Origin of the sequence: Micromonospora sp. NPDC049559 (genome assembly GCF_040676675.1) — a bacterium.
In the GTDB taxonomy this organism is placed as follows: domain Bacteria; phylum Actinomycetota; class Actinomycetes; order Mycobacteriales; family Micromonosporaceae; genus JBFAPK01.
Genome location: NZ_JBFAPK010000024.1, coordinates 1 through 115,343, shown reverse-complemented (window position 1 = coordinate 115,343; position 115,343 = coordinate 1). Strand labels below are relative to the sequence as shown.

The following is a 115,343-nucleotide window of genomic DNA, read 5'->3' as shown; positions in this document are numbered from 1 at the left end:
TCCGATGCCGGAGGAGGCCGACGCACCCGGGACCCGGAGGTGCGAGGCCGGGGCGGCCTGGGCGGGAACCCGCCCGCCCAACCGGCCGAGCCGGCGGCGTACGGCCCGCCGGGCGCTCGGCGTGCCCACCGTCAGCAGCAGCACGGCCCCGAGCAGGACCGCGACGACGAGCGCTCGCGTTGACGTCACGACGCCCGCCCCGGGCCCGAAACCAGCCGCTCGGCCCAGAGCAGGCCGGCGACCTGGAGCAGGATGGCCCCGCCGGCACAGGCGGCTCCGATCGGGGTGTGCAGCAGCACGTCGAGCGGGTCGACGCCGATGCCGTAACCGAGCGCCATCCCGCCCAGCGGCAGTCCCGCGAGCAGCCAGGCGGTGGCGCGGGCACCGGCGGCCTGGGCGGCGGCACCGGCCAGCCCTCGGTCGAGGGTCCGGGCGTCGGTCTCGATCCGCTCCAGCAGGTCGGCCAGCGGCGCACCGGTCTGCTCGGCGAGGCGTCCGGCGGCCAACGCCAGCGTCTCGATCCGCGCCGCCCCCGCGCCAGGCGGATACGCGGGTGTCGCGCCGGTACCGGGCCCGTACGCGGGCGTCGCGGCCGTCCGAGCCGACCCCGTACCGGGCACGTTCCCGGACGTCTCGGCCGCGCCGAGCAGTCCTCCGGCCGGGGGCGGCGCCGCGCCGAGACCCGCCACGACGACGAGCGCCGGCGGTATCGGCAGTCCGGCGCGCAGGTCGGCCGCGAGCGCGGCGAGCGCATCGAGCCGACGGCGACGGTCGCGTACCGCCTGACGGCCGTGGCTGTGGCGCAGCAGGCCGCGCGTCCCCGCGGCGCCGTACGCGCCCGCGGCGAAGGCGGCGACGGGTCCGGCGAGCAGCAACGCGACCCCGCCGGCGAGTACGCCCGAGAGCAGGACGGTACGCCGGGGCGAGGCGAGCAGCCGCTCGCGGAGCGCGAGCCAGGTCTGCCCCGGCCGGCCGCCGCGTTCCCGGCCCGCGCCGGAGGCGAGCACCAGCCGGTGTCGCCTCCGCTGGTCGCGGGTCGGCCAACCCGCTATCCCGGCCGCCGCGACCAGACAGACGGCGGTGAGCCACCAGGGAATGATCATGACTCCTCCCGCCCGGTCGGGCGCGCAGCGGCGGCGGGAGGAGGCGGGGTCGGGCGGGGCGGAGCGGCGGGAGGCGGGGCGAGCTGTGGCGGAGCGGTGGGAGGCGGGGCGGCCGGAGACGGGGCGGGATGCGGCGGGGTGCCGCCGCCGAGCCCCGGTGGCACGGGTACGCCGCGGCTCGCGATCATCCGGGCCAGTGCCGTCGCCGCCGGCCCGGGTCCGTGGCCGCGCACCCAGGCCGGTACGACGGTGACCAACCGTTCCGGGCCGGCGGGCAGCAGCAGGCAGACGGCCTCCAGCACCCGCCCGTCGGCGGTCCGCCGCAGCTGCAGCAGCACCTGGAGCGCGGCGGCGACCTGGGCGTGCAGGGCGGCCCGGGGCAGCCCACCGAGGAGGCCGAGCGCCTCCAGCCGGGCCGGTACGTCTCCGGGCGCGTTGGCGTGCATGGTGCCCGCACCGCCGTCGTGTCCGGTGTTGAGCGCGCTGAGCAGGTCGACGATCTCGGCACCTCGGCACTCGCCCACCACCAGCCGGTCGGGCCGCATCCGCAGCGCCTGCCGGACCAGGTCGGCCAGGCCGACGGAGCCCGCACCCTCCACGTTGGAGGTTCGCGCCTGGAGGCCGACCACGTGCGGGTGCACCGGACGCAGCTCGGCGGCATCCTCGACCAGGACGATCCGCTCGGTCCGCGGGACCAGCCCCAGCAGGGTGTTGAGCAGGGTCGTCTTGCCCGACCCGGTGCCGCCGGTGACCAGGTACGCCAACCGGGCCGTCACGACGGCGGCGAGCAGGTCGGCGGCCGGACGCGGCACCGTGCCGTGCCGGACCAGTTCGTCGAGGGTGAACGGGCGCTGCCGGAAGGTACGCAGCGACAGGTACGGGCCGGTGGTCGCCACCGGCGGGAGTACGGCGTGCAGCCGGGTGCCGTCCGCGAGGCGGGCGTCGGCGTACGGCGAGCCGTCGTCCAACCGCCGGCCGCAGGCCGCCGCGAGGCGCTGCGCGAGCCGCCGTACGTCGTCCGGTGTGCCGAGGTCGATCGGCACCGGTCGCAGCCCGTGGCCCCGGTCCACCCACACGCTCACGCCGTTGACCAGCACGTCCGTGACGTCCGGATCGTCCAGCAGCGGCGCCAACGGCCCGGCGCCGACGAGGTCGCGGTGCACCCGGGTGGCCGTCCGCAGCACGGTGGTGTCGCCGAGCACGGCGGTGCCGGGGTCGGCGCGTACCGCCGAGACGACGGCGGCGGGGGTGACCGGGGTGCCGTCGGCGACGAAGCGTTGCCGCACCCGGGCGGCCATGTCCGGAGTCACGCGGCACCCGCACCGGTCGACGCGGCACCGGTCAGCTCGCCGAGAATGCGCTGGCAGAGGGTGGCCAGCGGGCCGCGTCCGCTCGCCGCCGGCGCCTCCCCGCGCTCCAGCCCACGGCTCAGGCCGGGCTCGGGTCGCAGCGTGCCGGCCAGCGGCAGGCCGAGTCCCCGGGCCACCTCGCGGGACTTCAATCCGCCCGGCGCCGGACCGCGCACCACCGCCGACAGCCGGTCGCAGTGCGGCAGTACCGTGGCGACGACGCGGGTCGCGGCGGCGATGGCGCGAAGTTCGGCCGGTACCACCACGAAGGCCTGGTCGGCGGCTTGCAGGGCGAGGACGGCCGCGTCGTCCAGCCGGCGCGGCAGGTCCACGACCACGAGGTCGCGGGCCCGGCAGCCGGCGTCCAGGGTGGCGGCCATCGCCTCGGCGGGGAGCGCCAGCAGGTCGCCGCGATCCCAGGAGAGCACCACCAGGTCGCCCCGGCTGGGCAGCGCGCGTACCAGCGCGGGCGCGTCGACGCGCCCGTCGGCCTGGCTCAGCGCCGGCCAGCGCAGCCCCTCCAGCTGTTCCCAGCCGAGGATCAGGTCCAGGCCGCCGCCGAGCGGGTCCGCGTCGACCAGCAGCGTACGCAGTCCGCCCCGGGCGGCGGTGACGGCGAGTCCGCCGGCCAGGACGCTCGCACCGGCACCGCCCCGGCCGCCGATCAGCGCGAGGGTGCGGCCCGCACCCGGGCCGGACCGGGCCGTCGGGGCGTCGCCGAGCCGGTCCACGAGCCAGGGTTCCGCGGCCGGCAGCATCGCGATGTGCTCCGCCCCGATGAGCTCGGCCAGGTCCCAGGCCGGATCACCGTGGCCGGCGCGGCCGACCAGCACGACCCGGGGCCGGCGCGGCAGCCGGGCCCGCAGGCACGGCTGGGCCTGGTCGGTGCCGACCAGCACCAGCGGCGCGCCCGCCCACCGGGGCCGGGCGCCGGCGGGATCGCGGACCGCCTCGACCTCGACACCGGCGGCCGCGGCGAGCCGGAGCAGGTCGTCGAGGAGTTCGTCGTCGGAGGTCAGGACCAGCGGCCGGCGGGGGCCGGCGGGAACGGAGGTACGGGGTGGCATGGGGTGCTCCAGCGGCGTGGGTACGGGCTACCCGCACACCTTCCGCCCCGGCCCGGTCCCGGCGCAGCACCCTGTCCACAGCCTGTGGATAACTCACCCGCCTGTGGATAACCTCCGGCTCCGGACCGGATCTGTTACGCCCGCAAACCGTCTACCTGATCGGCTTCCTGCTGGTCCTCACCGGGATCGGCCTGCGCATCGAGGCGGCCATCACGAGCCGCGCGGACTAGGCCGCCGGGATCGACGGCAAGGCCGGAAAACCCGGCGCGAACCCCGGATAGGAGACGACCCCCGTCGGGGGGAGACGGGGGCCGTCTGTGGGGTTCGGCTCCGGGGGGGTCGAGCCGAACCCGCTCAGCGGTCACGGGGGGTGCAACCGCCGAGAGCTGGTTGGACACGCCTATGAAACTGTGTCGTAAATACAAGCATGCCTGAGTGGAGCCGTATACGTCGAGTGGCGTTAACTCCACTCCCTGCGAAACTTGGTTCCTGCGGTGTGATCACCATCACTCCTCTGCTGACCCGTGGATCAGGAACAGCAGGCCAGTGACGTGCGTGGGTGACCCCGGCCACCCGCCGACCATAGACCATCCCGCTAGACTTTCGCGCCGTGGGCCGAAGTGCCGCTTTCTTTGACCTGGACAAGACCGTCATAGCCAAGTCGAGCGCCCTGGCGTTCGGACGGCCGTTCTATCGGGACGGCCTGATCAACCGGCGAGACGTCGTCAAGTCCGCATACGCGCAGCTCATGTTCCGCCTGGGCGGAACAGACGAGCAGACGATGGCCCGTACCAGGGACTATCTGGCCGAGCTCTGCAAGGGCTGGCCGGTGGACCAGGTACGCCAGATCGTCGCCGAGACGCTGCACGAACTCATCCACCCGTACGTCTATGCCGAGGCCGCCGCCCTGATCGAGGAGCATCAGGCGGCCGGTCGGGACGTCGTGCTCGTCTCCGCCTCCGGCGAGGAGATGGTGCGCCCGATCGGCGAGCTGCTCGGGGTCACCGACGTGATCGCGACGCGGATGACCGTGGACGACGGGCGGTACAGCGGCGAGGTGGAGTTCTACGCCGCCGGCCCGAGCAAGGTGAGCGCCGTGAGCGAGTTGGCTGCGGAGCGGGGGTACGACCTCGCCGAGTCGTACGCCTACTCCGACTCGATCAGCGATCGACCGCTGCTCGAATGCGTCGGCCACCCCACGGCGGTCAACCCGGACCGGGCTCTGCGCAAGCTCGCCACCGAGCACGCGTGGCCGGTGCTGGAGTTCCGGCACCCGATTCCGCTCGGCCGGCGGCTGCGCGAGCGTCCGGCCGTACCGGTGGCCGCCGCCGCGCTCGGCGTGGGGGTCGGGGTCGCCATCGGGATCGCCTGGTACGGACGGCACCGGCGCACCCGGAGCACCTCCACCTCCTGACCGACCGGGCAAAGCGGGCATACCGGCCGCTGGGTCAAGAGCCCCGAGCGGCGGAGAGACCGCGACGGTCAGGGGGCGGCGAGGTTCAGGGAGACCGCGAGGGGTCAGGAGGCGGCGAGGATCTCGTCGCCGATGATGCCCACCTGGTCGGCGCCGACCTCGACCGCGCTCGCGTAGTGCCGCAGCCAGGACCGCACCCCGTCGGGCGTACCGGTGGCGAAGGCCCCCGCGGCACCGACGTACTCGGGTTCCCGCTCGCGGTGCCCCACGTCGACCGCGACCAGGCCGCGCGGGTCGAAGCCGGTGGCGACCAGGGTCAGCCGGGCCGCGGCCCGCGCCACCACCCCGGACGGGCCGGCGAACGGGCGCAGCGCCAGCAGTTCCCCGTGCACCACGGCGGCGAGCACCAGCGGGGCCGCCTTCGTCCCGCCGGCGACCAGCCCGGCCAGGCCGTCGAGCCGGGCGCCGACCGCCGGATCGGCCACCGGCCGACCCAGGGCCTCCTCCGGTACGACGCCGCGGGCCGCGAGCACGTGCAACCGGGCCAGCACCTGTCGGGGGGCCTTCGGCCAGAGGTCGGCCAGGCCGGGCAGCGCGCCGGCGACCCGCAGCGCCCCCTGCAGCACCGGGTCCGTGACGGTGCCGGCCCGCACGTCCTCGCGCTCGTGGGGGTACCCCTCCAGCGCGGCGCTGGCCACCGCGGACCGGAGGCCGACCTCGGCCGCGACCTGGCCGCCCTGGCGGCGCAGCGCGCGGTGCCGCAGCGCCTGGTCGACCCGGTCGCGGGCCCGGTCGACGGCGGGCGCGACGTCGGCGAGCGCGAGCAGCGGGGCGAGCGGGTCGGTGGTCACGCCTGCCACGTTAGGACATGCCGGCGCCGCGCCGACCAGGAGATCCCCGGCCCAGCGGGACGCCGCGACGGGCACCGGCGAGCGCGCGGCGCGGGCCGTTCGGCGCGCGCACCCGCTGCGGGGCCGACCTGTGGTCGCGACGTTCTGGAAACCCCCGTTAACCTCCTACCGAGAGGTACGTCACGTGAGGTGGGAGGCCCATAGATGAGCGAGACGCTGGCAAATCTTTTGCAGGAGACACGGGAGTTCCCGCCGCCCGCCGCGCTCGCCGCAGAGGCCAACGTCACCGCGGCGGCGTACGAGGAGGCCGCCGCCGACCGGCTCGCCTTCTGGGAGCGGCAGGCCCGCCGGCTGAGCTGGGCCAAGGAGTGGGACCAGGTGCTCGACTGGTCGAACCCGCCGTTCGCCAAGTGGTTCGTGGGCGGCCAGCTGAACATCGCCTACAACTGCCTCGACCGGCACGTCGAGGCCGGTCTGGGCGACCGGGTCGCGATCCACTGGGAGGGCGAGCCGGGCGACACCCGCACGATCACCTACACCGACCTGCTGCGGCTGACCAGCCAGGCCGCCAACGCGCTCACCGAGCTGGGCGTCGTCGCGGGTGACCGGGTGGCGATCTACCTGCCGATGATTCCCGAGGCCGCCGTCGCGATGCTGGCCTGCGCGCGGATCGGCGCCACCCACAGCGTGGTCTTCGGTGGCTTCTCCGTCGACGCGCTCTCCAACCGGATCCAGGACGCCAGCGCCAAGGTGGTCATCACCGCCGACGGCGGCTACCGCCGGGGCAAGCCGTCGGCGCTCAAGCCCACGGTGGACGAGGCCGTCGCCCAGTGCCCGACCGTCGAGCACGTGCTCGTGGTCCGCCGTACCGGGCAGGACGTCGCCTGGACGGGCAGGGACCGCTGGTGGCACGAGACGGTGGAGACCGCGAGCGAGACCCATGAGGCCCGGCCGTTCGACGCCGAGCACCCGCTCTTCATCCTCTACACCAGCGGTACGACGGCGAAGCCGAAGGGCATCCTGCACACCACGGGCGGCTACCTGACCCAGGCGTCGTACACGACGCACGCGGTCTTCGACCTGAAGCCGGAGACCGACGTCTACTGGTGCACGGCCGACATCGGCTGGGTCACCGGCCACTCGTACATCGTCTACGGGCCGCTCTCCAACGGCGCCACCCAGGTGATGTACGAGGGCACCCCGGACACCCCGCACCGGGGCCGGTTCTGGGAGATCGTCGACCGGTACAAGGTCAGCATCCTCTACACCGCGCCGACCCTGATCCGGACGATGATGAAGTGGGGCGAGGAGATCCCCGCCGGCCACGACCTGTCGTCGCTGCGCCTGCTCGGCAGCGTGGGCGAGCCGATCAACCCCGAGGCGTGGATCTGGTACCGGCAGCACATCGGCCGGGGCGAGCTGCCCGTCGTGGACACCTGGTGGCAGACCGAGACCGGCGCCATCATGATCTCTCCGCTGCCCGGGGTCACCGCCACCAAGCCGGGCAGCGCGATGTCGCCGCTGCCGGGCATCAGCGCCGACGTGGTCGACGACCAGGGCAACTCCGTACCGAACGGTGGCGGCGGGTACCTGGTGCTGCGCGAGCCGTGGCCCTCGATGCTGCGCACGATCTGGGGCGACGACCAGCGCTTCCTCGACACGTACTGGTCCCGCTTCCAGGGGATGTACTTCGCCGGCGACGGGGCCAAGAAGGACGACGACGGTCACCTCTGGCTGCTGGGCCGGGTGGACGACGTGATGCTGGTCTCCGGCCACAACATCTCCACCACCGAGGTCGAGTCCGCGCTGGTGTCGCACCCCTCGGTGGCCGAGGCGGCGGTGGTCGGGGCGACCGACCCGACCACCGGGCAGGCGATCGTGGCGTTCGCGATCCCGCGGGGCAGCGTGGAGACGGGCGGGGACGCCGGCGAGCAGCTCATCACCGAGCTGCGCAACCACGTGGCCAAGTCGCTCGGCCCGATCGCCAAGCCGCGGCAGATCATGCTGGTACCGGAGCTGCCCAAGACCCGCTCCGGGAAGATCATGCGGCGCCTGCTCCGCGACGTGGCCGAGAACCGTTCGCTCGGTGACGTCACGACGCTGCAAGACTCGTCCGTAATGGAATTGATTTCCGCGGGGATGCACACGAGGTCCGACGAGGACTGACCGCCTTCCCGTCGGAACGCGCTGTAACCTTTCCGACAACCACGGTGGGTGGGCCCCGGCTGGGGGGCCCACCCACCGTCGTTTGTTGACCGTTTTGCCGCATCGCGCCTGGTCGGCTGCCGACAGATGGGCGAAATTTGTGACATCGGGAGCGGTTTCCAACAACAACTTGCAACAAAACCCGGTCGGCCGCTTCCCCCGGTGCAGTGAACTGTTTAAGTTTCACAATGGCCCCAGCTGTTGGGCGCCATCTCTATCCGGACGGCCAGCGACGCCGCCTCGGCGCTGCCTGGCATCCAGCCAACCCGGAGGTACCTAGGTGCGCAAACTCATGGTGGGCCTGCTCACCGTGTCGCTTGCGTCGGGGGTGGGCGTATCGCTCCATGCCCCAGCGTTCGCGGCACCGCCGCTGAAGGCGCCGGCCGCGGCTCCGACCGAGAAGTCGGTCCCGAGCGACGACCTGCCCAACCCCTTCGAAGAGAAGCGCCGCGAGCTTCGCGAACAGGCCGTCAGTGACGTGGTCAGCGGCCGTACCAAGGTCGAGAAGCGCGGCGCGAGCACGGTCGCCAAGGTCGGCGAGACCACCGGTGCCGGCTTCGCCGGCACCCAGGCCAAGGCAAAGGCGGGCGCCACCGCCGCCAGCGGCAACCCCACGACGGACCAGTACGTCGAGCTCAAGCGCGAGACGACGGACCGGATCTTCGTGATCCTCGCCGAGTTCGGCGACGAGCGGCACCCGAGCTTCCCGGACAAGGACACGGACCCGACCACGGCCGGGCCGACCACGTTCGCGGGGCCGCTGCACAACCAGATCCCCGAGCCGAACCGCGCGGTCGACAACTCGACCGTCTGGCAGCCGGACTACTCGGCGGACTACTTCCGGAAGCTGTACTTCGGCAACGGGAAGAACGTCGAGTCGGTGAAGACCTACTACCAGACCCAGTCGTCGGGGCGCTACAGCGTCGACGGCGAGGTTACCGACTGGGTGAAGGTCCGCTACAACGAGGCCCGGTACGGTCGCTCCGACGACGACCCGACCGACGCCAACGGCGACGACCCCGCCGTCTGCGCCTCCAGCACCTGCAACAACACCTGGCAGCTGGTCCGCGACGCGGCCAACCAGTGGGTGCTGGACCAGCGGGCGCTCGGCCGTACGCCGCAGCAGATCGCCGACGACATGAAGTCGTTCGACCAGTGGGACCGGTACGACTTCGACGGCGACGGCAACTTCAACGAGCCGGACGGCTACATCGACCACTTCCAGATCGTCCACTCCGGCGGCGACCAGGCCGACGGTGACCCGCACCAGGGCGAGGACGCGATCTGGAGCCACCGCTGGTACGCCTTCGGCACCGACGCGGGCCGCACCGGCCCGACCGGCAACCTGCTCGGCGGTACCCAGATCGGCGACACCGGCGTCTGGATCGGTGACTACACCATCCAGCCGGAGAACGGCGGTCTGAGCGTCTTCGTCCACGAGTACGGCCACGACCTCGGCCTGCCGGACGACTACGACACCACCGGCGCCGGCGACAACAGCGTCGAGCACTGGTCGCTGATGGCGCAGAGCCGCCTCGGCGCGAAGAACGACGAGGGCATCGGCCAGCGCCCCGGCGACATCGGCGCCTGGCAGAAGCTGCAGCTCGGCTGGCTCGACTACGAGGTCCTGGTACCGGGGCAGAGCCGGACCCTGACCCTCGGCCCACAGGAGTTCAACTCGGACCTGCCGCAGGCCGCGGTGGTGGTACTGCCGAAGAAGGAGGTCACCCACGATCTCGGCGCGCCGTTCGCGGGGACCAAGCAGTACTTCTCCGGTAACGCCGACGACCTGGACAACACGCTGACCCGGTCCTTCGACCTGACCGGCAAGACCGCCGCGGCGCTCTCGCTCAAGGGCCGGTACGCGATCGAGGAGGGGTACGACTACCTCTACTTCGAGACCTCGACCGACGGCGGGGCCACCTGGACCGCCCGGGACGGCACGATCAACGGCACGCCGTTCCCGCGGGACGCCAGCAACACCCCCGCGATCGACGGCAGCTCCAACGGCGCGTGGGTGGACATCAACGTCCCGCTGACCGCCGTGGCGGGGCAGAACGTGCTGTTCCGCTTCCACTACCGCACCGACGGTGGCGTCTCCGAGGGTGGCTTCTTCGGTGACAACCTCACCGTCACCGCCGACGGCGCGGCCATCTTCACCGACGGCGCCGAGACGCCGGCCGGCTGGAATGCCGACGGCTGGTCTGTGGTGGGCTCCTCCATCACCGACCTGTACGACAACTACTACATCGCCGGCTACCGGTCGTACACCTCGTACGACAAGTACCTGAAGACGGGGCCGTACTTCTTCGGCTACCAGAACACCAAGCCGGACTACGTCGACCACTACGCGTACCAGGAGGGGCTGCTCATCTCCTACTGGGACACCTCCCAGGTCGACAACAACACCAGCGATCACCCGGGTGAGGGTCGCAACCTGTACGTCGACGCCCACCCGGCGCCGATCTACAACCTCACGGGCGCGCCGTGGCGGGCCCGGGTGCAGGTGTACGACGCGCCGTTCAGCCTGGACCGGGCCGACTCGTTCACGCTCCACGTGAACGGCCAGGCACAGTACATCCGGGGCCAGGACGCCGAGCCGACGTTCAACGACACCAAGAAGTACTGGTACGCGGAGCTGCCGAACCACGGCGTCAAGCTCCCGGCCGCGGGTGTCAAGATCAAGGTTCTGGAGCGGCTCATCGTCGGTGACGGCACCGCCATGAAGGTCCGCTTCAACTGACATCAGTCGAGGCACTGACGCACGACGCGACGCCCGGGGCCGGGTCAACCGCCCCGGGCGTCGCCCTGTTCCGGCCACGGCTGGACCGGTGCGCGCCCCACCGGGCGGGCACCGGCGGCGGGAACCGGGGCGGCGCGTACCGGGGTCCAACCGCCATGCGTGTGCCAACCCCCTCGACCGTCCCGCCCGCCACCCGAGCGGCCCGGCGCCCGACCCGTACCGCCCTGCTGGCCACGGCCGGCCTGCTGCTGGTCCCGCTCGCCGGCTGCGCCGGGACGTCCGGCGAACCCACCCCCCTCGGCCCCGCACCCGTCGGTGGATCCGTCACGGCCGGCCCCGCCGGCACCGGGGGGACCACCCCGACCGGTGCCCCCGACGGCTCCCCGACCAGCACGCGACCGCCCCTGTCGAACTCCCGACCGCCGACCGTGGGCCCGGCCGCCAAGCCGCCCAGCGAGCCGACCGACCAGCGCCGCAACGAGGTGGTGGGCGGCACGGTCACCCGCGGCGGGCCCGGCCCCTGTTACGGCCTGGTCACCGACGACGGCGTCGAGTACGCCCTCTACGGGCGCGACGCCGGCACCCTCACCGAGGGGAGGCGGCTGGTGGTACTGGTCGGTCCCCAGCTACTCAAGGTCGACTGTGGCCCGGGCCGACCCGCCAGCATCGTCGAGGTGCGCTCCGGCGGCTGACCGTACGGCGCGGCGGGTCGGGGTCGAGCGCCCCGCCCGCGTCCGGGACATCCCCGGTGAATCCCTGATCACGGCAGCCGGCACGGGCGCGACCGGGGGTCTCCGGCCTAGGCTGTCCGACATGACCGAGCGACGAGGCGGCGGCCGGAACCCCGGCGTCGACGAATCTCGCGTACTCGTGGACGGGCCGTGGACGCACCGGTTCGTCGGCGCCAACGGCAGCCGGTTCCACGTCGTCGAGGCCGGCACCGGACCCCTGGTGCTCTTCCTGCACGGCTTCCCCGAGTTCTGGTGGGCCTGGCACGAGATACTTTCCGCCGTCGCGGACGCGGGCTTCCGCGCCGTCGCCGTCGACCTGCGCGGCTACGGTGCCAGCGACAAGCCACCCCGGGGGTACGACGGCTTCACCCTCGCCGCCGACGTGGCCGGGCTGATCCGGGCGCTCGGCGAGCGGTCCGCGACCGTGGTCGGCACCGGCGTGGGCGGGATGATCGGCTGGGCCGCCGCCGCCTTCCACCCGAAGCTCGTCCGCAGGCTGGTGGTCCTGGCCGCCCCGCATCCGCTGCGGCTGCGCGCCGGGCTCTTCGTCGACCCGCGTGGCCAGTTCACCGCCGCGACGCCGACCCTCAAGTTCCAACTCCCCCGCTACGAGCACGTCCTGACCCGACACAACGCGGCCCTGGTCGGCGACATCCTGCGCCGCTCGGGCGGACCCGACTGGGTGCGCAGCGAGGCGTTCGCCGACTACGCGGCCCGCTGCCGGGAGGCGATGCGGATCCCCCAGGCCGCGTTCTGCGCGATGGAGGGGTACCGCTGGGCCTTCCGGTCCGCGCTGCGGCTGCACGGGTACCGCTTCGTCAAGCTGATGCAGACCCCGCTGGTCACCCCGACCCTGCAACTGCACGGCGCGCTGGACACCGCCTCGCTGCCGCGTACCGCCCAGGGCTCGGGCCGCTACGTGACGGCGGCGTACGAGTGGCGGCTGCTCGACCGGGTCGGCCACTTCCCGCACGTGGAGGCGACCGACCTGGTGCTCGGCGAGATTCTGCGCTGGGCCAAGTCCTAGCGTTGCACGCCCGCACCCGTACGCCGGGACCACCGCCCGGAAGGCTCCGGGAACCGGTCCCGCCCCGCTCGACCCTGACCGGGACCGGGCGGGACGGGACGTAGCACCGACGGGTCAGCCGCCCGTGGTGATCCGGTATGCGCGGACGATGGTCTGCTCGACCGTGTTCCCGCTGGTGTCAGCCGCGCTGGCCCGCAGCGAGACGAACCCGTCCCGGCCGGGGTGCGACAGCATGGCGATCCGCTGCCCGCCGGACCCGAGCAGGACGGTCCGTTGCCACGTCCGGCCGTCGTCGTACGAGACCTCCACCGAAAGGTTCCGCAGGGCCGCCGCGGCCGAGCCCGGCTGCGGCGTCACGGTTACCGGAACGGCGAACTGGCGGCCGGCCGGGGCCGCGTTCCGCTGATCGAGTTCGGGGCTGAACCGGATCATCCACACGGGGAGCGGTACTTCGTCGCCACCGGACGGGCGCGCCGACCGGAACGTCCAGGCGGCGCTGGTACGGGTGGAGAGGGTAGCTGGCGCTGCCCGCTCGGCGTCCAGTTGGAGCCGGTACGTGCCCTCGTCCGTGGGCACGTCGAAGAGCGTGACGTTGCCGCCGTCGGCCTCCCGGCCGGGTACGGGTTTGCCGTCCCGGGTAAGGGTGACCCGCTGCTGCGCCGTCTGGGAGATGCCGAACCGGCCGGCGCCGTCTCCGTACGGGCCGACGAACGACAGCAGCGTGTCGCCGGTACGGGTGACCTCCCCGAGCACCGGCCCGAACACCCCCTGGTTCCACTGCTGGACGTACTCGCGGCCCGCCTCGTACGTGACCGACGTTCCCCGGGTGCTGACAAGCCCCGCGCCCTCCATGAAGCCGCCCTGCCAGCGCACCCCACCGTCGGTGTTGTAGTGGTTCACCCGCCGGAACGGCGCGTGGAACGGAATCTGGTACCCGAGCAGCGGGCGGTAACCGCTCGGCGAGGCGGCGGTGCCGGAGGCTGCGCTGAGCACGCCGTCGGCCTGGCTGGCGTACGCGTCGCGTACCGTCGCCAGGTTGCCCGCCGTCAGTTGGCGGGCGAAGCCCGTGAGCATGCGGCCCTCGGTGATCCAGGACCCGTGGTACGTCTCCGGGCTGTCGGTGACCGTACCGTCCGGTCCGGGGCGGGCCCACTTCGCGCTGATCACCGTCGAGACCGGGCCGGCGCCCGGGTCCGGGCCGATCCGGGCGGTGTACATCCCGTCGAACGTCGTGCCGATCAGACCGGAGATGACCGTGCTGTCCGGCGCCACGCGTTCCCGCACGGTTGCCTCGGCCACCAGTTGGGTCGCGGACCGGTCCGCGAGGCTGACCGAGACCGGCGCGCCCAACCGGGCGTCCAGGTCTACCCGCCGGGGCGAGGTGAGCGTCACCGCCGGCTGCACCAGCAGGGTCATGCTCTCCGCCTCGACGGTGGTGCTTTCGACGACGTACGTGCCCCTCGGCAGCCGCAGCGTGGTGGTGCTCTCCGGGCCCCGGACGTACCACTCGCTTTCCGCGGCCTCGCCGGTTCCCCGTACCACCGTGGTGAAGTCCGTGCCCGGTTGGCCGTCCCGGCCGGTGTGGGAGAGCGTGAGGTCGTAGCTCTCCACCTCCCGGACCACCGCGAACGGGGTCCGCACCGCCGCCCTGCCCGCCGCGGTCGCGCTGAGGTAGCCGGAGAAGCTGCCGTCCTCGTCGCCGACGCGGGTGTCGGCGGTGAGGGTGACGCTGGCCTGACCACCTGCGGGCACGGTGAGCGAGTCGTCGGAGAGGGTGAACATGCCCGCCGGCGCCGGCTTGCCACCCGGCCCGGTCGTCGTCAACGCCAGGGCCAGGGCCAGGTCGCCGGTACCGGTGTTGTGGAACGTCACGGTCCGCGCCGACGGCTGGTCGTCGCCGTGCGGCCACCGCTGCTCCCCGAAGCTCACGCTCGCCGGGGTCGCGTAGCTGGACTGACCGATGGCGCGGGCGAGGTCCAGCCGGCCGGCGCCCTGGGCGAAGACATCGAGTTCGGGATTCGCCTTCGCCGACCCCAGCAGCACCGCCTTGAGCCGCTCCGGCGTCCAGTCGGGGTGTTGCTGGCGGAGCAGTGCCGCCGCACCGGCGACGTGCGGGGCGGCCATCGAGGTACCGGACATCGTCGCGTACATCTGCCCGGGCTCGCCGACCTCGCTGTCCCTGCTCCGGGCCGCGGTGATCTCCACGCCGGGCGCGGTCAGGTCCGGCTTGATCGCGGCGTCGCCGGTACGGGGCCCCCGGCTGGAGAAGTCCGCCAACTCGTCGCTCTTGCTGACCGCGCCGACCGCGAGCGCGGCGTCCGCGCTGGCCGGGGAGTCGATCGTCCCGTCGGCACCGCTGTTCCCGGCCGCGACGACGAAGAGCATGCCGCGCTCGTCGGTGAGTCGCCCCACCGCCGACTCCAGCGGATCGACCTCGGGGGTGTCGGAAACGCCCAGGCTCAGGTTGACCACCTTGGCGCCCTGGTCGGCGGCCCACTGCATGCCCGCCAGGATCGCGGACTCGGGGCAGCCGTAGACCGTGCAGACCTTGCCGTCCAACAGTTGTGCGTCCGGCGCGACACCCTTGAACCGGCCGCCCGAGGCGGTTCCGTCACCGGCGATCGTCGAGGCGACATGGGTGCCGTGCCCGACCAGGTCCCGGTCGTCCTCCTCTCCGTCGGTGAAGTTCTGATGCGCCCGGACCCGACCGGCGAGGTCCGGATGGGTCGCGTCGATCCCCGAGTCCAGTACCGCCACCGTCACGCCCGTACCGGTGTAGCCGGCCTGCCAGGCGGTGGGCGCTCCCACCAGCGGCACGCTGACGTCGAGCGTCGGCCGCCGCACGCCGTCCAGCCACAGCTTGGTCCCGCCGCCGCTGGCAAGCGCCCGCCGCATGGTCGCGTCGCCCGTCAGCTCGGCCCACATCCCGGAGAGCTGGGCGCCGCTCGCCCGCAGGGAGAACGCGCCGAGCCCCGGCAGATCGACTCCGACCTGTGCGCCACTGGCGGTGAGCGCGGCTCGTGCCGCGGACACGGTTCGGGCGGCGGCCGGCGCGTCACCGGCCGGCGTGACCAGCAGCGAAAGCCGGCCGTCCGGTTTGTCCCGAGTGGACCGCAGCAGTTCCGTGACGTCGAAGAGGCGGTCGTCCAACCGGTCGTCGCGCAGCAGCGGCGCCGCGTCGGCCGGGATGACGTGCAGGTGACCGGCGATCCGCCGGGTCACGAAGGTGACCCGGTCGCGTCCCCGGCCCGGCTCGACGCGGATCTGCTCGGCGTCGGGATCGAGCACCGTGACCCGGTCGCCGCTGATCAACGTGACCGTACGCGCCGGCGCGGTGGTGGTCGGGCGCGGTGGGCCGGTCACCCCGTGGCCGGCCGCGCTCGCCGACCCGACGGTGCCGGCGGCGAGTGGCGACAGCACCACCATCGCCGCCGCGAGTGCGCGCTTCGAAAGGCTCATCTGGCAAGTCCGATTCGTCGAAGGGTTGGCTGGCATCGGCCGCTCAGGGCAGCTGGCCGGGTTCGCCGACGATCGCGACGCGCAGCCGCGCGCTCTGTCCGTCGACGGTTCCCCGCTTGAGGCCGTTGCCGTCCCGCAGCACGACCGCCCGCCGGCCGAGGTACGCGTACGTCGCCGGATCGAAAATCAACTCGTTGCGGATCGCACCGTCGACCCCGACCGAGACGCCATGCCGTCCGGCCGCGTCCACCGCGTTGTGGCTCACGGTGATGCCCTGGACCTTGGCCAGCGCCTGGAACAGTGCGGTCAGCGACGCGGGGGGCAGGTAGTTCTCCCCGATCAGGTCGCCGGCCCTGGTGAACAGGTCGCTGTCCGGGGACCACTTGGCCGGCTCACCCCGGGTCAGGTAGGCCAGCATCGCGTCCGGGTCCGTCGGCAGATCGTCCAGGTACGCGGGCCGTGGCCGGCAGTTCGGTGCCGAACCGGGCATCGCGCAGTCGTCCAACCGCGTCTCGGACCACCCACCCGTACCGGACTCCTGCCGCTCGCGCAGCAGGCCCGGATCGACGCCCCCCGCGGACTGCCAGATCTGGCGCAGGTAACGCGTCCGGGGTCCGCGGATGGTCTCGCAGTCGGACTGGTCGGGCTTGCCGTCGCAGGTAAAGCTCTCGGGGGTGCTCTCCTCGATCGATTCTACGAACACGAACTGGTCCGGCCGTACCGTCAGCAGTTGCTGGTGTTCGGCGGCCAGCGCGGCGTTGCGCAGGAGCCGCGCCGCGTCCGACTCGGCCGGCGACGCCTCGGCGATCGCGGTCGCGCCGGGGCCCGGCCGCACGGGCAGATCCCGTTGGTCCTGGCCACGCACCCCCACGACCAGCGCGGCGGCGAGGGCCAGCGCCAACCCGGCCGGCAGGGCGAGCCGCCAGCCACTCGACAGGGGCCTGCGCGGGGCGGCCCGGTGCGAGTCGGCGGCGTCGCCCGCTATCGCGCGCAGCAGTTGGCCACGAGCGGGTAGCAGTTCGGCTCGGCTCGGCGGCGTGAGATCGGCACGCAGATCGCGCAACAGGTCCAGATCATCCATGGTCGAATCACTCCTGGAAGTTGGTGGGGTCGAGGTCCGGCAGCGCCGTACGCATCCGTTTGCGGGCGCTGTGCAGCCGCGAGCGGACCGTGCCGACCGGGATGTCGAGGGCCTGGGCCACCTCGGCGTAACTGAGCTGTTCCCAGGCGAAGAGCAGCAGCACGTCCCGCTCGCCGGGGGACAACTTGGCCAGGACGGCGGAGATCCGGCGGGTGGCCGTCGCCGCGGTGAGGCGCGCGGTCGCGCCCTGCTCGTCGTGGTCGCCGACGGGATCGACCCCGGTACGGGCCAGCGCCCGGTACTGGCGGACCTCCGTACGCCGGTGCCGTCGCAGCAGGTTCGTGGCGATGCCGTACAGCCACGGCCGGGCGTCCGGCTGCTCCGGGTCGTACCGGCCACGTTTGCGGAAGGCCACCAGGAACGTCTCGGCGGTCAGGTCCTCCGCCGTGGACCGGCCGATCCGCCGCGAAAGGTACGCGAGGACGGCCGCCGAATGCCGGTCGAAGATCTCCGCGAACTCTTCCGGGGCGGTCCGCGAGCGCTCGATGACGCCGCTGTCGCTGACGGTCTGCCCGGTCGTGCCGGCGACCGCCTCGGTCGTCACCGGCCGGTCCCGGACGACCTACGGAGGCGGAGGCGGGATGGCGTCTGGCCACGAATGCTCATGGGTTCTCTCTTCGGGTAGACGGAACACTTCCACCCGCTTTCGCCCGCAGGCGCGGAAGTAGTTCGAACTTTTCCCGAAGCGTCGCCGGTTCCGGGCGCGGCCCTGCCCGCATCTCGCGCGTACCGGCGCGGCCTTGCCTTGTCTCGCGCGTACCGCCGCGGCCTTGCGTCATCCCGCGTACCGGCAACGGCGTCGACCGGTCGACGCGTCAACGCCGGCCCACACCCCGCCCGTTGCCTTCTCGATCGCTCCGGCCGGAGGGCGGGATCAGCGGAGCCGGCTCAGGCGCGCTGCTCGCGCAGGTCGACCACCTCGTGCGCCGGGGCCCAGCCCTGGTAGACGCCGAAGTCGAACGCCTCCAGCCCGAGCGACTCCGCGACCGGCCACTTGCCGCCCGTGTACTCGACCCGCAGCCAGTTGTCGTGCGCGGCGAGCACGATGAACGGCTGGCCCCGCCAGGTGCACGTGGTCCGTACGTAGCTCAGCTCTTCGATCTCGGAGGCGGGCAGGACCCGTACCCAGCGGCCGGCGCTGATCTCGTTGAACCCCTCGCCCGGCTCGGGCTGGTAGATCCGCACCCGGTCGCCGTCCGGACTGGCCTCGTACTCCCGGCCGCGCCAGCGGGCGAGATAGCCGTCGCGCATCAGTCCCCTCCGACCCGCCGCCAGCGGTACACGTCGGTGTCGAGCCGGGCCGCCAGCCGCTCGGTACCGTCGGCACCCAACCGCCACAGCTCGGCCCCGTACGGCAGGCGCACGCTGTCCACCTTGAACTCGGCGATCACGTCGGCGCTCTCGCCCGGGGCGAACCCGTTGCCGCGGAACGGCGGACGCTCGATCACCCAGCCCTCCATCGCCCGCATGGCGGCCTCGTTCGGCCCGCCGTAGGGAATCCGGTACAGGCTCGGCCGGTGGGCCGGCCAGCGCAGCACGTAGACCTCGCTGTCGCTCGGCGAGAAGGGCGAGCCCGGGTGGCCGAGCCCCAGCGCGGCGTAGAGCTGGGCCGGGGTGTTCAGGTGCGCGACCTCACCGGCCCGGTGGACGAAGCCGGAGACCCGGTCGTAGCCCCGGTCGAGGTAGTACGAGACCTGGTCCGGTGCGAGCACCTTCTGCATCATGGTCGGACTGCTCGGGTCCTGGCGCACCGGCGCGTACGTGGAGCGCGTCGCCGACTCGTCGGGCTCGAACGACTCGCCGGAGTCGCCCGGCTCGCCCTCGTCCCCGAGCCCGACCTCGGCGGCCCAGTTCGCCAGCGCGATGATCTGCGCGCCGGGCAGCTTCGCGCCGACCGGGGTGCCGGGGTTGACCGCGAACGACCAGTTGACGTCCGGCCACTCCCGGATGAGCTGGACGAACTTCACGTCGACCGTCTCGACCGGGCTCGGCAGGTGGTCCGCCAGCCGCTCGGGCGAGGTGAAGACCACGACGTACGTCTCGCCGTCGAGCGACTCGGTCCGCCAGTCGAAGCCCTCGTCACCCGGGTGGGCGCCGGTCGCGGAGCGCGCCGAGGCGGGCAGCAGCACCCGGGCGAGCAGCAGCGTCGAAAGGAAGCTGTCGGTGCTGCCGTCGCCCGCGGCCGACAGCAGGCTCCGCTCGACGTCGTTGGCGGGTGCGAAGTCCGGCTGCGCCGGGCTCACCGGGGCCGGCGAGACCGGGGCACCCAGCGCCGCGCCGGTCGACACCGCCGGTACGACGATGGTGCTGGTCCCGGCCCAGGACGGGGGTCCCGCCTCGGCCGGTGCGCCCGGCGGCGTGATCGTGGTGATCCGGGTGGTCTCCGCGAGGCTCCGTGCGGGCGCCATCGGGGCGAGCGGCGCGGGCCCGGCGGGCGGGGAGACGCGGGCGTCCGGCGCGCTCGGAGATCCGCCGCCGGTAGCGCCGTTGCCGGGGTTGGCGCCGTTGCCGGGGTTGGCGCCGTTGGCGGGGTACCCGCCGTTGGCGGCGTTGCCGGGGTAACCGCCGTTGCCGTGCCCGGCTGGGTCCTCCGCCGGACCGCCGGGCCAGGGCTGCGCGGCCGCCGGCTGCTCGTACGCCTGGTTCGGGTCGTAGCCCGGGCGGCCCGGCACCGGCCGACGCGGCTGGAACATCGACGAGCCGCCGCCCGCGGGTGCGACAGGGCTCGGCGAGAAGCTCGCGTGCGCGGTTGGGCCCGGCGGGAATCCGGCGGGCACGGCGGGTCCCGCCGAGGAGGCCGCGGGCGCGGCGGGACTCGACGGGAAGCTGGGCGCCGGCGAGGTGAAGCCGGGCGGACCGGAGCTGAGCGGCGAGGTACCGGGGCGGCGGACCGGCAGCGGCATCGTGCCGCCCTCGGCCAGCGCACCGGAGATCGGCGGCGGCATGCCGGGGCCGGGCGTGGCCGGGCCGGCGGCGCCGGGCAGCGGCGGTACGCCGGGACGGGTGGCGCCGGGATCCGGCAGCGGCGGGGCGGCCGGGGAGCCGGCCGGCTCCCCGAAGGGCGGCGCGCCGGACTGTCCGGCCGGGCGGCGCACCGGGAGGGGCGGGCGGCCGGGCGTGCCGAGCGGCGCCCGTGGCGGGGCGGGCGGCGGGGCGAGCGGTGCGGCCGGCGGCGGGGGCGGTGCGGCCGGCGGCGGGGCGGCCGGCTGCGGGAATGCCTGCGCCGCGAAGGGCGGCGGCGCGTACGGGCCGACCGGTTGCGGCTCGGCGGGGCTCACCGGGTACGGCATCGCGGGGTTGGCGCGCGTCCGGGTGGCGTTGTCCGGTCCGGCCGAAAAGGGCTGCGGCGAGAAGGGTTGCGGCGGGGCCGGCGTGGCGACCGGCGCCCCCGCCGTCCTGGCGGCGTTCTGGGCCAGTTGCGTGACGAACCAGGCCGGCAGGTAGCCCTCGATCGGCAGCCCCGGATTGACCGCCAGCCACCAGTCGGCGTTGGGCCAGGTCACCGCGAGCTGATGGTACGCGGCACGCCGGACGGGTCCCGCGTTGCCGGCGAGACACGCCTGCATGGCCGGGCCGGACGTGAAGGCGAGGACGTGCGTGCGGCCACCGTTCGTCCAGGTGCCCCACGCCATCGGCGCCGATCCGCTCAGCGTCTCGGCGGAGACCGGAAGGAGCAACTCGGTGCGGGCGAGGATCCGGAAGTAGAGTTCCTGGTCGTTCGCGCGCAGGGCGTCCCGCATCGCGACCTCGGCCTCGGTGGCCGGCTCCCACTCGGTCACGGCCACCTCCCTTCCACCGATCAGGTCACGGGCATCGTCGTACAACCTACAAGGTAGGGGCGGGATAACAAGGGCAGGCCAGCGGTGGATGCCGCGCGCGGCGCCGCACCGATAGCATCCCTCGGCGGAACCGACCCGATTCGGAGGCGAAACAGTGGCTGGCTCCACCGCCCGTCTCGCGCTCGCGAGCGCCGTCCTCGTCGCGACGATGCTACCTGGCGCACTCGCCGCGACACCGGCGGTCGCCGCGCCCAGGTGCGATTCGCCGCTCGCCCCCGTCGAGCCGGTCACCGAGGTGCCGTGGGCACAGCAGCGGTACGGCCCGGAGCGGCTGGCCCCGCTGTCCACCGGCGCCGGGGTCACCGTGGCGGTCATCGACTCGGGCGTGGACGACGACCACCCGCAGCTGCGCGGGCGGGTACTGTCCGGCACCGACCTGCTCGACTCCGGCGGTGACGGGCGGCTCGACTGCGCCGGGCACGGTACCGCCGTGGCGAGCATCATCGCCGCGAGCGTGCGGGACGGGACCGGGTTCCACGGGCTCGCGCCGGAGGCGAAGATCCTGCCGGTACGCATCAGCGAGCAGCAGGTGATCGACGGCAAGGAGTCGGGGCGCACCGTCACCCCGAGCCAGTTCGCCCAGGCCATCCGCTGGGCGGTGGACCACGACGCGGATGTGCTCAACCTCTCCGTGGTGCTGTACGAGGACAACGCGGCGGTCCGCGACGCGATCCAGTACGCGCTCTCCAAGAACGTGGTGGTGGTCGCCGCCGCCGGCAACCTGCACTCCAACGGCGACCCGCGCCCGTACCCCGCCGCCTACGACGGGGTGCTCGGCGTGGGCGCGATCGGCGCCGACGGGCTCCGCTCGGAGTTCTCCCAGGTCGGCCCGTACGTCGACCTGGTCGCCCCGGGCGGCGGCGTGCTGACCGCCGCGCCGAAGCGGGGGCACCACAAGCAGGACGGCACCAGCTACGCGGCGCCCTTCGTCTCGGCGACGGCCGCGCTGGTGCGCGCGTACTGGCCGAACCTCTCGGCCCAGCAGGTCACCAACCGCATCCTCGCCACCACCGACCCGGCCCCGAGCGGCGGGCGCAGCGACGCGTACGGCAGCGGGGTGCTCGACCCGTACCGGGCGGTCACCGACACCGCCGCCGCGGGTCGCCCGCAGCCCGCGGCCGCGCTGCCCGACGACCGGGCCGACCCGGCCGCCGTGGCCCGCGAGGAGCGGCGGTCGGCGGCCCGCGAGCGGTCGCTCTGGCTGGCCGGGGTGGCCGGCGGCATCGCCGTGCTGGCCGTGCTGCTCGCCGTGGTGCTGCCCCGTGGCGCCCGCCGGCGCTGGCGCCCCGCCGAGCCGGCCTGAGGCGGCTCACCCCGAGGGCCTGCGGCGGCTCTCACTCAGGAAGCCCGCAAAGGAGGCCCGCACCCGAAGGGCCTGCCGGCGTGCCCCGCGAGGGGAGGCACGGCGACAGGCCCTTGGACGGGGATCGCGCCCCGGGGCTACTGGAACAGCCCGGTGTTCTTCTTCTCGGTGTGCAGGTAGTCCGCGGCGGACTCGTCGACCGCCCGCTTGATGTCCTGCAGCATGGTCTGCAGGTCCTGCGAGGCGGAGGTCCACTGCCGCTGGCGCTGGTCGTACGCCTGCTGCGCCTCACCCTCCCAGGTCTGCACCAGCGGGCGGGCGTCGTCGTCGAGCTGCGTGAGCTGCCCCTGCAGGGCGTTCAGCGCGCGCTGGATGTCCTCGCTCGCCTTCTGCAGCGAGGCGAAATTGACGACAAGGATGTCGCTCATCGGATGATCCTCCCCAGAGGGCTCAGAGCGGCAGGTTGATGCCGCGGTTGGTGGAGGCGACGCGGTTGCCCGCCTCGCTGTCGGACGCGTCGTACTGCTGGCCGGAGGTGCGGATCGCGCTCGCCGTCTCGCTCAGCGCGCGGTTCAGCTTCTGCTGGTCCTCCTGCCACTGCACCTTGACCTGCTCGAACGACCGACCACCCGCACCCTGCCAGGTCTGGCGCAGGCCCTCCAGCTCGCCCATCAGGTTGTTGAGCATGTTTTGCAGCCCCTCGTTGACCCGCTCGAACTTGTCGGCGGTCTGCGTCATCACGGCTGCTTGTGCCTGCGTCTGCTGCGACACCTCGGAACTCACCCCGATCCGTTGTTGTTCCTACCCGTCCGGGCCGACCACTCTGGACGGCCCGGTCGCGATCCGCGCCGCGGGGCGGGATCGCACAAGGTCACCAAAAACTCCGTCGCTGACGGTAGCTAACGGCGACCAGCGACGGTAGACCCGACCACCCACCTGTGGACAAGTCGGGCGCCCGTCACTCCTGGGAGGCGGGGGCGCGCGCCGCCTCCGGGTCGAGGGCCCGGCCCACCGGGATCAGCGCCACCAGGTTCGCCGGCATGCGTACCGGCTTGACCCCGCGGTAGCCCAGCCAGCCGAGCACCTCCGTGTTGCTGACCGCGTGTCGCCGACCCAGGTCGGTGACGACGGAGATGGCCCCGCCGGTGGCTCCGGGCGCCGCCGCCGCCTCGACCAGCGCGCCGCGGCCGGCCTGCACCACGATGTGGTCGGCCAGCGCCCCGCCCTGCACCGAGCGCGCGCCGGTACGGGCCACGTCGGCGACCTGCGGCACGGCCGCGCCGGTGCGCACCTCGGTGACCCCGCCGTCGTCCTTGACCTGCCCGCAGACCGCGCCGCCGTCGGCCTGTACCAGCTTCGGCGTGGTGGCGGGCGGGGCCGCCGCGTCGGTGTTCAGCAGGTCGGGCAGCTTCGGGATGCTCGCGAACCTGCCCTGGCTCAGGGTGGTCGGTTCCCGCTGGTCGGACTCGGTCAGCAGGAGGTTCGCCTGGACCTCGGTGATCCCGGCGAGCCCGTCCCGCTTGGCCACCGCGTACTGCCGGCCACCGCCCTGGCTCGCCACCACGAAGACCTCGCCGATCTTCGCGTCCGGTACCCTCACCGAGTTCTCGCCCCGGTCGGCGATCTCGATCGGCGCCAGGTCCGCCCCGACCGGCAGCGCGTTGAGCAGCGCCGGCGCCATCGGTACGGGCCGCTCGCTGGTCCAGGTCAGCGCGGAGAGTACGTTGCCCGGGTCCCGGATCAGGTGCCGGCGGTTGTGCCAGATCAGGTGCAGGCTGCCGTCCGGGTGCTTGGCGAGCACGCCGTTGTCGCCCAGCGGGGCACCGCCGGAGACCCCGGCCCCGACCAGCAGGGCCGACCGGGGCGCCTGCCTGGTGCCGTCGGGCATCAGCATCGAGCAGATCGTCCAGGGCGCGTCGGTGAGCCGGGCAGCGGCCGGCAGCGAGTCGGGCGCGTCCGCGATCCCCAGCGGGGTGCCGCGCGGCACCCCCTCGATGGACTTGCGGGAGACCAGCACCGTCTTCGGCGTCTCGGACTTCACGATCAGGAGCGCGGAGGCGTAGTTGAGCACAAGGTGCAGCTTCTCGTCGAGGTAGACGTAGCGGGCGCCCGACTCCTTCTCCACGATCACCGCGTGCGGGTCGCGCCAGCCCTTGCCGCCGCCGCCGACGATGACGCCGTACACCACCGTCGCGCCGAGGGCGATCGCCGCGATCAGCACGCTGGCCAGCGTCGCGCCCGCGGCCCGGCGGAACGGCGACTGCGCCGGGTCGGTCTCCCGCATCACCAGCGCGGCCACCACACGCTGGACCATGAACTGGTACGAATGCAGCTGGTCCTGCCGCGACGGCATCCGGCCCCCTCCCCGATCGGTCCGGCCCATACGATAGGCCCCTCGGCGAGTTACGGGGGCACGCGCTCACCGCGCCCGCTCCCGCTGCCCGAGGCGAACCAGGCAGGGGAGGCTAGCGCGGTGACGGTGAGCATGGCGGGCAACCCGGTACGCGACGGTGACGTACGTCCACAACGGACGGCACCGGCGGCACCGGCCGCGCCACCGGTCCGCCGGCCACCGCGGGGCGTACGCGCCGGGCAGATCGTGGCGGCGCAGGCGGCGCTCGCGCTGCTGCTCGCCTCCCTCGGGCACGGGCCGATCGCCGTGATCGGGGCCGTGGTCGTCGGCGCCGCCCTGGTCCTGCTCGCCTGGCTGCGGCTGCGCCGGCGTTGGCTGTACGAGTGGATCGGGATCGGGTCGCGGTACCTGTCCCGGCGGCGTGCCCTGCCGGCCGGCGCCGAGCCGTCCGCGCTGCTGGACCTGCTGCTGCCGGGCGCGGTGGTCGCCCCGGCCGACCTGGCCGGCGACGCGGCGGCCGTGATCGCCGACGGCTACGGCCTGACCGCGGTGCTCGAACTCGGCGACCCGACCGGCCTGCTCGCCGACGCCGCCCTGTCGATCCCCTCGCCCGCGAGTCTGCTGCCGGCGCCGAGCGTGGAGGCCCCGCCGATGCGGGTCCAGCTCCTGCTGAGCGGCGCCCCCGCGCCGGCGCTCAGCGCGGGCGGCGGCACCTCGGCCACCTCGTACCGGCAGCTCACCGACGGGCGGCTGCTCGGCCACGAGCGGGCGGTGCTCACCATCCGGGTGCTGCGGGCCGAGGGCTGGTCCGAGGAGGACCTGCGCCGCGCGCTCTCCAGCGCCGTGCGCAAGGTGCGCCGGCGGCTCGCCCCGCTGCCGGCCCGGCCGCTCGGCGAGAGCGCCGCGCTGCGGGTACTGACCGAGATGGCGCACCACGACGGCGCGCAACCGGCGCGGGAGTCCTGGCAGGCCGTGCAGCTCGGCGGGTTGCTGCAGACCACCTTCCGGCTGCGCCGCTGGCCCGACCTGCGGGTGGAGACGGCCCGCCGGCTGATTCCGCGCCTGCTCGCCCTGCCCGCAACGGCGACCACGGTCTCGGTGAGCGCCGGGCCGTGGCCGGCCGCCGGCACCGCCTCGGTGCCGGTGGACCTGGCGGTACGGCTGGCGGCCGGCAACGCGGCCGGGATCTCCAGCGCGGTGCAGGCGCTGCGCCGGCTGGTGAACGCGGAACGCGCCCAGGCCCGGCGGCTGGACGGCGAGCAGTTGGAGGGGTTCACCGCCACCCTGCCGCTCGGCGTGGTGGAACCGGGTCCGGCGGCGCGGTCCGCGCGGGTGTCGCTGCCGACCGCCGTGCTGGAGACGCTGGAGCTGCCGATCGGCACCGCCGGGTTGATGATCGGTGCGAACCGGCACGGCGCGCCGGTCACCGCGCGCCTGTTCCGGGCCGAGGCGACCCGGCTGATGCTGATCGGCGGGGTACGGGCCGCGCAGCTCGTCGCGTTGCGGGCGATGGCGCTGGGCGCCCGGGTCGTCGTGCAGACCGCCCGGCCGCAGGCGTGGGAGCCCTTCATCCGGGGCGTCAGCACGCCCGGCCAGGTGATCCCGATGGTGCCGCCGGGGCGGCCGATCGGCGGCCCGCCCGGCACCCCGTTGCAGCCGCTGCTGGTCGTCGTGGACACGGGACCGGTCGCCGCGGACACCCAGCCCGGACCCGGCTGGTATGCCAGCCTCGTGGTCCGGGACGAGCTGGCCACCGTCGACGTCGACGCGCTCTCCCGCGCCGACCTGGTGGTGCTCCAGCCGCTGCGCCCGGACGAGGCGGCGCTGGCCGGTACCGCGCTCGGCCTCGGGGACTCGGCGGAGTGGTTGACCCGGATCCGCGACGACATGGTGGGCGTGGTCAACCGGCGGGCGCTGCGCTGGGCCCTGCTCTCGGCGACCCCGATCGAATCCCAGCTGGTCGGCCCGCCGACCCGGTACTGACCGGACCGGCGCGGCCAGGCGACGGCGGGACACGGGTGAACCTCCTCACGAGAAAGGGATCAACCCGCCTAAAGCCCTTACGGTGAGCGCATGAGCCAGCTCCGCCGGGGATATCTGTACGGGATCGGCGCCTACCTGCTCTGGGGCTTCTTCCCGATCTACATCAAGCTGCTCCGGCCGGCCGGCGCGGTGGAGATCCTCGCGCACCGGGTCGTCTGGTCGGTCGCCTTCGTGGCGCTGGTCCTCGCCGCCATGCGCAACTGGGGCTTCCTGCGCGGCCTGCTGCGCCGCCCGAAGTCCCTCGCCGGCATCACCCTGGCCGCGGCGTTGATCGCGGTCAACTGGGGCGCGTACATCTACGGGGTCAACTCGGCCCGGGTGGTGGAGACCGCCCTCGGCTACTTCATCAACCCGCTGGTCGTCATCCTGCTCGGCGTCACCGTGCTGCGCGAGCGGCTGCGGGCGCCCCAGTGGATCGCGCTCGGCATCGGTACCGTGGCGGTGGCGGTACTGGCCGTGGACTACGGGCGGCTGCCGTACCTGGCGTTCACCCTGGCGCTGAGCTTCGGCGGGTACGGGCTGGCGAAGAAGCGGCTCGGCCTGCCGGCCGCGGAGGGGCTCTTCGTCGAGTCGGCGGTGCTGAGCCTGCCCGCGCTGGCCTACCTCGGCTGGCTCACCTGGCGCGGCGAGTCCACCTTCGGCCGGGTGTCGACCGGCCACACGCTGCTGCTCCTCGTCGCCGGGGCCGCGACCGCCATCCCGCTGCTCCTCTTCGCCGGCGCCGCCAACCGCATCCCGCTGACCGGGCTCGGCATCGTGCAGTACATCGCCCCGATCCTGCAGTTCGGCAGCGGCGTACTGATCTTCCACGAACCGATGCCGGCCGCCCGGCTCGGCGGTTTCGCGCTGGTCTGGCTGGCGCTGGTCATCTTCACGGCGGACGCGATCCGGCACGCCCGCCGGCAGGCCCGCGCCGCCCTGCTCGCCGCCACCCCGGAGCCGGCGGCGGTGGCGTGATCCCGCGCGCTCGCGCGCTTCGCGGCGCCTGAGAGGCGATCGTCCTTCGCCTGCGGGGCGCGACCGCTTCGCGGCGCGCTCCTCGGCTGCAGGACGACGCCGGCGCCGCTACGCGCACTCGCTGAGGCGTCCTGCGCGCACGACGGGCTTCGCCCGCGTGTGCTCGGGCGCGGGCGGGCCGGGTTTCTGGCTACTGCACGTCGTAGGTGAGCAGGGCGGTGCCGTCGGGGCGGACCAACGCGAGCCGGACCAGTTCGCCGGTGGTGAAGCGGGTCACGCCCGTGAAGGTCACGTCGTGGCTCGGGCCGGCGAGCCAGGAGCCGACCTGTTCGGTCGCGTCGTCCGGCCCGTACGCCACCAGCCGCACCGTGTACGACTTCGCGTACCGGCCGGACTGCTGGTACTGGCAGTGCATGGTGACCCGGGTGCCCCAGTTGGTGCTCTCCAGCCCGATCTCGGCGCTGACGGGCGCCCCGGTCTGCGCCGAGCGCATCGCGGCCATCGGCACCCCGGGATCGCGGGGCGGCGGCGACCCGCCCCAGAGCCGGTCGGCGCCGAGCCCGACGACCAGGGCCAGGCAGGCGGCGGCGAGCAGCCCGGTGGCGTACCGCAGGCGACCGCGCCGGCGCTGCCGGTGGCGCTCACGGCGGGCGGCGTCCAGCAGCGCGGGGAGCCGGGACGCGGCGGCAGCCGGCGGGGTGATCTGCTCCAGCCCGGCGGCGTCGAGCCGCCCCAGCAGGCCCGGCAGCACGGCGATCTCGGCGACCGCCTCCCGGCAGGCCGGGCAGGTGGCGAGGTGCCGTTCGTAGGCGGCGCGTTCGGCGGGTGCCAGGGCGCCGAGCACGTACGCGCCGTCGTCGTGCGCGAATTCGCAGGTCATCTGGTCACCCCCATCTCGGCCAGCACCAACCGCAGTGAACGCAGGGCGTAGTGGGTGCGGGACTTGATCGTGCCTGGCGGTACGCCCAGCCGGGCGGCGGCCTCCCCCACGGATCGGCCCTGGTAGAAGCATTCCACCAGGACCTCCCGGTGCTGCGGGCTGAGCCGGACGAGCGCCTCGGCGACGGTCCACGCCTCCACGGCCCGGTCCGCCTCGTCGACCGCGTGGGGCAGCTCGGGCAACTCGTCGGTGATCACCTCACCGACCCGGGCGCTGCGCCGCCGCCAGGCGTCGATCGCGAGGTTACGCGCGGTGGTGAAGAGCCAGGCGCGTACCGACCCGCGCCGCGGGTCGAGTGCCTCGGGGTGCCGCCAGGCCCGCAGCAGCGTCTCCTGCACCAGATCCTCGGCGCGCTGCCGGTCGCCCTGCACCAACCGCAGCGCGTGCGCGTAGAGCGCGTCGGCGTGTTCGTCGTGCAGGGCGCGAAGCAGGTCGTCCTGATCGGTGATGGCCAGCCTCCCTTCGGCAATCGGTGGTACGCAGCCGCTGGCCAGCCGGTTCAAATTCGCTGGCCGGTCGTACCGACAGGCTCTCGGGGCTGCCGCTGTTCACCTCTGGTTCACCGTCCGGCCCGGATCCGCTCATCGGGCGCTCTTACGGTCCCGGAGCACACACTCGCGCCCGTCCGCGCCTGACCGGCGCAGGTCCGACGATATGTGCACAAATCAACGAGGAGGCACTCCCAGATGAGCGACCGACCCCGGCTGCTCCCCCTGCTGGGCCCCGCCGGCCACGGGGGGCGTAGCGCGATGACCTGTCTGTACCGCTGCGGCAACGCCTGCGACCACCCGGTGCCGAACGAGTCGGAGAACCCGTACTTCGGTGACGTGGTGAACGCCGAGGTGTCCCGGCGCGGCGTCGTCCGCGCGGGCGCGGTCGGCGCCCTGGTGCTCGGCGTGGCCGGCGCGCTCGGTTCCACCGCTCCGGCGCTGGCGGCCCCCGGCGACGGCGGCGTGCCGGCCCTCCCGGAGATCGACGACTTCACCGCCAAGCGTCCGCCGTCGAACAACGGCGCGCTCACCTTCAAGCCGATCCCGCCGAACAAGCTCGACACCCTTGTCGTACCGAACGGGTACGACCACGCGGTGGTCATCCGCTGGGGCGACCCGGTGGTGCCCGGCGCGCCGGCGCTGGACGTGCACAACCAGACCGCGGCCCGGCAGTCGAAGCAGTTCGGCTACAACAACGACTTCGTCGGCGTACTGCCGCTGGACCGCAAGGGTCGGCGGGCGCTGCTCGTGGTGAACCACGAGTACACCAACGAGGAGCTGATGTTCCCGGGCTTCACCAGCCTGGACGCGCTCACGCCGGAGCAGGTGCGGGCCGCGATCGCCGCGCACGGCCTCTCGGTGGTCGAGTTGGAGCGGGTCGGCGACACCGGCGCGTGGGAGCCGGTACGCGACGGCCGCCGGCCGTACAACCGGCGGATCACCGCGCTGGAGACCCGGTTCGACGTGACCGGACCGGCGGCCGGCTCGGCCTGGCTCAAGACGAAGGCGGACCCGAAGGGCCGTACCGTCGTCGGCACGCTGAACAACTGCTCGGGCGGGATCACCCCGTGGGGCACCGTGCTCTCCGGCGAGGAGAACTTCAATCAGTACTTCGTGGGCGGCGACGGCGCCCCGGCCGAGCTGAAGCCGAAGCTGGCCCGCTACGGCATCCCCACCGACGTGCGCTACCCGAGCGGCAGCCGCAGGTGGGACCGGGTGGACGAGCGCTTCGACCTGGCCAAGAACCCGAACGAGGCGCACCGCTTCGGCTGGGTCGTCGAGGTGGACCCGTTCGACCCGGACTCCCGGCCGCGCAAGCACACCGCGATGGGCCGACTCAAGCACGAGGGCGCGAACGTCATCATCGCCAAGGACGGCCACGTGGTGGCGTACATGGGCGACGACGAGCGCTTCGACTACCTGTACAAGTTCGTCTCCGAGAACAAGTACATGAAGGGCGACTCGGCCGCGGCCCGCCGCCACAACCTGACCCTGCTGGAGTCGGGCACGCTCTACGTGGCGAAGCTGGACTACACCAGCGCCGACGAGATCGACGGTTCGGGCAAGCTCCCCGCCGACGGGGCGTTCAACGGGCGCGGGCGCTGGATCAAGCTGGTCCGGGGCAACACGTCGTACGTGCCGGGCATGACCGCCGCCGACGTGCTCACCTTCACCCGGCTCGCCGGTGACGCGGTCGGCGCGACCAAGATGGACCGGCCGGAGGACGTCGAGCCGAGCAAGGTCACCGGCAAGATCTACGTGGCGCTGACCAACAACACCAACCGGGGCGTGGGCAGCAACCCGAAGCCGGACGAGGCGAACCCGCGCAACGCCAACAAGCACGGGCAGATCCTGGAGGTGGTGGAGGACCGGGGCGACCACACCTCGGAGACCTTCGCCTGGTCGCTGCCGATCGTCTGCGGCGACCCGACGGACCCGTCGACCTTCTTCGCCGGGTACGACAAGTCCAAGGTCTCGCCGATCTCCTGCCCGGACAACGTGGCCTTCGACGGCGCCGGCAACCTCTGGATCTCCACCGACGGCAACGCGCTCGGCAGCAACGACGGGCTCTTCGCCACCGCCGTGGAGGGACCGGAGCGCGGGCACCTCAAGCAGTTCCTGACCGTACCGCTCGGCGCCGAGACCTGCGGCCCGTTCATCAGCGAGGACAACCGGTCGGTCTTCGTCGCGGTACAGCACCCGGGCGAGATCTCCGGTGCGACGCTCGAAAACCCGGCCTCCAACTGGCCCGACGGCGACTTCGCCAAGCCGGGTGTGGTGGTCACCTGGCGGCTGGACGGCGGCGCCGTCGGCAGCTGAGCCGGACGCCCGGCGAGGGTCACGCCGGGACGCCCCGCCGGGGCCGGCCACGCAACCCGCGTGGCCGGCCCCGGCCGTTTCCCACCGCTGTTCCCGGGCCCCGTACCCGGGCGGGCTCAGGCGTCGCTGGCTATCCCCTCGGCGACCGCGCGGGCCACCGTCAGCAGGCGCGCGCGCACCACGCGCGCGGAGGTCATCATCTCCGCCGCCGGCAGCGCGCAGGCGAGCACGACCCGCCGCTCCATGTCCTTGTCGGGCGTCACGAGCACCGCCGCGCAGGCCACGCCCTGCCGGAACTGGCCGAGCTCCAGGTGCATGCCGCGCCGGTCGCCGGCCGCGAGGTCGGCCTCGAAGGCGTCGGGGGCGACCAGCGTCGCCGACGTGAAGGGGCGCATACCGTACTCGCGGAGGTAGCGGAACCGCTGCTCCGGCGTGAGCGTGGCGAGCAGCGCCTTGCCGAGGGCCGTGGCGTGCGCCCCCTCGTCGAATCCCGGTACGAGGTCCTCCAGGTACGGCGAACGCGACCCCTCGGCCAGCGCCGTGATCGCCACCTGGCCGCCGACGAAGCGCCCGAGGTAGTGGCTGTAGCCGGTGTCCACCGCGGCCCGCCGCAGCGACTCGCCGACCGCGGGTGGCCCGCGGAAGGCCGTGACGAGTTCGCGGTACCGGTCGGCGACCTCCAACCCGACGATGTAGGTACCGTCCTCGCGCCGGATCACGTAGCCCTCGTAGGCGAGCGTGCGCACCAGGTGGTACGTGGTGGCCACGGTCAGCTCGCAGCGCCGCGCTATCTGCTTCACGGTCAGGCCCTTCGGGGCACGCCCGACCGCTTCGAGGACGCGTAGCGCACGCGACACGCTACGGATCAGGTCCGAAGGTTCCGCCAGAGGGTCGCGCACAACCACCTCCGCCACCGGGGACTTACACCATATGAAAAACCGGGCGTCAGGGAAATGCCCGCCCGGATCGAGGATGCCAGATCTTCGGCCACAGCGCGTGCACCGACAGACACGGTCGGTTCATAAGGGTGAGTCGCGTAGGCTCGTCGGAAATGACCGAGATAGCGCTCGACCCACCCCGGGCCGCCACCCCCAGCCACCCCGTACGTACCGCGCTCGGCGCCACCGCCACCACGATCGCCTCCGTCCTGCCCGTCTTCCTGGTGGGCGGGCTCGCCGTGCAGATGGGTGCCGAACTCCACTTCGATCCCGCCGGGCTGGGCCTGGCGGTCTCCGTCTACTTCGGCGTGAGCGCGCTCGCCTCGCTCCCCACCGGTGCCCTGGTCGAGCGGTACGGTCCGGCCTGGGTCGCCCGCTGCGCGGTGCTGCTCGCCGCCGCGTCGATGCTCGCCATCGCCGTGCTCGCCCACTCCTACGCCGCCCTGGTCGCGCTGCTGGCGGTCGGCGCCGCCGCCAACGCCGCCGGGCAGCTCGCCAGCAACACGGCGCTCGCCCGGCACGTACCGGCCGGACGGCAGGGACTGTCGTTCGGGTTCAAACAGGCCGCCATCCCGATCTCGACGCTGCTCGCCGGGGCCGCCGTACCGGCCGTCGCGCTCACCGCCGGCTGGCGCTGGGCGTTCGTGGCCGCGGCCGGCGCCGCGCTGGCCGCCCTGCTGGTCGTACCCTCCGACGGGCGCGGCAGCCGCCGCGCCGACGGCGCGGACGGCGAGCGCGCCACCCTCGCCCTGGTCGTGATCGGAATCGCCGCCACGCTCGCCGCCGGGGCCGCCAACGCGCTCGGCACCTTCCTGGTCGACTCGGCCGCCGCGCGCGGGCTCTCGCCCGGCCTGGCCGGGCTCACCCTCACCTTCGGCAGCGCCATCTGCGCCCTCGCCCGGGTCCTCTCCGGCTGGCTCGCCGACCGGCGCTCCGGCGGTCACGTCGCCACCATCGCCGGCATGCTCGTGGTCGGCGCCGCCGGGCTCGGCCTGCTGGCGCTGACCGGGCCGGCGCCGCTCGTCGCCGGCGTGACGCTCGGCTTCGGGCTCGGCTGGGCCTGGCCCGGCCTGATGACGTTCGCCGTGGTACGCCTGCACCCGCAGGCGCCGGCCGCCGCCACCTCGATCACCCAGACCGGCGTCTACGCCGGCGGCTGCGCCGGTCCCCTCGCGCTCGGCGCGGTCGCGGGCCACGCCAGCTATCCGGCCATGTGGTGCAGCGCCGCCGTGGCGATGGTGCTGGCCGCCGGATGCATGTTGGCCGGGCGGCGGATGCTGCTGCGGCACTCCCGCGTAACCCGCGCCCGGTAGCCTCCACAGTCACCGGTCCGGACGAGGCCCAACCAGCCCGCCGGGTGCGGACGAGCGTGCCGCACCGGCCGCCGACGAGCAGAGCGCCGGGCGTACCGGCGGGATGGGAGCCGACGTGTCCAAGCCCGCGCTGTCGCGGCGGATGTTGCTCGGTGCGGTCGGCACCGGTACCGCCGGCACCTACCTGGCGCCCGCCGGACCGGCCTCGGCGGCGCCCGCCCAGGCGGTAGCGGCCGGCGACACGGTGCTGGAGCTGGCGAGCCGCGCCGACGCGCCCACGAGCACGGTACCGGCCGAGGTGGCCGCCATCCGTACGGCCGGCTACGCGGCGCCCGGTGACGGCGGTGGCGCCCTCTACCGCCGGCTCGCCGAGGAACCGGTGCCGCCGAGGGCGTGGCACCTCAGCACCGCCGGCGGCGCCTGGTGGGAGATCGCCGACGAGGTGGTCTCCGTCCGGGCCCTCGGCGCGAAGGGCAACTACGACGAGGCCACGACCCCGATCGACCCGAGCAACGACGACACGGCCGCGTTCCTCGCCGCCGCCGAACTGGACCGGGTGATCCACGTACCGGCCACGCCGCACGCGTACCGGGTCGAGAAGTCGATCCTGCTCAAGCGCGACGGCACCACCTGGTACGGCGACGGTTACGAGTCGAAGATCGTGCTGACCTCGATCGCCACCGGCGTCGGGCAGCTCATCGGCATCTCGGGCGAGCCGCCGACCCGCCCCGACGGCGACCCGGCGCGCACCGTCCGGGGCGTACGCGTCTCCGGGCTGCACCTCGACACCCGCAACAGCGTCAACAACAACGGCCTCGGCATGTCCTTCGCCCGCGACGTCCGGGTCGACGACATGTACTTCTCCCGGATCGGCCGCAAGGCGGTGACCTGCCAGTACCACTGCCACGACAGCCACGTCCGGGACGTCACCGTCGAGGCGAGCGCCCAGGAGCGGTACAGCCAGGCCGCCGCGATCAGCGTCGAGGGGCAGACCGCCGGTCTCACCTATTCGAACGGCGTGGTCGCGGTCGACAGGTTCGGCGCCGACATGACCAACCTCACCTTCGACACCGTCTCGTGCGCCGCGTCCGGGTACAGCTACGCGGTGGTCTCCAACGCCCGGCGGGTGACGCTGGCGAACCTCGACTTCGGCGACGTCACCGGCAACCTCGACGAGAACGGGAACCGGCAGGCCGGAGCCTTCGTGGTGTTCACCCGGACGGTCCAGGACAGCGTGGTGCGCTCCGTCCGCGGCGGCAACAGCATCCGCAAGATGATCTGGTTCGGCGCCGCCGTGCAGCGCTGCATGGTGGAGGACTTCCGGTTCGGGGCGACGACCGGCGCCGCCGGCGACGGCCACGCGATCCACTGCGAGGGCCCGGCGAACACCGTCCGGGACGGGTCGTTCGCGCACCGGAACACCGCCAGCACCGCGATCCTGGTCGGCGGCGCCGACGTGACCCTGGCCGGCGTGCACGTCACGGAGTGCGCCAGCAACCTCGTCGTGGGCATGACCACCTCGGCGGCCCGGCTCTCGCTGCTGGGCAGCACCCTCTACCCGGGCACCGCCGTCGCGTTCCAGGTCACCAACGCCTGCCTGATCCAGGGCAACCGGTTTATGGCCACCGGCGCGCCGACCGTCGGCAGGTTCGACGCGACCGGCAACCGCTTCCTCGGCAACCACCTGGCCGGCTCCGGCTCCGGCCGCCTGGTCGTCGGTACGGCCGCCTCGGCGATCATCTCGGGCAACGTCTTCGGCGGCGCTTCCAGCGTCGACTTCCAGGGCGGCAGCCTCGCCGCCAGCGTCTTCACCGGCAACCTCGGTGCGACCGCGGAGTAGGGGCGGATCTCGCCCGGGCGGGCGGGTCGGGTCAGAAGGTCTCGTACGTCACCCGGGCCCGGGCGAGGTCGCCGGCCCGCAGCGCCTCGGTGGGGATCGTGAAGTACACCACCGGCGGATTCCCCGGATGGTCCAGCACCTTGAGCAGGCAGGTGTACGCCTCCCCGGCCGGCACGATCGGGGTGGTGCTCTCCAGCGCCGGCCAGCCGAACGCCTGGTGCCGCGCGCCGACCCGCTCGGCCCACGCCTCGACGACCGGGCCGACCTCCAGCGCCGGTATCCGGTCCGGCTCATCCGGGCCGAAGTCGAGCGCGTCGACGGCGTACTCCCACTGGTCCGGGAGGGTGAGCACCGGCTCGGCGCGCAGCCGGGCCATCGGGAAGGTCGCCGCGGGCTCCGGGGCGCCGACCGGCACCGCCCGCGCCGGATCCGCCGGCAGCACCCGCCAGCTCACCGGATCGTCGAGCCGCACGTGCCGTACCGCCTCGTACGGCAGCTCCGGCGCGAAGACGAAGAAGTTGAGCAGCCCGGGCCGCCCCGGCAACTCCGTACCGAGCCAGGGGGCGAGCAGGTCGGTGTCGAGGACGGCGAGCGGGCTGAGCGGGATCCCGGCGCACTCCGGCCAGGGCGTGCCCGGTTCGAGCAGCGCCGGACCGCCGAGCCAGCACCGGTCGGCGCTCGCGCCGTCGTCGTCGGCCGGTTCGAGCCGGAATCCGGGCCGGGCCATGGCCGCGAACCGCGGACCGGCGTACGCGCCGAGCCGGTCGACGCAGAGCCGGTGCAGCTCGGCCCGTTCGGCTTGGCGATCCACCGCGCCGGTCGGCATCCGGAGAGGTCAGCTGGTCCGGTCGGCGATGAAGTCGCAGAGCGATTCCAGCGCGCGGCGCGGGGCCGTGTCCGGCAGCGGCGACAGCCGCTCCCGCGCGTCCTCGGCGTACGAGCGCACCGTCTCCCGGGCCCGCTTCAGCGCCGGCGACTCGCGCAGCAGCCCGAGCGCCTCGGCGTGCAGGTCGTCGTCGGTGACCGGGCCGAGGGAGAGGATCTCCCGCAGCCGTACCGAGGCCGCGTCGGAGTCGTCCGAGGCCAGCGCGTAGAGCACCGGCAGCGTCGGTACGCCCTCCCGCAGGTCGGTGCCGGGGGTCTTGCCCGACTGCACCGACTCGGAGGCGATGTCGAGCAGGTCGTCCGAGAGCTGGAACGCGATGCCGATGACCTCGCCGTACCCGGCGAGCGCCCCGACGTGCTCCGGCGCGGCGCCGCCGAACATGCCGCCGAACCGCGCCGAGGTGGCGATCAGCGAGCCGGTCTTCTCGGAGAGCACGTGCAGGTAGTGCTCGACCGGGTCGTCACCGGGCCGGGGCCCGATCGTCTCGGCGATCTGGCCGTGCACCAGCCGGGCGAAGGTCCGCGCCTGGAGCCGGACGGCCTCCGTACCGAGGCTGGCCGCCAGGTCGGCGGCGCGGGCGAAGAGGTAGTCCCCGACCAGGATGGCGACCGAATTGGTCCAGCGCGAGTTGGCGCTCGGTGCCCCCCGCCGCACCGCCGCCTCGTCCATCACGTCGTCGTGGTAGAGGGTGGCGAGGTGGGTGAGTTCCATCACCACCGCCGCCGGTACCACCAGCGGTGACTCGGGGTCACCGAACTGTGCACCCAGCGCCACCAGCAGTGGACGGAACCGCTTGCCGCCCGCCTCCAGCAGGTGCCGGGCCGCCTCGGTGACGAACGGGTCCGCACTCGTCACGCACGTCCGCAGTTCGGACTCGACCGCCGTCAGCACGCTCGTCGCCGATGCCTCGACGCGCTCGTCGACGAAGTCGAGTCCGATCCCGCTCAGGCTCTCAGCCGGTCTCCCCACGCTTTCAACCATGCCACACCGGCCCAACCAGCCCTGGTGGGGGTGGCTGGCCGGCGCCCCGGGGCGGAAGAGGGGCGCCGACCGTCATCGCACGAATTCGGCGGCGCCGTTGGCGAGGTCCAGCAGCGGCGCCGGCGCCACCCCCAGGACCAGCGTGGCGACCACGCCGATCATGAGCGCGGCGGCGGTGAGGCCGCCCGGTACCGTCACGGCGGGGGTCGAGTCGCCGGGCTCGGAGAGCCACATCATGACCACCACCCGCAGGTACGGGAAGGCGAGGATCATGCTCGTCACCACACCGGCGATCACCAGCCAGCTCTGCCCGCCGTCCAGCGCCGCCCCGAAGACCGCGAACTTGCTGGTGAAGCCGCTGGTGAGCGGGATGCCGGCGAAGGCGAGCAGGATGAAGGTGAACAGACCGGCGTAGAGCGGGGAACGCCGCCCCAGGCCCGCCCAGCGGGACAGGTGGGTGGCCTCCCCGTCGGCGTCCCGCACCAGGGTCACCACGGCGAACGCCGCGATCACCGTGAAGCCGTACGACACCAGGTAGAACATGGTGCTGGAGAGGCCGTCCTTGTTCAGGGCCAGCACCCCGACCAGCAGGTAGCCGGCGTTCGCCACCGACGAGTACGCCAGCAGCCGCTTGATGTCGGTCTGGGTGACCGCGAGCACCGCGCCGACCAGCATGGTGAGCACCGCGACGCCGCCGAGCACCGGGGTGAAGTCCCAGGCGGCACCGGAGATCGCGACATAGAGCACGCGCAGCAGCCCGCCGAAGGCCGCGACCTTGGTGCAGGCCGCCATGAAGCCGGTGATCGGGGTGGGCGCGCCCTGGTAGACGTCGGGCGTCCAGACGTGGAACGGCGCCGCCGCGGCCTTGAAGAGCAGCCCGATCGAGAGCATCGCGATGCCCGCGTAGAGCAGCACCGGGCTGGTCGCCGAGTTCTGCACGACCGCCGCGTGGATGGTCGCGAACTCGACCCCGCCGGAGCCGGCGTTGACGTTCACCGTGAAGCCGTAGATCAGGGCCACGCCGAAGAGGAAGAACGCGGAGGCGTACGCGCCGAGCATGAAGTACTTGAGCGCGGCCTCCTGGCTCAGCAGCCGCCGGCGGCGGGCCAGCGCGCAGAGCAGGTAGAGCGGCAGCGAGAAGACCTCCAACGCGATGAACATCGTCAGCAGGTCGTTCGCGGCGACGAAGAGCAGCATGCCGGCGACCGCGAACATCGTCAGCGGGTACACCTCGGTGGCCCCGCCCTGCCGCTCGGCCTGCGCGCGGTCCTCGGTGGACCCGGCGACGACCGCGGCGTGCGCCACGAAGGCGCCGCCGCGCTCGACCGAACGCTCGCCGATCAGCAGCAGCGCCACGATCGCGAGGACCAGGATGCCGCCCTGGAGGAAGAGCGTGGGCCCGTCGATGGCGACCGCCTGGCCGGCGGTGAGCAGCCGGTCGTCGGCGTGCAGCACGACCATCACGAGCGAGGCCACCAGGGCGGCCAGGCCGAGGAGCAGCTGCACGACGTGGCGCCGGCGCCGGGGTACGAACGCCTCGACGAGTACGCCCAGGCAGGCGGCGCCGAAGAGGATCAGCATCGGAGCGAGTGCCGAATAGTCGATCTGCGGCAGCTTCAACTCATTCATTTGGCGGCCTCCTGCACGGTGCCGACGGTCGGTGCGGGATCGGACTTGCCGACGTCCTGCATGGTGGCCTGCACGGCGGGGTTGATGACATCGGTGACCGGCTTCGGGTAGAAGCCGAGCAGCAGGAGCAGCAGGATCAGCGGGGCGACCACGACCTTCTCCCGCAGGCTGAGGTCCCGGCGCATGGCCTCGACCTCGGTGAGCGCCGGGTTGAGCGTCCCCTGGGTGGTGCGCTGCACCATCCAGAGCACGTACGCCGCCGCCAGGATGATGCCGAGCGTGGCGATCACGGCGACCGGCTTGTTGACCGTGAACGTACCAATCAGCACCAGGAACTCGGAGATGAACGGCGCCGTACCGGGCAGCGCCAGCGAGGCGAGACCGGCGAAGAAGAGGACGCCGGCCAGCAGCGGCATCAGCTTGCCGGCCCCGCCGAAGTCACCCACCAGGGCCGAGCCGCGCCGGGCGACCAGCATGCCGACCACCAGGAAGAGCAGGCCGGTGGCGAGGCCGTGGTTGAGCATGTAGAGCACCGCACCGGTGCCGCCCTGGCTGGTGAAGGCGAAGATGCCGACCCCGATGAAGCCGAAGTGGGCGATCGAGGTGTACGAGACCAGCCGCTTGAGGTCGTTCTGCCCGATCGCGAGCAGCGCGGCGTAGATGATGCCGATCACCGCGAGCGCGATCGCCCACGGGGCGAACCAGCGCGACGCCTCGGGGAAGAGCGGCAGGCAGTACCGCAGGATGCCGAAGGTGCCGACCTTGTCGAGCACGCCGACCAGCAGCGCCGCGGCACCGGCCGGCGCGGCCCCACCGGCGTCGGGTAGCCAGGTGTGGAACGGGAAGAACGGCGCCTTGATCGCGAAGGCGACGAAGAAGCCGAGGAAGAGCCAGCGCTCCGTACCGGTGGAGATGTCGATCTGGGTCAGCGCCTGCCAGTCGAAGGTCTTCCCGCCGACCACCCAGAGGCCGATCACCGCGGCCAGCATGAAGAGGCCGCCGACCAGGGAGTAGAGGAAGAACTTCACCGCCGCGTACTGGCGCTGCTGGCCGCCGTAGCTTCCGATCAGGAAGTACATCGGGACCAGCATGACCTCGAAGAAGACGTAGAAGAGGAAGACGTCGGCGGCGGCGAAGACGCCGATCATCGTGCACTCGAGGACCAGCAGCAGCGCGAAGTAGACCGGCACCGAGCGCTTCGAGTTGTCGGCGTCGTGCCACGAGGCCAGGATCACCAGCGGCACCAGCACCGCGATGAGCATCAGCATCACCAGGGCGATGCCGTCCGCCGCGAAGGTGAAGTTCACCCCCCAGCGCGGGATCCACTCGTACGACTCGCGGAACTGCAACCGGTCCCCGCCGGCCTTGAACGCCACCCACATGAAGGCGGACAGCACCAGGACGGCCAGTGACCAGACCAGCGCGACCCGCTTGGCCAGCTCCGGCCGGCTGCGCGGCAGGAACGCCACGACCAGCGCGCCGACCAGCGGTGCGATGGTCAGCACCGAGAGGAAGGGGAAGTCGGACATTATTCGGCGTGCCTCTCCTGTTTCGGGTCGCCAGACCGCGGGCCGCGCGACGCTGCACCCGCCGGCGACCCGTGCCTGCCTCCGTCGTGGGATCCGCCGGCGACGGCGGTCCGGCTCGTATCTCTCACGCCAGCCACCCCATCTGCACCGCCAGGAAGGCCGCCACCACCAGCAGGGCGCCGGTGAGCATGGACATCGCGTACGACCGGACGAAGCCGGTCTGCAGCCGGCGCAGTCGCCCGGACCCGCCGCCGACCGCGGCGGCCAGCCCGTTGACGATCCCGTCGATGCCCCGGTTGTCCAGGTAGACCAGCGCCCGCGTCAGGAAGATGCCGGGCTTCTCGAAGACCGCCTCGTTGAAGGCGTCGGTGTAGAGGTTGCGCCGGGCGGCGCGGACCAGCGGACCGGCGGGCTGCTCCTGCATGGCGGTGCCGTTGCGGAACAGCGCCCAGGCCAGCCCGGCGCCGAGCACGGTCACCACGATGGAGAGGATGGTGATCAGCGTGTGCGACAGCACCGGGTGGACCGCCTCCTCGCCCTCGTGCCCGAGCACCGGCGTGAGCCAGTGCGGCACGGGGCTGGCCATCAGGCCACCGGCGGCGACCGAGCCGGCCGCCAGCAGGATCAGCGGTACGGTCATCACGGGCGGGGACTCGTGCGGGTGGTGGATGTCCTCGGTCCAGCGCGCCGGGCCGTGGAAGGTGAGCACGAAGAGCCGCGTCATGTAGAACGCGGTGAGTCCGGCGCCGAGCAGCGCGGCACCGCCGTACAGCCAGGCGGTCCAGCCCTCGCGCTCGAACGCGGCCGCGATGATCGGCTCCTTGGAGAAGTAGCCGGAGAGCGGCGGGATGCCGATGATCGCCAGCCAGCCCAGGCCGAAGGTGATCCAGGTGATCTTCATGTGCTTGGCCAGCCCACCGAAGCGGCGGATGTCCACCTGGTCCTTCATCCCGTGCATCACGGAACCGGCGCCGAGGAACATGTTGGCCTTGAAGAAGCCGTGCGCGAGCAGGTGCACGATCGCCAGCGCGTACGCCCCGCCGCCGAGCCCGACGCCGAGGAACATGTAGCCGATCTGGCTCACCGTCGACCAGGCCAGCACCCGCTTGATGTCGTCCTTCGCGGCGCCGATGACGCAGCCCATCAGCAGGGTGACCGCGCCGACGCTGACCACCACGGTCTGCAGGGTGCCGTTCGACGAGAAGATCGGGTTCGAGCGGGCGATCAGGTAGACGCCCGCGGTCACCATCGTGGCGGCGTGGATCAGCGCGGAGACCGGGGTCGGGCCCTCCATCGCGTCCGGCAGCCACGCCTGGAGCGGGAACTGGCCGGACTTGCCGGTCGCACCGAGCAGCAGCAGCAGGCCCAGAACCAGCACGGTACCGGCGGTCAGTCCCTCGACGCTGCTGAAGACCTGGTCGTACTGGGTGGTGCCGAGGGTCGCGAACATGATGAAGATGGCGATCGCCAGGCCCGCGTCACCGACGCGGTTCATCAGGAACGCCTTCTTGCCCGCGGTGGCCGCCGACGGCCGCTCGTACCAGAAGGAGATCAGCAGGTACGACGCGAGGCCGACCCCCTCCCAGCCGACGTAGAGCATCACGTAGTTGTTGCCGAGCACCAGCAGGAGCATGGCCGCGACGAACAGGTTGAAGTACCCGAAGAAGCGGCGCCGGCCGGGGTCGTGCGACATGTAGCCGGTGGCGTAGACGTGGATCAGGAAACCCACGCCCGTGATCAGCAGTACGAAGACGGCGGCCAGCGGATCGAAGAGCAGGCCGAAGTCCACCTTGAGGTTGCCGACCGCGATGAACTCCCACAGGCTCCGCTGGACCGCCCGGTTCTCGAGCCCACGAAGCTGGAAGAAGTAGGTCAGGCCGAGCACGAAGGCCACCCCGACGCTGGCCACACCCAGCCAGTGGCCCCACCGGTCGGCCCGGCGGCCGAGCACCAGCAGGATCGCCGCGCTGACCAGCGGGATCGCGACCAGCAGCCAGACGGTGCTGAGCAGTCCGGTCGCGGGCGCGTACTCGACCGCCGCGATCGGCTGCGCCGGTACGCCGGCGACGGCTGAGGCCGACAGGGCGTGGGCGCTCGACAGAATCTCTTCCACTCGTGGGCCCCTTTAGTACTTGAGCAGGTTGGAGTCGTCGACGCTCGCCGAGCGTCGAGTCCGGAAGATCGACATGATGATCGCCAGACCCACGACGACCTCCGCCGCGGCCACGACCATGACGAAGAACGCCATGATCTGACCGTTGAGGTCACCGTTGATCCGGCTGAACGTGACCAGCGCGAGGTTGGCCGCGTTGAGCATCAGCTCGATGCACATGAACAGGACGATCGCGTTGCGCCGGATGAGCACACCGACCGCGCCGATGGTGAAGAGCACCGAGGCGAGAATCAGGTAATAGTCAGGCGTCATCGCCGAGCCACCTTTCGTTCGCGCGGCTCGCGGCGCTCGCTCCTCGCGCTCACTTTTCCGTTCCCTTCAGCGCGATCTCCGACTCGGAGAGTTCGCGACGCGGCAGGATCTCGGGGATGCTGCGCTCGGAGAGCCCGCCGTCGGGCAGGCGCGCCGGCGTCGCCACCGAGGTCGAGGTGGCGAAGACGCCCGGCCCCGGCTTTGGGCCCGGGTAGTTGCCCGGCGCGAAGCGGGCCCGCATCTGGCTCGGCTGCGTGACCTTCTCCTCCTTGCGCCGTTCGATGTGCGCCAGCACCATCGCCCCGACCGCCGCCGTGATCAGCAGCGCCGAGGTGACCTCGAACGCGAAGACGTACTTGGTGAAGAGCAGCCGGGCGATGCCGTGCACGTTCCCCTCGGCGTTGGCCGCCTCCAGGCCGGCCGCCGTGCGGCCCTCCAGCGCCCGGTAGAGCCCGCTGCCGACCAGCGCCGCGAAGCCCAGCCCGAGCAGGATCGCCGCCACCCGCTGGCCGCGCAACGTCTCGATCAGCGAGTCCGAGGCGTCCCGGCCGACCAGCATCAGCACGAAGAGGAAGAGCATCATGATCGCGCCGGTGTAGACGATGATCTGCACCATGCCGATGAACGGCCCGGACTGCAGCACGTAGAAGACGCCCAGGCAGAGCATCGTCAGTACCAGCCACAGCGCCGAGTGCACGGCGTTGCGGGCCCAGACCATGCCGAGCGCCCCGAGCAGGGCCAGCGGCGCGAGGATCCAGAAGGTCACCTGCTCGCCGGTGGAGACATCCCCCGCGGCGGCGAGCACCGTAGACGTGTTCATGACGCTTCTCCAGTCGTACCGGAGCCGTCCGCGGTGCGGGCCTGCGACCAGGGGGCGCGTTCGGCTCCGACGGAGGTACCCGGGTTGGTCAGCGCGCCGACGTAGTAGTCCTTCTCGGTCTCGCCCAGCCGCATCGGGTGGGGCGGCTGCTCCATGCCCGGCAGCAGCGGCGCGAGCAGCTGCTCCTTCGTGAAGATCAGGTCCTGCCTCGAATCGCGGGCCAGCTCGTACTCGTTGCTCATGGTGAGCGACCGGGTCGGGCAGGCCTCGATGCAGAGGCCGCAGAAGATGCACCGGGCGTAGTTGATCTGGTAGACGCTGGCGTACCGCTCACCCGGGGAGTACCGCTCCCGCTCGGTGTTGTCGCCGCCCTCGACGTAGATCGCGTCCGCCGGGCAGGCCCAGGCGCACAGCTCGCAGCCGATGCACTTCTCCAAGCCGTCCGGGTGCCGGTTGAGGATGTGCCGCCCGTGGTAGCGGGGGGCGGAAACCGGCGGCTTGAACGGGTAGTCGGTGGTGACCACCTTCTTGAACATGTGCGAGAAGGTGACCCCGAACCCCTTGAACGCGCCCGTGATCCCGCTCATGTCACACCTCCTCCTTCTCGTCGGCGCCGGCGCCGGAGCCGATGTTGGCCGGCTCCCGCTCGGCGACCGTACGGGTGAGCCGCGGGCTCGGCGGCACCTGCAGGTCCATCGGGGGCAGCGGGAAGCTGCCGTGCGGCCGGTTGCGGACCTGTTCCTCCAGGGTCGGCTGCGGCTGCGGCTTCCGGTTCGGCCAGAGCAGCACCACGGCCAGCAGCACGACCACCACCGCGCCGATCGCGATCGTCCGGTCCCGGGTCTGCCAGTGGTCGATCGAGCGGAGCCCGGAGAGCGCCAGGATCCAGAGCAGGTTGATCGGCAGCAGCACCTTCCAGCCGAACCGCATGAACTGGTCGTAGCGCAGCCGGGGCAGCGTGCCGCGGAGCCAGACGAAGACGAAGACCAGCAGGATCACCTTCGCGGCGAACCAGAGCAGCGGCCACCAGCCGGAGTTCGCGCCGGACCAGAGGGTGAGCGGCCAGGGCGCCCGCCAGCCGCCGAGGAAGAGCGTCGTGGTCACCGCCGACATGGTCACCATCGAGACGTACTCGGAGAGCATGAAGAGCGCGAACTTCAGCGAGCTGTACTCGGTCATGAAGCCCGCGACCAGCTCCGACTCGGCCTCGGGCAGGTCGAACGGCGCCCGGTTGGTCTCACCGACCGTGGCGATGAAGAAGATGATGAAGCTCGGCAGCAGCAGCAGGGCGTACCAGCCGGGGGCGTGCAGGTCGAAGCCGAGCCCGTCCCAGGACCGGTCGCTGCCCGCCTGGGCGGCCACGATCCCGCTGGTCGACATCGTGCCGGCCGTCATGAAGACCGCCACGATGGAGAGCCCCATCGCGACCTCGTACGAGATCATCTGGGCGCTGGAGCGGAGGCCGCCGAGCAGCGGATAGGTCGAGCCGGAGGCCCAGCCGCCCAGCACCACGCCGTAGACGCCCATCGACGAGCAGGCGAGCAGCACCAGCACGGCCACCGGCACGTCGGTGACCTGCAGCGGCGTCCGCGTACCGAAGATGCTCACCATCGGCCCGAACGGCACCACCGACAGGGCGGTCACCGCGCAGATCGTGGAGATGGTCGGGGCGAAGAAGTAGACGACCTTGTCCGCGGCCTTCGGCAGGATGTCTTCCTTGAAGGCCATCTTCAGGCCGTCGGCCAGCGTCTGCAGCAGACCGAACGGGCCGACCTGGTTGAGACCCGGCCGCTGCGCCATGCGGGCGACGACGCGGCGCTCGAACCACACGCCGAGCAGCGTCGCCAGCACGGCGAAGACGAAGGCGGCCAGGATCTTGATGAGGATCAGCCACCAGGGGTCCTTGCCGAAGTCGTCCAGCGTCGGATCCTGCGCCAGGTACAGCTGAGCCTGCGCCAGGGGGTTCACAGCGCACCTCTTTCGTTCGCGGCTGCGGCGCTCACTGCTCGGCGCTCCCAGCGTTGAGTAGCGGACCCGGCCGGTCGGCCGCGTCGGCGGCGACCGGGCGGGGCGTACCGGCGGTGAGCCGGACGATCGTGCCGGAGCTGGCACCCAGGCTGCGCCGTACGGTGGAGCCGGGCGAGTTGGTCGGCAGCCAGACCACGCTCTCGGGCATGTCGGTGAGCGCCGCCGGCAGGGTGACCGCGCCCCGGTCGGTACCGACCGTGACGGCATCCCCGTCGGCGATGCCCAGCGCCTTGGCGGTCGACTCGGCCAGCCGGACCACCGGCGGGCGGGCCGTGCCGCCGAGGTGCTCGTCCCCGTCGGTCAGGCTGCCCAGGTCGATCAGGTGGTGCCAGGTGGCGAGCACCGCCTCGCCCTCGACGGGGCGGGCCGGCTCGGCCGGCTCCACCGCCGGGGCCAGCGGCCGCTCCGCCCGGGTCGGCGGCAGCGACCCGAGTTCCCGCCGAACGCTGTTGACGTCCGCGGTACCGAGCCGCACGCCGAGCTGCGCGGCGAGCGCGTCGAGCACCCGGCCGTCGTTCATGGCCGGGGTGTTCAGCACCGCCTCGAAGGTGCGCAGCCGGCCCTCCCAGTCGAGGAAGCTGCCGGCCTTCTCCACCACCGGGGCGACCGGCAGCACCACGTCGGCGCGGCGGCTCACCGCGCTGTTGCGGACCTCCAGGCTGACCAGGAAGGGCACCTTCTCCAGCGCCTGCTCGGCCAGCCGCGGGTCGGACAGGTCCGCCGGGTCGACCCCGGCCACGACCAGCGCCCCGAGCTGCCCCGCCGCCGCGGCGGCGATGATGGCGTCGGTGTCCCGGCCGACCTGGCTGGGGATCACGCCGGGCGCGACGTCCCAGGCCCCGCCGAGCTCCGCGCGGGCGGCGGCGTCCGTCACCGGGCGCCCGCCGGGGAGCAGGTTCGGCAGGCAGCCGGCGTCGACCGCGCCCCGGTCGCCCGCGCGGCGGGGGACCCAGGCCAGCCGGGCGCCGGTACGGTCGGCCAGCGCCGCCGCCGCCGAGAGCCCGCCGGGCACGGTGGCGAGCCGCTCGCCGACCACCAGGATCGCTCCCTCGGCGCCGAGCGCCGCGGCGAGCGTGGCGTCCCCGGCCAGCAGCCGGGCCTCCTCGCCGGGGGCCGCGGTGACCAGGGTGGCGCCGAGCTTGGTCAGCCCGCGGCTGGCGAACGGCGCCACCGCCAGGACCTTGAGCCCGCGCTTGGTGTACGCCTTGCGCAGCCGCAGGAAGAGGATCGGGCACTCCTCCTCGGGCTCCAGCCCGACGAGGACCACGGCCGGCGCCTTCTCGACGTCGGCGTAGGTCACGTCGGTGACCCCGGCGACCCGGCTGGCCAGGAACTCGGCCTCCTCGGTGGCCGAGCCGACCGACCCGGCGCCGCCGCTGATCGGGCGGGCCCGGAAGTCGATGTCGTTGGTGTTCAGGGCGACCCGGGCGAACTTCGCGTACGCGTACGCGTCCTCGACCGTGAGCCGGCCGCCGGTCAGCACGCCGATGCCGTACGCGCCGTCGCGGGCCGCGCGCAGCCCCTCGGCGGCGAAGGCGAACGCCTCGCTCCAGGAGGCCTCCCGCAGCTCACCCGTGCGGGCGTCGCGGATCTGCGGGTTTGTCATCCGGTCGAAGGCGGTGGCGTACTGGAAGCCCCACCGGCCCTTGTCGCAGTTCCACTCCTCGTTGACCGCCGGGTCGTCGCCGGCCAGCCGGCGCAGCACCTTGCCCCGCCGGAAGTCGGTGCGCTGGGCGCAGCCGGCCGAGCAGTGCTCGCAGACGCTCGGCGTGGAGACCAGGTCGAACGGGCGGGCCCGGAACCGGTACTGCGCGCCGGTGAGCGCCCCGACCGGGCAGATCTGCACCGTGTTTCCGGAGAAGTACGAGTTGAACGGCACGTCGCCGCCCTCAAGGGGTTCACCGGGACCGGCCGGTCCGTCGGCGTCCACCCCGTACGCCTCGTCGCGGTAGATGTTGATCTCCTCGGCCGAGGAGCGTCCCATCAGGTCGATGAACTTGTCCCCGGCGATCTCCTCGGAGAACCGGGTGCAGCGCTGGCAGAGCACGCAGCGCTCGCGGTCCAGCAGCACCTGGGTGGAGATCGGCAGCGGCTTCGGGTACTCGCGCTTGTGCTCGTGGAAGCGGCTGTCGGTACGGCCGGTGGACATCGCCTGGTTCTGCAGCGGGCACTCGCCGCCCTTGTCGCACATCGGGCAGTCGAGCGGGTGGTTCACCAGCAGCAGCTCCATGATCCCCTCCTGCGCCTTCTTGGCGACCGGAGAGGTGAGCTGGGTACGCACGACCATGCCGTCGGCGACCGTCTGGGTGCAGGAGGCGACCGGCTTGCGCTGCCCCTCGACCTCGACCAGGCACTGCCGGCAGGCGCCGGCCGGCGCCAGCAGCGGGTGGTCGCAGAAGCGGGGGATCGCGATGCCCAGCTGCTCGGCGACCCGGATGAGCAGCGCGCCCTTCGGCGCGGTCACCTCAATGCCGTCGATGGTGAGCGTGACCGTCTCCGCCGCCTTCGCCACGTCTGTCATTAGTGAGCTCCAACCAGCTGCTTGTCCGACAGCTTCGGCGCGGTACGTCCCTCGATGTAGTCGAGGTAGTCCTGCTTGAAGTACTTCAGCGAGGAGGTCACCGGGCTGGTCGCGCCGTCACCGAGACCGCAGAACGAGCGGCCGAGGATGTTGTCGGCGGTGTCCAGCAGGGTGTCGAGGTCCTCGTACGAGCCCTGGCCGGCGAGGATGCGCCGGTAGGTGCGGACCATCCAGTAGTTGCCCTCCCGGCACGGGGTGCACTTGCCGCACGACTCGTGGTGGTAGAACTCCAGCCACCGGTACGTCGCGTAGACCGGGCAGTCCTGGTCGGAGAAGATCTGGGTGGCCGTGGTGCCGAGGATGGAACCGGCCGCGGCGACCCCCTCGAAGTCCAGCGGCACGTCCAGGTGCTCGGCGGTGAGCAGCGGGGTGGACGAGCCGCCCGGGGTCCAGAACCGCAGGTTGTGCCCCGGCTGCATGCCGCCGGCCAGCTCGATCAGCTCGCGCAGCGTGATGCCGAGCCCGCACTCGTACTGGCCGGGGTTGGCGATCCGGCCGGAGAGCGAGTAGATCATCGGGCCGGACGACTTCTCCGTACCCATGGTCTTCCACCACTGCGCGCCGCCGAGCACGATGTACGGCACGCTGGCGATGGTCCCGACGTTGTTGACCACGGTCGGGGCGGCGTAGAGGCCGTGGGTGGCCGGGAACGGCGGGCGCAGCCGCGGCTGGCCCCGGAACCCCTCCAGCGAGTCGAGCAGGGCCGTCTCCTCGCCGCAGATGTACGCCCCGGCGCCGCTGTGCACCACCAGGTCCAGGTCGAACCCGGTACCGAGGATGTTGCGGCCGAGGTAGCCCGCCCGGTACGCCTCCTGCACCGCGTTGCGCAGCCGGCGCGCGGCGTGCACCGCCTCGCCCCGGATGTAGATGTACGCCCGGTTGGCGCGGATCGCGTACGAGGCGATGATGACGCCCTCGACCAGCGAGTGCGGGTCGTGCGTCATCAGCGGCAGGTCCTTGCAGGTGCCCGGCTCGCCCTCGTCGGCGTTGACGACCAGGTAGTGCGGCTTGCCGTCGCCCTGGGGGATGAAGCCCCACTTGAGGCCGGTCGGGAAGCCGGCGCCCCCGCGACCGCGCAGACCCGAGTCCTTCACCAGCTGGATCAGGTCGTCCGGGTGCGCGGCGAGCGCCTTGCGCAGCGCGGCGTAGCCGTCGAGCCGCTCGTAGACGTCGAGCCGCCAGGCGTCCGGCGACAGCCAGCGCTTGGTCAGCACCGGGGTCAGCTTCGCCAGCGTCTCGGGCCGAGGCACGCTCACTTCTCCGCCTCCTTCTCCTCGGCGGCCTGACCGCCGTTCGCGCGCGAGGTCTCCGCGCGCTCCTGCTCACCGCCGGACGCCGACCGGGCGTCCGTGAGCGTCCGTTCCTGCGCGCCGGCGGCGTCACCGGCCGGCTTGGCGTCGCCCGCCGGCGGGTTGGCGGCCACCCCGGCCGCCTCGGCCGCCCGGGCGTCCCCCTCGGCCGGGGCGGCGCCGTCGGCCGGGGCGCGGGTGCCGGGCGCCTCGGGCACCGCGGTCTTCGCGTCCGGCTGCCGGGTCTCGGCCGTACGGACCTGCGGGGACTTGGCGTCCGGCGCCTTGGTGTCCGGCGCGGTGGTGGCGGTACGCGCCGCGGGGATCGCCGGCGCCGGCTTGGCGTCGCCGCCCCCGCTGCTCTTGATCGGGGTGCTCGGGTCGAAGCCGGCCACCGAGATGCCGTGCTGCTCCGCCAGCCGCAGGCCGCGCAGCGTCGGGTCGCCGGCCACCCCGTCGGCCACCGCCTCCTCGCGCGGGTCGGCGAAGCCGGCCAGCTGGAGCGACATCTCCTTGAGCGTGCAGAGCCGGGCGCCCCGGCTCGGCGTCGGCCGTCCGCCGGCCCGCAGTTCGTTGACGACGCCGACCGCGGTGTCCGGGTCTACGTTGTCGAAGAAGTCGTAGTTGACGGTCATGACCGGCCCGTAGTCGCAGGCCGCCAGGCACTCGGCGTGCTCCAGCGTGATGCTGCCGTCGCTGGTCGTCTCGTCGTGCCCGACGCCCAGGTGCTCGCTGAGGGCGTCGTAGACCCGCTGCCCGCCGAGCACGTTGCACATCGTGTTCGTGCAGACGCTGACCAGCCAGTCGCCGGTGGGCCGGCGCTTGTACATCGTGTAGAAGGTCGCCACCGCGCCGACCTGCGCCTTGTTCAGCCCGAGCAGCTCGGCGCAGAACTCGACGCCGGCCGGGGAGACGTAGCCCTCCTCGGACTGCACGAGGTGCAGCAGCGGCAGCAGGGCCGACCGGGACCGGTCCGCCGGGTAGCGGCCGATGATCTCCCGCGCCCGCTCGTACGTCGCCTCACTGAAGCCCATCAGCGGTACCACTTTCCGTTCGCGACTGCGGGGCTCGCAAGCTCACTCCTCGCGCTCACCGGTCACACCCACCCATCACCGGGTCCAGGGACGCGCCACCCGCGATCACGTCCGCGATCAGGCCACCCTCGGCCATCGCCGGGATCGCCTGGAGGTTCACAAAACTCGGCTCGCGGTAGTGGACCCGGTACGGCCGGGTACCACCGTCGGAGACCGCGTGCACACCGAGTTCGCCGCGGGGCGACTCGATGCCCACGTACACCTGGCCCGGCGGCACCCGGAAGCCCTCGGTGACCAGCTTGAAGTGGTGGATCAGCGACTCCATCGACTGACCCATGATCTTCGCGACGTGTTCGAGCGAGTTGCCCATGCCGTCCACGCCGATGGCGAGCTGCGACGGCCAGGCGACCTTCTTGTCCGCCACCATCACCGGGCCCGGCCGCAGCCGGTCCAGCGCCTGCTCCACCAGCTTCATCGACTCGCGGATCTCGCCGAGTCGCACCTGGTAGCGGCCCCAGACGTCGGCGTCCGTCGAGGTCGGCACGTCGAACTCGTACGTCTCGTAGCCGCAGTAGGGGATCGTCTTGCGCAGGTCCCAGGGCAGGCCCGCCGAGCGCAGCACCGGACCGGTCACGCCCAGCGCCAGGCAGCCGGTCACGTCCAGCACCGCGACGTTCTTGGTCCGCTCGATCCAGATGGGCTGGCCGGAGAGGAGGTCCTCGTACTCCTTGAGCCGCTTCGGCATCATGGCCAGGAACTCGCGGATCTTGACGATCGCCTCGTCCGGTACGTCCTGGGCGACGCCGCCCGGCCGGACGTAGGCCATGTTCATCCGCAGGCCGCTGATCATCTCGAAGATGTCGAGGATGTACTCGCGCTCCCGGAAGCCGTAGAGCATCATCGAGATCGCGCCGAGCTCCATGCCCGTGGTGGCGAGCCAGACCAGGTGCGAGGAGATCCGGTTCAGCTCCATCATCAGCACCCGGATCGTGGTCGCCCGCTCCGGCACCTCGTCGGTGATGCCGAGCAGCTTCTCCACCGCCAGGCTGTACGCCGTCTCGTTGAAGATCGGCGACAGGTAGTCCATCCGGGTCACGAAGGTCGTGCCCTGCACCCAGTTGCGGTACTCGAGGCTCTTCTCGATACCGGTGTGCAGGTATCCGATGACGGACCGCGCCTCGCGGACCGTCTCGCCCTCCAGCTCCAGGATGAGCCGGAGCACGCCGTGCGTGGACGGGTGCTGCGGGCCCATGTTGACGACGATCCGTTCGTCGCTGATCGGGTCCGTACCGGCGACGACCGTGTCCCAGTCACCGCCGGTGACGGTGAAGACCCGTCCCTCGCTCGTCTCGCGTTCGGTCGCGTATCCGGGAGTCGTCATCAGGCCACCTCGCTCCGCTCCATTGCTCGGGTCCCCGCGCCCATCACTGGTACGACCTCCGCCGGTCTGGCGGTTGGATCTCCGCACCCTTGTACTCGACGGGCACGCCACCCAGCGGGTAGTCCTTGCGCTGCGGGTGCCCCTCCCAGTCGTCCGGCATCAGGATCCGGGTCAGCGCCGGGTGACCGTCGAAGACGACGCCGAACATGTCGTACGCCTCGCGCTCCTGCCAGTCGGCGGTCGGGTACACCGACGTCACGCTCGGCACGTGCGGGTTCTCCACCGGGACCGCGACCTCCAGCCGGATCTGCCGGCGGTAGGTCATCGAGGTCAGCTGGTAGACGACGTGCAGCCGCCGGTGGTCCGCGCCGAGGTAGTCGACGCCGGAGACCGAGGAGCAGAGTTCGAAGCGCAGCGCCAGGTCGTCGCGGAGCACCTGGCAGACCTCGGCGATCCGCTCGGGGCGGATGTGCAGGGTCAGCTCGCCCCGGTCGACCACGACCTTCTCGATCGCGTCCGAGAAGGCGGGGTACGCCTCCTGCAGCGCGTCGTGCACCTCGTCGAAGTAGCTCCCGTACGGCCGGGGGCTCCCCTCCACGGGCACCCGCTGCCGGACGAGGCCGCCGAAGCCGGAGGTGTCGCCGGAGCCCTTGATGCCGAACATGCCGCGTCCGGCCGGGCTGGCCGGCGGGTAGTCGGAGGGGGCGGTGGTGGTGGCGCCGGTCGGCGGGGCCACCACCGGTACGCCGCCGCCGGGGCGCTCGCTCGGGGCGCCCCCGGTCGACTCGCTCGCGGTCGCCGCGGTCTTCGGCTCGTTCGGTTCGCTCGGCGCGCTCATCGGGCCCCTCCGGAGACGTGGTGCTGCGCCTTCATCCAGTTCTCGATGCGCAGCTGCTCCTCGCGGCCCTCGCGGACGGCCTGGATCCACTCGGCCCGGCGGGCCTTGTCGGAGCGGTACGACGAGGGCATCGAGCCCGGCGGCACGATCGGTACGTCGCCGCGCGCCACCCGCGCCTCGTGCATCTTGCGCCCGTTCGGGCCCAGCGGCTCGTGCATGATCTTTTCGCGGAGCTTGAGGATCGCGTCGATCAGCATCTCCGGCCGGGGCGGGCAGCCGGGCAGGTACATGTCCACCGGGACGACGTGGTCGACGCCCTGCACGATGGCGTAGTTGTTGAACATGCCACCGCTGCTGGCGCAGACCCCCATGGAAAGCACCCAGCGGGGCTCGGCCATCTGGTCGTAGATCTGGCGCAGCACCGGTGCCATCTTCTGGCTCACCCGGCCGGCCACGATCATCAGGTCCGCCTGCCGGGGCGAGGCACGGAAGACCTCCATGCCCCAGCGGCCCAGGTCGTAGTGGGGGGCGCCGGCGGCCATCATCTCGATGGCGCAGCAGGCCAGCCCGAAGGTGGCCCCCCACAGCGACGACTTGCGGGTCCAGTTGACCAGCTTCTCCACCGAAGTGAGCAGGACGCCGGCGGGAAGTTTCTCCTCGATACCCATCTGTGCCTCCCCTCAGTCCCAGTCGAGCCCGCCGCGCCGCCACACGTAGGCGTAGGCGACGAAGACCGCGACCATGAACAGGACCATCTCCACGAAGCCGAAGATGGGCAGCGCGTCGAAGGACACCGCCCACGGGTAGAGGAAGATGATCTCGATGTCGAAGACGATGAAGAGCATCGCCGTCAGGTAGAACTTCACCGGGAAGCGGCCGCCGCCGACCGGCTCCGGGCTCGGTTCGATGCCGCACTCGTACGCGTCGAGCTTGGCCTTGTTGTAGCGCAGCGGGCCCGCGAAGCGCGCGGCGCCGACCGAGAAGAGCGCGAACGCCGCAGCGATGGCGAACAGCCCGATGATGGGTACGTAAGGCGAGAGCGACATCGTTTTCTCCTGCTCGTCCTTCCCTGCCCTCGGTGGTTACCGAAATTCACACTATTCACAAGCTCCCGGGCGACTCTGCCCGGGGTGGCCACTTGCGCCGGTCAGGCCGTCCCGTCCGTGGCTACACGGCCGGTACGACCTTCGTCATCGCGTTGATGACCCGGTCCATCGCGTCCCCGCCTCGGGGGTCGGTCAGGTTGGCCAGCAGCTTGAGGACGAACCGCATCAGCATGGGGTGTGGCATGCCGTGCTTGGTGGCGATCCGCATGATCTGCGGGTTGCCGATGAGCTTCACGAAGATGTTGCCGAGCCGGTAGTAGCCGCCGTAGCGGGCCTTGAGCTCCGCCGGGTACGCGGCCAGCGCCCGCTCCCGCTCCGGACCCTCCGGGCGGGCCAGCGCCTGCACCACCACCTCGGCGGCGAGTTCACCGGACTCCATCGCGTACGCGATGCCCTCGCCGTTGAACGGGTTGACCATGCCACCGGAGTCGCCGACGAGCAGGACCCCGCGGGTGTAGTGGGGCACCCGGTTGAAGCCCATGGGCAGCGCCGCGCCGAGGATCGGCCCGTCGGCGTTGGCCTCGTCGTTCATGCCCCACTCGGGCGGGGTCGCGTCGAGCCAGTCGGTGAGCAGCCGTCGGTAGTTCGTCTTGCCGAAGGCGGTCGAGGAGTTGAGCACGCCGAGCCCGACGTTGACCCGACCGTCGCCGAGCCCGAAGATCCAGCCGTAGCCGGGCAGCAGCTTGTCGCCGCCCTCCCGGCTGCGCAGTTCCAGCCAGGACTCCAGGTAGTCGTCCTCGTGCCGGGCGGGCGAGCGGTAGTAGCGGCGGACGGCGACGCCGATCGGCCGGTCCTCCCGCTTGGCGAGGCCGAGCGCGAGCGGGAACCGGCCGGAGACCCCGTCGGCCGCGATGATCAGCGGCGCGTGGAAGGTCGCCGGCTCCTTGCCCGGGCCGACCTCGGCCTGGACGCCGACGGCCCGCCCGGACCCGTCGAGCACCGGCGCGACGACGTTGACCCCGGTACGCAGGTCGGCGCCCGCGGCGACCGCCCGCTTCGCCAGCAGGTCGTCGAAGTCGAGCCGGGTACGCACCAGGCCGTAGTTCGGGAAGCTGGCCAGCTCGGGCCAGTCGAGTTCGAGCCGGACGCCGCCGCCGATGACCCGGAGTCCTTTGTTGACCTGCCAGCCCGCCGCGGCGGTGGCCGCCCGGTCCCGGTCAGGGGCGGCTCCGCCCGCGCCGACGACGCCGAGCTTGACGAGCTGCTTGACCGCGCGCGGGGTGAGCCCGTCGCCGCAGACCTTCTCGCGCGGGAACTCGGTCTTCTCCAGCAGCAGCACGCGCAGTCCGTGCCGGGCCAGGTGGTACGCGCTCGCGGAGCCGCCCGGACCGGCGCCGACCACGATGACATCGGCGTCGTGCTCGACCGTGGCCATCTGCTCCCCTCCCGTTCGCTCGTGAAATGCTTCACAAGCTAGTTCGGGAGGAGTCTAGAACCGCTACGAGGTCGGCAGCCGGTTAGGCGACCCTAACTAGTAGAGGTAGATCGGTCGGACGCGGCCTCCGCGCTCGGCGACGCCGCGTCGAGCGAGAGTCCCTCGGGCAAGTCGAGCGAGAGTCCCTCGGGCAACTGGTCGCGCAACGCGCCCCCGGTGGCCCGGTCCAATGCGGCCAGTACGTCGCTGACCACCTGCTGCACCCCGGCCGGGTCGGCCCCGGCCAGTTGCCGGATCTGGGTGATCAGCTCCGCGGCGTCGGTACCGTCGTCCGGCGCGCCGGACACGTCCGACACGACCGGAAGATCTTCACCGTCCGATTTGTACGTTCCCACCATGGGCGCAGCCTACGTGGAAAATCTGGCCATAACCGGAAAACGGCGAAAGGTCATGAAAGATCAGTCACGTACCGCCCGGTGCAGCGCGACCACGCCGCCGGTGAGGTTGCGCCACGCCACCGCGCGCCACCCCGCTCCGGCGATCCGTCCGGCCAGGCCCGCCTGATCGGGCCAGGCCCGGATCGACTCGGCCAGGTAGACGTACGCGTCCGGGTTGCTCGACACGCGCCGGGCGACCGCCGGCAGCGAACCCATCAAATAGGACAGGTAGACCGTCCGGAAGAGCGGATTCGTCGGCTGGCTGAACTCGCAGACCACCAGGCGACCGCCGGGCCGGGTCACCCGCGCCAACTCACGCAGCGCCGCGTCCGGGTCGGCGACGTTGCGCAGGGCGAACGAGATGGTCACCGCGTCGAACGTCGCGTCGCCGAAGGGCAGCCGGAGCGCGTCCCCGGCGAGCAGCGGTACCTCCGGCCGGGTCCGGCGGCCGGCCAGCAGCATCCCCAGGGAGAGGTCGGCGCCGACCACGTACGCGCCGGAGCGGGCCAGTTCCTCGGTCGAGACGCCGGTACCGGCGCCGACGTCGAGCACCCGCTCCCCCGGCTCCAGCCCGAGCGCCGCCCGGGTGGCCCGGCGCCAGCCGCGGTCCTGGCCGAAGGAGAGGACGGTGTTGGTCAGGTCGTAGCGGGAGGCGACGCCGTCGAACATCGCGGCCACCTCGTGCGGCTGCTTGTCCAGGCTGGCGCGGCGGCCATGCGGGGTACTCGTCACGCCGTCCTACTCTGCCAGCCGCGCGTCCCACCCGGGGGCCGGGTGCGGGGTCGGTGGCGACGGCGGCCGGATCGCCGGCGCGGGACACCGCGGGCGGGCCGGCCCGGAACACACCGCGGGCGGGATGGAGACCATCCCGCCCGCGATGCCGTGCTCTATATAGACGGCCCGCACACGGGCCGATGGAGGACCACCGCAGGTGACCCGATCGGTTCGACCGTCCCTCGCCCACGGTATCCGGGCCGCGCGACGGTGGTTCCGCGGACGGCCCGGGGCCGCCCGACCGGAGTACCCGGACGGCCGACCGGGAGGACGGCCGGGACTTTATCCATCATCGTGCGGGTATGCCACCCCGTCCGCCACCGCCGCGGGCGGCGGGATCTCCCGATTTGCGGCTGGAGTGTCCAGGTTGATCGGCTCGGTCCGGCCGCCCGTACCGGGGGAAACCAGCGGTGCGTGCCGCCGGATCCGGCGGTTCGCCGGACCGGCGGCCGGCCGAACGGCTGACCGTACCGCTGGCCCGGCGTGATCAGCGATGCACCGGGCGTGGCCGGCCGCGCCCGGCGGAACGGCCGGGCGTGACCGGCACCGGCGTCACCGGGCGTCGACGAGGGGCAGCCGCCTGCCCGCCCCGCCGCCCGGCAGGGCGATCGAGGAGAAGTGCGAGACGACGCGGTCGTCGGTCGGGTCGTCCGCGGGGTCACGGTGCACGGCCAGGTGCCGGTAGAGGGTGTCGCGCTGGGCGGGGATCCGGCCGGCGGAGCGGATCATCCAGATCAGCTCGTGCAGGTTGGAGCGGTGCCGGGCACCCGCCGAGGAGATCACGTTCTCCTCAAGCATGATCGAACCGAGGTCGTCGACCCCCATGTGCAGGGCGAGCTGGCCGACGTCCTTACCCGTGGTCAGCCAGGAGGCCTGCAGGTGCGGCACGGTCTCGAAGAAGAGCCGGGCGACCGCGATCAGCCGCAGGTACTCCAGCGTCGTCGCCTGCGTACGGCCCTTGAGGTGGTTGTTCTCCGGCTGGTACGTCCACGGGATGAACGAGCGGAAGCCCCGGGTACGGTCCTGCACGTCGCGGATCATGCGCAGGTGCTCGATCCGCTCCGCGGCGGTCTCCCCGGTGCCCATCATCATGGTCGCGGTGGACTCGATGCCCTGCCGGTGCGCGAGTTCCATCACCTCCAGCCACCGCTCGCCCGACTCCTTGAGCGGGGCGATGGCCTTGCGCGGCCGTTCGGGCAGCATCTCGGCGCCGGCCCCGGCGATCGAGTCCAGGCCCGCCGCCCTGATCCGGCTGATCGCCTCGTCCAGCGAGACGCCGGAGACCTTGGCCATGTGCAGAATCTCACTCGGGCCGATCGAGTGGATGGCGAGCTGCGGGTACGCCGCCTTGACCGCGGAGAAGAGTTCCTCGTAGTACTCCACGCCGTAGTCGGGGTGGTGACCGCCCTGGAGCATCACCTGCGTGGCGCCCAGCTCGACCGCCTCGCCGCAGCGGCGCAGGATCTCCTCGGTCGGGTGCGTCCAGCCCTCGGCGTGCTTCGGCGCCCGGAAGAAGGCACAGAACTTGCACGCGGTGACGCACACGTTCGTGTAGTTGATGTTGCGGTCGATCAGGTACGTCACGATGTTGTCCGGGTACCTGCGCCGCCGTACCGCGTCGGCCGCCTCGCCCAGCTCGTGGAAGGGCGCCTCGGTGTAGAGCAGCAGCGCCTCCTCGGGCGTGATGCGTCCGCCGTCCGCGCCGCGCTGCAGGATGTCGTGGATCTCCCGGCTCACCGTCACAAGTTAAGAGCGTACGTCCCCGTCGCGGCCTCCGTCCGGACGGCGTCGACCCGGAACGCCCCGGCCGCCGCCCTCGGCGCGCCCCCCGACGACGCCCGGACGAGGCGGCCGCCGGCCCGGGGTGAGCCCGATCACCGCCGGCAACCGCCGTACGCGTCACCACCGACAACCCGTTGAACGCGGGCCCCGCCGACAACCGTTGAACCGGCGGCGGCGCGCTCGTAGCCCGGACGACAAGAACGTGAAACCGGGTTCGTTCTCAATAATCTAGGCTGGGCTCTCACGCCCGGGCTCACCGCGCGGCCCCCCTCCCCGGAATTTGAGGATCGACGGGACCATGACCACAGCCACGACACCGTCCGCGGACCAGGCGAGTCAGGCCGACGCCGTCGCCACCGGTACGGACGACGCGCCGTCGGCGGGCGCCGGGCCGGAGCGGCCGGACCGGTTCACCCGGGCCCTGCGGCTGATCCGCCGGAACCCGGGCATCACCGGCCTGCTCGCGCTGGGCGTGGTGGTCCGGCTGCTGATGATGGTCGCCTATCCGCCCGCGTTCTGGTTCTACGGCGACAGCGGCCTCTACGTCCTCATGGGCAAGGGCGAACTGGTCCCCCACCCGACCCGCCCGATCGGCTACCCCGCACTGCTCAAGGTGCTCGAACCGACCCACACCCACTTCGCGGTCGTCGCGGTGCAGCACCTGCTGACGCTGCTGCTGGCGCTCGCGGTCTACGCCGTACTGGTGCGGCGGGGGGTGCCGCGCTGGATCGCCTGCGTCGCCGCCGCCCCCGTGATCTTCGACTCGCTGATGCTCACCCTCGGGCACTACCTCCTGCCCGACGTGCTCTTCAGCGTGCTGCTCGCCGGTTGTGTGCTGGTGCTCCTCTGGTCCGACAAGCCGGGATACCCGGCCGTAACCGCCTCCGGCCTGCTGATCGCCGCCGCCTGGATCACCAAGCCCAGCGCGCTTCCGGTCGCCCTGCTGCTCGGCCTCTACCTGCTGGTCCGCCGGGTCGGCTGGCGCAAGGTGGTCGCGTACGCGCTCGGCTTCGTCCTGCCGTACGTCGGCATGATGGTCTGGATCAACGGGCGGCCCAGCGTCTACGGCTCGCAGAGCGCGACCGCCCTCTACGGCCGTACCGCGATCATCGCCGACTGCGACCGGCTCAAGCTGACCCCGGACGAGCGGCTCGCCTGCCCCGACCAGCCCCTCGGCCAGCGCTGGGACCGCGCCGACGCCTTCTTCTGGCGCCGCCCGGCCCGGCTCGGCGACATCTACTCGCCCGAGGGCGCGCAGCGGCTGACCGACTTCGCCCGCGCCGTGCTGGAGCAGCAGCCGCTGGACTACCTGCGCATCGTGGGCAAGGAGAGCGCGGCGCACTTCGTACCGGGGCTCTACCTCGGCCCGATGAACGAGTGCCTGCGCGACCGGATGGTGCCGCCGACCCAGTTCCAGGACTGGGAGAAGGTGGTCGACCGGTGCCCGCCGGCCCAGGCCCAGCCCAACTTCGGCGTCAACCCCACCAACCCCCGGTACGCCCCGAAGGCGACCGTCCTCACCAAGGCGTTCCACCGGTACGGCGAGTACCTGCGGACCGGGCCCGTGGTCCTCTCCATCGGCCTGCTGCTCTCGCTCGCCGCGCTCTTCGCGTGGCGGCGGGCGAACGCGCGGGTCCGCTTCGACCTGCTCCTGCTCCTGGCCGCCGGACCCGGGCTGACCGTGCTCACCGTCGCCGTCGGCATGTACGAGCCGCGCTACGCGCTGCCGGCGCTGCCGCTCAGCGCCGTCGCCGCCGCCATCGCCTGGCAGGGCCTACGCACCCGGCGCCCGGCCAAGACCGCCCCCACGGAGGCGACCGCGACCGAGAGCTGACCCTGGGCCGTCGCGCCCGCGACCGAGCCGAGCACCGACGCGGCCGGGTCCGCCGGACCCGGCCGCTCGCGTCCGGAGAACGACCAGGTCGGGGTGGGGCCCGCCGTGCCAGGCGAAGACATCAAGCCTGACGGGATTCGCCGGGTACGGCGGGCCCCACCTCCAACCCGGACCGCGACGCACCGCGCCCAACCGACGCCCCACCCCAACCCGGACCACGACGCGCCGCAACCGACCGACGCCTCCAACCCGGACCGCGACGCACCGCGCCCAACCGACACCCCGAGCCCGTCAACCGTCGTAGTCGACGACCAGCTCGTCCGTCACCGGGCTCGACTGGCACGTCAGCACGTACCCCGCCGCCACCTCGTCCGGCTCCAGCGCGTAGTTGCGCGCCATGGTGACCGAGCCCGAGACCACCCGGGCCCGGCACGTCGAGCAGACCCCGCCCTTGCAGGCGTACGGCAGCTCACCCCGGACCCGCAGCGCCGCGTCGAGGACCCGCTCGTCGCGGCCCATCGAGAAGCTGCTGGCCCGACCGTCCAGCACGATGGTGACCTGGCTGCCGGCGGAGGTCTCGGCCGGGCGGGCCGGCGGCGCGGGCGGCTCGTCGACGTGGAACAGCTCGGCGTGCACGGCCCCGGCCGGTACGCCCCGCCGGGCGAGCACCCCCTGGGCATCGGTCACCATCCCGTACGGGCCGCAGAGGAACCACTCGTCGATCCGGTCGGCCGGCACGATCGTCTCCAGCAGCCGGTCGAACCGGTCCGCGTCGACGCGGCCGGAGAGCAGCGGCGCCTCGCCCGGTTCCCGGGAGAGCACGTGCACCAGGTGCAGCCGGGCCGGGTACCGGTCCTTCAGGTCCGCCAGCTCCTCGGCGAACATGACGCTGCGGGCGTACCGGTTGCCGTACACGACGGTGAAGCTGCTGGCGGGCTCGACGGCGAGCGCGGTAGCGACGAGCGCGAGCACCGGGGTGACGCCCGACCCGGCGACCAGCGCGCCGTAGTGGCGGGACCGGCCCGGGTCGAAGGCCGTGGTGAAGGTGCCGAGCGGCGGCAGTACGTCGACGGTGTCGCCGGCCCGCAGGCGGCCGGCGGCGTAGCCGGAGAAGGCGCCGCCGGGGATCTCCTTGACCCCGATCCGCAGCCGGCCGTACCCGGCCAGCTCCGCCGGGGTGGAGCAGATCGAGTACGAGCGCCGCACGTCCGGCCCGCCGTCCGGGTCGAGCAGTCGTACGGTCAGGTGCTGGCCGGCCCGGAAGGCGAAGCTGTCGCGCAGCTCCGCCGGTACGGCGAAGGTGATGGCGATCGCGTCGTCGGTGAGCCGGTCCACCGCGGCGACCGGCAACGGGTGGAACACCGGCCGGCGGCGGACCGGCCGGTTGATGATGACTGTCACAGCGCCTTCAGGTGGTCGAAGGGTTCGGCGCAGGCGCGGCAGCGCCACAGCGCCTTGCAGGCGGTGGAGCCGAAGCGGCTCAGCTGCTCGGTCTCGGGCGACCCGCAGCGGGGGCAGCGGGCGCCGAGGGTGAGCGGCACCGGCCCGCCGCGCCCGGCCGGTCCGCTGGTCGCAGCCCGCGCGGGCGGGGCGATGCCGGCGGCGGTCAGCTTCGCGCGCCCCGACTCGGAGATCCAGTCCGTGGTCCAGGCCGGCGCGTAGACGGTGCGTACCTCGGCGTCGGGGTGACCGGCGGCGGCGAGCGCGGCCCGCACGTCGGTGCGGATCACGTCCATCGCCGGGCAGCCGGTGTAGGTGGGCGTGATCGTCACGACGATCCGGCCGGTGCCGGGCTCCTCGGTCACGTCCCGCAGGATGCCCAGCTCCTCGATGGTGAGCACGCGGATCTCGGGGTCCACCACGGCGGCCACGGCCCGGCGGGCCGCGTCGACCGCGGCCGGGGCGGCGCTCACCACCGCGCGCCCGGGTGGGCGCGGTGCAGCACCTGCATCTCGGCGAGCAGGTACGACAGGTGCTCGGTGTGCACTCCGGTACGGCCGCCGGCCGGGGCCCAGCCGTCGTCGGGTCGCCGCAGCGTCGCCTCGGCGAGAACCGGTTCGACCGCGCCGAGGAAGGCGGCGCGCAGGCCGGCCGGGTCGACCGGCGCCTCCGGCTCCGGGGCGAACAGCTCGTGCGTGTACGGCCACACCTGGTCGACCGCCGCCTGCATCCGCCGGTGCGACTCCTCGGTGCCGTCACCGAGCCGCACCGTCCAGAGCGCCGCGTGGTCCAGGTGGTACGCGGACTCCTTGCGGGCCTTGGCGCCGATGGCGGCGAGCCGTTCGTCGGCGCACCCGCTCAGCGCCGCGTAGAGCGGCAGCTGGTACGCCGAAAGGAAGAGCAGCTTGGCGATGGTGACCGCGAAGTCGCCGTTGGGCAGCTCGACGAGCAGGCAGTTGCGGTACTCGCGGTCGTCCCGCAGGTACGCCAGGGTGTCCTCGGTCAGTTCGGTGACCGCCGGGGGCGCCGAGGCGGCGACGTCGGCGGCGGTACGGCCCGCGGCGGTCAGCTCCTCGGCGGCGTACGAGAGCAGCAGCCGGGCGGCGCCGAGCTGGTCGAGCGCGATGTTCGCGAGCGCGATGTCCTCTTCCATCTCGGGCGCGGCGGCGGCCCACTCGCCGAGGCGCTGGGCGGCGATCAACGCGTCGTCACCGAGCGCGAGCAGGTATCCCGGGGTGACCGTCACAGGTGCGCCGCCCCCTCGGGTACCTCGTAGAAGGTGGGATGCCGGTAGACCTTGTCCGCGGCCGGGTCGAAGAAGGCGTCCTTCTCGTCCGGGCTGGAGGCGGTGATCGCGGCAGCCGGTACCACCCAGATCGAGACGCCCTCCTGCCGGCGGGTGTAGAGGTCCCGGGCGTTGCGCAGGGCGAGGGTGGCGTCGGGGGCGTGCAGGCTGCCGACGTGGGTGTGCGCGAGCCCGCGCCGGGCCCGGACGAAGACCTCCCAGAGCGGCCAGCCGGCCGGGGCGGGGTTCGTGGTCGATTCGGTGCTCACGCGGCCACCTCCGCCGGTGCGTCGCCCGCCCGCCCGACCGGGCCGGTGCCGGGCGCGTCGCCCGCCGGCGCGGCGCCGTCCGTACCGGCCGCCCGCTTGGCGGCGTACGCGGCGGCGGCCTCGCGTACCCAGGCGCCCTCGGCGTGGGCGCGGCGCCGGTGCTCCATCCGCTGCCGGTTGCACGGCCCGTCGCCCTTGATCACGCGCATCAGCTCGGCGTAGTCGGGCTGGGTGTAGTCGTGCGCCTGGCGCTGCTCGTTCCAGCGCAGCTCCGGGTCGGGGATCCGCAGGCCGAGCACGGCGGCCTGGGAGACGCACATGTCGACGAAGCGCTGCCGCAGCTCGTCGTTGGAGAACCGCTTGATCTTCCAGGCCATGGAGCGCTCCGAGTGCGTCGAGTCCCCGTCGGGCGGGCCGAACATCGCCAGGGACGGGTACCACCAGCGGTCGACCGCGTCCTGTGCCATCGCGTGCTGCGCCGGGGTCCCGTGCGCCAGCGTGTGCAGGATCTCGTACCCCTGCCGCTGGTGGAAGGACTCCTCCTTGCAGATGCGGATCATGGCGCGGGCGTACGGGCCGTACGAGCACCGGCAGAGCGGCACCTGGTTGACGATCGCCGCGCCGTCCACCAACCAGCCGATGGCCCCGACGTCCGCCCAGGTCAGGGTCGGGTAGTTGAAGATCGAGCTGTACTTCTGGCGGCCGCTGAGGAGCAGGTCGACGAGTTCGTCCCGGGTGACGCCGAGCGTCTCGGCCGCGGCGTACAGGTAGAGACCGTGCCCGGCCTCGTCCTGGACCTTGGCGAGCAGGATGGCCTTGCGCTTGAGCGAGGGGGCCCGGCTGATCCAGTTGCCCTCCGGCTGCATGCCGATGATCTCCGAGTGGGCGTGCTGGGCGATCTGCCGGATCAGGGTCTTCCGGTACGCCTCGGGCATCCAGTCCCGCGGCTCGATCTTCTGCTCCGCCTCGATCACGGCGGTGAAGTAGTCGTGCTGGTCGGCGCCGTGGTCGGGCTCGCCGGCTCCGGCCACGTCGCGACCGGCCGCGTCGCGCAGCTCCGCCTCGGCGGCGGCGACCTGGTCGAGCAGACCGCCGGCGGAGCCGGTCTCCGGCGCGGAGAAGTCGTTGCCATACACCCGGTCAGTGTTACAGCTCACCACACCGGAAGCCAAGGCGTGTCACAAGAATGATCACCATCACCTTCGGTGGGCGAGCAGCTACCAGCTGTGTGAATGCGCATATGTCGGCGCGAATGACGCTCGTCACAGCGGCAACGCGAACGCGGACTAACCACGACTTATATGACCATTCCGGTTCGGCAGTTGTGGACTCGCTCGTGCCGCGCACTGGCGCGTCGAGCTTCCGGACGTAAAATTCCCCGAGTTGCAACGGACCCCATGCAACCAAATTCCGATGCAACCAGATGACGATCGCCTTCCGACGGGAGGCAGTCCCGTCCCCCTCGGGGCACGGCCGCCCGCGCCCGCCCGCCCGGGGCACGCGCCAGTACCGCGTGATCGGCGATCGCCGCACAAGACGAAGCGCACCCCGCCCAGTGCCCCCCGGCCCTGACCAATGGAGTCACGCCACTCATGCGCTCTCGCGTGATCATGGTGCTCGCCATCGCGACGATCCTGCTCGGCGGCGCGATCCTGGTACCGACGGCATACGCCCGCCTCGCCGGGCCCGACGAGGCCGAGAAGCTGGCCACGGCCCAGGCCGCCGCAGCCGAGGCGGCGCTGGTCCCACCGCCGCCGCCGACCCTCGCCAACGCCCCGGTCAACGTGCCGTTCAAGGGCAAGTTCCTCTCCTGGGCGCTACTCGACCGCAAGACCGGCACCATCTCCGGTGCCAAGAACATGACCTCCACGAACTCGACCGAGTCGATGCTGAAGGTCTGGCTCGTCTCCGACTACCTGCGCCGGCTCGGCGACAAGCAGCCGTCCTCCTCGATGCTGCACAACGCCGAGGTCGCGATCAAGGACAGCAACGACGACGCGGCCAACGCCCTCTGGAAGGCCGGCGGCGGATCTCCCGTACTGGACCGGTTGATCGACATCTGCGGGCTGACCGACACCAAGCCCGGCGCCGTGCCCGGCTACATCGGCTGGTGGAGCTTCACCACCATGTCGCCCCGGGACGCGGTACGGATGGGTGACTGCGTCGCCAGTGGCAAGGCGGCCGGCCAGAAGTGGACCAAGTGGGTGCTCGACACCATGAGCAAGGTCCGCGGCTCGGTCAAGCAGCAGCAGGCCAAGACCGGCGGCGGCAAGTGGGGCATCATCGACGGTCTGCCAAAGGCCATTTTCGACCAGGGCCCGGTCAGCATCAAGAACGGCTGGACCCCGCTCGTCTACGACGGCAACTGGCACGTCAACTGCCTCGCCGTCACCGACGACTGGGTGCTCGCGGTGATGATGCGCTACCCCAGCAAGGGCGGCACCATCCCGAGCTACGGTGCGAGCGTCTGCGCCAGCGTCGCCACCCAGCTGGTGACGCCGGAGCCCGGCGCCGCCCTGCGGGTGCCCAAGCCGTTGGCGTCGAGCTGATGGCGGGCGCACGCCGGGCCGGCAGATCCGGCGGCGGGGAGATCACGCCGTTGCGGCTGCTGATGGTCTGCGGCGTGCTGCTGGTGCTCGTGCTCGCCGCGCTCCGGTTCGTACCGGGGTCGCCCTTCGGCACGAAGGCCGCCGCCAGTTGGAGCGAGGGCGGCGCCGCCGGCGACCGCCCGTCCGCCGGCGCGGAGGCGGCGAGCCGCGCCGAGCGGCCGACCCCGGCGGCGACCAGCGCCGCCCCGTCGCCGCTGGAGATCGCGCCGACGGACGTAAAGATCGACGCCACCGGCTGGTGGTCCTGGGCGATGCAGGACACCCGGACCGGCGAGATCCACGGCTCGTCGAACATGACCCGGACCAGCACCACCGCCTCGCTGATCAAGGCGTGGATCGGCGCGGACTTCCTGCGCCGCTCCGCCGAGCAGGACAGCACGCCGAGCGACGCGCGGCTCGCCCAGGTCAGCACGATGATCCGGGACAGCAACAACGAGGCGGCCCAGGCGCTCTGGCAGGTGGTCGGCGAGTCGGCCTCGATCACGCGGCTGATCTCGACGTGCGGGCTCACCGACAGCAGCGCCTACAAGGACCTGTGGAGCAACACCAACCTCTCCGCCCGGGACATCACCCGGCTCGGCGCATGCATCGTCAGCGGCAAGGCGGCGGGCCCGAAGTGGACCGACTGGCTCCTCGACGAGATGCGCCAGGTGCGCGGTACCGGTGACTTCGGCATCCGCAAGGCGTTCCCCGCCGCGGAGCAGAAGAGCATCGCGATCAAGAACGGTTGGGTGACCCGGGACGCGGTCGGCCAGTGGAACGTGAACTGCCTGGCCATCGGCGACGGTTGGACGATGGGCGTGATGACCGTCTACCCGGCGAGCCTGGGCTACACCTACGGGGCGAACATCTGCAAGAGCGTCGCCCAGCAGCTCCGCGCCGCCGTCTGACCGCCGGCTGACCGTGGCCTGATCCCGCCGCCGGCTGACCCGCGCGCCGCCGCTGTTCTGATCCCGGCGCCGGCTGACCGCCACCGCCGCCCCGCGCGCCGGGGACGTGACCACCCGGGCGGGGCGCCGCGGTGGCGGCGCGGTCGGGCGTTACGCGGAGAAGAAGGCGGGGCCGCCGGCCGGCAGCGGCGGTACCGCGCCCAGCCCGGCCGCCCGGCGGGCGAACTCCCGCAGGCCCGCGACCTGGCGCTCGCCGAGCGAGAAGTCCAGTCGCCGGAAGTACGAGGCGAGCGTCTCGGCGTCGAAGGTCTCCCAGCGGGCGGCGGCCTCCGCCACCTGGTCCAACTCCTCCAGGCAGAGGTCGCGGGAGCGCAGGAATGCCTCGTGCACCTCCTTCACCAGCCCGGGGTGGGCGGCGGCGTACTCCCGACGGACCGCCCAGGCGGCGAAGACCATCGGCAGCCCGGTCCACTCGTGCCAGGCCTGGCCCAGGTCGGTCACGGAGAGCCCGCGCTGGGGCGCCTCGTAGAGGGCCCGCAGGGCGGCGTCGCCGATCAGCACCCCCGCGTCGGCCTCCAGCAGCATGGTGGTCAGGTCCGGCGGACAGCTGAAGAACTCCGGCTCGACCCCGTACCGCTCGGCGAGCAGCATGCGGGCGAGCAGCACCCCGGTACGGGAGGTCGAGCCGAGCGCGACCTTGGCGCCGTCCAGCTCCGCCAGCGGCCGGGTGGAGACGATGTTGACCGAGAGGACGGGTCCGTCGCTGCCGACCGCCAGATCGGGCAGGAGCAGCAGCTCGTCGGCGTGGCGCAGGTACTCCACCTGCGAGATGGGGCCGATGTCCAGGTCACCGGCGACCAGCGCGTTGTTGAGCCGGTCCGGGGTGTCCTTGTACAGGTCGACGTTGAGCAGCGCGCCGGACCGCATCAGACCCCAGTAGATCGGTATGCAGTTCAGGAACTGGATGTGACCTACTCGGGGTCGCGTCAACTCGCTCATGACCCGACGGTAACCGGATCATCGAGGGGGCGCTCAGGCAGCCGCCCGGGAAGTGGGCAAGCCCGCATCCGGCTCCGTACCGGACGGGCGCGGCGGATCGGTGCCCGGGTCGGGCTCGCCCCCGAGCCACGTGCCCGGCCCCTCGGGAGCGCCGCGCGGGCGCGGGAGCGCGGCGGAGCGGGCCGTCCGCTCCCGGCGTACGGTCCGCTGGACCGGCGGGACGAGGAAGGCCAGCACCGCGAGCCCGGCGAGCCCGGCCACCGCGACCAGCGGTCGGGGCGGGAAGCTCTCCAGCAGCACCCCACCGATCAGGTAGCCGAGCATGGACGCGCCCTGGAGGGCCGCGCCGAGCGCGGCGAACGCCCGGCCCCGGGCGGCCGGTGGCACCCGGTGCGCCATCACCACGTTGCTGAAGACGCTCACCCCGCCGTTGCAGATGCCGCCGACGAGCCAGAGCGGGATCAGGTACCGGGCCTCCGGCACGGCGGCCGCCGCCAGCACCATCAGGCAGCAGCCGCCGAGCAGCGCCAGCATCGTCCGGACCAGCACGCCGTCGTACGTGGTCCGCCGGCCCAGCCGGACGAAGAGCCACGCGCCGACGAGCATGCCGGCGGTCCAGGCGGCGCTCACGACGCCGTACATGGTGGTGGAGCTGTGCAGGGTCTGGCGGATGTAGAAGACGTCGATCACGTTGATCGCGCCGACCCCGGCGATCACCCCGCTGACCGCGATCACCATCGCCAGCAGCAGCGGGTCGTGCCGGAGCCGCCACGGCGTCACGGGCGCCGTCTCCGGCTGCGTCGGCGCGCCGCCGGATCGCCGCCGCCGCGGCCCCGCTCCGCCGCGACGGGTGCGCAGCAGCAGCCCGACCACCACGAGCGCCAGGTAGCTGGCCGCGTCGAGCAGCAGCGGTAGGCGGGTGCCCAGCTCGCCGACGAGCAGTCCGGCGAGCGCCGGTCCGGCGAGCGCGCCGATGCTGCCGGCGGTCTGGTTGACCGCGCTCGCCTTGGTCAGTTCGTCGGGGCGGACCATCTCGGGGACCAGGGCGGCGAGGGTGGGCTGGGTGATCGCGAGGCCACAGGCCAGCAGCCCGGCGAGCACGATGATCAGTGCGGGATGGCCCGCGTACGCCAGGGCCAGGCAGGTGACGGCCTGGGCGATCCCGGTGCCGACGAGCAGCTTGCGGCTGTCCACCCGGTCGGCGAGGCGGCCGGCGAGCGGGGCGAGCGCGACCAGCGGCAGCGTGGCGGCGAGGAGCAGACCGGAAATGGCGAGACCACCGGCACCGGCGCTCTGCAACGCGAGGGCGAGGGCCGTGGCGGCGAGGAAGTCGCCGCAGCCGGAGACGCCTCGCGCGGTCGCCGCGAGATAGACGTCGGACCAGCGGGAACCGACAGATGTGAAAGACACACTTCGAAAATAATCCTTCACATCTGATCAGCACAACCCCCGTCGATCGGTCGACCGACCGCTATTCCATCGGCACGGCTCGATACTGGACCGCGACCGGGCGCGCGCCGGGCGGCGGGTCGGCGACGCGGTGCCGCCGCCGGTACGGCTCCAGCAGCTCGCGCACCGCGGCGTTCAGCTCGGCCAACTCCTCGGCGGTCACCAGGAGCATGACATCGCTGAGCGTAGCCACGTCGTACCACTCCGGCGGCTCGTCCGAGGCCCGACGCACCCAGTCCCGGGCCCGCTCGATATCCCGGGCCAGGAACGCCTCCACCAGCGCCCCCTCGGCCGCCCGCGCCTCCGGACCGGCCGACTGGCCCGCCGCGAACTGCCAGGGCTGTACCGTGCCGCGCCAGAGCCGCTCGCGCGCGTCCCCGCGCCCCGGCGCCTCCTCGACCAGGCCGAACCGCGCCAGCGCACGCAGGTGGTAACTGGTGGCGCTCGGCGACAGGCCGACCACCTCGGCGCACTCCGTGGCGCTCACCGAGGCGCCGGTCGACTGCAGATGCTCCATGATCCGCAACCGGGCGGGATGCGCCAGGGCTCGCATGACCTGGGGATCGGTGATCGTCACCCGACCCTGGTCGAAGCGCTGCTCGCTCATGCGCCCCATGATCCTGCCTACCGCCCGAGCGGCGTTAATCCGATCTCCGCGACCCGCCCGGCGGCCAGCGGCGCGGCGAAAATCGGTGGAACGGTGTTGGGGGCACGGGTAGGCTGGTTGGCCGCTTGACGGCCGAGGTGAGACAGCACCGGAGCGGACGTCACCGCGCCGGGCGCCGGCCATCCGAACCCGGACACGCGAGCGAGCAGCAGACCATCACGAGGGATCTCAGCGTGCCCGCAACGACCATGCCGGGCGGCGGAGCCGCCGCCGACGACGAACTCGAAGCCGATCTGAAGGCCGAACGCGAACACCTCACCATCTCCCGCGCCGCGCTGCGGCGCATGCGCGAACGGGCGGAGTCGCTCTTCGCCAGTGGCGACAAGGTGGCCGGCGACGCCTACACCGCCGAGCAGCTCGGCCGCCACATGGCGCGCCGGGTCGCGGAACTCGCCGACAGTCCCGACACGCCGCTCTTCTTCGGCCGGCTCGACTTCGGTACGACCGAGCACGCCGGGCGCAACTACCACATCGGCCGGCGGCACGTCACCGACGAGCTGGGCGAGCCGCTGGTGCTCGACTGGCGCGCCCCGATCTCCCGCTCCTTCTACCGGGCCAGCGTGCGCGACCCGCAGGGTGTCGCCACCCGGCGCCGCTTCGGCTTCAGCGCGGGGGAGCTGACCAGCTTCGAGGACGAACACCTGGACCGGGGCGAGGAACTGGGCCGCGACAGCCGGCTGCTCACCGCGGAGATCGAGCGCCCCCGCGTCGGGCCGATGCGCGACATCGTCGCCACCATCCAGCCGGAGCAGGACGAGCTGGTCCGGGCCGACCTGGAGACCTCGATCTGCGTACAGGGGGCGCCAGGCACCGGCAAGACGGCCGTCGGGCTGCACCGCGCCGCGTACCTGCTCTACCTGCACCGGGAACGGCTGCGCCGCTCGGGCGTGCTCGTGGTCGGGCCGAACCGGGCGTTCCTGGCGTACATCTCCGCCGTACTGCCCGCCCTCGGCGAGGTGGAGGTGGCCCAGTCCACCGTGGAGGACCTGGTCGCCCGGGTACCGGTCCGGGGCGCCGACGAGCCCGCCGTGGCCATGGTCAAGCACGACGTACGGATGGCCGAACTGCTCCGCCGCGCCCTCGCCGGGTACGTGCGCGAGCCGGAGGAGCCGATCGTCGTCTCCGACGGCTCGTTCCGCTGGCGGATCTCCCTCGACGCGCTCCGGCGGATCGTCGAGGAGGTACGGCGCGAGCGACTGCCGTACGCCACCGGCCGGGAACGGGTCCGGGCCCGGGTGGTCGGCCTGCTGCAACGGCAGGCCGAGGCGCGCCGGGCCGAGTCGCCGAGCGACGCCTGGCTGCGCCGGATGGCGCGGATCAGGCCGGTCACCGACTTCCTCGACGCGGTCTGGCCCGAGGTCACCCCGGAAGGGCTGCTCTTCAACCTCCTCTCCGACGCCGGGGCGCTGGCCGACGCGGCCGAGGGGCTGCTCACCGAGGAGGAGCAGGCGCTGCTGTGCTGGTCGCGGCCGGCCCGTACGCCCAAGGCCACGAGGTGGACCGCGGCCGACGCGGTACTGATCGACGAGGCGGCCGGGCTGCTGGAGCGTACGGCCGGGTTCGGGCACGTGGTGGTGGACGAGGCGCAGGACCTCTCCCCGATGCAGTGCCGAGCAATCGCCCGGCGCAGCGAGCACGGCTCGATCACCCTCCTCGGCGACCTCGCCCAGGGCACCGCCCCGTGGGCGGCCACCGACTGGCGGGAGTCCCTCGCCCACCTCGGCAAGCCGGACGCGGCCGTGGTGCCGCTGACGGTCGGCTTCCGGGTGCCCGCCGCCGTGGTGGCCTTCGCCAACCGGCTCCTGCCGGCGCTCGCCGTGGACGTACCGCCGGCCGAGTCGCTGCGCCGCGACGGCGCGCTCGATCTCCGTACCGTCGGCGAGGTCGAGGGTGCGACGGTGGCCGAGGTACGGGCGGCGCTCGCGTACCCGGGATCCGTCGCCGTGATCGCCGCGGACGCCGCGGTCGAGCGGCTGCGCCGCGTGCTGGCCGAGGCCGGCATCGACACCGCGCCGGCCGACGACCCGGAGGCCGACGGCCGCGTCAGCGTCGTCCCCGCGACCCTGGTGAAGGGCCTGGAGTACGACCACGTCGTGGTGGTCGAGCCGGCGCAGATCGTGGCCGCCGAGCCGCGCGGCCTGCACCGCCTCTACGTGGTGCTCACCCGGGCCGTCTCCCGGCTCGCGGTGGTGCACGCCGAGCCGCTGCCCGCCCCGCTCTGACGCCTCGCCACCCCGCCGCCCACTCCCCGTCGATCTAGGGCAAATCGTGGTGATTGGCGATCAACTAGCAGGGATTTGCCCTAGATCGACGGGCGGGGCGACGGGCGGGGCGGGCGACGGGCGGTCGGGCGGGTCAGCGCCAGCGCAGGGTGGCGATCCGCCCCTGCTCGCCGGAGGCCCAGCAGGCGCCGCCGGCGGTGCAGTCCACCGAGTCGAAGCTGCCGGCGTCGAAGTTCCGCCACCGGCGACCGCCGTCGTAGCTGATGTCGCTGCCGGTCGGCCCGACCGCGAGCGCCAGCCAGCCGGCCCGGGGCAGCCACGCGGCGCCCGAGCGGTACGCCCCGGGCGGCCCGGCCGCCACCGTCCAGCTTCGCCCGCCGTCCCGGCTGGTCGCGGCGCCGTCCGGCGCGCTCGCCGGGGTGGTGTAGTCGCCGCCGACCGCGATGCCGTGCCCGGCGTCCCGGAAGGCGAGTGAGTAGATCCCGGCCGACGGGCCGCTCGGCACCGGGCTGGCGGTCACGGACCAGCTGCGGCCCCGGTCGTCGGTACGGAAGACGCGGGCGCTCGCGCCGCCGCCGGTGGCGAACCAGGCCCGGTCCGGGCCCCGGTCGGCGGTGACCAGGCAGGTGCCGCTCGCCGCGAAGGCGAACTCCCCCTCCAGCGCCGCCGGCATGCCGGTGCCGGGGAGCACGGACCAGGACCGCCCGCCGTCGGCGGTGGAGAGGATGCGGAACCGCCCGTCGACCGGGTCGGAGAGGGCGAGCCCGTGCCGGCGGTCGAAGAAGGCCAGGCAGTCGTAGAAGGCGCGCTCGTCGTCGTTGCGGAACGTCTCGGTCCAGTTCCGGCCGGCGTCGTCGGTGCGGTAGACGCGGGAGTCGCCGCCGGTACCAATCGAGAGCACCACCGCCGAGTCGGCGTCGAACGCCTCGATGTCGCGCAGTTCCAACCCCGGGTCGGCCGGCCCGACCCGCTGCCAGCTGCGGCCGCCGTCGACCGTACGCAGCACGGTGCTGTCGCTGCCGCTGGCCCAGGCCACCCGGTCACTGACCGCGGCGAGGCCGCGCAGCCGGGCGGTCACGCCCGGGTCGGTGAGTCGCCAGTCCGGCTCGGGCCGCCGGGCGAAGCCGGAGACCGAGGCGAGCGCGACGGCGGAGAGGACGAGCACGGAGATCGTTCGTGGCCGCATGGCTTCGCAACGTACTCCAGATCCCGCCCGCCCGCCGCCCGAGCGCGACCGGGGCGCGGCGGGCTCCGGCCGGCGGCGGAACGGCCCCGGCCGGCGGCGGGGGCCGCTTCCGTCGGGTTGCTGACCCGGATTTCCGCACCGCGAGGGACCCGCGAACGGCAACGACCAAGGACGATGTCTCTCAGACACTCGTGTCCACACGGGAGGCAAAGTGCAGCTACCACTACCACGCACGATCCGGGCGGCCGCGTGCGGTACGGCCCTGCTCGCGGTGCTCGTCATGGCCGGCGGGACGCCCGCGTCGGCCGCGCCCCCGCCGCCCCTGCCGGCCGAGGCGCTCGCGGCCGGGCTCCAGCAGGTACGGGACGCCGGCATGCCGGGCGTCTTCGCCGAGGTACGCGACGGCAAGCAGGTCTGGCGGGGGGCGCGCGGCTACGCGGACGTGACCACCCGGCGGGCGATGCTGCCGGGGTTCCAGCACCGGATCGGCAGCATCAGCAAGACCTTCCTGGCCACCACGCTGCTGCAACTCGTCGGCGAGGGCAGGCTGACGCTCGACGCCCCGTTCGGCGACTACCTGCCCGAGTACGCGATCGACGGGGTCACCGTACGGATGCTGCTGAACCACACGAGCGGCATCGGGGACTACGACTCGGTGCTGTTCCAGAGCGGCGAGGACATCGAGCGGATCCGCTCCGTCACGTACCCCCCGGACGAGGTGGCCCGGATCGGACTGGGCGCGCCGCGTACCGGTGCGCCGGGCGAGAGCTATGCCTATTCCAACACGAACTTCGTCCTCGCCGGGCTGATCCTGGAACGGGTCACCGGCCGCCCCGCCGCCGAGGAGATGACCCGGCGCATCATCCGGCCGCTCGGGCTCTACCAGACGTACTTCCCGGCCACCAGCACCACCATCGTCGGCCCGCACTCCGCCGGCTACATCCCCTGGTACGACGGGGAGCTGCGCGACTTCAGCGAGTACAACATGTCGGTGTTCTGGGGCGCCGGCGACGTGGTCTCCACCAGCGCGGACCTGGACACGTTCTTCCGGGCCCTGCTCCGCGGCAAGCTCCTGGAGCCAGCCGAGCTGGCCGAGATGCGAACCACCGTACCGATGGACCCCGCCTTCCCGGACGCGGCCGGTTACGGGCTCGGCCTCTACTGGGTGACGCTCCCCTGCGGGCAGGTGTGGGGGCACGACGGCCTCGTCTTCGGGCACAGCACCATCTCCTGGCACTCCCCGGACGGGCGGCGGCAGGCGACGATCGCGGAAAACATGACGCACTACGCGCTGCCGGGTCAGCCGAACCCGATCACCGACGCGACCTTCGAGTTCCTGGTCACCGCGCTCTGCGGTACGCCGGCACCCGCGCCGACGGCCGCCCGCGCCGCCGCGGCGGCGGTACGTCCACCGTGGCTCACCCCGGTCCCCGGCGCGCCCGCCCCAACTCCGTCCGGCCGCTAGCGCCGAGTGGGTCCGACGTCGGTCCCGATCATGGGTACGGGAGAAGGGTGTTGAAGGTCGGTTTGTGACAACGCCCTTCTCCCGGTCGGCATGCCCGTCGGGCTGGGCGGCGGGTTCGTCCTCGCTCCCCGTAGCGGGCCGGAAAGTAGGTCGCTCTTCTCGCCCTACATCGTCGACGGCGTGGTCACATCACATTCGATGTGGAGAGAGAAGAGCGAGTTACTTCCGCCCGGGTCACCCGGCGTCTCCGCGCCGAGCGGGTCGGCTGGCCGGAACGTTGGTACGGGGTGGCTCCGCGGGGGCCGTTCCGTACCGGAGATGGCGAGCGGTCGGATCCGGGGCGAACGGACGGCGTCCGGACCGGGGCGGATAGCGTCGCACCCAATCGGTAGGCTGCCGCACGGCGAGGCTGTAGCGCAGAGGTCGTCGCGCCTTAGCAGCAAGCTGGAGGACGTCGGTTCGAATCCGACCGGCCTCGCCACCCCTGCCGAGGAGCCCGATGCCGCCGACCCCAGACCGCGCCGTGACGCCGACACCGAGCGGCACCGACGGGCCGGGGCAGGCTGACATCGACGCCTGCCTGCGGGTGCTGGCCGAGGTGGGCGAGGCGGATCCGGACGACCCCCGCTGGGCGCCGGTGCGCGCCGCGCTGGAGCAGGTGCACCGGGCCAGCAAGCGGCGGCGCAAGCTGGCCCGCCGGGCGGAGCGCGCCCGCCACGACCGGGCGGTCAGCGCGGCCGCGACGCGCTACCGCGATCAGGACCCGCGCCCGGTGGTCGGGCCGGACGACCTTCGGGCGGCCGGACCGGACGGACCCGCGCCGGACCAGGCGCGGCCAGACCAGGCCGGACCGGGCACGTCGGACAGCGAGGCGTCCGCCGGGCCGGTCCTGCTGGGCGAACGACGCTGCTACGTCTGCAAGACGCGCTACCGCCGGGTGCACGCCGACTACCACCTGCTCTGCCCGGACTGCGCCACCGAGAACGCGCTGCGCCGGCACGCCCGGTGCGACCTGCGCGGCCGGCGGGCCGTCGTCACCGGCGGCCGGATAAAAATCGGCTTCCAGGTGGCGCTGAAGCTGCTCCGGGACGGCGCCGAGGTCCTCGTCACCACCCGATTCCCGCGCGACGCCGCGCGCCGCTTCGCGGCCGTACCGGACTCGGCCGACTGGCTCGACCGGCTGCACGTACACGGGGTGGACTTCCTCGACCTGGCCGGGGTGGCCGACCTGCTGGCCGCGATCCCCGAGCGGTTCGCCCACCTCGACATCCTGGTCAACAACGCGGCGCAGACGATCCGCCGCCCGGCGGCGTACCACCGGGAGGTCCGCGCCGCCGAGCGGGAGCCGCTCACCGGGGCCGCCGCGCGGGTCGAGCTGGTGGCGGGCGGCGGCGACCTGCGGATCGGCGCGGCGGCGCCGGACCACGGCGCGGCTCGGTCCGGGGCGCTCGCCCTCGCCGGCACCGCCCACCCGCCGGCCGGCCTGGACGCGCTCTTCCCGGCGGGCCGCGTGGACGAGACCGGCCAGCCGCTGGACCTGCGCGACCGCAACAGCTGGAGCCTGCGGCTGCACGAGATCGAGCCGGCCGAGTGGCTGGAGGTGCAGCTCGTCAACGCCTTCGCGCCGTTCCTGCTCACCTCGCGGCTGCGCGGGCTGCTGACCGCCTCGCCCTTCCCGGACCGGTACGTCGTGCAGGTCTCCGCCATGGAGGGCAGCTTCTCCCGGCGGAACAAGACCGTGCGCCACGCGCACACCAACATGGCCAAGGCCTCGCTGAACATGCTGACCCGCACCGTCGCCGCCGACTACGCCCGCGCCGGCATCCACATGACCAGCGTGGACACCGGCTGGGTCACCGACGAGCGCCCGCACCCGGAGAAGCTGGCCCAGCGGGAGGCCGGGTTCCGTCCACCGCTGGACGTGATCGACGGCGCGGCCCGGGTGTACGACCCGATCGTGCGCGGCATCGGCGGGGAGCCGATGTCCGGCGTCTTCCTGAAGGACTACCGACCGGTGGAGTGGTGACGATGGAGCCGACCCCCGTACGATGCCCCGCGATCGAGCACCCGGACGTCGCGCTGGCCGACCCGGCCGGCCTCGACCCGCTGCTCGCCCGGCTCGCCGATCCCCGGCCGGTGGCCGAGAGCGAGGCGTACCGGCTCGGCACGCTGCGACCGGACGGCCGAGTGGACCTGTGCAAGCAGGGACTCGGCCCGGCCGGCGCGGCCCGGTTGCTGCCGGTCGCCGTACGCTCGCCGCACGCCGTGCACCTGCTGCTCGGCACCAACTCGCTCGGCCCGGCCGGGGCGCGTTCCGTCGCCGAGGCGCTGGCCGAGGGGCACGGGTTGCACACCCTCTACCTCGGCTGCAACCGGATCGACCCGGACGGCGTCGCCGCGCTCGCGGCCCGCCTGGCCGGCGACGGTACGGTCCGCGCCCTCTGGCTGAAGCGCAACCCGATCGGCGACGCGGGGCTCGCCGCGCTGGCCGGGATGCTCCGCGCCAACGTCACCCTGCGCACGCTTGACCTGGTCAACACCGGGATCACCGGCGCGGGGCTGCGGACCCTGCTCACGGTCCTACTCGACCGACCGACCCCGCTGGAACGGCTCTTCCTCGGTGGCAACGGGCTCGGCCCGGAGGACGCCGACCTGCTCGCGGCGCTGCTGCGCGACGCCGGAGTGCGCGAGCTGTACCTGCCCGCCAACCACCTGGGCGACCGGGGCGCGGCCACGCTGGCCGCCGCCGTCGACCCGGGCCGGCCGGTCCGGCTCGGGCTGGGCGGCAACGGGATCGGGCCGACCGGGGCGCGGGCGCTCGCCGACGCGCTCGCCGGGATCGAGACGCTGGACCTGGGCCGGCCGATGTCGGAGCGCAGCCTGGGGGCGCCCGCCAACTCCACCGGCGACCAGGGGGCGCGGACGCTGGCCGAGGCGCTGCCGGGCAGCGCGCTGCGCCGGCTCGAACTGCGGCACACCGGGATCACCGGCCTGGGCGCCCGGCACGTCGTGACCGCGGTGGCCGCCGGTACCCGGCTGGAGTACGTGGGCCTCGGGCCCGGGGTGCCCCGGCGGATGAAGCGGGCGCTGGCGCCGCACCTGCGCCCGAGCGCGCCCACCCATCCCGACCTGCACGCGATCGGCAGCGTCTACCGGTGAGCACGACGGAGCTTCCCTGGCTCCCGCAGGACGAGGCGGCGAGCTGGCAGCGGGTCCGCCGGTACGCGGTGCCACGGTCGATGATCGAGCTGGCCACCGAGCGCCGGCTGGCCGGGGACTGGCGGGGCGCCTGCGCGGCCGCGAACGTCGACGTCGCGTTCGACCTCGCCGAGGTTGCCGCGCGCGCGGGCCGCGAGGTGGCCGAGGCGATCGAGGAAGACCTGACCCACTTCGCGCCGGACCTGCTGCGCTGGCACCTGCCGCGATACCTGGGCGGCCGGACGACCCTCGCTCCCCGGCGCACGATCACGCTCGCCGGCTACGGCCCCGACGTGCTCCTCCAGGTACGGACACCGCCCATGGTGGACGGTCCGCAGCGGATCGTGCTGCGGGTGCACGGCAACGCGAAGGGCGCCCGGGCTCGGGACAGCTACGGCTCGGGGGATGCCCGTGCGCTCTGGGACGCCCGGCGGGTCGACGGGCTGCGGCGGTTGTGCGGCGGCGGCGCCCGCCTGCCGTTCTTCCACGGCGACGGCACCCCACTGCGCCCCGACGAGTTGCCCGGCGTCCGGCCGCCGCGCCCGGCGGGGGCCGGCGGACCCGGGCGCCCCACGGCGGCTGGCGGGGCCGACCCGGCGACCTGGGCGGAGTGGGTCATCGGCCTGCTCGACGGCGACCGGGTCGTCGAGGCGTTCGACGCGGTCGGCATCCAACCGGCCGACTGGAACCCGGAGCTGCCCAGCTGGCGCGGGCGGCGGCAACCGCTCGCCCTGCTCCGGCGGCTGCCGCTGGCGCTCACCCGGATCCCGGCGGCGGTGCGCGAGGTCTGCGCCGCCACCGGTGCCGGCTCGGTACGGATCCTGCTGAGCTGGCAGGTCGGTCTGCACCTGAGCCCCGACGAGGAGGGCGTCGTCTGGGCCTGGTTCACCGACGCCCGCAAGGACCGGGACGCCACGCCGCTGCCGGACGTGCTCTGGCGCCGGCTACCCGACTTCGACCTGCTGCGCACCGGCCGGCTCGACCCGGACCGGTTGCACCCGCTGGTCCGGGCCGCGTTCTTCCCGGACCGTGCCGCCGCCGTGGGACCGGTCGGTCCGCCGGAGCCGGCCCTGCCCGAACCGGTCCGGGTGCGCTGCCGGGGCGAGTGGCACGAGGTCCAGTCGCGCGACGGCGAGCTGGGCATCCCGCACACCGAGGCCGAGGTACGGCGGGAGCAGGCGCTGCGCGCCTTCGGCGGCAAGAGCGCCGGCTGCTTCGCGGTACGGCAGGCGTGGCGGGAAAGCGACGGCCGGCTGCCCCGCCGGCTGCGCGCCCAGCGGCAGGAGTTCTTCTCCCTGGTCCAGCAGGGCGACACCCGGGGTGTCCTGCGGCTGCTCGACGCCGGCGTCGACCCGCGCCTGCGCAACGGGCGGCGGCAGACGCTGCTGCACCTGCTGCACCTGGTCGACCACGAGCCGCTGCTGCCCCGACTGCTGAAGGCGGGGCTGGACCTTGAGGCGCGGGACCACCACGACCGTACCCCGCTGCACATCGCCGTCGGCGACAACGGCTCGCCGGCCCTGGTGGAGGCGCTGCTCGCGGCCGGGGCCCGGGTCGACGTGGTCGACCACTCCGACTGGTCGGTGCGCGACCTGATCCGGGTACGCAAGCGCAAGGACCTGCCGTTTCTCGCCGAGCGGTTGGAGGGCCGCGAGGACCTGGACAACCACGACTGGTGGGACGAGGACGTAGACGAGGACGAGGAGGACGAGTGAGCGGCGCCATCGACCCGCTCGGCGCGGCCGACGAGCTGAACGCCCGGATCCGCCACGCGCGCACCGAGCCCGGGCGCAACCACCGGCTGGAGGCGCTGGCCCTCGCGGTCTCGGCGAACCTGCCGGTCCTGCTCTGGGGCGAGCCCGGCATCGGCAAGTCGGCCGGGTTGCAGCAGCTCGCCGACGGTCTCGGGGTACGGCTGGAGACGGTCATCGCCAGCGTGCACGAGCCCTCCGACTTCGCCGGGCTGCCGATCATCGGCGACGACCCGGCCGGTACGGGGGTGCCGATGGCACCGCCGGACTGGGCGGTGCGGCTGACGCGTACCGGCCGGGGGATCGTCTTCTTCGACGAGCTCTCGTCCGCCCCGCCGGCGGTACAGGCGGCCCTGCTCCGGGTCGTCCTCGAACGCCGGGTCGGCAGCCTGCAACTGCCCGAGCCGGTACGGGTCGTCGCGGCGGCCAACCCGCCGTCCAGCGCCGCCGACGGGTGGCACCTGAGCCCGCCGCTGGCCAACCGCTTCGTCCACCTGCACTGGACGCACGATCCGCGTACCGTCGCGCGGGGGCTCGCCGGCACCTGGCCCGCCGTACCGGTTCCCGTGGTGGACCCGGCGCGGGTCGCCGGCGCGGTGGCCCGGGCCCGGGGCGCGATCTCCGGCTTCCTCACCGCCCGGCCGGGCCTGGCGCACCACCTGCCGGCCGACGCGGAGGCCCGGGGTCAGGCCTGGCCGTCGCCGCGGAGCTGGGAGATGGCGCTGCGCCTGATCGCGGTCGGGTACGCCACCGGCGCCGCGCCCGAGGCGGTCTCGGCGGCCGTGGTCGGCGCGGTCGGCGACGGCGCCGGTATGGAACTCCTCTCCTACCTGGAGGAACTCGACCTGCCGGACCCGGACCGGGTGCTGGCCGATCCGGACGCGTTCGCGCTGCCGGCCCGGGGCGACCGGCAGTTGGCCTTCCTGACCGCCGTGGTCGCGGCCGTGCAGGGCAACCTGACCCAGCGGCGGTGGGAGGCGGGCTGGGCGGTGCTTGCCAAGGCCGTCGAGGCGGGCGTACCGGACGTCGCGGCCCGCGCCGCCGGTGACCTGGCGGCGCTGCGGCACACCGACTGGCCGGTACCCGAGGGCATCGACCACTTCCTCGACCTGCTGCACCTCTCCGGCGCGCTGGCCGCCGGATGAGCGGTCCCGGCCCCCGGGCGAACCCGCCCGAGCCGCCCGGGCCGGTGGAGTTCGACCGGGTCAAGCTGCTCGCCGCGCGGTTCCGGGCCGCCACCGACCGCCCGTACTTCGCCTCGGCGCTCTACGCGCTCTCGGTGGTGCCGACCGCCGAGGTACCGACGATGGCGGTCGACCGGCACTGGCGCTGCTACGTCTCGCCCGACTTCGTGGCCGCGACCCCGGTGGCCGAGCTGGCCGGGGTCTGGATCCACGAGGTGGCCCACCTGCTGCGGGACCATCCCGGGCGGGCCGCCCGGCTCCCCGCCGACCAGCAGCGCGACCACCTGCGCGTCAACGTGGCGCAGGACTGCGAGATCAACGACGACCTGCTCGCCGACGGGTTGGCGCTGCCCGTCGGCCGCGCCGAGCCGGGCCGCTTCGGTCTGCCCACCGGCGAGCTGTTCGAGGCGTACCTGCCCCGGCTGCCGGAGAACCTCGCCAGCGAGTGCGGTTCCGGGGCGCACGGCCGGCCGTGCCCGTGGGAGCTGGGCGAGGGCGGCGCGATGCCCGGGGTGAGCCCGGTCGAGGCGGACGCGCTGCGCCGGCACACCGCCGAGGCCATGCGGGCCCACCAGCGCGGCCGTGGCCGGTTGCCCGGCGGGTGGCAGCGCTGGGCCGAGCAGCTACTCGAACCGGTGGTCGACTGGCGGCGGGTGCTCGCCGGCGCGGTACGCGAGGCGGTCGCCTGGGCCAGCGGCGCGGTCGACTACACGTACCGCCGGCCGTCGAGGCGTACGCCCGCGCTGGGCGGGGTGGTCCTGCCGAGCCTGCGCCGCCCGCTGCCCCGGGTGGCGATCGTGGTGGACACCTCGGGTTCGATGGGGCCCGACGAGCTGGCGGCGGCGCTCGGCGAGGTGACCGGGGTGCTGCGCGAGGTGGGTGTGCGGGGCAACCGGGTGTCCGTGCTGGCCTGCGACGCGGACGTGCAGGCGGTGTCCCGGGTGACCAGGGCCGACGACGTGACGCTCACGGGCGGCGGCGGTACCGACATGCGGGTCGGCATCCGCGCCGCCCTGGGCGCGCCCGACCGGCCCCAGGTCGTCGTGGTGCTCACCGACGGGCTCACCCCCTGGCCGGACGAGCCGCCGTCGGCCCGGCTGATCGCCGCGCTCCTCGGCGGCGGGTCCCCACCGGAACCACCGGCCTGGGTGGAGACCGTCCGCATTCCGCCCCGCTGAACGCCCACGGGCCATGCGGGTGGCGGGCCGTCGGGCGCGATCGTTTACAACGTAAACTAGTTTGCGTGACCCCCGAGGACCGAGACCCAGCAGACCGAGACACCGCAGACCGGGGTGCCGCAGACCGGGGTGCCGGGAGCGACGATCTCCCACCGTCCGATCCGGTCGCGGCCCTGAACCTGATCCGGCAGCAGCGGGCCGAGGCGCTGCGGCGGATCCAGCCCGACCCGCGCTGGATCTACTGGCCCTGGGGCGTCGCCTGGCTGGTCGGCTTCGGGCTCCTCTTCCTGCGCTTCGGCCCGGACCAGCGGGTCTTCGTCGACCTGCCGTCCTGGCTGCCGCTGGCCGTGCTCTACGCCCTGCTGATCGCCGCCGGCACGGTGACCAGCCTCGTCGGGTCGCGGTCGTACGGGCAGGTGGTCGGGGACTCCTCCCGCCGCGGCGCCTGGTACGGCGCGGCCTGGCTCCTCGGGTACGTGAGTCTGGGCGTCACCCTGAGCCGGGTCACCGGCGCGCTCCCCGTGGACCGGGCGGGACTGCTCTGGTCCGCCAGCGCAGTCGGCCTCACCGGAGTCCTGCACATCGCCGGTGCCGCGATCTGGCTCGACCGCAACCTCTACCTCCTCGGCGTCTGGATCATCGCGGTCAACGTACTCGGGGTGATCGCCGGTCCGGGCTGGCAGGCGCTGCTGATCGCGCTCGCGGGCGGTGGCGGCATCCTCGTCGCCGGCGCGATCGCCCGGCTGCGCCAGCGGCGGTCGCGATGACCGTCACCCGCCGCCACGAGATCGGGCGGCCTCCCGCCCGGCGCGGGACCGGCGGGCGGCCGGGCCGGCTCGGGAGACCGGCATGACCGCGCCGCTGCCGGAGCTGGACCCGGTCATCCACGCCCAGGCCCGGCTGCGGGTCGTCGCCACCCTCTCCACCCTCAGGGAGGGCGACCGCATCACGTTCCCCCGGCTCCAGGAGATCCTCGGGATGACCGCCGGGAATCTCTCGGTGCACCTGCGCAAGCTGGAGGACGCCGGCTACGTCGAGGTCACCAAGACCCACCACGGGCGTACCCCGGCCACGCTGGTCCAGCTCAGCCGCCGGGGCCGGCTCGCCTTCGAGGAGTACACGGCGGCGGTACGGGCCCTGCTCGACCCGCCCGCCGCGACGTAGGGACCCGCTCCCGTGGACGGGGACCGGTCAGCCGCAGAACGCCTGGTCCAGGAACGCGTCGACGACGTGGTCGGGGTCGCCGCGGAAGTCGGGCGTGACCGCGACCGTGACCTGGCGGCGCAGGTCTTCCGTGGAGTAGGACCAGGACCGGTACGCCAGGGCGTCGCCGTCGTTGCCGTAGACGCGGATCCCGCACGAGGTGTCCCACCAGTCCAGCCCGAGCCCGTAGCTCGCGCCCCGCACGCCCGGTGTCCTCATCTCGTCGAGCAGGTGGCCCGGCAGGAGGCGCCCGCCGAGCAGCGCGGCGAAGAACCGGTTGAGATCCCGGGTCGTGGAGATCATCTCGCCGGCCGCGCCCATCATCGACGGGTTCATCTCGGTGTAGTCGATGAGGTGCGTCTCGCCGTCCCGCAGCGTCGGTAGGTAGCCGTGCGGATGCGGTCCGCTGATCCTCGGCCACGTCCCCGGTAGCGAGGTGCCGGTCAACCCGAGCGGCCGGATGATCCGGCGCTCGATCTCGTCGCCGTACGACCGGCCGGTCACCTTCTCGATGATCTGGCCGAGCAGGAGGTAGCCGGTGTTCGAGTACGCGTAGGCCGACCCCGGGGGTTCGAAGGTCGGCGGGTTGGCCAGCGCCCGCGCGACGAGCTCGGTCGCGGTCCAGGTCCGCCACCGGTTGTCCAGGAACTCCGGCCCGGGCGGCATCGGCAGCGTCTCCACGACGTCGTACAACCCGCTGGTGTGGTCGAGCAGGTGGCGCACGGTGATGCGCCGACCGTTCGGGACGACCCCGGGCAGCCACGTCTCGACCGGATCGTCCAGCCCGAGCCGACCCTCGGCCACGAGTTGCAGGACGACGGTGGCGACGAACGTCTTCGTGATGCTGCCCACCCGGAACCGGCCGCCGGCCGGGACCGCCCGCGTCCTGCCCAGTTCGGCGACGCCGCTGGTGGCTCGCCACGCGCCGTGCTCGTCGCGGACCTCCGCGAGCGCGCCCACCGCGCCGGTGGCCACCACGTCGTCCAACCGGCTCCGCATCCCGACGCGATCCGCTTCCTTCGGCGTGGCAGCGGCGGCGGCCGGCGCCGCGAGCACCGCCACGGCCGCGGTCGCGCTCACCAGCGCCCGACGCACCCGCCTCGACCCGACCTGCCCGCGCGAGGCGGCGGCCGGCGACCGCCCGCGTCCGGGATCGGCCGCACCCGCCGCTCGGGGCGCGCGGCGGGCGGTCCACCGGCGGACCAGTTCGACGATGCCGCCGCACGCGAACGACAGTGCGAGGCCGACGGCGAGGCCGAGCAGGGGGTTCTCGACGAACGCCGCGCCGCCCAGGTAGCCCAGCCCGGCCATGTACGCGGCCCAGGCCAGCGCCGCGATCGCCGAGGCCGGGCTGAACCGGGACAGCGGTACCCGGGCCGTGCCGCAGGCCGCGTTCATCGTCACGCGGCCGCCCGGCAGGAATCGGGAGGTCACGATCAGCAGTCCGGCGCGGCGGTCGAGTTGCCGCCCCGCCACGGCGACGGCGCGGCGGGCGTACTTCGAGCGGTTGATCAGCCGTGGGCCGAGGACGCTGCGGCTGAGGCCGTACGCGAGGTGGTCGCCGATGAAGACGCCCAGGGCCGTGGCCACGACGACCAGCAGCAGGCTCGGCGCGCCGGTGTGGGCGAAGACGCCGGCCGTCAGGATCGCCGCCTCGGACGGGATCATCGGGAGTACGCCGTCCAGGCTGCCCAGCCCCGCCAGCAGCGGGTAGAGCAGTGGCGAGGTCATCAGCGGGTCGAGCAGAGTCAGCAGATCCATGCGTTGGAGCGTGGGCGCGGGATGTCGGCCGGGGCGTCCATCTGCGGTGCCGTTCCGGGTCACCCCCGGGTACGGGGTCGGATACCTCTCCGGTGGGATGCCGGGGGTTGGCCGAGGTCAGTAGGGTCGCCGCGTGACGGCGCGCTTGGGATCGGACCGGGAGCACAGCCCGTCGGTGGCCGGCGATGTGCATCGAGGGCACCGCCGGCCGGTGCTGTCGTGGCTGCTGTGGTGGTTGGGCACCAGTCTGCCCGCGCTCACGCTGGCATTGATCAACGTGGGGATGGCCACCTCGGAGTTCGACGTGCCGCCGCTGCCCGCGTTCGTGGCGGGCGTCGGGCAGAGCGCCGCGCTGATCATGGTCCTGGTCCGGCCGAGGGCGGCGACCGCGCTGCAGTTCCTGGCCGTCGCCGTCTTCGCGGTGGCCATCCCACCCGGGTCGGAGTCGCCGTGGCCGCTGACGGTGCCGGGCCTGATCACGCTGATCGCGCACGTCGGACTGGTCGCCGCCCGGAACAGCCGGGTGGCGGCGCTGATGACCTGGTGGGCGAGCGCGCTGCTGCTCGTCCTGGTGGTGCTGCTGGATCCGCGGGGCCGGTCCGTCGCGGACGGGCTGCCGATAATGATCGTCTACACGTCCATCTCGGCGTTCGTGCTCGGCGTCACGCTGGTTGCCGGCCGCTGGCGGGAGATCCGCCGGGAACTCGCCGACGCGCGGCACGATGTCGAGGTCGAGCAGGCTCAGCGGGCGGTCGCCGAGGAGCGCACCCGGATCGCACGCGAACTGCACGACGTCGTCGCGCACAGCATGTCGGTGATCCACATGCAGGCCACCTCGGCGTCGTACCGGATCAAGAACCTGGACCCGGAGGCGAAGGCCGAGTTCGCGCGGATAGCCGCGGGCGCCCGGTCGACGTTGCGCGAGATGCGGCAACTGCTGGCGGTGCTGCGGGACGAGAACGCGGACGCCGAGCTGGCACCCGTGCCCGACCTGGACCGGCTGGCGGAACTGGTCGAATCGGCCGGGCGCGCGGGTGTGCCGGTCGAGTTGCGCGAGGCCGAGGCCGTGCGGGCGGCGGTGCTCCCGGAGAGTGTCGCCCTGGCCGCCTACCGGATCGCGCAGGAGTCGCTGAGCAACGTCATCCGGCACGCGCCCGGTGCCCGTACCACGATATGTCTTGATCTCGATGGTTCCGACCTCGTACTGTCCGTCGTGAACGACGCGGCGGCGCAGCCGGCCCAGCCGATGGAGGCGCCCGGCCGGGTCCGGCACGGGCTGTCGGGGATGCGCGAGCGGGTCCGGCTGGTCGGAGGATCATTGGAGACCGGCGCACGCGACGAGGGCGGCTATCGGGTCGCGGCGCGACTGCCGATCGGAGGTCAGGCGTGATCCGCACGCTGATCGTGGACGACCAGTCGATGATCCGGGTGGGCATCCGCGCGATCCTGGAGTCGCAGGACGACATCACGGTCGTCGGTGAGGCGGAGAACGGGCAGCTCGGCGTCGAACGGTCCCGCAGCCTGCGCCCCGACGTCGTACTGATGGACGTCCGGATGCCGGTGCTGGACGGACTGTCCGCGACCAGGGCCCTGCTCGGGCCGGAACGCGCCGGGGAACACACGCCGCGCGTGCTGATGCTGACCACCTTCGACCTCGACGACTACATCTATGCCGCCCTGCAGGCCGGCGCCAGCGGATTCCTGCTCAAGGACAGCGAGCCCGAGGAACTGCTCCGGGCCGTGCGCGTGGTCGCCGAGGGCGAGGCGTTGCTCGCACCGAGGATCACCCGCCGGCTCATCGAGAACTTCGTCGAGGCGAGGCCGCGGCAGCCGACCGGCGCCACGGCGCTCAACGGGCTCACCGACCGGGAGCGGGAGGTGCTGCGCCTGATGGCGCTGGGCATGTCGAACTCCGAGATAGCCGGGTCGCTGTTCATCGCCGAGCAGACCACCAAGACACATGTGAGCCGGGTCCTGCAGAAGCTGGGCCTGCGCGACCGGGTCCAGGCCGTGGTCTTCGGCTACGAGACCGGTCTCGTCACGCCCGGCGGCCGGGTCTGATCCGGCCCCGGTAGCGGTGGCGCCGACCCGGGCCCGGTAGCCAGCTCAGTCCCGAGCGGCGCCGAGCAGGTCGCGTACCAGCGCGGCGTAGTCGCGGCCCATCTCCTCGGCCGGGTACCGCTCGGCGGCCTCCCGGGCGGCCCGTGCCGCCGACGCCTCGTCCAGCTCGACGGCCGCGAGCAGGGCGTCGGAGAGCGACTCCGCGTACCCGGATACGAAGGTGATGGTGAAGCGCGGATCCGGCAGCTCCTCCTCGGGTGTGGCCGGTGCCACCAACGGCCGCCCGAAGGTGAGCGCCAGCGGGAGGACGGGCGAGTCCCGCAGCGGCGGCTCGGGCAGCACCACGACGTCGGCCGCCTTGAAGTAGAGCTGCAGCTCCTCCTCCGGCACGGCCACCAGCGCCGGGACGATCCGGTCCGCCGCCGGACCGCGCCGCAGCCGCGGGTCGAGCGCGGCGGCGTCGCCCGGCGCACCGGCGACGACCAGGCGCAGCCGCGGGTCCCGCTCGACGGCCGGTTCGAACGCCTCCAGCAGCAGCTCCAGCCCCGGATAGGTGCCGTCCTGGTCGAAGAGGAGCAGCGCGCGGTCGTCGGGCGCGAGCCCGAACCGCTCCCGCGCCGCCGCCCGCGCTGCCGACCGGGGCAGGCGGTCCAGGTAGCTGCCGGACGCCACCACGCGGATCTTCTCGGCCGGCAGGTGGAAGTGGGGCGCCACGGCGCCGGCCGTGCCCGGACCGGTCACGTGGACCACGTCGGCCCGCTCGGCGAGGAAGGCGCCGAGCTGCCGTTCCAGCTCCGGGTACCGCCACCGCTCCGGCCGTACGTCGTGGACGGTGACGATCAGCTTGCCGCCCCGTCCGGCCAGTTCGTCGACGCGCTGCCTGAGTCGCGCCAACCGCTCCGCCGCCTCCTCGGCCGAACCCGCCTCGGCCAGGAGCCGGTCGGTCCGGTGCAGGTGCAGCGCGTAGTTGTCGAGCCGGCCCCGCGAGTGCGGCGCCGGGTCGGCGAGCACGTCCGGCACCGGGCAGTACGCGAGACCGTCCCGGGCCAGCCCGGCCCGCAGCGCCGACCGGTACGGGTCGGCGTCGCCGGCCGGGTACCCGCCGACCAGCGGTACGGTCGCCCGCCGGGGTGCGGCGGGCAGCTCGGCGAGGAACAGGTCCAGCTCCTCGGCGCGCCGGAGGTACGAGTGCAGCTGGCGTACCCGGGCGCCCAGCGCCAGCGCCCGGAGTTCGATCCGCTCGGGGCTGGCCAGCAGCTCGGTCAGCTGCGCGCCGAAGCCCTTCTCCTCGCCGCAGACCGGCACCTCGTCCAGGCCGAGCCCGACCAGCGGCAGCCGCGAGTTGGTCACCGGCAGCGCACCGGCCGCGAGGGCCTCCAGCAGCGCCGGGTTCGCCAGCCCGTCCGCCCGCAGGCTGGGGCTGAAATCGTCGAGCACCAGCAGCGCGCGCCCGTACAGGTCCGGGAGCTTGAAGTAGCCCGGGGTGCCGATCCCGTACGGGGCGTGGATCCGGTCGAGCGCGTCGCGTCCCCGGGTGATGGCGAACGGGAACGTGATGTGTCCCCGGCGCAGCAGCTGGTACAGGTGGCGGGGCGTCTCGCCGCCGCCGGGGGCGGTGCAGACGCCGGCCCGCTCGGCCCGCCGCCGGGGCGGGCGGAACAGCTCGGTGTCCACGCCGACCGGCAACAGCCCGCTCGGCCCGTCGTAGCGCTCGGTGAGCCGGGACAGGGCCACCGGTGAGGCGGCGAGGACCGCGTCGAAGAGGGCCAGGTGCGGGTGCTCGGCCCAGCGTTCGACCTCGTCGCGCACCCAGGCGACGACGCGGCAGCCGTCGGGTACCACGGTCGGGTCGAAGGTCGGCAGCATGGCGACCACGACGTCGGTCTCCGGCGGCAGCGCGGTCCACCGCTCGGGTCCGAAGTACGCCACCTCGTGGTCGCGGCCGCCCAGGTACCGGCCCAGCCCCACGGCCGCGTACAGGTCGCGCCAGCCCGCCCGCAGGTCCCGCCCGGAGACGCAGAAGGCGATCTTCGATCCGTCCGAGCTGAACCCGTCGACCTCGACCGCGCGCTGGTAGAGCCGCCGGACGATGCGGGCCGAGGCGAGCCGGCGGAAGTGGTCCTGCCGTTGCAGGATCCGGGCGCGGGACGCGGCGGCGCGCAGCCGCCCCTTGCCCCAGCCGCCCGCCCGGCGCAGCCGCCGGTTCACGGCGTGCACGCCGTCGGCCGGCCGGAGCAGAGCCCGCGTCGCGGAACCGGCCGGGTCGGCCTCAGCGCGGCTGGGAACGTCCACACTCGACCACCTTGCTTGCGAACGCCACGCCCCCGGGGCGTGGCTCTAACTGAATGCGAGTTCGTTGATATCGTCCCGCCGCCCGAGTCGCCCCTCGCGGGCGTCGGAGAAGGCGAGTTCGATGAGCTTGTCGAAGTTGCCGAGGAACTGCGGCGCGTGCTCCTCCACCCGGCCGCGCCAGCCCTTGATGGACGGTTGCAGGTCCGCGATGCTCTCGTCCACCTCGGCCGAGAAGAATCGCCGGGAGAAATGAATGCGATTCCGGCACATGTAGTACAGGTAGTACGAGGCGGGGTACTTTCCGGTGGAGCGCTTGAAGTGCCACGTCCGGGCCCGGGGCGCGATGACGGTACGCCAACCGGCGGCGCGTACCCGCAGACAGTAATCGGTCTCCTCGAAATAGAGGAAGTATTCCTCGGGCAGGAGGCCGATCTGGCGCAGCACGCTCCGGCGAACCAGGAAACACGCCCCGGTCACGTAGTCGACGTCGCGCACCACGTCGTCGCGGACCGAGCTGTCCAGCCGCCCGGCGTCCTGGTGCAGCGTGGCGCCCTTGCGGGTGGCGTCGACGACCCCGCCGTTGAAGAGGATCCGGGGCGGGTCGTTGTCGTCCAGGATGCGCGCGCCGAATATGCCGGCGTCGGGCTCCTGCTCGGCGGTCGCGAGCAGCGCGGACAGGGTGTCGGTGCTGACCGTGGCGTCCGGGTTGACCAGCCAGACGAAATCCGCGTCACCGTCGAGGGCCCGCCTGATCCCGACGTTGGTGCCCGCCGCGAAGCCGTTGTTACCGCCCGATTCCATGACCTCGACGCCCGGGTCGAGATGGGCCCGGAGCAGGTCGACCGAGGCGCCCCGCTCGGTATTGTCGACCACGATGATCTGCTGATTCAGATAATCGCCGGCCTGCAACGAGTCGACACAGCGGATCGTGTCTTCGTGGTGGCGGTAGTTGACTATTACCGTCGACACCCGTGGCCCCGGCCGCACAGAGGTCCCTCCCGCTCGTCGCCAGACTCGGCGCCGGCTGCCGGCTGCCCGGCGCTGAGGCTAGCAGATGGGACAGACGATAAGAAGGCGCAGATCGGCCGGAGATCTTGCGGTTTTCCGGCGTCCGCCGAACGGTCACAGAAACAATTGGCCGGTCGGATGATGATATTGCCACCCGTACCCGGCGGGACCAGCAAGATCGCGACTTTGGACCGGTCCGGCGGGCGCCGTGCGGCAGTCGGTGGGCAGCGTTCGGCGGACCTCGGCTAGCGGACGGCGCCGGGCTTCGGCTGGCGGGCGGCGTCGCGGGCGGCCCGTACCGGAACCACGATCGGCCCGTGCTCGCCGTCGACCACCCGTACCCGGGCCCGGTAGTGGGTCGCCAGCAGCTCCTCGGTCAGCACCTCGCGGGGCGTACCGGCGGCGGCCACCCGTCCCGCGTCGAGCAGCACCAGCCGGTCGGCGTACTCGCCGGCGATCGAGAGGTCGTGCATGGTCGCCAGCACGGTCAGCCCCGAGTCCCGCCGCAGCTGGTCCACCACCTCCAGGACCTCCTGCTGGTGGCCGATGTCGAGCGCGCTGGTCGGCTCGTCGAGCATCAGCAGGGTCGCGCCCTGGGCCAGCGCCCGGGCGAGGAAGACCCGCTGCCGCTCGCCGCCGGAGAGGGTCTCCAGCGGGCGGGAGCCGAACCGCGCCAGGTCGAGCCGGTCCAGCACGCCGGCCACGACCGCCAGGTCCGCGGCCGACTCCCGGCCCAGCGGTCGCAGGTACGGGGTCCGGCCGAGCAGCACGTAGTCGAAGACCGCCATCCCGGGCGGCACCACCGGGGACTGGGCCACGGTCGCCACCACGCGGGCCCGCTCGCGGCGGGAGAGCGCCGCGCTCGGCGTACCGAAGAGGTTGACCGTGCCGGTCGCGGGCAGCAGGCCGCCGACGGCGCGCAACAGGGTGGACTTGCCGGCGCCGTTCGGTCCGATCACGGTGACCCACTCGCCGGCGGCGACCGCCAGGTCGATCCCGGCCAGGATCCGCGCCCCGCCGAGCGACACCCGCAGGTCCACCAGCTCGACGGCGGGCGCCGCCGGGGCGGTCACGAGGCGACCCGACCGCTGGTACGCAGCACCAGCACGAAGAAGGGCGCGCCGAGCAGCGCGGTGACCACGCCGATCGGGATCTCGGCGGGGGCGGCGGCGGTACGGGCGACCGCGTCGGTGAGCACCAGGAAGGCGCCGCCGAAGAGCATCGACAGCGGCAGGATCACCCGGTAGCTGGAGCCGGCGAGCAGCCGTACGGTGTGCGGCACGATGATCCCGACGAAACCGATCAGGCCGGAGACCGAGACGGCGGCGGCGGTACCGAGCGAGGCGGCGGCGAGCAGCAGGTACCGGGAGCGCTGCGGGTGCAGCCCCAGGCTGGCCGCCTCGTCGTCGCCGACCGAGAGGACGTCCAGTTTCCGCCGCTGGAGCAGCACCACGGCGGCGGTGAGCGCGGTGTACGGCAGCATCAGCATGACGTCGTGCCAGCCGGCGGTGGCGAGCCGGCCGAGCAGCCAGGAGTAGACCTCGCGGATGCTGTCGGCGTTGCGTTGCAGCAGGTAGGTCTGGCCGGCGGAGAGGAAGGCGGAGACCGCCACGCCGGCCAGGATCAGGGTCGCCGGGCCGCGGTCGCGGCCGCCGGCGGCCCCCAGCAGGTACGTCATGAGCACCGCGCCGACCGCGCCGACGAAGGCCGCGAGCGGCACGGTCACCGGCAGCCCCACCGTGGCGTCGCCGGACGGGTCCCCGCCGCCGGCCGCCCGCAGCGCGATGACGGCGGTGACCGCGAGCCCGGCGCCGGCGGCCACCCCGAGCAGGTGCGGGTCGGCCAGCGGATTGCGGAACACGCCCTGGTAGCAGCCGCCGGCGAGGGCGAGCATGCCGCCCACGAGCAGCCCGAGCACGACCCGGGGCAGCCGCAGCTCGGTGACGATGGCGGCCTCGCGCCCGGTCAGCCCGGTACGCACGTGCACCCCGGGTACGAGGTTGAGCAGCTCACCGGCGACACCGAGCGGCGGGAGGCCGACCGGCCCGACGGCGAGCCCGACGATCACCGAGAGGAGCACCGCCACGATCCCCGCGGCCACCCACCACGGCCGCAGCCGGGCCGGGCGGGTGGTGCCGCCGGAGGACCCCGCTGCTGTTCCCGGGGCCCTCCGCAGCAGGTTCGTCACGCGGGCGCCTTGGCGACCGCGTCGACGATGGCGCGGATCAGGTCGACCACGCGCGGTCCCCACCGCGACGCGATGTCGTCGTCGAGCGCCACGACCTGACCGGTACGCACCGCCGTGACGTCCGCCCAGCCGCTGCGCGCCCGTACCGTCTCCAGCGACTGCTTGCAGCACTTGGTGTCGGCCAGGAAGACGAAGTCCGGGTTGGCCTTGACCAGCGACTCGGCCGAGAGCTGGGGATAGCCGCCCTTGGCGCCGTCCGCGTCGGCCGGGTCCGCGACGTTGACCATGTTGACGAGCCCGAAGAGCGACCCGACGAAGGTCTTGCTGGTCACGCTGTAGTAGGTCGGGTCCAGCTCGTAGTAGTAGCTGAGCGGCTTGGCCCGCGCCGGCACCGTCTTGACCAGCTTGTCGATGTCGTCCCGCATCCGCTGCACGAGGGCGGTCGCCTCGTCGGCGTGCCCGGTCAGCTTCCCGAGATCGCCGAGCTGCCGGTACGTGTCGTCGAGCGTCTTGGCGGCCGGCGACAGGTACACCGGGATCTTGAGGGCGGTGAGCTGGTCGACGATCTTGTTGGTGTCGTTGGAGAGGACCACGAGGTCGGGGTTCTTCGCCGCGATCGCCTCGGCGTTCGGCTGGAACGCCGACAGTTCGCTCTTCGGCGCCTCGGGCGGGTAGTTCGAGTTGTCGTCGGCGGCCGTGACCTGCTTGCCCGCGCCAACGGCGAAGAGCATCTCGGTCGCGGTGGGCGAGAGCGCCACGATCTTCTCGGGGCGGGCCGCCAGGGTGAGCTGGCCGACGGTGACGGGGAAGGCCGCGCCGCCGCTGGCCGAGCCGGCGGGCTTGTCGGCCGCCGGGTCGCCGCAGCCGGCCAGGGCCAGCGCCGCGGCGGCGAGGGTGGCGGTCAGGGCCTTCGTGGCGCGGCTCGGCCGGGTGGTGCCGGCCAACCGGGACGGGGCCGCCGCCGGGACACGTCTGAGCATGGATCCTCCTGTCGGTCGAGGCTGGTGCTTCGCCGACAGGGGGCTGTTCCGTCCGCCGGTCCCCGTCCGCGAGGCGCCCTTCCTCGAGAGCGCGGTTCGCGCCGCACCGCAGGCGACCTGGCTCGTCCCCGCCGGCCTCGGTCGAGGCTTCGGCTCCCGCCGGGGCGGCGGGTGGGGCATCACAGTTGCGGGACAGCACCGGTTTCGCACCGGTTTCGCTGCGGGGCGGTCTGCTAACGCGTCCTCCACCTGGCCGGGCCCTCGGGCCGGACCGGCGGAACACGCGCCAGCAGGGTAGCCTACCGCCGGCTCAGCCCAGTTGACCTTGCGTAGCCGGGGCGACGCCCGTCACCGGCGGCGATACCGCCGCCCGCCCGGCCCGCTTCGGACGTACGGCCGGGAAATGGCACAGATCACGGGAACCCGGGCCGAGTCGGGGACAGCTAGTGAGAGTGACGACAACCATGCGTGCGCGAATACGGGACGGAGATCCGCGGGCGTTCGCGGAGCTCTTCGACGAGTACTCGCGCGCCGTCTACAACCATGCCTTCCGGCTGACCGCCGACTGGTCCGTGGCGGAGGACGTGATGGCGTCGACGTTCATGGAGGCGTGGCGGCTGCGCGAGCGGATCGACTCCGACGGTGGCTCGTTGCGGCCCTGGCTGCTCGCGATCGCCACGAACATCGCGCGGTCGCACGTGCGTAGCAACCGCCGGTACCGGGCGGCCATCCGCGCGCAGGAGCCGGCCGAACCGGACCACGCCGACGCGGTCGCGGGACGGGTCGACGACCGGCGCCGGCTGCTGGCGACGGTGTCGGCGCTCGCGCACCTGCGGCGGACCGAGCGCGAGGTCCTGAGCCTGTGCTTCTGGCAGGAGATGGACTACGAGACCGCCGCGAAGGTGCTGGGTGTGCCGGTGGGGACCGTACGGTCCCGGCTGTCGCGGGCGCGGGCGCGGCTGCGCAAGCTGGCCGACGCGGAACTCGCCGCGGATTTCGTGGAACCGCGGGGGTCCGGCAGGCAGGTAAGAGGTGACCGCAACTTCGCGGTCCGGCCCGGACGGGAAGGAATCTGATGAACGTTCACCACTCCCGGCTTGAGCCTCGTGACGGGGATCCGGCAGAGCGCCTGTTCTCCAGGGATGAGGTCGAGTTGCCCGAGGGCCGCCACCTTTTTCACAGGAAGCAGCTCATGGCCTTCATCGAAGCGGAAACCGCCGCCACCCCCGCCGCCCAGCCGGCCGCCCCGCGTCGGCGTTCCTTCCTGCGTCCGGCCTTCGTGCTGCCGGCCGTGGCCTGTTCCCTGGCGCTCGTCGCCGGTGCGGCGGTGGCCGTGCTGAGCCCCGACGGGGGCACCCAGGGCACGACCGGACCGGCGCTGACCACCACCCTGGTGGAGGGGGACGGCAAGGGCGTCCCGCAGTTGCTGGAGCGCATCTCGCTGGCCGCCGTCGAAGGCCCGGCGTCGGCCGAGCAGGTGCGCGCCGGCCAGTACATCTACATCGAGAGCAAGGTCGGCACCACGTACGAGAAGACGGTGGACGACAAGACGACCCTGGTGAGCGACGGCATCCACACCCGCCGCATCTGGCGGTCGACCGACGGTACGAAGGGATGGCTGATCGACCCGGCCGTCACGCCGCCGAAGGGCGAGTCCATCGACGCCATCAACGAGAAGGGCGAGGTGCAGCAGAGCTTCCTGAACTTCCCGTCCTACGACTACCTCAAGACGCTCCCCACCGACCCGGACGCGCTGCTGAAGAAGATCTACACGGAGACCAAGGGGCACGGCAACAGCCCGGACCAGGAGGCCTTCACCACGATCGGGGACCTGCTCAAGGAGTCCCTGCTGCCCGCGCCGCTGGCCGCGGCTCTGTACCGGGCGGCAGCCAAGATCCCCGGCGTCGTCGAGGTGCCCCGGGCGGAGGACGCGGCGGGCCGTACCGGGGTGGCGGTCGCCCGGCTCGACGAGACGAGCGGCCGGCGGACGGAGTGGATTTTCGACGCGAAGACCTTCACCTACCTCGGCGAGCGCAACGTCCAGGTCCGCGCGAACGGTGGTGACGCCGGGCTGATCACGCCGGGGACGGTCACCTTCACCTCGGCGATCCTGGTCCGCGAGGCGGTGGACCAGCTTCCCGACGGGGCCCGCTGACCGGTTCGGTCGCGGCCCACGGTGGGCCGGTGTCGCCTCTCGGGTGGCGGCGCCGGCCCACCGTCCCATTTCTGGAGAAACAATCCGCTCGCTTCCGGATCGCGTCACCGGGCCGCATCACCGGACGGGGGTAGGCGGATGCCGTCGAGCACGATCTGGAGGTGGCGCCGCCAGTCGGCGTTCCCGCCCGGCTGGAAGTACATGGTGGCGATCACGCCGTTGGCCAGGACGACGAAGTCGGCGGGGGTGAGGTCGGCGCGGACCCGGCCCGAGGCGACGGCGCGCTCGACGATCCGGCCCGCGACCTCCATGAACTCGGCCTTCTGTCGCTGGACGCGTTCCCATTCGAGGCCGTCCTTGCCCATCAGCGCCAATTGGAAGGCGGCGTCGCCGTCGGCGGCCTCCAGGTAGGTGCGCAGCAGCACCTCGAACGCCTCACCCGGGTCGGCGACCGCCTCGGCCGCGCGGGCGAGGTCGGCCATGCCGTGGAACCGCTCGCCGACCATGGCGGTGAGCAGCGCCTCCTTGTTCGGGAAGTGGCGGTAGAGGGTGCCCATGCCCAGCCCAGCACGGGCGGCGATCTCCTCCATCTGGGCGTCGCGGCCCTGACGGGCGAACAACTCGCCGGCGGCGGCCATGATCCGCTCGCGGTTGCGGCGCGCGTCGGCGCGCATAGGTCGCTCGGTCTCGGTCATGGTCGCTCGGTCTCGGTCATCGCTCGGCAGCCCCAGGAGTCGGTTGACAACCGGAAGCCTAGTTCCGGTAACGTGTGTCCCGCCAAACGGAAGCGTAATTCCGCTTCCGTTAAGTTTCCGAAGCGAGGTACGAGTCCTCATGATCGTGATCACCACTCCCACCGGCCAGATCGGCAAGCAGGTCCTCGACCGGGTCCTCGACGGGGTTCGCGAGGGCGGAGAGCAGGTCCGCGTCGTCGCGCGCGACCCCGCCCGCCTCCCCGATCACGTACGCGAGCGCGTCGAGGTCGTACGGGGCTCGACCGACGACGTCGACACCGTCGACCGGGCGCTCTCGGGCGCCGACTCCGTCTTCTGGCTGGTACCGCCGACATCGCGGGCGGAGAGCCTCCAGGAGCACGTCCTGGCCTTCGCCCGGCCGCTCTGCAAGGCGATCAACAACCAGGGCGTACGGCGGGTGGTCGCCGTCTCCAGCCTCGGCCGGGGCGTGGCCCGCAACGCCGGCCAGATCTCGGCGATCTTCGCGATGGACGACCTGGTCGAGAGCACCGGGGTGGACTACCGCTCGCTCTGCCCGCCCGGATTCATGGAGAACATGCTCCGGCAGGTCGCGACGATCAAGAGCCAGGGGACCTTCTTCCAGCCGATGTCCGGCGACCGCAAGACCCCGACCTGCGCCACCCGGGACATCGCCGCCGTCGCGGCCGATCTGCTGCTGGACGACTCGTGGACCGGGCAGGAGAGCGTCCCGCTGCTCGGGCCCGAGGACCTGTCCCAGCACGACCTCGCCCAGATCATGTCGGAGGTGCTGGCGCGGCCCGTCCGCTTCCAGCAGGTCCCCGGCGAGGCGTACCGGGCCACGCTGACGCGGAACGGGATGTCCGACGCGTGGGCCCAGGGACTCGTGAACATGGCCGCCGCAGTCGACCGGGGCGCCTACGACGTCCCGGCGGGTACGCCCCGCGCCAACACCCCCACCAGCTTCCGGCAGTGGTGCGAGGAGGTGCTGAAGCCGGCCGTCCTCGCCTGACCCGCGGACCCCGCTCGCACCCCGAGATCTTGGCACGCACGGGCCCCCACAGGGGCCGTTCCGTGCCAAGGTCCACGCGATCCACCCCGGTCAGCCGGGGTGGATTCCGCTGCGGCGGGCCAGGTCGGCGACGGGTCCGGGGATGCGGCCCGGTATCCGGCGGGCGAGGTCGCGTAGTACGGCGTGCGCGGCGGGGCGGTGGCGGATCTCGGCAGGGGCCAGCCGTTCGGCCTCCAGCAGCAGTGGTACCGCCTCGCGTGCCCGCCCGAGTTGGCAGTAGGCGCGGGCGACGTCGAGCAGGTGTTGGGCGCGCCGCTCCGGCATCAGCCCTCGGAAGGCGTGGCCGTCGAGCCGGTCGTGGGCGTCGGCGGCCCGGCGGTGCTCGCCCAACTCCACGTCGGCGGCGATGCGGTGCAGGTTGAGGTTGGTGGCGTTGAAGCTGGTCCAGTAGTGGTTGGCGGCCGGGTGCAGGTCGCGCACGACCTGTTCGGCCTCGCCGATCAGGTCCCGTACGCCGGCATCATCGGCGAGGTGCGCGGCGGCCATCGCGGCCTGGAGCAGCAGCGATCCGTACACGGAGAGCTGCTGCTCGGTGGCGGTGCGCGCGGTGGCGGGGGCGAGCCGGTTGACGGCGACGAGCTGCGTTTCGAGGGCTGGGCGGGGTCGGCCGAGGGTGAGCAGGGCGTTGCCGGCGCGGCTGTCGGCGGTACCGGCGAGCAGCGGATCGCCGGCGCGGACCGCGACCGCGCGGGCCCGGTCGGCGGCGAACCAGGCCAGCTCGGGTTGCCCGGTCTTGCGCAGCGTCGAGGAGGCGATCTGATACGACTGGGCGAGCAGGTGCGCGGCCCGCGCCGCGTGGTCGTCGTCGTGCCGGTGGTGTGTGTCGGCGTGCTGCGCCCGGCGCAGCAGCTGCGGCAGGCTCCGGGTGAGTGTGTCGTAGCCGCCGTGCTGGAAGCTCAGCCACGCGTGGTCGACGGCGCCGCGCAACTCGCCCAGGTCGGCCGGCACGGCGTCCGCGTCGTCGGGATCTTCCGACCAGGTGTACCGGGCCAGCGCGGCCCGGATGTCCTCCACCTCCCCCTGGTCGGTGGCCTGGTCCGGCGCGGCCGGGGCGAGCAGCTGCTCGACCGGGATCTCCAGCACCCGGGCGATCTCGTGCAGCACCGAGACCCGGTCGAGGCGCCGCACACCCCGCTCGACCTTCTCCACCCAGCTCTTCGACCGGCCGACCCGGTCGCCGAGCATCTGTTGGGTCATGCCCCGCCGCACCCGCCAGTACGCCACCCGCCGCCCCACCGACGACCCGGCCCCCTCGCTGGCGCAGCTCTCCGACATCGCTTTCCCCCTCGGCTGGTCCGTGGATGGGTGCCGCCCCGAGACCCCTTCAACCCGGGGCGGCACCCGTACGGTTCCGCCCGTCTTTTCCGGTGCCGACAGATCCGAGCGGTTCCGCTGGTGACACTCTGCTGTGGACGGATTACTCTCGGGAAGGCGTTGCGGGCACCGGGGCTGACCTGGCCAAATCGCCTTTCCGCCGCTCCGCGATGAGTAATTGATCTACTTTTTGAGGAGAGCTGATGGCCGAGATTCCACACGCGCTCGCCGCCTTCATCGTTGGCGAGATCCGCCGGGGCCGGGCCGCCGCCGGGATGACGCAGGAGGCGTTCGGGCGCTCGGCGAACTTTTCGCCCTCGCACGTCAGCTCGGTTGAGAACGGCACGAGGGCGCTGACGATGGACTTCATCCGCGGCTCCGACCGCGCGTTGGGGACGGGTGGGGTCTATGAACGACTCGTCATCAACTTCGGCGCTCCGGCCTGGCTACGCGAGTGGATCGAGATCGAACGTGAGGCGATCGCCCTGCGCTGGTACGAGCAGTCGTTCGTTCCGGGACTGCTACAGACGGAGGACTACGCCCGCGCGACGCTCTCCGCGAGCCGGATGTTCACGGCCGACGAGGTCGAGCAACGCGTCGCCACCCGGATGCAGCGGCAGCAGATCCTGACCCGCGAGAAGCCTCCACAGTTCGTCGCGGTGCTCGACGAGGCGGTGCTGCGGCGTACGGTCGACGACCGACGCGACCTGATGGCCGCCCAGCTCGAACACCTTGTGACCTGCGCCGATATGCCGAACGTGCAAATCCATCTCGTCCCGGCCGCCGTCGGCCTCTATCCTGGCCTCGCCGGTTCGTTCATCCTCGCTGGTCTGGCAAGCGGAGCAACGTTCGGGCACTTAGACCATCAGCTCGGCGCGCAGATCGTGGAACGTGGCGAGGACGTTGCGAGGCTCGCGAGTGTCTGGGACGTTGTGATGAGCGAAGCCCTACCGCGTCGTCAGTCGCTCGACACACTGAAGGAAGTGGCAAAGACATGGACCTGACCGGCGCCAACTGGCGAAAGTCGTCCTACTCCTCCACCAACGGCGGTAGCTGCGTCGAGGTCGCCGACAACCTCCCCGGCCGCGTCCTCGTACGCGACACCAAGGACCGCGACGGCGGCACCCTCACCTTCACCCCCACCTCCTGGCAGGCGTTCATCAACCTGGCGAAGACCCGCTGACCCAGCACAGCGCCGCCCAGGCTCGTAAGGTCAGACACCTGCGCACAGATTTCAGCCGATCCGCGTCCACTGCCGATCCCACCTTGGCCGCCGCTTTCCGGCCGGACCACGGCCCGCTGCGGTGAGCCTGCTGGATGGTCGGCGACCGCTTGCCGCACGCCATGTGCGAGGTAGTGAGCCTCGGCGCTGCCATCATCGTCGCGCTCTGACAGGCGATGGTCGCGGCACCGAGAAGGAAGTGGATGTCGAGCGAACGCGAAGGTGAGAGCGCCGATCCACACGTACAGGCGCTTCGCGACCTGCTGGTGGCCGAGCACGAGGAGCGCATCGCGGAGATACAGCGGTGGGCCGATGAGGCCGGATCACGCGGCGATGTGACTCGTCAGCGCTGGCACCTGGCCCATGCGGCGCGGCTCCGCGCGATGGCGTACCCATGGGAGCAGGAACAGCCAGCGGCCTGAGCGGCCCGGGACCGCAACGGCGGCGCCCTCACCTTCACCCCCACCGGCTGGCGGGCGTTCATCAGCGAGATCCTGGCTGGCGTCGCCCTCATTTTCGGCTTGAGGGCGACGCGTAGCTGGCTTCAGACGACCAGAACCCGGCGCCCACGCGTGTGGCCGGCCTGGCTGTCGACGTGCGCCAAGGGGGCCTCGGCGAGCGGGTACGACTTCTCGACCGGGATGTGGAGCTTTCCTCGCGAGATGAGGTTGACGGCCTCGGCGAGCGCTTCCGGCACGCTCCCGGCCACGCCGGAGAACCGGACGCCGAACTTCGGCGCATCGAGATCGGCGATCGAGATCACCTTCCGCGCATCCCCGGTCAGTTCGACGAGTTCGCGGAGCACGCCCGAGCCGGCCAGGTCGAGAGCCGCGTCGACATGGCCGAGTTCCCGCACCCGTTCGACCCAGCCCTCGCCGTACGTCGTGGCGACGGCACCCAAGCTTCGCAGGTAGTCCTGGTTCGCGGCCCCAGCCGTGCCGATCACCCTGATGCCGCGGTCACGGGCGATCTGTAGCACCGCCGATCCGACTCCCCCGGACGCGCCGCTGACCAGCAGCGTCTGCCCGGGCTGCACACCGACCTCGCGGATGACGCGCAGCGCGGTCTCCACCACCGAGGGGTACCCGGCTGCCTCTTCGAACGTCAGCCCTTCGGGCATAAGGGCCCAGGCCGACAGCACGGCGAACTCGGCATACGTGCTCGAACCTTCGCCGAACACGCGGTCGCCGAGCTTGACCCCTTCGACGCCCTCACCGACCTCGTCCACCACGCCGGCGGCGTCCAGCCCGACTCCGGAGGGCAACTCGATCGGATGGGCCGCCAGGACCTGGCCTTCACGGATCCTCCAGTCGGCGGGGTTCACGCCCGCCGCCCGTACGGCGATGCGTATCTGGCCGGGGCCCGCGTGGGGCTCCTCGGCATCTATGAGTTGCAGGACGTCCGGACCGCCGAACTCGGCGAAGCTCACCTTCTTCATGCGGCGACCGTAGCACTAACGGGTAGCCTTTTGGAACTGTTACGGATTTGCACCTGGTAGTGTGAGAGCATGACGGTGCCGACCGGACGACGTGAGCGCAAGAAGGCCGCGACCCGCCAGAAGATCGCGGACGCCGCCCTGCGGCTCTTCCTGGAACGCGGGTACGACGCGGTGGGTATCCGTGACGTGGCTGCCGAGGCCGACGTGGCCGTCACCACGCTCTTCTCTCACTTCGCCTCGAAAGAGGCCCTGGTGTTCGAGCAGGACGAAGACTTCGAGCAACGCCTCACGCGGGCGGTCACCGACCGGGCGCCGCACGAGCCACTGATCCCCGCGCTGCGCCGCGAGATCCAGGCCCTGGTGCGCCACTGCACCCCGGACGGCGCCGCCCCGATCTGGCGCATGATCGACGCATCACCCGCCCTGCGGGAGTACGAAACGTCGATGAGACTGCGCCACGCGGAGTCGCTGGCAGCGGCCATCGCCGCCGATCCCGGCCTGTCACGGACCCCACCGGCCTGCCGGGCGATCGCGAGGTTCGTGATCGACGCCTTTTCGCTGGCCCGTGCTGCGGCCGATCCAAAGGCCACGGTGGACGAGATCTTCCGGATGATCGAGGCGGCCTGGGAGGTCACCTACCCCTCCGCAAACGCCACCGGCACGGCCGGATCGTAGTCAGGACTCGACCCGCCCGGCGCCGTTTCGCTCTACCCGCAACGGTTCGGTTGCCACGAGCCCTGGGACGGCGAGTACGACACCTGATACCCGCCAGCCTGGTCGTGCAATGGACACGCAGAGTCATTTCATGCCCGAAGACAGCAGGCTCTCAGCGCAGACGCAGCGGGGTCTCGGATTCGACCCGGGTCAGCTTCTCCGGGTTGCGGACGTAGTAGAGGCCGGTGACGCGGGCACCCTCGACGCGGAGGGCCATGATGCCGTCCAGCTCGCCGTTCAGGCGTACCAGGAGCGCCGGGTTGCCGTTGACCACGGTCGGCTCGCCGCTGACCGTGGCCTTGATCTTGCCCAGACCGCCCATGAACATGCGGATCACCTTCTCGGCGCCGACGACCGGCCGCAGCGCGGCCTGCTTGACGCCGCCGCCGTCGCTGACGAGAACGACGTCGGGGGCGAGCACGTCGAGCAGGGAGTGCCAGTCCCCGGTGTCGAGCGCGCGCTGCAACGACTCCACCGCCGCCCGGGTCTCGCGCGGGGTGACCACCTCTCGGGGGCGGCGGGCCTCGACGTGCTGGCGGGCGCGGTACGCGATCTGGCGGACCGCCGCCGGGCTCTTGTCGACGGCCGCGGCGATCTCGTCGTAGCCGAGATCGAACGCCTCGCGCAACACGAAGACGGCGCGCTCCGTCGGCGAGAGCGTTTCGAGGACGAACATCAGCGCCATCGACACGCTCTCGGCCAGTTCGACGTCCTCGGCCACGTCCGGCGTGGTGAGCAGCGGCTCGGGCAGCCAGGGGCCGACGTACGCCTCCTTGCGGCGCCGCATCGTGCGGAGCCGGTTCAGCGCCTGCCGGGTCGTGATCCGGACCAGGTACGCGCGCTGGTCGCGTACCCGGCCCTGGTCGACCTCCACCCACCGCAGCCAGGTCTCCTGGAGGACGTCCTCGGCGTCGGCCGCCGATCCGAGCATCTCGTACGCCACCGTGAAGAGCAGATTCCGGTAGGCGAGGAAGGTTTCGGTCGCCGCGTTGGTGGCCTGGTCGCTCATCTCCTCACCCTCCTCCCTCACCGCCCGGCCCCCAGCAGTTGCCGGCGCCGGCCGTCCTTGACCCACCAGGTACGCGTACCGGGCTTGCGCGCCTCGTACCCGAGCTGCCAGACGGTGCTCCGGCACACCAGTTCCTTGAGCTTGGCACCCGGTCGTCCGCCCAGGTAGAGCGGTACCGCGATGTCGTTCCGGCGGGAGAACTGGAAGACGCCGGCCCGGCGACCCAGGCTGACGCACTGGCCGGCGAACCCCACGTCCACCGGCGCGGGCCGCCGACCCGCCATCCGGCTGAGCACCGTCTCGGCCGCCTGCGGGCCCAGCTGGACCGCGGACTGGCAGCCCATCCGGTACGGCAGGTCCGACGGTGCCGCCGAGTCCCCGGCCGCGACGATGCGCGCGTCGTCCACGCTCGTCAACGTCTCGTCGGTGAGCAGGCGGCCCAGGGCGTCGGTGCGCAGACCACTGCGCGCGGCCAGGTCCGGCACGGCGAAACCGGTGGTCCAGATGGTCAGTTCGCTCGGCACGTCGCGGCCGTCGGTGAGCCGTACCGAGTCGCGGGCCACGGCCGTCACCCTCGTGCCGGGGCCTTCGAGCACGGTCACGCCGAGCCTGGCCAGCCGTTTGGCGACCGCGCGCCGCCCACGCGGGTGCAGGTACGGGCCGAGCGCCCCGCCGCAGACCAGGGTCACCGTACGCCCCGCCTCCGCCAGCTCGGCGGCGGTCTCGATCCCGGCCGGACCGGCGCCGACCACCGTCACCTCGGCCGTCGCGGGCGTCGCGTCGAGGGCCGGCCGTAGCCGCTCCGTCTCCTCCAGGCTGGCGATCGGGTACGCGAACTCGGCCGCACCGGGCACATCCGGATCGGCGCTGCCGCTGCCGACCGCGTACACCAGGTAGTCGTAGCCGACCGTGCCGCCGGCCGCCAACGTCACACGGCGCCCGGCCGGGTCGATGCGGGTGACGGTGTCGACCACGAGCCGGACGCCGCCGGCCAGGACCTTGCGGTAGTCGACGATCGCGGCATGGGATCCGCCCAGCAGCTGGTGCAGGCGGATCCGCTCGACGAAGGTCGCGCGCGGGTTGACCAGGGTCACGGTCACGTCGTCGCGCTGCGTCAGGCGGTTGGCCGCCATGACTCCCGCGTATCCGCCGCCGACCACGACCACCTCGGTGTTTTCGCTCATGGTGTCTCCATCGTCTCGGGGTTCCGGCCGCAGGACCTCGCGCCTCCCGCCGCCGGTACCGGGCTGGGGGCGGGTCAGGCGCTGAAGGATTCGGGGCCGAAACGGCCCCAGGCGATGAACGCCGCGAGAGCCAGGTAGACCAGGTTCAGGATCATGAACTTGGGTGAGCCGTGGCGGAGGTGGGTGATCATCGCGCCGACCATCAGCAGGACCCAGCAGACGGCCGTCACCGGTACCAGTACCGGCGCGATGCCGACCACGGCGGGCAGGATCAGCCCGACCGCCGCCAGGAGTTCGAGGACCCCAAGGGACTTGACGAAGCCGGCGCTGGCCTCCCCGGTCCACTCCCCGCCGGAGGTCGCGGCCAGCTTCGCCTTCGGTACGAAGGTCTTGCTGACGCCGCCGACCAGGGCGACCACGGCCAGCAGGCCGGCGGCGATCCAGAGCGCGAGGTTCATGAGGCTCTCCTTTGTTTCAAGGGGTCGGCCTCAAGACACCGCGTCGTCCGTTGTCATAACAGCGCGTGAGCCAGCTCACTTCACCGACGTGGGTACCGGCGGTGCGGTCCGCACGGCCGGCGGTCGTCCCGGGAGCGCGGGGCGGTACCGCCGGTGCCGGCACGGGATGGCCCCGCCTGGGAGGCCATGGCCATCCCGTGCCGGGGTTTCCCGGGGGCCTCAGAACCCGATGGCCTCGCGGAGCAGCAGGACCGTGCGGTTGCCGGATCGGAGTTCGCCGTTCAGGACGAGCACCCGGTTGATGGCACTGGGCGACCCGTAGACCTTCTGGGCGCGGGCGTCTTCCAGCGGGTAGACGTACTCCTCAAGGCGGCGCAGCGCGGTACCCAGGTCGGGTACCACCTTCTGCGCCCCGACGATCAAGATCGCCTGGGCGGCACCGCCGCTGTAGGCGGGCAGTTGGCTTCCGGTGGCCGAGGCGACCACGAGGGAACCGGTCTCGGTGACCGCGGCGACGCTGCCCACGACGACGTCGGGGCTGGCGAGCAGCCGCCGGATCTCGTCGGCCTCGGTGGCGCGGTCCATGGCCAGGACGCGCGGCTTGAGGGCACGGTACCGCCCGCCGGTGTTGATGTCCTCGTCGATGCCGGACAGGCGGAGGGTCTCGCTGGACGAGGTGAAGACGCTGGCGCCCTCGGGGATCAGATCTTTGATCCGGGTACGCGCGGCGGCGACGTCGTCGAGGATCTCGACGACGAAGTTGTTCGCCTCCAGCGCGGCGGCCACGCGCTGAAGGCGCTCCTCGGTGGCCGGGTCGGCGAACTGGGTTGCCGTGCTCGGGGTGGTCACGATGCCTCCTGGGCTGGTCGTGGTCTGCTGGGTCGTGGTCTGCTGGGTCATGGGTCGTTGGTGCTGCCGGACCGGCGTGGCCAGGCCGGCTACTCGGCCGGGTCGGCGGGCGTCTCCGGCGTCCGGGGCGCCGAGCCGGCCAGCGGGGTCGGATCGAGGTACCTGACCTCGTAGACCCGCTCGGTGAACCTCCAGCCGTCCGGGGTGCGCCGGTAGCGGTCGTGGTAGATGGCGAAGTTGAGCCCCTGGTGGCCGTCGAGGGTCCGCACGATCTCCTGCATGTAGGCGCGGCCGGTCGCGGTGTCGCCGTCGATCTGGATCGTGCCCGGGTGCGTGTTCTGCACGAAGAAGTCCCACTGGGCCTGCAACCGCTCGCCCCCGGCGCGGATCTCCTCCAGCCCGATCAGCTCGACCGGGATGTTCGGCATCCGCAGCACGCCGTCCGGCGTGAACAGCGACGCGAGACGGGCCCGGTCGCGCATCATCGCCGCGTCGGTGAACTCGCCGCGCAGCGCCTCGATCTCGACGCGATCCGCGATGGCCTGAAAGTTACTCATCGGTCTCCCTCTTCGCTGGATGCTGTGTTCGTCCAGCGGTACCGACAAGACAGCGCCCCGGGATGTGAGGCGAGGCGCGCACCTCACAGTTCGGGGCGCTGTCTTGTCGGTACCGACGAGGGCAGCCAGGGGGAGGAAGTCGCCGACGATGAGCAGCCAGTCCGAGCCAGGAGCCGACCGGCCCGATCCGGGCCTGAGCGCGATCATGAGCGAGCGCCGCCAGTTGATCAATCTGGCGTACCGGCTCCTCGGCTCCCTGGCCGACGCCGAGGACGTCGTCCAGGAGACCTACGCCCGCTGGTACGCCATGCCCCGGCGGCAGCGGGAGAGCATCGAGTCCCCCGGCGCCTGGCTGACGACCGTCGCCAGCCGGGTCTGCCTCAACGTGCTCGGCTCGGCCCGGGCCCGGCGGGAGCGGTACGTGGGCGAGTGGATCCCCGAGCCGCTGCCCGACCGTGGCGAGTGGATCGGCGGGCGGCCGGGCGGCGCCGCGCCCGACCCGGCCGACCGGGTCACCCTCGACGAGTCGGTCAACATGGCCTTCCTCGTCGTGCTCGAATCGATGACCCCGGCCGAGCGCGTCGCGTTCGTCCTGCACGACGTCTTCCGCTACCCCTTCGCGGAGGTCGCCGAGATCGTGGGCCGTACCCCGGCGGCCTGCCGCCAGTTGGCCTCCTCGGCCCGTCGGCGCATCCGCGCGGCGCAACCCCCGGCGCCCCCGACGTCCCGGCAGGCCGGCATCGTCAGGAGCTTCAAGACCGCCTGGGAGGCCCGGGACATCGACGCCCTCATCGGCCTGCTCGACCCCGACGCCACGGCGACCGCCGACGGCGGCGGCCTCGCCGCCACCTTCCTCCACCCGATCGAGGGCGGCGAACTGATCGCCCGCACCTACGTCCAGATCGCCGAGGTGGCGCCCGACGTCACGATCCTGGAGCGTACGGTCAACGGCCAGCCCGGCCTGGTGGCCCAGCGCGACGGGGTCACCGTCTCGGTGATGGCGTTCCAGTTCGCCGGCGACCGGATCGCGCACATCTGGTCGGTACGCAACCCAGAGAAGCTCCGCCCCTGGACGGTGGAGTGACACGTTATATTCGCACCTCTTGATCTCTCTTTGGAGGAGATGTGCGAATACTCGGAAGATCCCTCGCGTTGCTGGTCGCCACGCTCCTGGTCGTACCGGTGGGCAGTTCGGCGTCCGGCGGGACGGCCCGGGCCGGGGGCGGAGGCCCGGCCACGGTCGCCGTCGAGCCGGCGGCGGACGCCTCGACCGCGGCGGCGGCCACCGTCGGGCTGCGCGTGATCAGCCACAACATCTGCGGCGGCGCCTCCTGCGGGCATCGGGGTCAGGCGGCGCCGCTGACCAGCGTCACCGACCTCATCGACGACTTCCGCCCGCACCTCGTCCTGCTACAGGAGGTGTGCTGGTCCCAGTTCGAGGCGCTCCAGGCGCACAGCTTCAGTTCGGGGCCCTACCAGATGGGCTTCACCACGATGATCGACAACTACACCGGTTGCGGGGCCTCCGACTGCCGGGTCAACGAGGACACCGACCCGGCCAACGACAACCGGCTGTGCTGGACCGGGCAGGTGGTGGCCGCCCGGGGCACCCTCGCCAACCGGGACGAGATCCCGTTGGGCGGGGAGCGGCACCAGGTCAACGCATCGGGCGAGCCGGTCAACCCGCCCCGGGAGTTCAACGCGCTCTGTTACGACGTGGCGCTGGCGGAGTTCACCCGTACCGTCAAGGGCTGCACCGTGCACCTGCGCGCCTGGAACGACCCGGCCGGCGAGAACGCGCGGGCGCGGGCCGCGCAGACCGCCACGCTCGCGTCCGACCTGGACGGCGACATCGCGGCCGGAAAGATCGTGGTGGTCGGCGGGGACTTCAACTCGACCCCGACCGACTTCTCGATGAACGCGTTCTACCGGCTGAACACCAACGTCGAGCACGGCTGGGGCCGCTACTACGAGGCGGACCAGGACGACCAGAACCACTACAACAGCGCCTACTGCTCGGCCTCGGCGACCGCCTGCCGGAGCGGGCAGAACACGCACAACACGGCCAAGAAGCTCGACTACATCTTCTTCTCGGAGACGACCGACCCGAGTTCGCTGAGCGCGCTGCCGATCGACGAGCCCATGTCCGACCACTTCTTCTACCGGGGACTGGCGAACGTGCGGGCCTCGTAACGGCCGCGCCGGCAACAGGTACCGAACAGGGCCCCTGACCAGCGGAGACGCTGGTCAGGGGCCCTGTCGCCGATCGGGGGCCAGCCATCCGGTCGCCGCGGTCGGCCGGCGCGGGTCGGCGGGCCACCGAGCTGTCCAAATCAGGACGCGGGTCGCGTCGGTTCGACGGGGGCCGTCGAAGGGGACACCTCGACAGCCCCGGAAGAGCGAGTCACCCACTCACGCGACAGGTCCACCGCGACAGCGTCGGGCCGGCGCGTAGCCGAGGAGAAACGATGAAGATCGAGGGAAGCACCGCTTTTGTGACCGGGGCGAACCGGGGGTTGGGCAGGCGCTTCGCGGAGCAGCTGGTAGCCCGGGGGGCCACGGTCTACGGCGGTGTCCGGGACGTGGCGTCGTTGGACGTACCAGGGGTCATCCCGGTGACGATCGACGTCACGGACATCGCGTCGGTGACCGCGGCGGCCGAGGCGGCGTCGGGCGTGTCGCTGTTGATCAACAACGCGGGTTCGTACACGGGCGCTTCGGTCTCCGACGGTTCGCTGGCGGAGATTCGCCTGGAGATGGAGACCCACTATTTCGGTACGCTGGCGGTGAGCCGCGCGTTCGCCCCGCAGCTGGCCGAGAACGGCGGTGGCGCGATTCTCAACGTGCTGTCCGTGCTCTCGTGGGTGACCTATCCGGGATACAGCGGCTACGCGGCGGCGAAGTCGGCGCAGTGGTCGCTGACCAACGCCCTGCGGCTCGAACTGGCGGCGCAGGGTACGCAGGTCACGGCCCTGCACGTCGGATACCTGGACACCGACATGGTCGCGTCCGTCGACGCCCCCAAGAGCGATCCCGCCGTGATCGCCGCGCTCTCACTCGACGCCCTCGAAGAGGGCTCCGTCGAGATCCTCGCCGACGAGAACGCACGCGAGGTCCAGGCGCAACTCGCCGGCGGAGTCGCCCGGCTCTACTCGACCGCCGGCTGAGCGGTCGGCCGGCGCCCCCGCCCTCCGCCTCGGCGAGCCTCTCGGCCGTACGTGACAGCCACGCGACAGCCACGGGACAACGACGCGACAGCCGACGTGTCGATCGAGGCCGGCGAGTCGTCTACCGTTCGCCCGTGGCGATCAGCGTGGACGAGGAACCGGAAGCCGACAAAACAGGCAGCTCGGGCGGGGGCGGCGCCTCCTCGCTGGCCCGCGCCCGCGAGGTGCTGGCGCTGCGGGCGTTCCGCCGGCTCTGGATCGTCACCGGCCTGTGCAGTACCGGCGACTGGCTCGCGCTGTCCGCCCTCGCCGCGCTCGCCAGCACCCTCGCCACCAACTCCGCCGGCGTGAACTTCGCGTTCAGCGGGGTCCTCTTCGCCAACCTGCTGCCCGGTCTGCTCTTCGCCCCGATCGCGGGGCTCGTCGCGGACCGGTTCGACCGACGCGTCGTGATGGCCCTCGCCGACCTGGCCCGCTGCGGCCTGCTGCTCTCCATCGCGGTGGTGAACAGCTACTGGTGGATCCTGGCCGGCGGCTTCCTCGTCCAGGTGGCCACGACCATGTGGATCCCGTCGAAGGACGCCGCCCTGCCCGGCCTGCTCCGCCGCCCGGACCAGGTCGCGTCGGCCACCCAGGTCGGCCTGGTCATGACGTACGGCATCACCGTCGCCACGGCGGGTGGCCTGTTCACCCTCATCACCGGCGCCGGTACCGTCTTCGGCCTGCCCCCGCACGTACTCGGCATGAACGGTCTGACCCGACTCGCGGTCGTCATCGCCGCCCTGCTCTACCTGGCCAGCGCCGCCGCGATCACCACCGGCCTGCCCGAGTTGTCCGGCCGCGACGCCCGCCCCTCGCCCTCGGGCCGGGCGGAACCCGACGCCCGACCCGCCGGCGGCGGTCCCGGGATCGCCGAGATGCTCCGCGACGGCGCCAGCTACCTGCGGGGCACCCCGCTGGTGCGGGGGCTGCTGCTCGGCATGATGGGCGCGCTCGCCGCCGGTGGCGCCGTCGTCGGCTCGGCCCAGCCGTACGCCCTGAGCCTGCTCGGCGGTCAGGCCGCGTTCGGGCTGCTGCTCCTCGCCGCGTTCCTGGGGCTGGTGGTCGGCATCCTCGCCGCACCCAGGCTGGCTCAGCGGGTGACGCACGACCGGCTGTTCGGCCTGGCGGTCGTCGCCGCCGGGGGGATGCTCGTCCTGGTGGCGCTCTCCCCGCACCTGGCCGTGTCGCTGGCCGCCGTGGTGGTCGTGGGCGCCGGCGCCGGTACCGCGTTCCTCACCGGCGTCACGATCATCGGATCCCGGGTCGAGGACGCCATGCGCGGCCGGGTCAACGCGCTCTACCAGTCGATGCTGAAGGTCGTCCTGGGCTGTTCGGTGGCCCTCACGCCGCTGCTGGTGACGCTGATCGGGCGTCGCCACGTGACCCTTTGGGGGCACGAGTTCCTGCTCGACGGCACCCGACCGGTGATCCTCGGCGCCGGCCTGCTCGCCGCCCTGGCCGGCGCCGCCGCCTACCGCCAGATGCGCGACGCCGCGCACCGTGACACCAGGCACGACGCCGAACGTGGCGACGGTGAGGGCCGGTCAGTCCCGCCGGCGCCCGGGGAGGAATTCGCTGGCGGAGCCGGTCGTCGGTGACGACGATCGCCGGATGCACGTCTTCCTGGAGACCGATCGGCTCGTGCTGCGCCCCTTCACCGAGGCCGACGCCGATCACCTGGTCGCGCTGGACGGCGACCCGGAGGTCATGCGCTACCTCAACGGCGGCAGGCCGACGAGCCGCCGAGACGTCGAGGAACGGGTCCTGCCTCGGCTGATGCGCGACCACCCCTGCTCCGGTACGCGCGGCTACTGGGCCGCCGAGGACAAGGCGACCGGCGCCTTCCTCGGCTGGTTCGAACTGCGGCCCCTGGACGAGCGGGACGGCTCCGTGGTCGAACTCGGCTACCGGCTGAACCGGGCGGCGTGGGGACGCGGCTACGCCACCGAGGGAGCACGCGCGCTGATCCGCAAGGCGTTCACCGACCTCGGCGTGGAGCGGGTCACCGCGAACACCATGTTCGTCAACACCCGCTCCCGGCGCGTGATGGAGAAGGCGGGGCTGTCGTTCCTGCGACGCTTCCACGGCGACTGGCCGGAGTCGATCGAGGGCTCCGCGCACGGCGAGGTCGAGTACCAGCTCACCCGGGCCGAGTGGGAGCGGCGGGACGCGTCGGCCGGCTGAACCGGCCGTGGGCCGCGACCGGCGTACGGTCACGGCCCACGGCGTGCGGAGAGTTCCGCTATCCGGCCAGGTAGGCGCGGATGATGGTCTGCTCGATCCCGCTGCCGCCGTCGGCGGTGGCCTTGACGCGCAGCGAGACGGCCTGCCCCGCCGCGGGCCTCGGCAGCTGGGCCGCGAAGGTGTCCGCACCGGCGGGGCCCGTCGCCACCGGCTGCCAGGTGGCACCGTCGTCGACGGACGTCCAGAGCTCGAACGAGGTGATCTTCTGCGCGGTGACCCCGTACGCCTGCCGCACCGCGAAGGTGGCGGCACCGCCGGTCGGCTTGTTCGCCACGTCCAGCGGCAGCGCGTAGTCGACCGAGAGCAGCGGCACGGCGACCCGGTTGGTGCCGGCCGGGCCGGCCGAGCGGAACGTCCAGGCGGTGTCCACCCGGGTGGAGACCGGCTGGAGCGCGCTGGCGTCCAGGTGGTATTCGAGCCGGTAGTTCCCCGCCTGCCTCGGGACGCTGAAGTCCGCGGGGCCACGGTCCGCCTCGCCCACCAACTGCCCGTCGCGGCGCAGGGTCAGCTTCCGTACGGTCTTCGTCTCCCACTCGGGATCCCCGGGGTGGCAGCTGAACCGCTGGTGCTGGTCGGCCTGCTCGACCAGCTCGACGTGCAGGTTGCCCCGGGTACGGGAGACCGGGTTGGGCACGCAGTCGCTGGTCGACGGCGCCGGGTCGTCGTACCAGTCGGGACGCAGCGGCTGCCGCACCCAGACCTTGTTCGTCCGGCTGCCCGGTGCGTACCGGCGCAGCGCCTCCTGGGTGACCACGCCGTCGTAGAACGCCTCGTCCAGCCATTGGAAGCCGGGCGTGACGTAGTCGACGCGGTCACCGGCGGCGCCGTCGGTCCAGGCCTCCAGCACGTTCAGGTAGTCGGCGGTCCAGCCGTACCGCTTGTGCGTGGTGACGGACCCCTTCCGGTCCAGCACCCGGAAGCTCTGGTCGATCCGGGCCAGGTCGGCCTGCTCGGCCGCGCTCCACCGGTACGTCAGGTCCGCCGGAAAGCCGTTCGGCAGGGTCTTGACCAGGTCGTACAGGTACGGGCTGGGCCCGGTGCCGGGCGCGTGCAGACTGAAGCTGACGTACGCCTCGAACCGGCCGACCCCCGGCTTGCGCATCGGCATGACGTAGACCCCGCCGTCGCGGGCGTCGGTGCCCCAGGCGAAGGCGAACTCGTTGCTGACCAGCTCCCCGGTGCGGGCGTACTGGCCGTAGGTGGCGCCGAGCTGAGCGGCCTCGGTGGCCACCCCGTCGACGCCCCCGCGCAGCTGGCTGGCGGTGGCCGCGTCGACCAGCAGGTCGGTGTCCCGGTCGACGGTCAGGTCCGGGGTGCCCACGAGCCCCATCCGGACGCCGCCGGTCGCCGGGTTGTCCTCCCACTGGTAGCCGATCAGGCTGTACCGACCGGCCGGCACCCGCACGCTCGTGGTCGAGCCGGGAGTCAGGTCCAGGTACTCCTGGAACAGCGTCGGGTCGTCGAGGTTGACCACCTGGATCGCGCCCCACTGGTCGACCCCGTCGGCGGCGTCCGGCAGCGCCGTGACCGTCAGGTTCAGCTCGTGGCCGGGCGGCTCGACGTAGAAGGCGACCGGGGTGCTGGCGACGAACACGCCGCCCGCCCGGGCGGTCACCACCGCCGCGTAGAGGCCCGGCCGGGCGGCCAGCCTCGACCGGTCGACGCGCAGCGTCGCGGTGCCCGTCGCGCCGGCCGCGAGGGTGACCCGGCCGGCCGAGAGGGTGGCGGTCCCGGTCGGCACGCTGCGGCCGTCGTGGCCGGTGACGCTGACGGTCAGCTCCAGGCTCACCGCCGCGGTGCCCGTGTTGGTCCAGGACAGCGGCGTGGTGGCCGTGCCGGACTGCGGGTACGCGAACGTGCCCAGGTCGACCAGGTCCTGCCCGGCGACCGCGCCGGAGAGCGCCCGCGCCGCGTCGAGCCGGCCGGCGCCGACCGCGTACGCGTCCGCGCCGGGCAGCGGGTCGGCCGCGCCCACCAGGGCGGACTTCAGCCGCCCGGGCGACCAGTCGGGATGCCGCTGGACCAGCAGCGCGGCCGCGCCCGCGGCGTGCGGGGTGGCCATCGACGTGCCGGAGGCGGCCGTGTACCGCTCGTCCAGCGGGTCGCCCATGGTCGTGCCGGCGGCGCGGGCGGCCAGGATGTCCACCCCGGGCGCCACCAGCTCGGGCTTCGCCGCCCGGCTGTTCGTCAGCGGCCCTCGGCTGGAGAAGGGCGCCGGCGCGTCGGTTCCGTCGACCGCGCCGACCGTCAGCGCCGAGGCGGCCGCGGCCGGCGCCCCGACCCATCCGGGGGTCGGCTCGTTGCCGGCGGCGACCACGAAGAGCGTGCCGTACCGCTCGGTCAGCGCATCCAGCGCCTGCGACAGCGGGTCGCTGCCGTCGCTGAGGTCCGAGCCGCCGAGGCTCATGTTCACCACGTCGGCCCGGGGCGCCGCCCACTCCATGCCGGCGATGACCATCGAGTCGGTGCCGAACCCGTCGTCGTCGAGCACCTTGCCGACCAGCAGGTCCGCCTCGGGCGCGACGCCACGCCGCTCGCCGCCCGAGGCGGCACCGGTGCCGGCGATGGTCGCCGCCACGTGCGTACCGTGCCCGAGGTGGTCGACGGCGTCACCGCCCTCGACGCTGAAGTCGGCCCGCTCCACCACCTGGCCGGCCAGGTCCGGGTGGGCGAAGTCGGCGCCCGTGTCGAGCACCGCGACCCGCACGCCCCGCCCGTTGGCCCCGGCGGCCCACGCCTGCGGCGCCTTGATCTGCCCCAGGTTGCGGTCCAGGTCCGGTACGGGCGCCTGCCGGTGCGGCACGGTGGCCGGCCGCGCGGCTGCGACGAGCGGTGCCCCGGTGGCCGGCCGCGCGGCGTCGAGGGCCGACGCGGTGCCGGTGGCCGGCCGCGCGGCGTCGAGGGCCGACGCGGTGCCGGTGGCCCGGACCCGCCGGTCCAGCCACACCTTCGGGCCCACGCCGGCCGCCCGCACGCCGGCCGTGACGCGCTCCTGCCCGGTCAGGGTGCGTAGGAACTCAAAGCCCTCACCCTTCGGCTGCCGGCCCGACACCGCACCGAGCACCGGCAGCTCGCGCCGCTGGCCCAGCCCGGCCGCGAGCGGGTTCGCGGCGAGCGTCCCCGCCGCCCGGCCGGCGCCGGGGGCACCGCCGGCCGGCCGCACGATCAGCGGCAGCTCGGACGTACGCGCGTCGTCGTAACCGTTCAGGATCAGCGCGGTCACGTCGAACAGCGACTCGTCCAGCACCGGGCCGACCAGCTTCGCCACCTCACCGGGCACCACGTGCGCGTGCCCGTCCGGGCCGCAGCTGCGGTGCTGGATCCCGTTCGGCCTCGCCGGCTTCACCGTCACCAGCGGACATCCCGAGGTACGGGTCGACACCGTCACCACGTCACCGGTCAACAGCGTCACCGTGTACGTCCGACCGGCCGGCAGTACCGTCGCCGGGCCCGACGACGGCGTGCCGCCCCGCGGCGGCCCGGCCACGCTCGGGCCGGCGCCGCCGACCCCGGTCGCCACCAGTCCGATGGCGGTCCCGAGCAGCATCGCTCTCCGATGCCTGCTTCCCGTCACGAATCCTCCCCAGATTTCCACCACTGTGGACGGTCGACGTACGCCGACCCCACCTCTAACGGGGTCGTCGGCACGTCCGGTTGCACCGCCCCGATCGCCAAAAACGTCGATCATGGAGTTGTGGGGGGGGGGGCGGCGGCCAAGCACACCAGTTGGCCCGGCACAACACCCACAAAGAGATGGGGAGAGGG

At 72.9% G+C, this 115,343-nt stretch carries 96 protein-coding genes, 1 tRNA gene and 1 pseudogene (1 of these 98 running past the window's edge); 38 read left to right on the top strand and 60 right to left on the bottom strand.

Going from position 1 to position 115,343, the window contains the following annotated elements; genetic code table 11:
- The 4 genes and pseudogenes from AB0J86_RS24290 to ssd all read right to left on the bottom strand — a co-directional run.
- Positions 1 to 6 carry the beginning of a type II secretion system F family protein gene (locus AB0J86_RS24290; protein ID WP_363859908.1) on the bottom strand. It extends 606 nt beyond the left edge of the window, so 6 of the gene's 612 nt are visible here — the first part of the coding sequence; the start codon lies at positions 4 to 6; its stop codon lies beyond the left edge, outside the window.
- 179 nt (positions 7 to 185) lie between these two features.
- Entirely contained in the window at positions 186 to 1,103 is a 918-nt protein-coding gene (locus AB0J86_RS24285) for a hypothetical protein (RefSeq protein ID WP_363859889.1), read from the bottom strand.
- Positions 1,104 to 1,252: 149 nt separating this feature from the next.
- Positions 1,253 to 2,401 (bottom strand): annotated as a pseudogene (locus tag AB0J86_RS24280) (TadA family conjugal transfer-associated ATPase); the annotation flags it as partial.
- Positions 2,402 to 2,409: 8 nt separating this feature from the next.
- Positions 2,410 to 3,471, bottom strand: a complete 1,062-nt coding sequence (gene ssd / locus AB0J86_RS24275) for a septum site-determining protein Ssd (RefSeq protein WP_363859907.1) — start codon at positions 3,469 to 3,471, stop codon at positions 2,410 to 2,412.
- 658 nt (positions 3,472 to 4,129) lie between these two features.
- Between ssd and AB0J86_RS24270 the strand changes: the two genes are divergently transcribed.
- Positions 4,130 to 4,933, top strand: a complete 804-nt coding sequence (locus AB0J86_RS24270; RefSeq protein ID WP_363859888.1) for an HAD-IB family hydrolase — start codon at positions 4,130 to 4,132, stop codon at positions 4,931 to 4,933.
- A gap of 104 nt (positions 4,934 to 5,037) precedes the next feature.
- On the opposite strand, the gene AB0J86_RS24265 is transcribed toward AB0J86_RS24270, so the two are convergent.
- A complete protein-coding gene (locus AB0J86_RS24265) occupies positions 5,038 to 5,784 on the bottom strand; it encodes an oxidoreductase (protein ID WP_363859887.1) in 747 nt (248 codons plus the stop codon).
- 204 nt (positions 5,785 to 5,988) lie between these two features.
- Here AB0J86_RS24265 and acs point away from each other — a divergent pair, with 204 nt between their 5' ends.
- The 4 genes from acs to AB0J86_RS24245 all read left to right on the top strand — a co-directional run bounded on the left by acs (position 5,989) and on the right by AB0J86_RS24245 (position 12,490).
- The gene (gene acs / locus AB0J86_RS24260; RefSeq protein ID WP_363859886.1) at positions 5,989 to 7,950 is read left to right on the top strand and encodes an acetate--CoA ligase; all 1,962 of its coding nucleotides are present in this window, start codon (positions 5,989 to 5,991) and stop codon (positions 7,948 to 7,950) included.
- Between the two features lie 334 nt (positions 7,951 to 8,284).
- Entirely contained in the window at positions 8,285 to 10,732 is a 2,448-nt protein-coding gene (locus tag AB0J86_RS24255) for an immune inhibitor A domain-containing protein (RefSeq protein ID WP_363859906.1), read from the top strand.
- Between the two features lie 155 nt (positions 10,733 to 10,887).
- On the top strand, positions 10,888 to 11,424 hold the full coding sequence (locus AB0J86_RS24250; RefSeq protein ID WP_363859885.1) for a hypothetical protein: 537 nt from the start codon (positions 10,888 to 10,890) through the stop codon (positions 11,422 to 11,424).
- Positions 11,425 to 11,545: 121 nt separating this feature from the next.
- Positions 11,546 to 12,490, top strand: a complete 945-nt coding sequence (locus AB0J86_RS24245) for an alpha/beta hydrolase (RefSeq protein WP_363859884.1) — start codon at positions 11,546 to 11,548, stop codon at positions 12,488 to 12,490.
- Positions 12,491 to 12,604: 114 nt separating this feature from the next.
- On the opposite strand, the gene AB0J86_RS24240 is transcribed toward AB0J86_RS24245, so the two are convergent.
- From AB0J86_RS24240 to AB0J86_RS24220, 5 genes are all read right to left on the bottom strand, one after another.
- Positions 12,605 to 15,949, bottom strand: a complete 3,345-nt coding sequence (locus AB0J86_RS24240) for a S8 family serine peptidase (protein WP_363859883.1) — start codon at positions 15,947 to 15,949, stop codon at positions 12,605 to 12,607.
- Between the two features lie 43 nt (positions 15,950 to 15,992).
- Positions 15,993 to 17,030 (bottom strand): CU044_5270 family protein, encoded by a 1,038-nt coding sequence (locus AB0J86_RS24235; protein ID WP_363859882.1) that lies wholly within the window; start codon positions 17,028 to 17,030, stop codon positions 15,993 to 15,995.
- Positions 17,031 to 17,037: 7 nt separating this feature from the next.
- Positions 17,038 to 17,634, bottom strand: a complete 597-nt coding sequence (locus AB0J86_RS24230) for an RNA polymerase sigma factor (RefSeq protein ID WP_363859881.1) — start codon at positions 17,632 to 17,634, stop codon at positions 17,038 to 17,040.
- A gap of 344 nt (positions 17,635 to 17,978) precedes the next feature.
- Positions 17,979 to 18,344 carry a hypothetical protein gene (locus tag AB0J86_RS24225; RefSeq protein WP_363859905.1) on the bottom strand — a complete coding sequence of 122 codons (366 nt, stop codon included), beginning with the start codon at positions 18,342 to 18,344 and terminating at the stop codon, positions 17,979 to 17,981.
- Entirely contained in the window at positions 18,341 to 20,869 is a 2,529-nt protein-coding gene (locus tag AB0J86_RS24220; RefSeq protein WP_363859880.1) for an SseB family protein, read from the bottom strand. The genes AB0J86_RS24225 and AB0J86_RS24220 overlap by 4 nt, the downstream gene beginning before the upstream one ends.
- 154 nt (positions 20,870 to 21,023) lie before the next feature.
- Here AB0J86_RS24220 and mycP point away from each other — a divergent pair, with 154 nt between their 5' ends.
- Positions 21,024 to 22,232 carry a type VII secretion-associated serine protease mycosin gene (gene mycP, locus AB0J86_RS24215; protein WP_363859879.1) on the top strand — a complete coding sequence of 403 codons (1,209 nt, stop codon included), beginning with the start codon at positions 21,024 to 21,026 and terminating at the stop codon, positions 22,230 to 22,232.
- A 137-nt stretch (positions 22,233 to 22,369) separates the two neighbouring features.
- On the opposite strand, the gene AB0J86_RS24210 is transcribed toward mycP, so the two are convergent.
- The 3 genes from AB0J86_RS24210 to eccB all read right to left on the bottom strand — a co-directional run bounded on the left by AB0J86_RS24210 (position 22,370) and on the right by eccB (position 24,585).
- Entirely contained in the window at positions 22,370 to 22,660 is a 291-nt protein-coding gene (locus AB0J86_RS24210) for a WXG100 family type VII secretion target (RefSeq protein WP_363859878.1), read from the bottom strand.
- A 22-nt stretch (positions 22,661 to 22,682) separates the two neighbouring features.
- Positions 22,683 to 23,015 carry a WXG100 family type VII secretion target gene (locus AB0J86_RS24205; protein ID WP_363859877.1) on the bottom strand — a complete coding sequence of 111 codons (333 nt, stop codon included), beginning with the start codon at positions 23,013 to 23,015 and terminating at the stop codon, positions 22,683 to 22,685.
- A 175-nt stretch (positions 23,016 to 23,190) separates the two neighbouring features.
- Positions 23,191 to 24,585 carry a type VII secretion protein EccB gene (gene eccB, locus AB0J86_RS24200; protein WP_363859876.1) on the bottom strand — a complete coding sequence of 465 codons (1,395 nt, stop codon included), beginning with the start codon at positions 24,583 to 24,585 and terminating at the stop codon, positions 23,191 to 23,193.
- 120 nt (positions 24,586 to 24,705) lie between these two features.
- Here eccB and eccE point away from each other — a divergent pair, with 120 nt between their 5' ends.
- Positions 24,706 to 26,568 carry a type VII secretion protein EccE gene (gene eccE, locus AB0J86_RS24195; protein WP_363859875.1) on the top strand — a complete coding sequence of 621 codons (1,863 nt, stop codon included), beginning with the start codon at positions 24,706 to 24,708 and terminating at the stop codon, positions 26,566 to 26,568.
- A gap of 90 nt (positions 26,569 to 26,658) precedes the next feature.
- Complete coding sequence (rarD, locus tag AB0J86_RS24190; protein WP_363859874.1) at positions 26,659 to 27,585, top strand: EamA family transporter RarD; 927 nt, start codon at positions 26,659 to 26,661, stop codon at positions 27,583 to 27,585.
- Positions 27,586 to 27,775: 190 nt separating this feature from the next.
- Here rarD and AB0J86_RS24185 read toward each other — a convergent pair whose 3' ends face one another.
- Both AB0J86_RS24185 and AB0J86_RS24180 read right to left on the bottom strand, forming a co-directional pair.
- Positions 27,776 to 28,465, bottom strand: a complete 690-nt coding sequence (locus tag AB0J86_RS24185; RefSeq protein ID WP_363859873.1) for a zf-HC2 domain-containing protein — start codon at positions 28,463 to 28,465, stop codon at positions 27,776 to 27,778.
- The gene (locus AB0J86_RS24180) at positions 28,462 to 28,956 is read right to left on the bottom strand and encodes a sigma-70 family RNA polymerase sigma factor (RefSeq protein ID WP_363859904.1); all 495 of its coding nucleotides are present in this window, start codon (positions 28,954 to 28,956) and stop codon (positions 28,462 to 28,464) included. The genes AB0J86_RS24185 and AB0J86_RS24180 overlap by 4 nt, the downstream gene beginning before the upstream one ends.
- Before the next feature lie 255 nt (positions 28,957 to 29,211).
- On the opposite strand from AB0J86_RS24180, the gene AB0J86_RS24175 reads away from it, so the two are divergent.
- A complete protein-coding gene (locus AB0J86_RS24175; protein WP_363859872.1) occupies positions 29,212 to 31,335 on the top strand; it encodes a PhoX family phosphatase in 2,124 nt (707 codons plus the stop codon).
- A 116-nt stretch (positions 31,336 to 31,451) separates the two neighbouring features.
- Here AB0J86_RS24175 and AB0J86_RS24170 read toward each other — a convergent pair whose 3' ends face one another.
- Positions 31,452 to 32,234: an IclR family transcriptional regulator C-terminal domain-containing protein gene (locus AB0J86_RS24170; protein ID WP_363859871.1), complete on the bottom strand. Its 783-nt coding sequence runs from the start codon at positions 32,232 to 32,234 to the stop codon at positions 31,452 to 31,454.
- 152 nt (positions 32,235 to 32,386) lie between these two features.
- On the opposite strand from AB0J86_RS24170, the gene AB0J86_RS24165 reads away from it, so the two are divergent.
- Both AB0J86_RS24165 and AB0J86_RS24160 read left to right on the top strand, forming a co-directional pair.
- Positions 32,387 to 33,586, top strand: a complete 1,200-nt coding sequence (locus tag AB0J86_RS24165; RefSeq protein ID WP_363859870.1) for an MFS transporter — start codon at positions 32,387 to 32,389, stop codon at positions 33,584 to 33,586.
- Between the two features lie 115 nt (positions 33,587 to 33,701).
- Positions 33,702 to 35,426 (top strand): hypothetical protein, encoded by a 1,725-nt coding sequence (locus AB0J86_RS24160; protein ID WP_363859869.1) that lies wholly within the window; start codon positions 33,702 to 33,704, stop codon positions 35,424 to 35,426.
- 31 nt (positions 35,427 to 35,457) lie between these two features.
- Here the strand turns inward: AB0J86_RS24160 and AB0J86_RS24155 are convergent, their stop codons facing one another.
- The 20 genes from AB0J86_RS24155 to mqnC all read right to left on the bottom strand — a co-directional run bounded on the left by AB0J86_RS24155 (position 35,458) and on the right by mqnC (position 58,282).
- Positions 35,458 to 36,252: a DUF1963 domain-containing protein gene (locus AB0J86_RS24155; RefSeq protein WP_363859868.1), complete on the bottom strand. Its 795-nt coding sequence runs from the start codon at positions 36,250 to 36,252 to the stop codon at positions 35,458 to 35,460.
- A gap of 9 nt (positions 36,253 to 36,261) precedes the next feature.
- The gene (locus tag AB0J86_RS24150) at positions 36,262 to 37,293 is read right to left on the bottom strand and encodes a polyprenyl synthetase family protein (protein ID WP_363859867.1); all 1,032 of its coding nucleotides are present in this window, start codon (positions 37,291 to 37,293) and stop codon (positions 36,262 to 36,264) included.
- Between the two features lie 72 nt (positions 37,294 to 37,365).
- On the bottom strand, positions 37,366 to 38,922 hold the full coding sequence (nuoN, locus tag AB0J86_RS24145; protein WP_363859866.1) for an NADH-quinone oxidoreductase subunit NuoN: 1,557 nt from the start codon (positions 38,920 to 38,922) through the stop codon (positions 37,366 to 37,368).
- Positions 38,919 to 40,451, bottom strand: a complete 1,533-nt coding sequence (locus tag AB0J86_RS24140; protein ID WP_363859865.1) for an NADH-quinone oxidoreductase subunit M — start codon at positions 40,449 to 40,451, stop codon at positions 38,919 to 38,921. The genes nuoN and AB0J86_RS24140 overlap by 4 nt, the downstream gene beginning before the upstream one ends.
- A gap of 124 nt (positions 40,452 to 40,575) precedes the next feature.
- Complete coding sequence (gene nuoL / locus AB0J86_RS24135; protein WP_363859903.1) at positions 40,576 to 42,495, bottom strand: NADH-quinone oxidoreductase subunit L; 1,920 nt, start codon at positions 42,493 to 42,495, stop codon at positions 40,576 to 40,578.
- Positions 42,496 to 42,576: 81 nt separating this feature from the next.
- Entirely contained in the window at positions 42,577 to 42,876 is a 300-nt protein-coding gene (nuoK, locus tag AB0J86_RS24130) for an NADH-quinone oxidoreductase subunit NuoK (protein WP_363859864.1), read from the bottom strand.
- A 49-nt stretch (positions 42,877 to 42,925) separates the two neighbouring features.
- On the bottom strand, positions 42,926 to 43,696 hold the full coding sequence (locus AB0J86_RS24125; protein WP_363859863.1) for an NADH-quinone oxidoreductase subunit J: 771 nt from the start codon (positions 43,694 to 43,696) through the stop codon (positions 42,926 to 42,928).
- On the bottom strand, positions 43,693 to 44,283 hold the full coding sequence (gene nuoI, locus AB0J86_RS24120; protein WP_363859862.1) for an NADH-quinone oxidoreductase subunit NuoI: 591 nt from the start codon (positions 44,281 to 44,283) through the stop codon (positions 43,693 to 43,695). Before nuoI ends, AB0J86_RS24125 begins: the two co-directional genes overlap by 4 nt.
- A gap of 1 nt (position 44,284) precedes the next feature.
- Positions 44,285 to 45,640 (bottom strand): NADH-quinone oxidoreductase subunit NuoH, encoded by a 1,356-nt coding sequence (gene nuoH, locus AB0J86_RS24115; RefSeq protein ID WP_363859902.1) that lies wholly within the window; start codon positions 45,638 to 45,640, stop codon positions 44,285 to 44,287.
- A 55-nt stretch (positions 45,641 to 45,695) separates the two neighbouring features.
- Complete coding sequence (locus AB0J86_RS24110; protein WP_363859861.1) at positions 45,696 to 48,245, bottom strand: NADH-quinone oxidoreductase subunit G; 2,550 nt, start codon at positions 48,243 to 48,245, stop codon at positions 45,696 to 45,698.
- The gene (gene nuoF, locus AB0J86_RS24105) at positions 48,245 to 49,561 is read right to left on the bottom strand and encodes an NADH-quinone oxidoreductase subunit NuoF (RefSeq protein WP_363859860.1); all 1,317 of its coding nucleotides are present in this window, start codon (positions 49,559 to 49,561) and stop codon (positions 48,245 to 48,247) included. The genes AB0J86_RS24110 and nuoF overlap by 1 nt, the downstream gene beginning before the upstream one ends.
- Entirely contained in the window at positions 49,558 to 50,631 is a 1,074-nt protein-coding gene (gene nuoE / locus AB0J86_RS24100; protein WP_363859901.1) for an NADH-quinone oxidoreductase subunit NuoE, read from the bottom strand. The genes nuoF and nuoE overlap by 4 nt, the downstream gene beginning before the upstream one ends.
- 52 nt (positions 50,632 to 50,683) lie before the next feature.
- Positions 50,684 to 52,009: an NADH-quinone oxidoreductase subunit D gene (locus AB0J86_RS24095; RefSeq protein WP_363859859.1), complete on the bottom strand. Its 1,326-nt coding sequence runs from the start codon at positions 52,007 to 52,009 to the stop codon at positions 50,684 to 50,686.
- A gap of 43 nt (positions 52,010 to 52,052) precedes the next feature.
- Positions 52,053 to 52,847, bottom strand: coding sequence for an NADH-quinone oxidoreductase subunit C (locus tag AB0J86_RS24090; RefSeq protein WP_363859858.1), 795 nt, complete (start codon positions 52,845 to 52,847; stop codon positions 52,053 to 52,055).
- Positions 52,844 to 53,515, bottom strand: a complete 672-nt coding sequence (locus tag AB0J86_RS24085) for an NADH-quinone oxidoreductase subunit B family protein (protein WP_363859857.1) — start codon at positions 53,513 to 53,515, stop codon at positions 52,844 to 52,846. Before AB0J86_RS24085 ends, AB0J86_RS24090 begins: the two co-directional genes overlap by 4 nt.
- A 12-nt stretch (positions 53,516 to 53,527) precedes the next feature.
- Positions 53,528 to 53,893: an NADH-quinone oxidoreductase subunit A gene (locus AB0J86_RS24080; protein ID WP_363859856.1), complete on the bottom strand. Its 366-nt coding sequence runs from the start codon at positions 53,891 to 53,893 to the stop codon at positions 53,528 to 53,530.
- 121 nt (positions 53,894 to 54,014) lie between these two features.
- On the bottom strand, positions 54,015 to 55,328 hold the full coding sequence (locus tag AB0J86_RS24075; RefSeq protein WP_363859855.1) for a geranylgeranyl reductase family protein: 1,314 nt from the start codon (positions 55,326 to 55,328) through the stop codon (positions 54,015 to 54,017).
- A 92-nt stretch (positions 55,329 to 55,420) separates the two neighbouring features.
- Positions 55,421 to 55,684 carry a hypothetical protein gene (locus AB0J86_RS24070; protein WP_363859854.1) on the bottom strand — a complete coding sequence of 88 codons (264 nt, stop codon included), beginning with the start codon at positions 55,682 to 55,684 and terminating at the stop codon, positions 55,421 to 55,423.
- A gap of 102 nt (positions 55,685 to 55,786) precedes the next feature.
- Entirely contained in the window at positions 55,787 to 56,497 is a 711-nt protein-coding gene (locus AB0J86_RS24065; protein ID WP_363859853.1) for a demethylmenaquinone methyltransferase, read from the bottom strand.
- 594 nt (positions 56,498 to 57,091) lie between these two features.
- A complete protein-coding gene (mqnC, locus tag AB0J86_RS24060) occupies positions 57,092 to 58,282 on the bottom strand; it encodes a cyclic dehypoxanthinyl futalosine synthase (protein ID WP_363859852.1) in 1,191 nt (396 codons plus the stop codon).
- 337 nt (positions 58,283 to 58,619) lie between these two features.
- Between mqnC and AB0J86_RS24055 the strand changes: the two genes are divergently transcribed.
- Positions 58,620 to 60,155 carry a hypothetical protein gene (locus AB0J86_RS24055; RefSeq protein ID WP_363859851.1) on the top strand — a complete coding sequence of 512 codons (1,536 nt, stop codon included), beginning with the start codon at positions 58,620 to 58,622 and terminating at the stop codon, positions 60,153 to 60,155.
- Positions 60,156 to 60,446: 291 nt separating this feature from the next.
- Here AB0J86_RS24055 and paaE read toward each other — a convergent pair whose 3' ends face one another.
- From paaE to paaA, 5 genes are read right to left on the bottom strand one after another with little or no spacing between them, the layout of a single operon-like run.
- Positions 60,447 to 61,556 (bottom strand): 1,2-phenylacetyl-CoA epoxidase subunit PaaE, encoded by a 1,110-nt coding sequence (gene paaE / locus AB0J86_RS24050; RefSeq protein WP_363859850.1) that lies wholly within the window; start codon positions 61,554 to 61,556, stop codon positions 60,447 to 60,449.
- Positions 61,553 to 62,068: a 1,2-phenylacetyl-CoA epoxidase subunit PaaD gene (paaD, locus tag AB0J86_RS24045; RefSeq protein WP_363859849.1), complete on the bottom strand. Its 516-nt coding sequence runs from the start codon at positions 62,066 to 62,068 to the stop codon at positions 61,553 to 61,555. The genes paaE and paaD overlap by 4 nt, the downstream gene beginning before the upstream one ends.
- Positions 62,065 to 62,841, bottom strand: coding sequence for a 1,2-phenylacetyl-CoA epoxidase subunit PaaC (gene paaC, locus AB0J86_RS24040; RefSeq protein WP_363859848.1), 777 nt, complete (start codon positions 62,839 to 62,841; stop codon positions 62,065 to 62,067). The genes paaD and paaC overlap by 4 nt, the downstream gene beginning before the upstream one ends.
- Positions 62,838 to 63,149, bottom strand: a complete 312-nt coding sequence (gene paaB, locus AB0J86_RS24035; protein WP_363859847.1) for a 1,2-phenylacetyl-CoA epoxidase subunit PaaB — start codon at positions 63,147 to 63,149, stop codon at positions 62,838 to 62,840. Before paaB ends, paaC begins: the two co-directional genes overlap by 4 nt.
- Positions 63,146 to 64,285 (bottom strand): 1,2-phenylacetyl-CoA epoxidase subunit PaaA, encoded by a 1,140-nt coding sequence (gene paaA, locus AB0J86_RS24030; protein ID WP_363859846.1) that lies wholly within the window; start codon positions 64,283 to 64,285, stop codon positions 63,146 to 63,148. Before paaA ends, paaB begins: the two co-directional genes overlap by 4 nt.
- A gap of 456 nt (positions 64,286 to 64,741) precedes the next feature.
- On the opposite strand from paaA, the gene AB0J86_RS24025 reads away from it, so the two are divergent.
- Positions 64,742 to 65,698 (top strand): hypothetical protein, encoded by a 957-nt coding sequence (locus tag AB0J86_RS24025; protein WP_363859845.1) that lies wholly within the window; start codon positions 64,742 to 64,744, stop codon positions 65,696 to 65,698.
- Positions 65,698 to 66,648 (top strand): serine hydrolase, encoded by a 951-nt coding sequence (locus AB0J86_RS24020; protein ID WP_363859844.1) that lies wholly within the window; start codon positions 65,698 to 65,700, stop codon positions 66,646 to 66,648. The genes AB0J86_RS24025 and AB0J86_RS24020 overlap by 1 nt, the downstream gene beginning before the upstream one ends.
- A 150-nt stretch (positions 66,649 to 66,798) precedes the next feature.
- Here AB0J86_RS24020 and AB0J86_RS24015 read toward each other — a convergent pair whose 3' ends face one another.
- The 3 genes from AB0J86_RS24015 to AB0J86_RS24005 all read right to left on the bottom strand — a co-directional run bounded on the left by AB0J86_RS24015 (position 66,799) and on the right by AB0J86_RS24005 (position 69,703).
- A complete protein-coding gene (locus AB0J86_RS24015; RefSeq protein ID WP_363859843.1) occupies positions 66,799 to 67,647 on the bottom strand; it encodes a menaquinone biosynthesis protein in 849 nt (282 codons plus the stop codon).
- Positions 67,648 to 67,680: 33 nt separating this feature from the next.
- Complete coding sequence (locus AB0J86_RS24010; RefSeq protein ID WP_363859842.1) at positions 67,681 to 69,057, bottom strand: MFS transporter; 1,377 nt, start codon at positions 69,055 to 69,057, stop codon at positions 67,681 to 67,683.
- A 61-nt stretch (positions 69,058 to 69,118) separates the two neighbouring features.
- Positions 69,119 to 69,703 (bottom strand): helix-turn-helix domain-containing protein, encoded by a 585-nt coding sequence (locus AB0J86_RS24005; RefSeq protein ID WP_363859841.1) that lies wholly within the window; start codon positions 69,701 to 69,703, stop codon positions 69,119 to 69,121.
- A 248-nt stretch (positions 69,704 to 69,951) separates the two neighbouring features.
- On the opposite strand from AB0J86_RS24005, the gene AB0J86_RS24000 reads away from it, so the two are divergent.
- Positions 69,952 to 71,985, top strand: a complete 2,034-nt coding sequence (locus tag AB0J86_RS24000; protein ID WP_363859900.1) for an AAA family ATPase — start codon at positions 69,952 to 69,954, stop codon at positions 71,983 to 71,985.
- A gap of 133 nt (positions 71,986 to 72,118) precedes the next feature.
- Here AB0J86_RS24000 and AB0J86_RS23995 read toward each other — a convergent pair whose 3' ends face one another.
- Positions 72,119 to 73,171, bottom strand: coding sequence for an oxidoreductase (locus AB0J86_RS23995; RefSeq protein ID WP_363859840.1), 1,053 nt, complete (start codon positions 73,169 to 73,171; stop codon positions 72,119 to 72,121).
- 211 nt (positions 73,172 to 73,382) lie between these two features.
- Between AB0J86_RS23995 and AB0J86_RS23990 the strand changes: the two genes are divergently transcribed.
- The 9 genes from AB0J86_RS23990 (at position 73,383) to AB0J86_RS23950 (ending at position 83,111) form a co-directional block, all read left to right on the top strand.
- Positions 73,383 to 74,636 (top strand): serine hydrolase domain-containing protein, encoded by a 1,254-nt coding sequence (locus AB0J86_RS23990; RefSeq protein ID WP_363859839.1) that lies wholly within the window; start codon positions 73,383 to 73,385, stop codon positions 74,634 to 74,636.
- Positions 74,637 to 75,041: 405 nt separating this feature from the next.
- A tRNA-Cys gene (locus AB0J86_RS23985) sits at positions 75,042 to 75,117 on the top strand.
- An 18-nt stretch (positions 75,118 to 75,135) separates the two neighbouring features.
- The gene (locus AB0J86_RS23980) at positions 75,136 to 76,662 is read left to right on the top strand and encodes an SDR family NAD(P)-dependent oxidoreductase (RefSeq protein WP_363859838.1); all 1,527 of its coding nucleotides are present in this window, start codon (positions 75,136 to 75,138) and stop codon (positions 76,660 to 76,662) included.
- 2 nt (positions 76,663 to 76,664) lie between these two features.
- Positions 76,665 to 77,795: a gala protein gene (locus AB0J86_RS23975; RefSeq protein WP_363859837.1), complete on the top strand. Its 1,131-nt coding sequence runs from the start codon at positions 76,665 to 76,667 to the stop codon at positions 77,793 to 77,795.
- Complete coding sequence (locus AB0J86_RS23970) at positions 77,792 to 79,549, top strand: ankyrin repeat domain-containing protein (RefSeq protein ID WP_363859836.1); 1,758 nt, start codon at positions 77,792 to 77,794, stop codon at positions 79,547 to 79,549. The genes AB0J86_RS23975 and AB0J86_RS23970 overlap by 4 nt, the downstream gene beginning before the upstream one ends.
- The gene (locus tag AB0J86_RS23965; RefSeq protein ID WP_363859835.1) at positions 79,546 to 80,730 is read left to right on the top strand and encodes an AAA family ATPase; all 1,185 of its coding nucleotides are present in this window, start codon (positions 79,546 to 79,548) and stop codon (positions 80,728 to 80,730) included. Before AB0J86_RS23970 ends, AB0J86_RS23965 begins: the two co-directional genes overlap by 4 nt.
- Positions 80,727 to 81,947 (top strand): VWA-like domain-containing protein, encoded by a 1,221-nt coding sequence (locus AB0J86_RS23960; protein ID WP_363859834.1) that lies wholly within the window; start codon positions 80,727 to 80,729, stop codon positions 81,945 to 81,947. The genes AB0J86_RS23965 and AB0J86_RS23960 overlap by 4 nt, the downstream gene beginning before the upstream one ends.
- Positions 81,948 to 82,012: 65 nt before the next feature.
- The gene (locus AB0J86_RS23955; RefSeq protein ID WP_363859833.1) at positions 82,013 to 82,714 is read left to right on the top strand and encodes a transporter; all 702 of its coding nucleotides are present in this window, start codon (positions 82,013 to 82,015) and stop codon (positions 82,712 to 82,714) included.
- Between the two features lie 82 nt (positions 82,715 to 82,796).
- Positions 82,797 to 83,111 (top strand): transcriptional regulator, encoded by a 315-nt coding sequence (locus AB0J86_RS23950; RefSeq protein ID WP_363859832.1) that lies wholly within the window; start codon positions 82,797 to 82,799, stop codon positions 83,109 to 83,111.
- 27 nt (positions 83,112 to 83,138) lie between these two features.
- On the opposite strand, the gene AB0J86_RS23945 is transcribed toward AB0J86_RS23950, so the two are convergent.
- Entirely contained in the window at positions 83,139 to 84,911 is a 1,773-nt protein-coding gene (locus AB0J86_RS23945) for a serine hydrolase (protein ID WP_363859831.1), read from the bottom strand.
- A 133-nt stretch (positions 84,912 to 85,044) separates the two neighbouring features.
- Between AB0J86_RS23945 and AB0J86_RS23940 the strand changes: the two genes are divergently transcribed.
- Together AB0J86_RS23940 and AB0J86_RS23935 are read left to right on the top strand one after the other, a co-directional pair.
- Positions 85,045 to 86,301, top strand: coding sequence for a histidine kinase (locus AB0J86_RS23940; RefSeq protein WP_363859830.1), 1,257 nt, complete (start codon positions 85,045 to 85,047; stop codon positions 86,299 to 86,301).
- Positions 86,298 to 86,972: a response regulator transcription factor gene (locus AB0J86_RS23935; protein ID WP_363859829.1), complete on the top strand. Its 675-nt coding sequence runs from the start codon at positions 86,298 to 86,300 to the stop codon at positions 86,970 to 86,972. The genes AB0J86_RS23940 and AB0J86_RS23935 overlap by 4 nt, the downstream gene beginning before the upstream one ends.
- Positions 86,973 to 87,017: 45 nt before the next feature.
- On the opposite strand, the gene AB0J86_RS23930 is transcribed toward AB0J86_RS23935, so the two are convergent.
- The 5 genes from AB0J86_RS23930 to AB0J86_RS23910 form a co-directional block, all read right to left on the bottom strand.
- Positions 87,018 to 89,264 (bottom strand): hypothetical protein, encoded by a 2,247-nt coding sequence (locus AB0J86_RS23930; protein ID WP_363859828.1) that lies wholly within the window; start codon positions 89,262 to 89,264, stop codon positions 87,018 to 87,020.
- Positions 89,265 to 89,309: 45 nt separating this feature from the next.
- A complete protein-coding gene (locus AB0J86_RS23925) occupies positions 89,310 to 90,233 on the bottom strand; it encodes a glycosyltransferase family 2 protein (RefSeq protein ID WP_363859827.1) in 924 nt (307 codons plus the stop codon).
- Positions 90,234 to 90,517: 284 nt separating this feature from the next.
- Positions 90,518 to 91,345 (bottom strand): ABC transporter ATP-binding protein, encoded by an 828-nt coding sequence (locus AB0J86_RS23920; RefSeq protein ID WP_363859826.1) that lies wholly within the window; start codon positions 91,343 to 91,345, stop codon positions 90,518 to 90,520.
- Positions 91,342 to 92,448, bottom strand: coding sequence for an iron ABC transporter permease (locus tag AB0J86_RS23915; protein ID WP_363859899.1), 1,107 nt, complete (start codon positions 92,446 to 92,448; stop codon positions 91,342 to 91,344). Before AB0J86_RS23915 ends, AB0J86_RS23920 begins: the two co-directional genes overlap by 4 nt.
- An 8-nt stretch (positions 92,449 to 92,456) precedes the next feature.
- Positions 92,457 to 93,440, bottom strand: a complete 984-nt coding sequence (locus tag AB0J86_RS23910; protein ID WP_363859825.1) for an ABC transporter substrate-binding protein — start codon at positions 93,438 to 93,440, stop codon at positions 92,457 to 92,459.
- A gap of 464 nt (positions 93,441 to 93,904) precedes the next feature.
- Between AB0J86_RS23910 and AB0J86_RS23905 the strand changes: the two genes are divergently transcribed.
- Positions 93,905 to 94,516, top strand: a complete 612-nt coding sequence (locus AB0J86_RS23905; protein WP_363859824.1) for an RNA polymerase sigma factor — start codon at positions 93,905 to 93,907, stop codon at positions 94,514 to 94,516.
- Complete coding sequence (locus tag AB0J86_RS23900) at positions 94,516 to 95,595, top strand: CU044_5270 family protein (RefSeq protein WP_363859823.1); 1,080 nt, start codon at positions 94,516 to 94,518, stop codon at positions 95,593 to 95,595. The genes AB0J86_RS23905 and AB0J86_RS23900 overlap by 1 nt, the downstream gene beginning before the upstream one ends.
- A gap of 104 nt (positions 95,596 to 95,699) precedes the next feature.
- Here AB0J86_RS23900 and AB0J86_RS23895 read toward each other — a convergent pair whose 3' ends face one another.
- Positions 95,700 to 96,290, bottom strand: coding sequence for a helix-turn-helix domain-containing protein (locus AB0J86_RS23895; RefSeq protein ID WP_363859822.1), 591 nt, complete (start codon positions 96,288 to 96,290; stop codon positions 95,700 to 95,702).
- A gap of 139 nt (positions 96,291 to 96,429) precedes the next feature.
- Here AB0J86_RS23895 and AB0J86_RS23890 point away from each other — a divergent pair, with 139 nt between their 5' ends.
- Positions 96,430 to 97,320, top strand: a complete 891-nt coding sequence (locus AB0J86_RS23890; RefSeq protein WP_363859821.1) for an NAD(P)H-binding protein — start codon at positions 96,430 to 96,432, stop codon at positions 97,318 to 97,320.
- A gap of 90 nt (positions 97,321 to 97,410) precedes the next feature.
- Here AB0J86_RS23890 and AB0J86_RS23885 read toward each other — a convergent pair whose 3' ends face one another.
- On the bottom strand, positions 97,411 to 98,655 hold the full coding sequence (locus AB0J86_RS23885; RefSeq protein ID WP_363859820.1) for a helix-turn-helix transcriptional regulator: 1,245 nt from the start codon (positions 98,653 to 98,655) through the stop codon (positions 97,411 to 97,413).
- 242 nt (positions 98,656 to 98,897) lie between these two features.
- On the opposite strand from AB0J86_RS23885, the gene AB0J86_RS23880 reads away from it, so the two are divergent.
- The 3 genes from AB0J86_RS23880 (at position 98,898) to AB0J86_RS23870 (ending at position 100,338) form a co-directional block, all read left to right on the top strand.
- The gene (locus AB0J86_RS23880) at positions 98,898 to 99,698 is read left to right on the top strand and encodes a helix-turn-helix transcriptional regulator (RefSeq protein WP_363859819.1); all 801 of its coding nucleotides are present in this window, start codon (positions 98,898 to 98,900) and stop codon (positions 99,696 to 99,698) included.
- Positions 99,689 to 99,877 carry a DUF397 domain-containing protein gene (locus tag AB0J86_RS23875; RefSeq protein ID WP_363859818.1) on the top strand — a complete coding sequence of 63 codons (189 nt, stop codon included), beginning with the start codon at positions 99,689 to 99,691 and terminating at the stop codon, positions 99,875 to 99,877. The genes AB0J86_RS23880 and AB0J86_RS23875 overlap by 10 nt, the downstream gene beginning before the upstream one ends.
- Before the next feature lie 242 nt (positions 99,878 to 100,119).
- On the top strand, positions 100,120 to 100,338 hold the full coding sequence (locus AB0J86_RS23870; protein WP_363859817.1) for a hypothetical protein: 219 nt from the start codon (positions 100,120 to 100,122) through the stop codon (positions 100,336 to 100,338).
- Positions 100,339 to 100,460: 122 nt separating this feature from the next.
- Here the strand turns inward: AB0J86_RS23870 and AB0J86_RS23865 are convergent, their stop codons facing one another.
- Entirely contained in the window at positions 100,461 to 101,354 is an 894-nt protein-coding gene (locus AB0J86_RS23865) for an NADP-dependent oxidoreductase (protein WP_363859816.1), read from the bottom strand.
- Between the two features lie 69 nt (positions 101,355 to 101,423).
- Here AB0J86_RS23865 and AB0J86_RS23860 point away from each other — a divergent pair, with 69 nt between their 5' ends.
- Positions 101,424 to 102,029, top strand: coding sequence for a helix-turn-helix domain-containing protein (locus tag AB0J86_RS23860; RefSeq protein WP_363859815.1), 606 nt, complete (start codon positions 101,424 to 101,426; stop codon positions 102,027 to 102,029).
- A 151-nt stretch (positions 102,030 to 102,180) separates the two neighbouring features.
- Here the strand turns inward: AB0J86_RS23860 and AB0J86_RS23855 are convergent, their stop codons facing one another.
- From AB0J86_RS23855 to AB0J86_RS23835, 5 genes are all read right to left on the bottom strand, one after another.
- Positions 102,181 to 103,077, bottom strand: a complete 897-nt coding sequence (locus AB0J86_RS23855) for an RNA polymerase sigma-70 factor (RefSeq protein ID WP_363859814.1) — start codon at positions 103,075 to 103,077, stop codon at positions 102,181 to 102,183.
- Between the two features lie 17 nt (positions 103,078 to 103,094).
- Positions 103,095 to 104,261, bottom strand: coding sequence for an FAD-dependent oxidoreductase (locus AB0J86_RS23850; RefSeq protein ID WP_363859813.1), 1,167 nt, complete (start codon positions 104,259 to 104,261; stop codon positions 103,095 to 103,097).
- A 74-nt stretch (positions 104,262 to 104,335) separates the two neighbouring features.
- On the bottom strand, positions 104,336 to 104,719 hold the full coding sequence (locus AB0J86_RS23845) for a DoxX family protein (protein ID WP_363859812.1): 384 nt from the start codon (positions 104,717 to 104,719) through the stop codon (positions 104,336 to 104,338).
- 219 nt (positions 104,720 to 104,938) lie between these two features.
- Positions 104,939 to 105,619, bottom strand: a complete 681-nt coding sequence (locus AB0J86_RS23840; RefSeq protein WP_363859811.1) for an LUD domain-containing protein — start codon at positions 105,617 to 105,619, stop codon at positions 104,939 to 104,941.
- A gap of 38 nt (positions 105,620 to 105,657) precedes the next feature.
- Positions 105,658 to 106,125: a nuclear transport factor 2 family protein gene (locus AB0J86_RS23835; RefSeq protein ID WP_363859810.1), complete on the bottom strand. Its 468-nt coding sequence runs from the start codon at positions 106,123 to 106,125 to the stop codon at positions 105,658 to 105,660.
- A gap of 148 nt (positions 106,126 to 106,273) precedes the next feature.
- Between AB0J86_RS23835 and sigJ the strand changes: the two genes are divergently transcribed.
- From sigJ to AB0J86_RS23810, 5 genes are all read left to right on the top strand, one after another.
- Positions 106,274 to 107,209 carry an RNA polymerase sigma factor SigJ gene (gene sigJ, locus AB0J86_RS23830; protein WP_363859809.1) on the top strand — a complete coding sequence of 312 codons (936 nt, stop codon included), beginning with the start codon at positions 106,274 to 106,276 and terminating at the stop codon, positions 107,207 to 107,209.
- A gap of 41 nt (positions 107,210 to 107,250) precedes the next feature.
- A complete protein-coding gene (locus AB0J86_RS23825; protein WP_363859808.1) occupies positions 107,251 to 108,318 on the top strand; it encodes an endonuclease/exonuclease/phosphatase family protein in 1,068 nt (355 codons plus the stop codon).
- A gap of 275 nt (positions 108,319 to 108,593) precedes the next feature.
- Positions 108,594 to 109,292 carry an SDR family oxidoreductase gene (locus AB0J86_RS23820; protein WP_363859807.1) on the top strand — a complete coding sequence of 233 codons (699 nt, stop codon included), beginning with the start codon at positions 108,594 to 108,596 and terminating at the stop codon, positions 109,290 to 109,292.
- A 134-nt stretch (positions 109,293 to 109,426) separates the two neighbouring features.
- Positions 109,427 to 110,932 (top strand): MFS transporter, encoded by a 1,506-nt coding sequence (locus AB0J86_RS23815; protein WP_363859806.1) that lies wholly within the window; start codon positions 109,427 to 109,429, stop codon positions 110,930 to 110,932.
- A gap of 13 nt (positions 110,933 to 110,945) precedes the next feature.
- A complete protein-coding gene (locus AB0J86_RS23810) occupies positions 110,946 to 111,518 on the top strand; it encodes a GNAT family N-acetyltransferase (RefSeq protein WP_363859805.1) in 573 nt (190 codons plus the stop codon).
- A gap of 58 nt (positions 111,519 to 111,576) precedes the next feature.
- On the opposite strand, the gene AB0J86_RS23805 is transcribed toward AB0J86_RS23810, so the two are convergent.
- Positions 111,577 to 115,125, bottom strand: a complete 3,549-nt coding sequence (locus AB0J86_RS23805; RefSeq protein WP_363859804.1) for a S8 family serine peptidase — start codon at positions 115,123 to 115,125, stop codon at positions 111,577 to 111,579.
- Between the last annotated feature and the right edge of the window lie 218 nt (positions 115,126 to 115,343).

Excerpts from the sequence above, each read along its gene's own strand:
- AB0J86_RS23900 (WP_363859823.1), top strand. The coding sequence starts at position 94,516 with ATGAACGTTCACCACTCCCGGCTTGAGCCTCGTGACGGGGATCCGGCA.
- AB0J86_RS23865 (WP_363859816.1), bottom strand. The coding sequence starts at position 101,354 with ATGAAGAAGGTGAGCTTCGCCGAGTTCGGCGGTCCGGACGTCCTGCAA.
- AB0J86_RS24005 (WP_363859841.1), bottom strand. The coding sequence starts at position 69,703 with ATGAGCGAGCAGCGCTTCGACCAGGGTCGGGTGACGATCACCGATCCC.
- AB0J86_RS23895 (WP_363859822.1), bottom strand. The coding sequence starts at position 96,290 with ATGACCGAGACCGAGCGACCTATGCGCGCCGACGCGCGCCGCAACCGC.
- AB0J86_RS24185 (WP_363859873.1), bottom strand. The coding sequence starts at position 28,465 with ATGACCTGCGAATTCGCGCACGACGACGGCGCGTACGTGCTCGGCGCC.
- AB0J86_RS24140 (WP_363859865.1), bottom strand. The coding sequence starts at position 40,451 with ATGTCCGACTTCCCCTTCCTCTCGGTGCTGACCATCGCACCGCTGGTC.
- AB0J86_RS24150 (WP_363859867.1), bottom strand. The coding sequence starts at position 37,293 with ATGGTTGAAAGCGTGGGGAGACCGGCTGAGAGCCTGAGCGGGATCGGA.
- AB0J86_RS24240 (WP_363859883.1), bottom strand. The coding sequence starts at position 15,949 with ATGAGCCTTTCGAAGCGCGCACTCGCGGCGGCGATGGTGGTGCTGTCG.
- AB0J86_RS23890 (WP_363859821.1), top strand. The coding sequence starts at position 96,430 with ATGATCGTGATCACCACTCCCACCGGCCAGATCGGCAAGCAGGTCCTC.
- AB0J86_RS24125 (WP_363859863.1), bottom strand. The coding sequence starts at position 43,696 with ATGAACACGTCTACGGTGCTCGCCGCCGCGGGGGATGTCTCCACCGGC.
- AB0J86_RS24285 (WP_363859889.1), bottom strand. The coding sequence starts at position 1,103 with ATGATCATTCCCTGGTGGCTCACCGCCGTCTGTCTGGTCGCGGCGGCC.
- AB0J86_RS24110 (WP_363859861.1), bottom strand. The coding sequence starts at position 48,245 with ATGACAGACGTGGCGAAGGCGGCGGAGACGGTCACGCTCACCATCGAC.
- AB0J86_RS23820 (WP_363859807.1), top strand. The coding sequence starts at position 108,594 with ATGAAGATCGAGGGAAGCACCGCTTTTGTGACCGGGGCGAACCGGGGG.
- AB0J86_RS23870 (WP_363859817.1), top strand. The coding sequence starts at position 100,120 with ATGTCGAGCGAACGCGAAGGTGAGAGCGCCGATCCACACGTACAGGCG.
- acs (WP_363859886.1), top strand. The coding sequence starts at position 5,989 with ATGAGCGAGACGCTGGCAAATCTTTTGCAGGAGACACGGGAGTTCCCG.
- AB0J86_RS23980 (WP_363859838.1), top strand. The coding sequence starts at position 75,136 with ATGCCGCCGACCCCAGACCGCGCCGTGACGCCGACACCGAGCGGCACC.
- AB0J86_RS24095 (WP_363859859.1), bottom strand. The coding sequence starts at position 52,009 with ATGACGACTCCCGGATACGCGACCGAACGCGAGACGAGCGAGGGACGG.
- AB0J86_RS24210 (WP_363859878.1), bottom strand. The coding sequence starts at position 22,660 with ATGAGCGACATCCTTGTCGTCAATTTCGCCTCGCTGCAGAAGGCGAGC.
- AB0J86_RS24080 (WP_363859856.1), bottom strand. The coding sequence starts at position 53,893 with ATGTCGCTCTCGCCTTACGTACCCATCATCGGGCTGTTCGCCATCGCT.
- AB0J86_RS23950 (WP_363859832.1), top strand. The coding sequence starts at position 82,797 with ATGACCGCGCCGCTGCCGGAGCTGGACCCGGTCATCCACGCCCAGGCC.
- AB0J86_RS24090 (WP_363859858.1), bottom strand. The coding sequence starts at position 52,847 with ATGAGCGCGCCGAGCGAACCGAACGAGCCGAAGACCGCGGCGACCGCG.
- sigJ (WP_363859809.1), top strand. The coding sequence starts at position 106,274 with ATGAGCAGCCAGTCCGAGCCAGGAGCCGACCGGCCCGATCCGGGCCTG.
- AB0J86_RS23805 (WP_363859804.1), bottom strand. The coding sequence starts at position 115,125 with ATGCTGCTCGGGACCGCCATCGGACTGGTGGCGACCGGGGTCGGCGGC.
- AB0J86_RS23860 (WP_363859815.1), top strand. The coding sequence starts at position 101,424 with ATGACGGTGCCGACCGGACGACGTGAGCGCAAGAAGGCCGCGACCCGC.
- AB0J86_RS23875 (WP_363859818.1), top strand. The coding sequence starts at position 99,689 with ATGGACCTGACCGGCGCCAACTGGCGAAAGTCGTCCTACTCCTCCACC.
- AB0J86_RS23855 (WP_363859814.1), bottom strand. The coding sequence starts at position 103,077 with ATGAGCGACCAGGCCACCAACGCGGCGACCGAAACCTTCCTCGCCTAC.
- AB0J86_RS24020 (WP_363859844.1), top strand. The coding sequence starts at position 65,698 with ATGGCGGGCGCACGCCGGGCCGGCAGATCCGGCGGCGGGGAGATCACG.
- AB0J86_RS24055 (WP_363859851.1), top strand. The coding sequence starts at position 58,620 with ATGACCACAGCCACGACACCGTCCGCGGACCAGGCGAGTCAGGCCGAC.
- AB0J86_RS24235 (WP_363859882.1), bottom strand. The coding sequence starts at position 17,030 with ATGGATGATCTGGACCTGTTGCGCGATCTGCGTGCCGATCTCACGCCG.
- AB0J86_RS23885 (WP_363859820.1), bottom strand. The coding sequence starts at position 98,655 with ATGTCGGAGAGCTGCGCCAGCGAGGGGGCCGGGTCGTCGGTGGGGCGG.
- AB0J86_RS23905 (WP_363859824.1), top strand. The coding sequence starts at position 93,905 with ATGCGTGCGCGAATACGGGACGGAGATCCGCGGGCGTTCGCGGAGCTC.
- AB0J86_RS24245 (WP_363859884.1), top strand. The coding sequence starts at position 11,546 with ATGACCGAGCGACGAGGCGGCGGCCGGAACCCCGGCGTCGACGAATCT.
- AB0J86_RS24075 (WP_363859855.1), bottom strand. The coding sequence starts at position 55,328 with ATGGCCACGGTCGAGCACGACGCCGATGTCATCGTGGTCGGCGCCGGT.
- AB0J86_RS23840 (WP_363859811.1), bottom strand. The coding sequence starts at position 105,619 with ATGACCCAGCAGACCACGACCCAGCAGACCACGACCAGCCCAGGAGGC.
- AB0J86_RS23850 (WP_363859813.1), bottom strand. The coding sequence starts at position 104,261 with ATGAGCGAAAACACCGAGGTGGTCGTGGTCGGCGGCGGATACGCGGGA.
- nuoI (WP_363859862.1), bottom strand. The coding sequence starts at position 44,283 with ATGAGCGGGATCACGGGCGCGTTCAAGGGGTTCGGGGTCACCTTCTCG.
- eccB (WP_363859876.1), bottom strand. The coding sequence starts at position 24,585 with ATGCCGTCGCGGCAGGACCAGCTGCATTCGTACCAGTTCATGGTCCAG.
- AB0J86_RS24000 (WP_363859900.1), top strand. The coding sequence starts at position 69,952 with ATGCCGGGCGGCGGAGCCGCCGCCGACGACGAACTCGAAGCCGATCTG.
- AB0J86_RS23880 (WP_363859819.1), top strand. The coding sequence starts at position 98,898 with ATGGCCGAGATTCCACACGCGCTCGCCGCCTTCATCGTTGGCGAGATC.
- nuoK (WP_363859864.1), bottom strand. The coding sequence starts at position 42,876 with ATGACGCCTGACTATTACCTGATTCTCGCCTCGGTGCTCTTCACCATC.
- rarD (WP_363859874.1), top strand. The coding sequence starts at position 26,659 with ATGAGCCAGCTCCGCCGGGGATATCTGTACGGGATCGGCGCCTACCTG.
- AB0J86_RS23945 (WP_363859831.1), bottom strand. The coding sequence starts at position 84,911 with ATGGATCTGCTGACTCTGCTCGACCCGCTGATGACCTCGCCACTGCTC.
- AB0J86_RS24015 (WP_363859843.1), bottom strand. The coding sequence starts at position 67,647 with ATGAGCGAGTTGACGCGACCCCGAGTAGGTCACATCCAGTTCCTGAAC.
- AB0J86_RS24250 (WP_363859885.1), top strand. The coding sequence starts at position 10,888 with ATGCGTGTGCCAACCCCCTCGACCGTCCCGCCCGCCACCCGAGCGGCC.
- AB0J86_RS24025 (WP_363859845.1), top strand. The coding sequence starts at position 64,742 with ATGCGCTCTCGCGTGATCATGGTGCTCGCCATCGCGACGATCCTGCTC.
- AB0J86_RS23845 (WP_363859812.1), bottom strand. The coding sequence starts at position 104,719 with ATGAACCTCGCGCTCTGGATCGCCGCCGGCCTGCTGGCCGTGGTCGCC.
- AB0J86_RS23975 (WP_363859837.1), top strand. The coding sequence starts at position 76,665 with ATGGAGCCGACCCCCGTACGATGCCCCGCGATCGAGCACCCGGACGTC.
- AB0J86_RS23995 (WP_363859840.1), bottom strand. The coding sequence starts at position 73,171 with ATGCGGCCACGAACGATCTCCGTGCTCGTCCTCTCCGCCGTCGCGCTC.
- nuoN (WP_363859866.1), bottom strand. The coding sequence starts at position 38,922 with ATGAATGAGTTGAAGCTGCCGCAGATCGACTATTCGGCACTCGCTCCG.
- AB0J86_RS24085 (WP_363859857.1), bottom strand. The coding sequence starts at position 53,515 with ATGGGTATCGAGGAGAAACTTCCCGCCGGCGTCCTGCTCACTTCGGTG.
- AB0J86_RS24175 (WP_363859872.1), top strand. The coding sequence starts at position 29,212 with ATGAGCGACCGACCCCGGCTGCTCCCCCTGCTGGGCCCCGCCGGCCAC.
- AB0J86_RS23960 (WP_363859834.1), top strand. The coding sequence starts at position 80,727 with ATGAGCGGTCCCGGCCCCCGGGCGAACCCGCCCGAGCCGCCCGGGCCG.
- AB0J86_RS23835 (WP_363859810.1), bottom strand. The coding sequence starts at position 106,125 with ATGAGTAACTTTCAGGCCATCGCGGATCGCGTCGAGATCGAGGCGCTG.
- AB0J86_RS24165 (WP_363859870.1), top strand. The coding sequence starts at position 32,387 with ATGACCGAGATAGCGCTCGACCCACCCCGGGCCGCCACCCCCAGCCAC.
- AB0J86_RS23910 (WP_363859825.1), bottom strand. The coding sequence starts at position 93,440 with ATGCTCAGACGTGTCCCGGCGGCGGCCCCGTCCCGGTTGGCCGGCACC.
- AB0J86_RS24155 (WP_363859868.1), bottom strand. The coding sequence starts at position 36,252 with ATGCCGACCGGCGCGGTGGATCGCCAAGCCGAACGGGCCGAGCTGCAC.
- AB0J86_RS23810 (WP_363859805.1), top strand. The coding sequence starts at position 110,946 with ATGCACGTCTTCCTGGAGACCGATCGGCTCGTGCTGCGCCCCTTCACC.